Source organism: Sphingomonas hankookensis, from assembly GCF_022664465.1.
GTDB lineage: Bacteria > Pseudomonadota > Alphaproteobacteria > Sphingomonadales > Sphingomonadaceae > Sphingomonas > Sphingomonas hankookensis.
Genome location: NZ_JAKREV010000001.1, coordinates 173,015 through 285,853, shown reverse-complemented (window position 1 = coordinate 285,853; position 112,839 = coordinate 173,015). Strand labels below are relative to the sequence as shown.

104 protein-coding genes, 4 tRNA genes and 2 pseudogenes (2 of these 110 only partly in view) are annotated in these 112,839 nt (G+C 67.1%); 58 read left to right on the top strand and 52 right to left on the bottom strand.

The annotated features are described in order from the left end of the window. Window positions 1-1,635, top strand: partial view of a sensor histidine kinase gene (locus MF610_RS01190; protein WP_242192291.1) — the 3' portion only. 81 nt of this gene lie to the left of the window's left edge; 1,635 of the gene's 1,716 nt are visible here — the last part of the coding sequence; its start codon lies beyond the left edge, outside the window; its stop codon occupies window positions 1,633-1,635. After that, window positions 1,632-2,939, top strand: a complete 1,308-nt coding sequence (locus tag MF610_RS01185) for a sigma-54-dependent transcriptional regulator (protein ID WP_242192290.1) — start codon at window positions 1,632-1,634, stop codon at window positions 2,937-2,939. Before MF610_RS01190 ends, MF610_RS01185 begins: the two co-directional genes overlap by 4 nt. A 3-nt stretch (window positions 2,940-2,942) precedes the next feature. Here the strand turns inward: MF610_RS01185 and MF610_RS01180 are convergent, their stop codons facing one another. The 12 genes from MF610_RS01180 to MF610_RS01125 form a co-directional block, all read right to left on the bottom strand. Continuing rightward, entirely contained in the window at window positions 2,943-4,715 is a 1,773-nt protein-coding gene (locus MF610_RS01180; RefSeq protein ID WP_242192289.1) for a response regulator, read from the bottom strand. After that, the gene (locus MF610_RS01175; protein ID WP_242192288.1) at window positions 4,715-6,367 is read right to left on the bottom strand and encodes a response regulator; all 1,653 of its coding nucleotides are present in this window, start codon (window positions 6,365-6,367) and stop codon (window positions 4,715-4,717) included. The genes MF610_RS01180 and MF610_RS01175 overlap by 1 nt, the downstream gene beginning before the upstream one ends. Then, window positions 6,364-7,404 carry a chemotaxis protein CheB gene (locus MF610_RS01170; RefSeq protein ID WP_242192287.1) on the bottom strand — a complete coding sequence of 347 codons (1,041 nt, stop codon included), beginning with the start codon at window positions 7,402-7,404 and terminating at the stop codon, window positions 6,364-6,366. Before MF610_RS01170 ends, MF610_RS01175 begins: the two co-directional genes overlap by 4 nt. A 7-nt stretch (window positions 7,405-7,411) precedes the next feature. Continuing rightward, entirely contained in the window at window positions 7,412-9,412 is a 2,001-nt protein-coding gene (locus tag MF610_RS01165; protein WP_242192286.1) for a hybrid sensor histidine kinase/response regulator, read from the bottom strand. Between the two features lie 13 nt (window positions 9,413-9,425). Next, a complete protein-coding gene (locus MF610_RS01160) occupies window positions 9,426-11,084 on the bottom strand; it encodes a methyl-accepting chemotaxis protein (RefSeq protein WP_242192285.1) in 1,659 nt (552 codons plus the stop codon). A gap of 3 nt (window positions 11,085-11,087) precedes the next feature. Beyond that, a complete protein-coding gene (locus MF610_RS01155) occupies window positions 11,088-11,597 on the bottom strand; it encodes a chemotaxis protein CheW (protein WP_242192284.1) in 510 nt (169 codons plus the stop codon). Beyond that, complete coding sequence (locus tag MF610_RS01150) at window positions 11,594-12,844, bottom strand: CheR family methyltransferase (protein ID WP_242192283.1); 1,251 nt, start codon at window positions 12,842-12,844, stop codon at window positions 11,594-11,596. The genes MF610_RS01155 and MF610_RS01150 overlap by 4 nt, the downstream gene beginning before the upstream one ends. Then, window positions 12,841-13,314, bottom strand: coding sequence for a chemotaxis protein CheW (locus MF610_RS01145; RefSeq protein ID WP_242192282.1), 474 nt, complete (start codon window positions 13,312-13,314; stop codon window positions 12,841-12,843). The genes MF610_RS01150 and MF610_RS01145 overlap by 4 nt, the downstream gene beginning before the upstream one ends. A gap of 34 nt (window positions 13,315-13,348) precedes the next feature. Further along, window positions 13,349-13,885 (bottom strand): molybdenum cofactor guanylyltransferase, encoded by a 537-nt coding sequence (gene mobA / locus MF610_RS01140; RefSeq protein WP_242192281.1) that lies wholly within the window; start codon window positions 13,883-13,885, stop codon window positions 13,349-13,351. Beyond that, on the bottom strand, window positions 13,882-14,661 hold the full coding sequence (gene fdhD, locus MF610_RS01135) for a formate dehydrogenase accessory sulfurtransferase FdhD (protein WP_242192280.1): 780 nt from the start codon (window positions 14,659-14,661) through the stop codon (window positions 13,882-13,884). Before fdhD ends, mobA begins: the two co-directional genes overlap by 4 nt. After that, window positions 14,658-16,943 carry an FdhF/YdeP family oxidoreductase gene (locus tag MF610_RS01130; protein WP_242192279.1) on the bottom strand — a complete coding sequence of 762 codons (2,286 nt, stop codon included), beginning with the start codon at window positions 16,941-16,943 and terminating at the stop codon, window positions 14,658-14,660. The genes fdhD and MF610_RS01130 overlap by 4 nt, the downstream gene beginning before the upstream one ends. A gap of 214 nt (window positions 16,944-17,157) precedes the next feature. Then, the gene (locus MF610_RS01125) at window positions 17,158-18,342 is read right to left on the bottom strand and encodes an acetyl-CoA C-acyltransferase (protein ID WP_242192278.1); all 1,185 of its coding nucleotides are present in this window, start codon (window positions 18,340-18,342) and stop codon (window positions 17,158-17,160) included. Window positions 18,343-18,428: 86 nt separating this feature from the next. On the opposite strand from MF610_RS01125, the gene MF610_RS01120 reads away from it, so the two are divergent. Then, the gene (locus MF610_RS01120) at window positions 18,429-19,175 is read left to right on the top strand and encodes a prepilin peptidase (protein ID WP_242192277.1); all 747 of its coding nucleotides are present in this window, start codon (window positions 18,429-18,431) and stop codon (window positions 19,173-19,175) included. Here the strand turns inward: MF610_RS01120 and MF610_RS01115 are convergent. After that, the gene (locus tag MF610_RS01115) at window positions 19,172-19,759 is read right to left on the bottom strand and encodes a DUF1989 domain-containing protein (protein WP_242192276.1); all 588 of its coding nucleotides are present in this window, start codon (window positions 19,757-19,759) and stop codon (window positions 19,172-19,174) included. The two genes, MF610_RS01120 and MF610_RS01115, sit on opposite strands and share 4 nt — an antisense overlap. Beyond that, complete coding sequence (gene gntA, locus MF610_RS01110) at window positions 19,756-20,442, bottom strand: guanitoxin biosynthesis heme-dependent pre-guanitoxin N-hydroxylase GntA (protein WP_242192275.1); 687 nt, start codon at window positions 20,440-20,442, stop codon at window positions 19,756-19,758. The genes MF610_RS01115 and gntA overlap by 4 nt, the downstream gene beginning before the upstream one ends. A gap of 103 nt (window positions 20,443-20,545) precedes the next feature. On the opposite strand from gntA, the gene MF610_RS01105 reads away from it, so the two are divergent. Beyond that, the gene (locus MF610_RS01105) at window positions 20,546-21,007 is read left to right on the top strand and encodes a MarR family winged helix-turn-helix transcriptional regulator (RefSeq protein ID WP_242192274.1); all 462 of its coding nucleotides are present in this window, start codon (window positions 20,546-20,548) and stop codon (window positions 21,005-21,007) included. Here the strand turns inward: MF610_RS01105 and MF610_RS01100 are convergent. Next, window positions 21,001-22,005 carry a YihY/virulence factor BrkB family protein gene (locus MF610_RS01100; RefSeq protein ID WP_242192273.1) on the bottom strand — a complete coding sequence of 335 codons (1,005 nt, stop codon included), beginning with the start codon at window positions 22,003-22,005 and terminating at the stop codon, window positions 21,001-21,003. The two genes, MF610_RS01105 and MF610_RS01100, sit on opposite strands and share 7 nt — an antisense overlap. Before the next feature lie 169 nt (window positions 22,006-22,174). On the opposite strand from MF610_RS01100, the gene MF610_RS01095 reads away from it, so the two are divergent. After that, window positions 22,175-24,328 (top strand): autotransporter assembly complex protein TamA, encoded by a 2,154-nt coding sequence (locus MF610_RS01095; protein ID WP_242192272.1) that lies wholly within the window; start codon window positions 22,175-22,177, stop codon window positions 24,326-24,328. Next, window positions 24,328-28,554 carry a translocation/assembly module TamB domain-containing protein gene (locus MF610_RS01090; RefSeq protein WP_242192271.1) on the top strand — a complete coding sequence of 1,409 codons (4,227 nt, stop codon included), beginning with the start codon at window positions 24,328-24,330 and terminating at the stop codon, window positions 28,552-28,554. The genes MF610_RS01095 and MF610_RS01090 overlap by 1 nt, the downstream gene beginning before the upstream one ends. Window positions 28,555-28,587: 33 nt before the next feature. Here MF610_RS01090 and MF610_RS01085 read toward each other — a convergent pair whose 3' ends face one another. Continuing rightward, the gene (locus MF610_RS01085) at window positions 28,588-29,736 is read right to left on the bottom strand and encodes an endo-1,4-beta-xylanase (protein WP_242192270.1); all 1,149 of its coding nucleotides are present in this window, start codon (window positions 29,734-29,736) and stop codon (window positions 28,588-28,590) included. A 101-nt stretch (window positions 29,737-29,837) separates the two neighbouring features. Between MF610_RS01085 and MF610_RS01080 the strand changes: the two are divergent. Then, window positions 29,838-31,967, top strand: a pseudogene (locus tag MF610_RS01080) (alpha-glucuronidase family glycosyl hydrolase). A gap of 205 nt (window positions 31,968-32,172) precedes the next feature. Here the strand turns inward: MF610_RS01080 and lexA are convergent. The 6 genes from lexA to MF610_RS01050 form a co-directional block, all read right to left on the bottom strand. After that, on the bottom strand, window positions 32,173-32,835 hold the full coding sequence (gene lexA, locus MF610_RS01075; protein WP_242192269.1) for a transcriptional repressor LexA: 663 nt from the start codon (window positions 32,833-32,835) through the stop codon (window positions 32,173-32,175). A 53-nt stretch (window positions 32,836-32,888) separates the two neighbouring features. Beyond that, a complete protein-coding gene (locus MF610_RS01070; RefSeq protein WP_242192268.1) occupies window positions 32,889-34,067 on the bottom strand; it encodes a molybdopterin molybdotransferase MoeA in 1,179 nt (392 codons plus the stop codon). Between the two features lie 314 nt (window positions 34,068-34,381). Continuing rightward, on the bottom strand, window positions 34,382-34,849 hold the full coding sequence (gene moaC / locus MF610_RS01065; RefSeq protein ID WP_242192267.1) for a cyclic pyranopterin monophosphate synthase MoaC: 468 nt from the start codon (window positions 34,847-34,849) through the stop codon (window positions 34,382-34,384). Then, window positions 34,846-35,622: an indole-3-glycerol phosphate synthase TrpC gene (gene trpC / locus MF610_RS01060; RefSeq protein ID WP_242192266.1), complete on the bottom strand. Its 777-nt coding sequence runs from the start codon at window positions 35,620-35,622 to the stop codon at window positions 34,846-34,848. The genes moaC and trpC overlap by 4 nt, the downstream gene beginning before the upstream one ends. Then, the gene (gene trpD, locus MF610_RS01055) at window positions 35,619-36,611 is read right to left on the bottom strand and encodes an anthranilate phosphoribosyltransferase (protein ID WP_242192265.1); all 993 of its coding nucleotides are present in this window, start codon (window positions 36,609-36,611) and stop codon (window positions 35,619-35,621) included. The genes trpC and trpD overlap by 4 nt, the downstream gene beginning before the upstream one ends. Then, window positions 36,608-37,192, bottom strand: a complete 585-nt coding sequence (locus MF610_RS01050; RefSeq protein WP_242192264.1) for an anthranilate synthase component II — start codon at window positions 37,190-37,192, stop codon at window positions 36,608-36,610. The genes trpD and MF610_RS01050 overlap by 4 nt, the downstream gene beginning before the upstream one ends. 110 nt (window positions 37,193-37,302) lie before the next feature. Between MF610_RS01050 and MF610_RS01045 the strand changes: the two genes are divergently transcribed. Then, window positions 37,303-37,716: a hypothetical protein gene (locus MF610_RS01045; RefSeq protein ID WP_242192263.1), complete on the top strand. Its 414-nt coding sequence runs from the start codon at window positions 37,303-37,305 to the stop codon at window positions 37,714-37,716. On the opposite strand, the gene MF610_RS01040 is transcribed toward MF610_RS01045, so the two are convergent. From MF610_RS01040 to MF610_RS01030, 3 genes are read right to left on the bottom strand one after another with little or no spacing between them, the layout of a single operon-like run. Continuing rightward, entirely contained in the window at window positions 37,713-37,862 is a 150-nt protein-coding gene (locus MF610_RS01040; RefSeq protein ID WP_242192262.1) for a DUF2256 domain-containing protein, read from the bottom strand. The genes MF610_RS01045 and MF610_RS01040 overlap by 4 nt on opposite strands. Further along, on the bottom strand, window positions 37,862-38,962 hold the full coding sequence (aroB, locus tag MF610_RS01035; protein WP_242192261.1) for a 3-dehydroquinate synthase: 1,101 nt from the start codon (window positions 38,960-38,962) through the stop codon (window positions 37,862-37,864). Before aroB ends, MF610_RS01040 begins: the two co-directional genes overlap by 1 nt. Then, complete coding sequence (locus MF610_RS01030) at window positions 38,959-39,510, bottom strand: shikimate kinase (RefSeq protein WP_242192260.1); 552 nt, start codon at window positions 39,508-39,510, stop codon at window positions 38,959-38,961. Before MF610_RS01030 ends, aroB begins: the two co-directional genes overlap by 4 nt. A 91-nt stretch (window positions 39,511-39,601) precedes the next feature. Between MF610_RS01030 and MF610_RS01025 the strand changes: the two genes are divergently transcribed. Genes MF610_RS01025 through MF610_RS01010 form a run of 4 tightly spaced genes read left to right on the top strand, consistent with a single transcriptional unit; the run spans window position 39,602 to window position 43,400 of the window. Beyond that, window positions 39,602-39,739, top strand: a complete 138-nt coding sequence (locus tag MF610_RS01025; protein ID WP_164516190.1) for a hypothetical protein — start codon at window positions 39,602-39,604, stop codon at window positions 39,737-39,739. Beyond that, the gene (locus MF610_RS01020) at window positions 39,720-41,522 is read left to right on the top strand and encodes a hypothetical protein (protein ID WP_242192259.1); all 1,803 of its coding nucleotides are present in this window, start codon (window positions 39,720-39,722) and stop codon (window positions 41,520-41,522) included. The genes MF610_RS01025 and MF610_RS01020 overlap by 20 nt, the downstream gene beginning before the upstream one ends. A 10-nt stretch (window positions 41,523-41,532) precedes the next feature. Next, window positions 41,533-42,441: a tyrosine-type recombinase/integrase gene (locus MF610_RS01015; protein WP_339328500.1), complete on the top strand. Its 909-nt coding sequence runs from the start codon at window positions 41,533-41,535 to the stop codon at window positions 42,439-42,441. 11 nt (window positions 42,442-42,452) lie between these two features. Next, window positions 42,453-43,400: an acetyl-CoA carboxylase carboxyltransferase subunit alpha gene (locus MF610_RS01010; protein WP_242192258.1), complete on the top strand. Its 948-nt coding sequence runs from the start codon at window positions 42,453-42,455 to the stop codon at window positions 43,398-43,400. 67 nt (window positions 43,401-43,467) lie between these two features. Here the strand turns inward: MF610_RS01010 and MF610_RS01005 are convergent, their stop codons facing one another. Beyond that, a complete protein-coding gene (locus MF610_RS01005; protein ID WP_125660062.1) occupies window positions 43,468-43,635 on the bottom strand; it encodes a Flp family type IVb pilin in 168 nt (55 codons plus the stop codon). A 132-nt stretch (window positions 43,636-43,767) separates the two neighbouring features. Continuing rightward, entirely contained in the window at window positions 43,768-43,959 is a 192-nt protein-coding gene (locus tag MF610_RS01000; RefSeq protein WP_242192257.1) for a Flp family type IVb pilin, read from the bottom strand. An 83-nt stretch (window positions 43,960-44,042) separates the two neighbouring features. On the opposite strand from MF610_RS01000, the gene MF610_RS00995 reads away from it, so the two are divergent. Further along, complete coding sequence (locus MF610_RS00995; RefSeq protein ID WP_277923825.1) at window positions 44,043-44,432, top strand: (deoxy)nucleoside triphosphate pyrophosphohydrolase; 390 nt, start codon at window positions 44,043-44,045, stop codon at window positions 44,430-44,432. Here the strand turns inward: MF610_RS00995 and MF610_RS00990 are convergent. After that, window positions 44,425-45,255, bottom strand: a complete 831-nt coding sequence (locus tag MF610_RS00990) for a class I SAM-dependent methyltransferase (RefSeq protein ID WP_242192255.1) — start codon at window positions 45,253-45,255, stop codon at window positions 44,425-44,427. The genes MF610_RS00995 and MF610_RS00990 overlap by 8 nt on opposite strands. A 43-nt stretch (window positions 45,256-45,298) precedes the next feature. On the opposite strand from MF610_RS00990, the gene MF610_RS00985 reads away from it, so the two are divergent. The 4 genes from MF610_RS00985 to MF610_RS00970 are packed head-to-tail and all read left to right on the top strand — an operon-like array spanning window position 45,299 to window position 47,560. Beyond that, entirely contained in the window at window positions 45,299-46,030 is a 732-nt protein-coding gene (locus MF610_RS00985) for a ComF family protein (RefSeq protein ID WP_242192254.1), read from the top strand. Between the two features lie 32 nt (window positions 46,031-46,062). Further along, complete coding sequence (gene grxC, locus MF610_RS00980) at window positions 46,063-46,320, top strand: glutaredoxin 3 (RefSeq protein ID WP_242192253.1); 258 nt, start codon at window positions 46,063-46,065, stop codon at window positions 46,318-46,320. After that, window positions 46,317-47,141 (top strand): carbon-nitrogen hydrolase family protein, encoded by an 825-nt coding sequence (locus tag MF610_RS00975; RefSeq protein ID WP_242192252.1) that lies wholly within the window; start codon window positions 46,317-46,319, stop codon window positions 47,139-47,141. The genes grxC and MF610_RS00975 overlap by 4 nt, the downstream gene beginning before the upstream one ends. Beyond that, window positions 47,138-47,560 (top strand): DUF1178 family protein, encoded by a 423-nt coding sequence (locus tag MF610_RS00970; protein WP_242192251.1) that lies wholly within the window; start codon window positions 47,138-47,140, stop codon window positions 47,558-47,560. The genes MF610_RS00975 and MF610_RS00970 overlap by 4 nt, the downstream gene beginning before the upstream one ends. Window positions 47,561-48,120: 560 nt before the next feature. On the opposite strand, the gene MF610_RS00965 is transcribed toward MF610_RS00970, so the two are convergent. The 3 genes from MF610_RS00965 to folE all read right to left on the bottom strand — a co-directional run bounded on the left by MF610_RS00965 (window position 48,121) and on the right by folE (window position 49,457). Beyond that, a tRNA-Arg gene (locus MF610_RS00965) sits at window positions 48,121-48,197 on the bottom strand. Between the two features lie 46 nt (window positions 48,198-48,243). After that, window positions 48,244-48,801 carry a hypothetical protein gene (locus MF610_RS00960; protein ID WP_242192250.1) on the bottom strand — a complete coding sequence of 186 codons (558 nt, stop codon included), beginning with the start codon at window positions 48,799-48,801 and terminating at the stop codon, window positions 48,244-48,246. Between the two features lie 32 nt (window positions 48,802-48,833). Next, entirely contained in the window at window positions 48,834-49,457 is a 624-nt protein-coding gene (folE, locus tag MF610_RS00955) for a GTP cyclohydrolase I FolE (RefSeq protein ID WP_242192249.1), read from the bottom strand. A gap of 202 nt (window positions 49,458-49,659) precedes the next feature. On the opposite strand from folE, the gene MF610_RS00950 reads away from it, so the two are divergent. The 4 genes from MF610_RS00950 to MF610_RS00935 all read left to right on the top strand — a co-directional run bounded on the left by MF610_RS00950 (window position 49,660) and on the right by MF610_RS00935 (window position 54,146). Then, window positions 49,660-52,329, top strand: a complete 2,670-nt coding sequence (locus MF610_RS00950; protein ID WP_242192248.1) for a TonB-dependent receptor — start codon at window positions 49,660-49,662, stop codon at window positions 52,327-52,329. 158 nt (window positions 52,330-52,487) lie between these two features. Beyond that, window positions 52,488-52,760, top strand: coding sequence for an SWIB/MDM2 domain-containing protein (locus MF610_RS00945; protein ID WP_055761337.1), 273 nt, complete (start codon window positions 52,488-52,490; stop codon window positions 52,758-52,760). 211 nt (window positions 52,761-52,971) lie between these two features. Next, window positions 52,972-53,418, top strand: coding sequence for a hypothetical protein (locus MF610_RS00940; RefSeq protein WP_242192247.1), 447 nt, complete (start codon window positions 52,972-52,974; stop codon window positions 53,416-53,418). Window positions 53,419-53,453: 35 nt separating this feature from the next. Next, complete coding sequence (locus MF610_RS00935; RefSeq protein WP_242192246.1) at window positions 53,454-54,146, top strand: TorF family putative porin; 693 nt, start codon at window positions 53,454-53,456, stop codon at window positions 54,144-54,146. A gap of 322 nt (window positions 54,147-54,468) precedes the next feature. Here the strand turns inward: MF610_RS00935 and leuA are convergent, their stop codons facing one another. Continuing rightward, window positions 54,469-56,145 (bottom strand): 2-isopropylmalate synthase, encoded by a 1,677-nt coding sequence (leuA, locus tag MF610_RS00930; protein WP_242192245.1) that lies wholly within the window; start codon window positions 56,143-56,145, stop codon window positions 54,469-54,471. 257 nt (window positions 56,146-56,402) lie between these two features. On the opposite strand from leuA, the gene MF610_RS00925 reads away from it, so the two are divergent. Beyond that, window positions 56,403-56,786: a BLUF domain-containing protein gene (locus MF610_RS00925; protein WP_242192244.1), complete on the top strand. Its 384-nt coding sequence runs from the start codon at window positions 56,403-56,405 to the stop codon at window positions 56,784-56,786. A gap of 19 nt (window positions 56,787-56,805) precedes the next feature. Here the strand turns inward: MF610_RS00925 and MF610_RS00920 are convergent, their stop codons facing one another. From MF610_RS00920 to miaA, 5 genes and pseudogenes are all read right to left on the bottom strand, one after another. After that, the gene (locus MF610_RS00920) at window positions 56,806-57,411 is read right to left on the bottom strand and encodes a YceI family protein (protein ID WP_242192243.1); all 606 of its coding nucleotides are present in this window, start codon (window positions 57,409-57,411) and stop codon (window positions 56,806-56,808) included. Between the two features lie 270 nt (window positions 57,412-57,681). Beyond that, window positions 57,682-58,734, bottom strand: a pseudogene (gene ilvC, locus MF610_RS00915) (ketol-acid reductoisomerase); the annotation flags it as partial. Between the two features lie 24 nt (window positions 58,735-58,758). Continuing rightward, window positions 58,759-59,274 (bottom strand): acetolactate synthase small subunit, encoded by a 516-nt coding sequence (gene ilvN / locus MF610_RS00910; protein ID WP_242192241.1) that lies wholly within the window; start codon window positions 59,272-59,274, stop codon window positions 58,759-58,761. A 147-nt stretch (window positions 59,275-59,421) separates the two neighbouring features. Next, a complete protein-coding gene (locus MF610_RS00905; protein ID WP_242192240.1) occupies window positions 59,422-61,167 on the bottom strand; it encodes an acetolactate synthase 3 large subunit in 1,746 nt (581 codons plus the stop codon). An 81-nt stretch (window positions 61,168-61,248) separates the two neighbouring features. After that, window positions 61,249-62,184: a tRNA (adenosine(37)-N6)-dimethylallyltransferase MiaA gene (gene miaA / locus MF610_RS00900; RefSeq protein ID WP_242193531.1), complete on the bottom strand. Its 936-nt coding sequence runs from the start codon at window positions 62,182-62,184 to the stop codon at window positions 61,249-61,251. Here miaA and serB point away from each other — a divergent pair. Next, window positions 62,183-63,064 (top strand): phosphoserine phosphatase SerB, encoded by an 882-nt coding sequence (serB, locus tag MF610_RS00895; RefSeq protein ID WP_242192239.1) that lies wholly within the window; start codon window positions 62,183-62,185, stop codon window positions 63,062-63,064. The genes miaA and serB overlap by 2 nt on opposite strands. Window positions 63,065-63,069: 5 nt before the next feature. Here the strand turns inward: serB and MF610_RS00890 are convergent, their stop codons facing one another. Continuing rightward, window positions 63,070-64,008, bottom strand: a complete 939-nt coding sequence (locus MF610_RS00890) for an SPOR domain-containing protein (RefSeq protein ID WP_242192238.1) — start codon at window positions 64,006-64,008, stop codon at window positions 63,070-63,072. Window positions 64,009-64,163: 155 nt separating this feature from the next. On the opposite strand from MF610_RS00890, the gene MF610_RS00885 reads away from it, so the two are divergent. Genes MF610_RS00885 through MF610_RS00875 form a run of 3 tightly spaced genes read left to right on the top strand, consistent with a single transcriptional unit; the run spans window position 64,164 to window position 66,545 of the window. After that, window positions 64,164-64,871, top strand: a complete 708-nt coding sequence (locus MF610_RS00885) for an AAA family ATPase (RefSeq protein ID WP_242192237.1) — start codon at window positions 64,164-64,166, stop codon at window positions 64,869-64,871. 4 nt (window positions 64,872-64,875) lie between these two features. Beyond that, window positions 64,876-65,262, top strand: coding sequence for a hypothetical protein (locus MF610_RS00880; protein ID WP_242192236.1), 387 nt, complete (start codon window positions 64,876-64,878; stop codon window positions 65,260-65,262). Then, complete coding sequence (locus MF610_RS00875) at window positions 65,259-66,545, top strand: SPOR domain-containing protein (RefSeq protein WP_242192235.1); 1,287 nt, start codon at window positions 65,259-65,261, stop codon at window positions 66,543-66,545. Before MF610_RS00880 ends, MF610_RS00875 begins: the two co-directional genes overlap by 4 nt. A gap of 42 nt (window positions 66,546-66,587) precedes the next feature. Here MF610_RS00875 and MF610_RS00870 read toward each other — a convergent pair whose 3' ends face one another. The 4 genes from MF610_RS00870 to MF610_RS00855 are packed head-to-tail and all read right to left on the bottom strand — an operon-like array spanning window position 66,588 to window position 70,393. Continuing rightward, entirely contained in the window at window positions 66,588-67,790 is a 1,203-nt protein-coding gene (locus tag MF610_RS00870) for a dihydroorotase (protein WP_242192234.1), read from the bottom strand. Further along, window positions 67,787-68,776 (bottom strand): aspartate carbamoyltransferase catalytic subunit, encoded by a 990-nt coding sequence (locus MF610_RS00865; protein WP_242192233.1) that lies wholly within the window; start codon window positions 68,774-68,776, stop codon window positions 67,787-67,789. Before MF610_RS00865 ends, MF610_RS00870 begins: the two co-directional genes overlap by 4 nt. 40 nt (window positions 68,777-68,816) lie before the next feature. Continuing rightward, window positions 68,817-69,287: a Holliday junction resolvase RuvX gene (ruvX, locus tag MF610_RS00860; RefSeq protein ID WP_242192232.1), complete on the bottom strand. Its 471-nt coding sequence runs from the start codon at window positions 69,285-69,287 to the stop codon at window positions 68,817-68,819. Then, window positions 69,284-70,393: a DUF3089 domain-containing protein gene (locus MF610_RS00855; RefSeq protein WP_242192231.1), complete on the bottom strand. Its 1,110-nt coding sequence runs from the start codon at window positions 70,391-70,393 to the stop codon at window positions 69,284-69,286. The genes ruvX and MF610_RS00855 overlap by 4 nt, the downstream gene beginning before the upstream one ends. Before the next feature lie 96 nt (window positions 70,394-70,489). Between MF610_RS00855 and gatC the strand changes: the two genes are divergently transcribed. The 4 genes from gatC (at window position 70,490) to MF610_RS00835 (ending at window position 74,492) form a co-directional block, all read left to right on the top strand. Beyond that, window positions 70,490-70,777, top strand: coding sequence for an Asp-tRNA(Asn)/Glu-tRNA(Gln) amidotransferase subunit GatC (gene gatC, locus MF610_RS00850; protein WP_242192230.1), 288 nt, complete (start codon window positions 70,490-70,492; stop codon window positions 70,775-70,777). After that, entirely contained in the window at window positions 70,777-72,258 is a 1,482-nt protein-coding gene (gene gatA / locus MF610_RS00845; RefSeq protein WP_242192229.1) for an Asp-tRNA(Asn)/Glu-tRNA(Gln) amidotransferase subunit GatA, read from the top strand. The genes gatC and gatA overlap by 1 nt, the downstream gene beginning before the upstream one ends. A 123-nt stretch (window positions 72,259-72,381) precedes the next feature. Continuing rightward, complete coding sequence (gatB, locus tag MF610_RS00840) at window positions 72,382-73,866, top strand: Asp-tRNA(Asn)/Glu-tRNA(Gln) amidotransferase subunit GatB (protein WP_242192228.1); 1,485 nt, start codon at window positions 72,382-72,384, stop codon at window positions 73,864-73,866. Beyond that, on the top strand, window positions 73,866-74,492 hold the full coding sequence (locus tag MF610_RS00835; RefSeq protein WP_242192227.1) for a peptidylprolyl isomerase: 627 nt from the start codon (window positions 73,866-73,868) through the stop codon (window positions 74,490-74,492). The genes gatB and MF610_RS00835 overlap by 1 nt, the downstream gene beginning before the upstream one ends. 139 nt (window positions 74,493-74,631) lie before the next feature. Here MF610_RS00835 and MF610_RS00830 read toward each other — a convergent pair whose 3' ends face one another. Further along, a complete protein-coding gene (locus MF610_RS00830; RefSeq protein WP_242192226.1) occupies window positions 74,632-74,850 on the bottom strand; it encodes a hypothetical protein in 219 nt (72 codons plus the stop codon). A gap of 1 nt (window position 74,851) precedes the next feature. Continuing rightward, window positions 74,852-75,082 (bottom strand): hypothetical protein, encoded by a 231-nt coding sequence (locus MF610_RS00825; protein ID WP_242192225.1) that lies wholly within the window; start codon window positions 75,080-75,082, stop codon window positions 74,852-74,854. A gap of 135 nt (window positions 75,083-75,217) precedes the next feature. Here MF610_RS00825 and MF610_RS00820 point away from each other — a divergent pair. The 7 genes from MF610_RS00820 (at window position 75,218) to MF610_RS00790 (ending at window position 82,420) form a co-directional block, all read left to right on the top strand. After that, window positions 75,218-75,302 (top strand) — tRNA-Leu (locus MF610_RS00820). A gap of 67 nt (window positions 75,303-75,369) precedes the next feature. After that, window positions 75,370-76,971 carry a trigger factor gene (gene tig / locus MF610_RS00815; protein WP_242192224.1) on the top strand — a complete coding sequence of 534 codons (1,602 nt, stop codon included), beginning with the start codon at window positions 75,370-75,372 and terminating at the stop codon, window positions 76,969-76,971. A 105-nt stretch (window positions 76,972-77,076) separates the two neighbouring features. After that, window positions 77,077-78,015, top strand: a complete 939-nt coding sequence (locus tag MF610_RS00810; RefSeq protein WP_242192223.1) for a glycosyltransferase — start codon at window positions 77,077-77,079, stop codon at window positions 78,013-78,015. 94 nt (window positions 78,016-78,109) lie between these two features. Next, on the top strand, window positions 78,110-78,739 hold the full coding sequence (locus MF610_RS00805) for an ATP-dependent Clp protease proteolytic subunit (RefSeq protein ID WP_242192222.1): 630 nt from the start codon (window positions 78,110-78,112) through the stop codon (window positions 78,737-78,739). 128 nt (window positions 78,740-78,867) lie between these two features. Next, the gene (gene clpX, locus MF610_RS00800; RefSeq protein ID WP_242192221.1) at window positions 78,868-80,133 is read left to right on the top strand and encodes an ATP-dependent Clp protease ATP-binding subunit ClpX; all 1,266 of its coding nucleotides are present in this window, start codon (window positions 78,868-78,870) and stop codon (window positions 80,131-80,133) included. A gap of 343 nt (window positions 80,134-80,476) precedes the next feature. After that, window positions 80,477-81,187, top strand: coding sequence for an HAD family hydrolase (locus tag MF610_RS00795; RefSeq protein ID WP_242192220.1), 711 nt, complete (start codon window positions 80,477-80,479; stop codon window positions 81,185-81,187). 63 nt (window positions 81,188-81,250) lie between these two features. Then, window positions 81,251-82,420, top strand: a complete 1,170-nt coding sequence (locus tag MF610_RS00790) for a calcium:cation antiporter (protein WP_242192219.1) — start codon at window positions 81,251-81,253, stop codon at window positions 82,418-82,420. Here the strand turns inward: MF610_RS00790 and MF610_RS00785 are convergent. Next, the gene (locus tag MF610_RS00785) at window positions 82,404-82,649 is read right to left on the bottom strand and encodes a hypothetical protein (protein ID WP_242192218.1); all 246 of its coding nucleotides are present in this window, start codon (window positions 82,647-82,649) and stop codon (window positions 82,404-82,406) included. The two genes, MF610_RS00790 and MF610_RS00785, sit on opposite strands and share 17 nt — an antisense overlap. After that, the gene (locus MF610_RS00780) at window positions 82,646-84,325 is read right to left on the bottom strand and encodes a M1 family metallopeptidase (RefSeq protein ID WP_242192217.1); all 1,680 of its coding nucleotides are present in this window, start codon (window positions 84,323-84,325) and stop codon (window positions 82,646-82,648) included. The genes MF610_RS00785 and MF610_RS00780 overlap by 4 nt, the downstream gene beginning before the upstream one ends. A gap of 94 nt (window positions 84,326-84,419) precedes the next feature. On the opposite strand from MF610_RS00780, the gene lon reads away from it, so the two are divergent. From lon to MF610_RS00765, 3 genes are all read left to right on the top strand, one after another. Next, the gene (gene lon, locus MF610_RS00775; RefSeq protein ID WP_242192216.1) at window positions 84,420-86,903 is read left to right on the top strand and encodes an endopeptidase La; all 2,484 of its coding nucleotides are present in this window, start codon (window positions 84,420-84,422) and stop codon (window positions 86,901-86,903) included. 186 nt (window positions 86,904-87,089) lie between these two features. Then, window positions 87,090-87,362, top strand: a complete 273-nt coding sequence (locus MF610_RS00770) for an HU family DNA-binding protein (protein WP_055756411.1) — start codon at window positions 87,090-87,092, stop codon at window positions 87,360-87,362. A 51-nt stretch (window positions 87,363-87,413) separates the two neighbouring features. Beyond that, window positions 87,414-87,488 (top strand) — tRNA-Val (locus tag MF610_RS00765). A 212-nt stretch (window positions 87,489-87,700) separates the two neighbouring features. Here MF610_RS00765 and MF610_RS00760 read toward each other — a convergent pair. Then, entirely contained in the window at window positions 87,701-88,378 is a 678-nt protein-coding gene (locus MF610_RS00760; protein ID WP_242192215.1) for a hypothetical protein, read from the bottom strand. Window positions 88,379-89,131: 753 nt separating this feature from the next. Continuing rightward, the gene (locus tag MF610_RS00755; RefSeq protein WP_242192214.1) at window positions 89,132-89,716 is read right to left on the bottom strand and encodes a phage minor head protein; all 585 of its coding nucleotides are present in this window, start codon (window positions 89,714-89,716) and stop codon (window positions 89,132-89,134) included. 215 nt (window positions 89,717-89,931) lie between these two features. On the opposite strand from MF610_RS00755, the gene MF610_RS00750 reads away from it, so the two are divergent. Together MF610_RS00750 and MF610_RS00745 are read left to right on the top strand one after the other, a co-directional pair. Next, complete coding sequence (locus MF610_RS00750) at window positions 89,932-91,563, top strand: hypothetical protein (RefSeq protein ID WP_242192213.1); 1,632 nt, start codon at window positions 89,932-89,934, stop codon at window positions 91,561-91,563. A 104-nt stretch (window positions 91,564-91,667) separates the two neighbouring features. Continuing rightward, a complete protein-coding gene (locus MF610_RS00745; protein WP_242192212.1) occupies window positions 91,668-94,484 on the top strand; it encodes a TonB-dependent receptor domain-containing protein in 2,817 nt (938 codons plus the stop codon). Between the two features lie 55 nt (window positions 94,485-94,539). Here MF610_RS00745 and MF610_RS00740 read toward each other — a convergent pair whose 3' ends face one another. Next, on the bottom strand, window positions 94,540-95,211 hold the full coding sequence (locus MF610_RS00740; RefSeq protein ID WP_242192211.1) for a prolyl hydroxylase family protein: 672 nt from the start codon (window positions 95,209-95,211) through the stop codon (window positions 94,540-94,542). A gap of 81 nt (window positions 95,212-95,292) precedes the next feature. Between MF610_RS00740 and MF610_RS00735 the strand changes: the two genes are divergently transcribed. Both MF610_RS00735 and MF610_RS00730 read left to right on the top strand, forming a co-directional pair. Then, window positions 95,293-95,369: transfer RNA gene (locus MF610_RS00735), tRNA-His, on the top strand. A 26-nt stretch (window positions 95,370-95,395) separates the two neighbouring features. Continuing rightward, the gene (locus MF610_RS00730; protein ID WP_242192210.1) at window positions 95,396-96,445 is read left to right on the top strand and encodes a Glu/Leu/Phe/Val family dehydrogenase; all 1,050 of its coding nucleotides are present in this window, start codon (window positions 95,396-95,398) and stop codon (window positions 96,443-96,445) included. A 5-nt stretch (window positions 96,446-96,450) separates the two neighbouring features. Here the strand turns inward: MF610_RS00730 and MF610_RS00725 are convergent, their stop codons facing one another. Both MF610_RS00725 and MF610_RS00720 read right to left on the bottom strand, forming a co-directional pair. After that, a complete protein-coding gene (locus MF610_RS00725; protein WP_242193529.1) occupies window positions 96,451-98,226 on the bottom strand; it encodes a cation:proton antiporter domain-containing protein in 1,776 nt (591 codons plus the stop codon). A gap of 106 nt (window positions 98,227-98,332) precedes the next feature. Continuing rightward, window positions 98,333-99,553, bottom strand: a complete 1,221-nt coding sequence (locus MF610_RS00720; protein ID WP_242192209.1) for an NADP-dependent isocitrate dehydrogenase — start codon at window positions 99,551-99,553, stop codon at window positions 98,333-98,335. 131 nt (window positions 99,554-99,684) lie between these two features. Here MF610_RS00720 and MF610_RS00715 point away from each other — a divergent pair, with 131 nt between their 5' ends. Together MF610_RS00715 and MF610_RS00710 are read left to right on the top strand one after the other, a co-directional pair. Next, window positions 99,685-100,416 (top strand): phosphatidylserine decarboxylase, encoded by a 732-nt coding sequence (locus tag MF610_RS00715; RefSeq protein WP_242192208.1) that lies wholly within the window; start codon window positions 99,685-99,687, stop codon window positions 100,414-100,416. 1 nt (window position 100,417) lies between these two features. Then, window positions 100,418-101,185, top strand: a complete 768-nt coding sequence (locus MF610_RS00710; protein WP_242192207.1) for a CDP-alcohol phosphatidyltransferase family protein — start codon at window positions 100,418-100,420, stop codon at window positions 101,183-101,185. On the opposite strand, the gene MF610_RS00705 is transcribed toward MF610_RS00710, so the two are convergent. Continuing rightward, window positions 101,148-101,372, bottom strand: a complete 225-nt coding sequence (locus tag MF610_RS00705; protein ID WP_242192206.1) for a hypothetical protein — start codon at window positions 101,370-101,372, stop codon at window positions 101,148-101,150. The genes MF610_RS00710 and MF610_RS00705 overlap by 38 nt on opposite strands. Before the next feature lie 258 nt (window positions 101,373-101,630). Here MF610_RS00705 and rpsB point away from each other — a divergent pair, with 258 nt between their 5' ends. The 12 genes from rpsB to rpmE all read left to right on the top strand — a co-directional run. Beyond that, window positions 101,631-102,422 carry a 30S ribosomal protein S2 gene (rpsB, locus tag MF610_RS00700; RefSeq protein WP_242192205.1) on the top strand — a complete coding sequence of 264 codons (792 nt, stop codon included), beginning with the start codon at window positions 101,631-101,633 and terminating at the stop codon, window positions 102,420-102,422. Window positions 102,423-102,512: 90 nt separating this feature from the next. Continuing rightward, window positions 102,513-103,442, top strand: a complete 930-nt coding sequence (tsf, locus tag MF610_RS00695; protein WP_242192204.1) for a translation elongation factor Ts — start codon at window positions 102,513-102,515, stop codon at window positions 103,440-103,442. A 145-nt stretch (window positions 103,443-103,587) separates the two neighbouring features. Beyond that, window positions 103,588-104,310: a UMP kinase gene (gene pyrH, locus MF610_RS00690; protein ID WP_242192203.1), complete on the top strand. Its 723-nt coding sequence runs from the start codon at window positions 103,588-103,590 to the stop codon at window positions 104,308-104,310. A gap of 18 nt (window positions 104,311-104,328) precedes the next feature. Beyond that, window positions 104,329-104,886, top strand: a complete 558-nt coding sequence (gene frr, locus MF610_RS00685; RefSeq protein ID WP_242192202.1) for a ribosome recycling factor — start codon at window positions 104,329-104,331, stop codon at window positions 104,884-104,886. Window positions 104,887-104,972: 86 nt separating this feature from the next. Continuing rightward, window positions 104,973-105,638: a polyprenyl diphosphate synthase gene (gene uppS, locus MF610_RS00680; RefSeq protein WP_242193524.1), complete on the top strand. Its 666-nt coding sequence runs from the start codon at window positions 104,973-104,975 to the stop codon at window positions 105,636-105,638. Beyond that, window positions 105,635-106,426: a phosphatidate cytidylyltransferase gene (locus MF610_RS00675; protein ID WP_339328499.1), complete on the top strand. Its 792-nt coding sequence runs from the start codon at window positions 105,635-105,637 to the stop codon at window positions 106,424-106,426. The genes uppS and MF610_RS00675 overlap by 4 nt, the downstream gene beginning before the upstream one ends. Then, complete coding sequence (locus tag MF610_RS00670) at window positions 106,423-107,580, top strand: 1-deoxy-D-xylulose-5-phosphate reductoisomerase (protein WP_242192201.1); 1,158 nt, start codon at window positions 106,423-106,425, stop codon at window positions 107,578-107,580. The genes MF610_RS00675 and MF610_RS00670 overlap by 4 nt, the downstream gene beginning before the upstream one ends. Next, complete coding sequence (gene rseP, locus MF610_RS00665) at window positions 107,577-108,710, top strand: RIP metalloprotease RseP (protein WP_242192200.1); 1,134 nt, start codon at window positions 107,577-107,579, stop codon at window positions 108,708-108,710. Before MF610_RS00670 ends, rseP begins: the two co-directional genes overlap by 4 nt. Before the next feature lie 61 nt (window positions 108,711-108,771). Then, complete coding sequence (gene bamA / locus MF610_RS00660; protein ID WP_242192199.1) at window positions 108,772-111,549, top strand: outer membrane protein assembly factor BamA; 2,778 nt, start codon at window positions 108,772-108,774, stop codon at window positions 111,547-111,549. Then, a complete protein-coding gene (locus tag MF610_RS00655) occupies window positions 111,549-112,184 on the top strand; it encodes an OmpH/Skp family outer membrane protein (protein ID WP_242192198.1) in 636 nt (211 codons plus the stop codon). Before bamA ends, MF610_RS00655 begins: the two co-directional genes overlap by 1 nt. A 2-nt stretch (window positions 112,185-112,186) precedes the next feature. Then, window positions 112,187-112,657, top strand: coding sequence for a 3-hydroxyacyl-ACP dehydratase FabZ (gene fabZ / locus MF610_RS00650; RefSeq protein WP_339328498.1), 471 nt, complete (start codon window positions 112,187-112,189; stop codon window positions 112,655-112,657). A gap of 96 nt (window positions 112,658-112,753) precedes the next feature. Continuing rightward, window positions 112,754-112,839, top strand: partial view of a 50S ribosomal protein L31 gene (gene rpmE / locus MF610_RS00645; protein WP_242192197.1) — the 5' portion only. It continues 145 nt past the right edge of the window; only the first 86 of its 231 coding nucleotides appear in the window; its start codon is at window positions 112,754-112,756; its stop codon lies beyond the right edge, outside the window.

The following is a 112,839-nucleotide window of genomic DNA, read 5'->3' as shown; positions in this document are numbered from 1 at the left end:
GGCATTGCCGAACGCCGCGCGCGCGCCGATCTGGTCGCCGGGATGACCGCCGATGCGCGGCTGCGACAGGTGCTGCTTGCCAGCGAGATCGCGCGGTTCCGCCTGCTGCCGCTGGCGCTGTCCGACGATCGCGACGTCGTCGGTGCGATCCGCAGCGGCAGCGCGGTGGCGCGCGACCTCGATATCAAGCTCGCCGCGCTGGCGCAGACGACCGGTGCGTCGGTCATCTATGTCATCGGGCGCGATGGACGGGCGATCGCGGCAAGCAACTGGCAGGACGCGCAGAGCTTCGTCGGCATGGACTATAGCTTCCGCCGCTATTACCGCGAGGCGATGGGCAAGGGCTCCGCCACGCAGTTCGCGCTGGGCACGGTCAGCCACCGCCCCGGACTGTATCTCAGCCGCCGTACCGCCGATGGCGGGGTGGTCGTCGTGAAGCTGGAGTTCGACCGGATCGAGCGCGAATGGTGCGCGGCGGGGGGCATCACCTTCGTCACCGATCGCAGCGGGGTGATCCTGATCTCCAGCCGGCCCGAATGGCGGTTCGCCATCACCCGCCCGATCGGCGCGGTGCAGGCTGCGGCGGTCCGCGCGGACACCGGCGTCGACGCGCTCAAGCGCCCTCCCTTCGCACTGGACGGCGAAACGATGCGGTTGCCGGGCCAGCGGCCGGTGCTGCACGATGTCGTTACCGATGCCGACGAAGGCGGCTGGCGGGTCCATCTCGCCATGGCGATCCAGCCGACGATCAGCGGGGTGGTACGCGGCAGCGCGCTGGCCGCAGCGCTGGTGACGCTGGCGTCGATCGCGCTGGCATGGGGCGTGCGCGAACGTTCGCGCCGGCGTGCGCTGCGGACCAGCGAGCTGGAGGCGGCGGTCGCCGATCGGACCCGTGAGCTGCGCACCGAGATCGAGGAGCGGATCGCCGCGGAAACCCGCGCGGCCGAACTGCGCGAAGGGTTGCGACAGGCCAACCGCCTCGCCGCGCTGGGGCAGATCACCGCCAGCGTCGCGCACGAAACCGCGCAACCGGTGGCGGCGATCCGTAATTACGTCGCCACCGCGCGGCAGTTGCTGGCGCGCGGCGAAGCGCGAGCGGTCGACGACAATTTGGGGGCGATCGCCCGGCTGACCGATCGCATCGGGCTGGTCACCGCCGAACTGCGCGGGTTCGCGCGCAAGGGCAGCGGGACGATCGGCCCGATCCCGCTGACCGAGGTGGTCGACGGTGCGCGCCTGATCCTGAAGGAACGCCTGTCGGAGGTCGACTTCACCGTGCCCGATATTCCGCCCGACCTGATCGTCGTCGCCGGGCGGGTGCGGCTGGAACAGGTGCTGGTGAACCTGTTGCAGAATGCGATCGAGGCGCTGACCGGCCGGCCCGATCCGCGAATCGCGATCGAACTGGACGTGCAGGACCAGATGGTCTCGCTGATCGTCGCCGATAACGGGCCGGGCATCGATCCGGGCGTGACCGAACGGATGTTCACGCCGTTCGTGACCAGTCGTCCGAACGGGCTGGGACTGGGGCTGGTGATCGCGCAGGATATCATGACCGATCTGGGCGGTACGTTGCGGCTGTTGCCCGCGACGTCCGGCGCCCGGTTCGAAGCGACGCTCAGGCGGGTGCGATGAGCGCGACCGAACGCGCCGGGCGCGTCGCGCTGGTCGAGGATGACGACGACCTGCGCCTCTCGACCGCGCAGCTGCTGACGCTGGCCGGGTTCGACGTCGTCACCTTTCCCGCCGCGCCGCCCGCGTTGCTGGCGATCGATGCCGATTTCGACGGGATCGTCGTCACCGACGTGCGCATGCCGCACATGTCGGGGATCGAGCTGTTCCGACTTTTACGCGAACGCGACCCGACGCTGCCGGTCGTGCTGGTCACCGGCCATGCCGACGTCGAAACGGCGGTGGAGACGATCAAGGCGGGGGCGTGGGATTTCCTGTCCAAGCCGTTCGATCCCGACGCGCTGATCGCCGCCGCGACACGGGCGATGGCGGCGCGGACGCTCGCGCTGGAAAACCGGCGGCTGCGGGCGGAGGCGGCGGCGGGGGAGCGGGCGGCGCTGGTCGGGCGGTCGCCGGCCATCGCCCGGTTGCGCGACATGATCGGCGTGCTGGCCGATACCGATATCGACCTGTTGATCGAAGGGGAAACGGGCACCGGCAAGGAATTGCTGGCGCGCGCGATCCACCGTGCCGGGCGACGGGCGCGACATCGCTTCGTCTCGGTCGCGTGCGCGGCGTTGCCGGGGCAGGCGATCGAGGACGAATTGTTCGCGACCGTCGGCGACCGCGGGATCGTCGGGGCGCAGCGGGGTACGTTGTTCCTCGACGATATCGACCAAGCGTCGCGCGGGCTTCAGGGGCGGCTGACGCAGGTGATCGAGGATCGCGCGTTGCGCGGCCCACGCGATGTCGTGCCGATCGACGTGCGGGTCATCGCGACGGCGGCAGAGGAAGCCCAGCGCGGCGCCGAGGCGATCGCGCCGGGGCTGCTCTATCGACTGGCGGCGGTGCGGTTGCGCATGCCGCCTTTACGCGAACGGCGCGAGGATGTGCCGTTGCTGTTCGCGTATCTGGTCGATCTGTCGGCGGCGCGGCTGCGGCGCGGGGTGCCGCCGCTGACCCATGCCGCGCGCGACATGCTGGCGCAGCATGACTGGCCGGGCAATGTGCGCGAGCTGGCGCATTTCGCCGACCGGTTCGTGCTGGGGCTGGACGGAGAGAGCGACGCGGCGGGGGACAGTGACGCCACCCGCCCGCTGCCCGAACGGATCGCGGCGTTCGAACGCGAGGCGATCCTGTCGGCGATCGCGGCGACGGGGGGCGAGATCGGCGCGGCGATCGACCGGCTCGGCATCCCGCGCAAGACCTTCTACTACAAGGTGCAGCGCCTCGGCATCGACCTGCGGACGGTGCGCGGGCAGGGCTGATCGTTACTGGCCGAGGATCTGCGCGATCGCGGCGTGGAGCTGGTCGGTGGTGAACGGCTTGGTCAACACCGGCACGCCGACCGGGGTGTCGCCGATCTCGGCGAACCCGGTGATCAGCAGCACCGGCGTTTCGGGGCAGCAGGCCTGAACCCGCGCCGCGACCTCGATCCCCGACAGGTCGGGCATCGCATAGTCGGTCAGCACCATGTCGAACCGTTCGCCCGCCTCCAGCAGTTCGACCGCGCGGGTGGCGGAATCGTGTACGACGACGTCATGTCCGTCCGCCTCCAGCTGCGCGGCGACGACCGCGCGGACCTCGGCATCGTCCTCGACCAGCAGCAGCCGGCGGGGGCGGGTCGGGCCGTCGTGGCGCGGGACGACCGCAACGGGGCGATCCTCGGCACGGGGCAGCCAGAGGTGGATGCTGGTACCGCGTCCGACCTCGCTGTCGATCGTCACTTCACCGCCCGCCGCGCGTGCCATCGCCCGGACCATCGGCAGGCCCAGGCCGGTGCCGGCCCCTTGCGCCTTGGTGGTGAAGAACGGTTCGAACACCCGCTCGCGCACCGCGCTGTCGATGCCGGTGCCGGTATCGCTGACCGAAATGCGGACGAACGATCCGGCGAAACCGGGCAGCTCGGCAGCGACCTCGTCGACGTTGACGGTACCGATCCGTACCGTCCCGCCGCCGTCCATGGCATCGCGCGCATTGATCGCCAGGTTGAGTATCGCCAGCTCAAACTGCCCCACATCCGTCCGCACCACCCATGCCGGGTCGGCGAAGTCGTAGGCGACGCGGATGCGCCCGGCGGCGGTACGGACGATCAGTTCCTCGATCGAGCGGATGGCTTCGTCCGGGCGGAAGACTTCGGCGGCCAAGTCGCGCTGGCGGCTGAAGCTGAGCAGCCGCCGGGTGATCGCGCTGCCGCGGCCTGCCGCCTCGTTCGCCGCGCCGAGATAGCGTTGCAGTCGCTCCCGATCGTCGATGCGGCGTTCGGCAAGTTCGAGGTTGCCGATGATCGCGGCCAGCAGATTGTTGAAATCGTGCGCGATCCCGCCCGACAGGGTGCCGAGCGCCTCCAGCTTCTCCGACTGGTGCAGCCGCCGTTCGGCCAGCCGCCGTTCGGTGTCGTCGCGCTCGATCTTCAGCAGATAGCGGTGGCTACCGATCTGGAACGGGATGCGGCGGATATGCGTCCAACTATCGCCGGCGGGGAGCGGCTCGTGCCGGTCCTCCTCATCCACCGCGTCTTGGGCTACCGTCAGGAGGTCACGCTGGTCGATCGCATCCCGCGCCGTACCGCGAACGGTCCGGCCATCGCCGTCGATGATCGACACGTCATCGCCGGACTGTTCCGCCAGCCCGCGAAACGCCGCACGTTCGAACGCCAGCGCCTGTCGCAGCGCATAGCGGTCGGCAGCGGTGGCGATCATCGCCTGCAGCGACTCCGCGTCCCACGGCTTGTTCGCGTAACCGCCGATCGCGCCGTCGTTGAGCGCCGCGACCACCGCCGACAGATCGGCATAGCCGGTCAGCAGGATCGCCTCCGCATCGGTCATCGCCCGGGCGCGGGTCAGAAACTGGCTGCCGGTCAGTTCGGGCATCCGCTGGTCGGAGACGATTACCGCGATGTCGGGGTGCTGCCGCACGATCTCCAGCGCCTCGACCGGCGATGCGGTCGACAGGATACGATACCGGTCCTCGAGCAGGTCGCTCAGCGCGACGAGGATTTCCGGCTCGTCATCGACCAGCAGCAACAGGGGGTGGGGGGGCATTAGGGGTGTTCCGGGATGCGGATGTTAAACGAGGCACCGCCGCGGTCGGCGCGGGTGATGGCGATCGTGCCGCCGTGCGAGCGGACCACGCCGTAGGCGATGGCGAGGCCGAGGCCGGTGCCCGATCCGACGTCCTTGGTGGTGAAAAAGGGTTCGAACACGCGTTCGCGGCGATCCTCCGGGATGCCGGGGCCGTTGTCGTCGATCCGGATGAGGAAGTGGCCGTCCTCGGTCGCGGTCAGTATCGCGATCTCGCCGGTCTGCGGATCGACCGCGTCGGCGGCGTTGGCGACGATGTTCATCACGACCTGGTTCACCAGCGCGCCCGAACATTCGAGCATCCGCGCCGGGCCATAGTCGCGCACCACCCGCACCGTGCCGAGCCGGGGCGCGAGCAGCGTCAGCACCGCGTCGATCGCATCGGGAATGTCGATCCGCGACACCTCCCCATCGTCAAGGCGCGAGAAGCGGCGCAGCTTCACCACCAGTTCCTGAATACGGGTGAGGCCGGAGCGGATCGACTGCAACCGGTCCGATGCCTTGGTCAGCAGCGCGGCGCGGGTCGCGTCGTCGCCGTCGCGTGCCCCGGCCACGGCACGCTCCACCGTCGCCTGATGCGCGAGGATGAAGGCGAGCGGATTGTTGATCTCGTGCGCGATGCCCGCGACCAATTCGCCCAGCGACGCCATCTTGGCCGATTGCACCAGCTGCGCCTGCGTTTCTCGCAACAAGGCGTTGGCGCCGGCCAGTTCGGCATTGGCCTGTGCCAGCCGTTCGGCCGAATCGGCTTCGGCACGCGCCTGCGCCAGCGCGATCGCCTGCGCGCGTTCGCGAGCGATGCCGGCGGCTTCCTCGTCCCGGGCCAGCTTGCGACGGACGATCGCGCGGATGCGGACCAGCAGCATGTCGCCATCGGCGCCACGCGACACCACGTCGTCGGCCCCGGCGGCAAGGCCGGCCAGCATCGTCGCGGGGGCGGCATCGTCGGTCAGTGCGACCAGCGCGACGCCGCTGGTGCGTTCGACGCGATGCGCGTCGAGCCGGGCGGTAGGGGTGAAGCGGTCGGCGTCCTCGCGCTCGACGACGAGGATGCCGTCGGCGCTGTCGTCGTCGATCGCGGCGATCGCCGCCGCGACATCGGCGACGCAGGTCAGCTGATAGCCATCGGCCGCCAGCTGCATCACCAACCGGTCGGGATCGCCATCGACCGGTTCGAGCAGCAACAGCCGTGCCTGTCGCAGCGCGGGCGCAGGGCCGTCATCGACCGGGCGCGAGCGCGACTGGCGCAGCAGCGAGCGGACACGCGACACGATCAGCTCGCCGCCACCGCTTTTGGGCACATAGGCGTTGGCGCCGCTGTCGAGCCCCTGGCGTTCGACGTCGGAGGCGGCGTCGCCGGTCAGCATCAGGATCGGCAGCGTGCGGGTCGCCCCGGTCTGGCGCACGATCCGGACCAGTTCGTCGCCGTTCATGCCGGGCAGACGGTAATCGACCACCAGCAGGTCGGGGCGGGCGTGGTTGAGCGTTTCCAGCGCCGCTTCGGCATCGCGCGTGCGATCGACGCGCAGGCCGGCGCGTTCGAACATGCGGCGCAGCTGCAGCGCCTGCGTATCCGAATCCTCGATCAGCAGGATCGACGCGCTGTCGCTCACCGTTGCCGCTCCAGCACGCGGCGGACATGCGGCGCGATCAGGTCGAGCGGGAGCGAAAGGGCGCCAGCGCGCTGCGCGGCGGCGGGCATGCCGTAGACGACCGAGGTGCTGGCGTCCTCCGCCACCGCTTGTCCGCCCGCTGCCAGCAGCGCCCGGACGCCGGTTGCACCGTCTTCGCCCATGCCGGTCAGTACCACGGCGAGCGCAGCGCCGTCGAGCGCGACCGCGGCACTTTCGATCAGGCGGGTGGCCGACGGGCGCTGTCCGCCCACCGGTCCGTCGGTGGCGATGCGGAGCGACCCGCCGCGCGCGACGACCAGATGCGCGTCGCCCGGCGCGACATGGATCACCCCGACGGCGGGCAGGTCGCCGCCGCGTGCGATCTCGACGCGTTGCGGCACCACGCTGTCGAGCCAGCTGGCGAACCCGGTCATGAAGCTGGCGCCCATATGCTGCACCAGCAGCACCGGCACCGGCAGGTCGGCGGGCAGCGCACCGAACAGTCGGGCGAGCGCGGGCGGGCCACCGGTCGATGCCGCGACCAGCAGCATCGACGCACTGCGCTGTCGCGGCGGCTGGATCGGGACCGCGGAGGTAATGTGCATCCGGCGGCGGACGACCGCCACCTCGCTCATGATCGCCAGCTGGGTGCGGATTTCGTGCGCGACCTGCGCATAGGCGGCATCGCCGAGGCCCACCGGCTTTTCGACGACCGACAGCGCACCGGCCCGGAGCGCATCCATGCTGTTGCCCATCGCGCCGCCGTCCATGCTGGCGGAGATGACGACGATCGGGGTGGGATGGTTGGCCATGATCCGGCGCGTCGCCTCCAGCCCGTCGATGCCGGGCAGGCGGATGTCCATCGAGATGACGTCCGGGCGCAGGGTGGGCAGCGCGGCGATCGCTTCCTCGGCGGTCGCGAAGCTGCCGGCGACGGTCAGGCGCGGGTCGCTGCCGATGATGTGCGTCAGCAAGGTCCGGACGACGCCCGAATCCTCGACGATCATCACGCGCGCGGGAAGCTTGTTGGTCGGCATCAGGGGGTCAGATCAGCTGCTGGACGACGCCGATCAACATGCCCTGATCGAAATCCTGCTTGGTCACATAAGCGTCGGCACCGAGGCTCAAACCGCGTTCGATATCGTCGGGGCTGTTGCGGGAGGTCATCATGATGACCGGTAAAGTTTTCAGCGTCGGATCGTTCCGGATCGCGGCAAGCAAGCCGAAACCATCCATGCGCGGCATTTCGACATCGGCGACCACGAGGTCGATCGCATCGAGGCCCGAGCGGAGCCGTTCGAGCCCGGCCAGCCCGTCGACCTCGATCAGGACGCGGTAGCCCTGCGCCTCCAGGATGCTGCGTTCCAGCGTGCGGGTGGTGATCGAATCATCGACGACGAGGATCGTCTTCGCGGTCGTTTCGACCCTGGGCGCGGCGAACGGGCGGGCCGGCGCGGCGCTGCGGTCGCGGACGAGGTGGACGGGGTCGAGCACCATCACGACCTCTCCGTTCAGGAGGACGGTGCCGAGCACCATGGGCAGGTCGGCGGCGATGGCGGCGGCGTCGCCGACCAGCAGCGCGCGGACGTCGCGTAAGCCATCGACGATCAGCACGCGGCGCAGCCCGTCGGCGGCGATCACCACCGCGCGCAGCATCGCGCCCGGTTCAGCGGCGGTCGCGCCCAGCGCATCGGCGAGGTGGAGGACGGGCAGCGGCTCGCCGTCGATGGGGAGCAGCAGATCGGGCCCGCTGGGCGACAGTTCGGCCGGATCGACGCGGCGGACCTGTCGCACCGCATCGGCGGGCAGCGCGCAGAGCATGTCGCCAACCTCGACCAGCAGCAGCGTGCGGCGGGTCAGCGTCACCGGCACGGCGATCGTCACGACCGTGCCGCCGCCCGATGCGGGGGCGATGGTGGCGGTGCCGTGCAGCCGGCGTGCGACCTCCGCCACGACCGACAGGCCGATGCCACGCCCGGCAACCTCATCCAGCCGATCGGCGGTCGAAAAGCCCTGTTCGAACAGGACCGCGTGGAGCGCCGCGCCGCGGGGGGCGGGGGCATCCGGGGCGACCAGCCCGGCGGTACGCGCGCGGCGGACGATGGCAGCGTCGTCGAGGCCAGCACCGTCGTCGCGGATAGCGATCGTCATTTGCCCGCGATCGATCCGGGTGTCGATCGTGATCGTGCCGCCCGGTTCCTTGGCGGTGGCGCGGCGGCGGTCGGGCGGTTCGATGCCGTGGCGGACGGCATTGCGCAGGACGTGGAGCAGCGGGTCGCGGAGCGCATTGAGGACGCGGCGATCCGCCTCGCCATCGGCATCGGTCGTGACGAGGCGTGCGACCTTGCCCTCGGCGGCGGCGAGTTCGCGAACGGCGCGTTCGTAGCCATCGAACAGCGTGGCGACGGGTTGCAGCAACAGCCGTTCTCCATCCCGCTCCAGCTCGGCGCTCGACCGGTCGAGCGCGTCGCGCAGCCGCCCGTGCAGGCGGCGGATGCGGTCGAGTTCGGTCGTCGCCTGCCGCAGCCGACGGGCGGCTTCGCTGTCGCCGGCGGTGGCGAGCAGGGGAGCGAGCGCGGCAAGATCGTCGGCGAGGCCGGAGAGACGGTCGGCGACCTGCCCCTGTTCGGCGATCTGCGTCGCCATGACGTGCAGCGATTGTCCCAGCCGTTCGACGCGGTTGCCCGAGATCGCGACGCGGCGTTCGGGGTCGGCATCCGGATCGGCGTCGGCGGTGTCGGGCGATGCGCCATCCTCGATCGCGTCGGCCAGCCGGCGCAGTTCGGCGATGGCGGCGGGGTCCATCGCGCGGTCGCCGCGTTCGATGGCGAGCAGCAGCGCCTCGGCCTCATGCGCTGCCGCCTCGCTGGTCGGCAGTTCGACGGCGCGGGCGGCCCCTTTCAGGCTATGCGCGCGGCGGCTGAATTCGCGCAGGTCGACCGCCCTCCCGGCATCGGCGTCGGCCAATGCCGCGCGGATACCGGCCATATGCTCGGCCAGTTCCGACGCGAACGCCGCCAGCAATTCGGCCTGAAGCTCGTCCACCTATCGCCCCTTGTCAGAGCCGGTAGCGTTCGGTCAGCCCCACCAGCGCGCGCGACAATTCGCCCAGATCGCTGGCCGCCTGATCGAGCTGACGGGTCGAGGAGGCGGTCTGCTGCGATGCCTCACGGATGTTCTGCAGCGCGATGGTGACCTGTTCGATGCCGATCTGCTGCTGGTTGGTCGAGGCGACGATCTGCTGGAAGGTTTGCACGTTTTCCTGCACGCGGGCGGCCAGTTCCTCGATCGCGGCATGGCCGGCATCGGTGCGCTCCTTGCCCGATGCGACGCGTTTCACCGCTTCCTCGGTCAGCATCACCGACGAATTGATGCCGCGCTGGATATCGCCAAGGATCGAGCGGACGTTGCGGGTCGCGCCCTTCGCCTGATCGGCGAGGAGCTTCATCTCGGATGCGACGATCGCGAAGCTGCGCCCCTGTTCGCCGGCGGCCGCCGCCTCGATCGAGGCGTTGAGCGCGAGGAGGTGCGAGCGTTCGGACACGTCGTTGACGGTGGCGATGATGTCGCCGATCGCCTGCGTCTTTTCCGACAGCGCGACGATGTTGGTCGCGACCGCTTCGGCCTGTTCGCGGATCGCGTCCATCGCGCGGGCGGTGTCGCCGACCGCGGACAGGCCGGCGTCGCTGACCTGTGCGGTCGCCTGCGCCTGTGCGATCACTTCCTGTGCGCGGCGGGTGATCTGCGCGCCGCTATGGGTGATTTCGTCGACGGTGGCGGCGGTTTCCTGCACCGCCGCCAGCTGTTCCTCCACCGAGGCGGCCTGTTCCTGCGTGGAGGCGCGGATTTCGGTGGTGGCGGCGTTCAGGTCGTTGGTCGCGGCGCGGTTCTGCGTCGCGATGGTGCGCAGGCCGCCGACCATGTCGTTGAGCGTGCGGCCGAGGCGGCCGAGTTCATCGTTGCCGGTCGCGTCGGTGGTGGTCGACAGGTCGCCCTCGCCGATGCGGCCGACGAACCCCATGAAGCTGTCGAGCGGACGGACGATCGAGCGCCGCGTGGTGACCGCGACGCCGATGGCGATGGCGATGGCGACGAACAGGCCGAGGATGATCGACAGGCGGCTGGCATTGTAGACGTCGCGAGTGGCGTCGCGGCCCTTTTCGATCGCGACGTTCAGCGTCTCGCGCGCCTGACTTACGCGGGCGACGGTGCCGGCATGGTCGCGCACGATATCGGCCTCGATCGCCAGCACGGCCGCGCGGTCGTTGTTGTTGACCGCGGCCAGCTGTGTTTCCACGTCGGCGCGGGTCTGGGCCAGGGCGCGCTCGGCATCCGCCAGCTGACGCACCATCCGTGCCCAGAGTTCGGAGCGGGTGCCGGTCACCGAGTTCGCCCGATACGCCTCCGCCGCGCGTTCCTGTTCGGCGATGCCGCGCTGCGCCTCGTCGATCGCCGCGCGCCAGCCGGTGGTGGCTTCGCGGACGCCGGCGTTGTTGCCGGTGAGGAACGACTGGACCAGTGCCGAACGCTGTTCGACCTTGCGCGACAACGCATGGTCGATGCGGTTGAGCGCCTCCATCGACGCGAGGTCGCGTTCGACGATCAGGTCGACGGTGGTGCGCACGTCACCGATCTGGACGAGGGCATAGACGCCGAGCGCGAGGAGGATCGCGGTGAGGGCCGCAAAGCCGGCGGCGATCCGGGTGGAGACGGACAATCCTTATCCTTCCTGAAGACGGGACGGGAGTAATGTTTCGATCAGCAACGCCGGGTCGACGCGGGTCAGCCGCGCGTCCCCTTCCGCGACGAGGCGGGTGAGGGTTGGCGGTGTATCGTCTTGCGGTACGGTCACGACGCCGGCCAGCGTGTCGACTGCCAGCGCGATGCGCGGCGTGTCGTGGCGCAGGACGATCATTGCCGCAGGACCGCTCGAGTCGCGGTCGAGGACCTGCGCGAGGGCGAACAGGTTCACGACGGTCCCGCGCCACGCGACCAGCCCCAGCAGCGCTGGCGGGGCGTGGGGCAGGCGGGTAACCTTGGGCAAGGGGGCGACCGAGCGGACGCAGTCGATCGGCAGGCCGTGGGTCACGCCGCCCAGATCGAAGGCAAGCAGCGTTTCCTGCGCGCGCTCGTCCGCCGGCGGCCGCGACAGCGCGCGCTGGCGGGCGAGCAGGATCGCAGCGATCGCATCGGCGTCAAGGCCATCGGCGACGATCGGCGGGGCGCTCATCGCGGGTTCCCGATCGCGTGGCGGATCGCGGCGGTCATCGCGCCGGCGGTCATGCCGTCGCCCTCGGCCAGTTCGGTCGCGGGGTCGAGGCTGCTGGCGACGCGCAGCGCGTTGGTAAGGCTGCGGCGGCCGTCGGGGTCGCGGCCCTGCGCGAGCAGGTAATGGCCGAACTGATAATGCGCCATGGCGAAGGAGCGGTCGAGATAGAGCGCGTCGCGAAAGGCGCGTTCGGCGCGGTCCTTGTCGCCCGACGCCAACGCATCGAGCGCGGCGAAATAATGGGTGACCGCATCGGGGGTTCGCGCGACCACGGGGATCGGCGCGGGTTCGGGCTTGCGTGCGACCCGGCGCGGTGGGGGCGCGACCGGGCGGGGTGGAGGGGCGAGCTCGACCGGCGGGGCGGCGGGTGCGGGGCGGCTGCCGCGCGGACGATAGGTCAGGATGCCGGCGACCTGCGCGGTATCGGCGACGGCGTCGAAGCCGGGATTGGGTTCGGCATGGCCGAGCAGCAGGATGCCGTCGGACGCGAGGCGGCCGGCGAGCGCGCCGACGATCGCGGTCGCGTCGTCTTGCGCAAAATAGATCAGGACGTTGCGGCACAGGATCAGGTCGTAATCGCTATACCCCAGCGGTGCGGCGGCATCGATCATCGCCAGCAGATTGTGGCGTTCGAACCGGGCGATCCCGCGATAGCGGTCCTTCAGCCGATAGCGGTCGCCGGTCCGGTCGAACAGCCGTGCCCGCTCCGCCTCGCCCATCGTACGCAGCGCCCATGACGAATAGTCGGCGGTACGCGCGGCGGTGAGGGCGGCTTCGTCGATATCGGTACCGGTCAGCGCGATGCGCCAGTCGGCGATGGCGTCGCCCAGCAGGTCGGCGAGCAGGATTGCGATCGAATGCGCCTCCGCCCCGGTCGAGCAGCCGACGCTCCAGATGCGCAGCCGCCGCTCGTCGCGGTTGCGCTCGAGCATCGCCGGCAGGATCGTGGTGCGCAGCGCGTCGAACTGTTCGGCAAAGCGGAAGAAGAAGGTCTCGTTGATCGTCACCGCGCTTTCGAGATACGGCCATTCGGCGTCGGCCGGATCGCGCAGCCGGTCGCGATAGGCGGCGATCGTCGTGTCGCCGGTTTCCTTCATCCGATGCGCGAGGCGTTCGGCGAGCTGCGCGTCCTTGTCGATGTAATAATGATGGCCGGTGCGCGCGATCACCAGCGCCTTGACCTCGGCAAAGCCATCGTCGGCGATCATGCGGCGGTCCACTGGTCGTGGCGGGCGGTAGCGGCGGCAGTCAGCGTCGCCAGCACGGCGCGCTCGGCATCGAACAGCAGGCGGTCGGGGGCGACGACATGCGCGCTGCTGCCGTCGGGAAGCGTCAGTTCGCCGACGATCGCCGCGTTGATGCTGTGCGTGGGATCGAGCGGGGCGACGTCGCCGTGCGCAACGTCCTCCGCGCGGTCGACCAGCAGGCACAGATCGTCGCGCAGCCGTACGAGATGCGCGAACAGTCCGATCGTCCCGACCTGCGCCTGCGGATCGAGCAGCAGTTCGGGGGCAAGCACCGGGACCGGGCAATCGTGCAGCGTGACGAAGCCGAGCAGGGGGCACGGCAGACCGGGGGCCGCATCGATCGGCAGCATCGGCAACACCTCGCGCACCGCCGCCATCGGCAGCGCGAGGCGGGTGGCGCCGATACGCAGGATCAGGAACGATGCGGTCATTACGCGGGTGCTATATCGCGCCTTGTCGCGGCTGTCAGTCGCGTTGCGCAGCGATGCGCACGAGATCATCGGGGGTGTTGACGTTCGCGATCGTGGCGCCGGCGATGCCGACCGCGCCGATCCGGTCGGCAAAGGCGCGGACCGAGCGCGATCCGCCTTCGGCCAGCAGCTGGTCCAGCGCCGATGCGGCGGTGGCCGGCCACCAGCCGATGACGGGCAGGCTGTCGAGGAAGGTGGCGGGTCCGGCTACCGATAGATGCTGGCGCAGATCGTCGGGCAGGAACGGGGCGTCGCAGGGCACGGTCAGCACCCGATCGAACCCCTTGGTGGCGGCGTAGTGCAGTGCCCCGGCGATGCCGCCCAGCGGCCCGAGGTCGGGGGCGGGGCGATCGGCCACGGCGGTCAGGCCGGGATGGTTGCGGCCGACGACGATCAGCGCATCGACCTGCGGCGCCAGCGCGGCGGCGACGCGGTCGATCAGCGCTTCGCCATCCAACATCGCCAGCGCCTTGTCGCTGCCGAAGCGACTGGAGCGGCCACCGCCGAGGATCGCCCCCAGCACGCGGGTCATGCGGCGTACAGCGCGTCGTTGCGGATCGAGGTACGCAGCGCCAGCCCGGCTGCGGCGGCGCGATCGATGGCCAGCGTCGTCGCGGCGGACAGGGTGGCGAGTAGCGGACAGCCGGCCAGCACCGCCTTTTCCACCAGCTCGAACGAACAGCGCGACGACAGCAACGCGAAGCCGCCGTCCCAGTCCAGCCCGCCGCGCCCCATCGCGCCGATCAGCTTGTCGAAGGCGTTGTGGCGACCGACATCCTCGCGCACCAGCCGGATCGTTCCGTCGGACGCACACAGCGCGGCGGCGTGGGTCGCGCCGGTTGCTCGCGCCAGTGGCTGATGATCGCGCAGGGCGGCGGCCGCAGCGAAGAGGGCGGCAGGCATCGCGGCGGTCTGCGCGGTGACGGCGGGCAGCGGGCGCAGCGCCTGTTCGAGATTTTCGATGCCGCACAGCCCGCACGACGATTCGGATACGCGGTGCCGCACCCGGTCGGCCACGCGGACGTGCCGTTCGGGGGCCAGCGTCACGCGCAGCAACGTGCCGGCGTCGGTGGCGTGCGCCATGACGTCGACTACCTCCGCCGCCCGGTCGACCAGCCGTTCGGCCAGCACGAAGCCGTAGGCGAGATCGTCGAGATCGACCGGCGTCGCCATCAGCACGGCGTAACCGAGGCCATCGACCTCGATCGCGACCGGCGCCTCGATCGCGATCGTCCGGTCCTGCGGCGCCGCTTCCCCCGATATCGCCACCCGGTCGAGTTGCCGGGTGGCCGACCCCGCCGGCGTCATTCGGCGACGATACGCACCGGCACTGCCTTCGCCGCCGGCGTCTGCGAGCCATGGTCGTGCCAGCTAAGCGGGACCAGCGGGTTGAGTTCGGGATAATAGCCGGCGATGCAGCCGTCGGGCAGGTCGAACGGTACGACCTTCAACCCTGCGACGCGGCGGTCGATCCCGTCCTCCGCATCGCCGACGATCGTTACGATCTGCCCCTTGTGCAGCCCGGCCTTCGCAATCTCCTTCGGGTTCATCATCACCACGTCGCGCGTGCCGGAAATGCCGCGGAAGCGATCGTCATAGCCATAGATGGTCGTATTGAACTGATCGTTCGATCGCAGCGTGACCAGCCGCAACCGCCCTGGCGCGTCCGCGATCGCGGTGCCCGACAATGAGCGCGGCACGGTGAATTCGGCCTTGCCGCTCTCGGTCTTCCACACGCGTTCGCGCGCCGAATTGCCGCGATAGAAGCCGCCCGGCGTGAACATGCGTTCCTCGAAATCGTGGAACTCCTCGGGATAGGTTTCCTCGATCAGCTTGCGGATTTTCGCATAGTCGCCGGTCCAGCCGTCCCAGTCGACCTTCGGATTGGGGTCGAGCGTCGCCTTCGCGATGCCGGCGACGATCGCGACTTCGGATTTCAGATGCTCGCTTGCGGGCTCGTGGGTCGCGATCGACCCGTGGATATGGCTGAACGTATCCTCGATCGTGACGATCTGTTCGCCGCTCGCCTGCCGGTCGACTTCGGTGCGGACGAGGCAGGGGAGGAGATAGGCGACCTTGCCGTTGATGAGGTGGCTGCGGTTGAGCTTGGTGGCGATCTGCACCGTCAGGCGCATGGTCGGCCATGCCGCCTCGATCCGTTCGAGATCGGGCACCGCGCGCAGGAAGTTGCCGCCGAGCGAGACGAACGCGTCGATGTCGCCCTTCAGCAAATCTTCGCACGCGGTGACCGTGTTGTGGCCATGGTCCATCGGCGGTTCGAAATCGAACAGTTCGCGCAGCCGGTCCATCGGCACCAGCTCGGGCTTTTCCGAAATGCCGACTGTGCGCTGCCCCTGGACGTTGCTGTGCCCGCGGACCGGCGACATGCCGGTGCCGACGCGGCCGATATTACCCTTCATCAGCAGCAGGTTGACGTAGGTCGCGACATTGTCGAACCCGTTGACCTGCTGCGTCAGGCCCATGCCGTAGATGCCGATCGTGCGGTCGGCCTCGACATAGACCTGTCCCGCGGCCTCGATATCGGCGCGGGGCAGGCCGCTTTCGCGTTCAATGTCGGTCCAGTCGGTGGCGCGGACCATTGCTTCGAACGCGGCGAAACCGTCGGTATGTTGTTCGATGAAGTCGACGTCAAGGACATGGACCTTGTGTTCCGCCCAACTCTTGTCCTCGGCGGCGAGGACGTGCTTGGCCATGCCGATCATCACCGCGACGTCGCCGCCGGGCTTTACCTGATGATATTGGCACGAAATCTTCGTCTCGGTGCGCGTCGCCATCTCGAACGGGTTCTGCGGGTCGGTGAAGGCGATCAGCCCCGGTTCCTTGACCGGATTGAACGTCACCACCTTGCACCCGCGCTTCACCGCGTCGCGCAAGGGGTGGAGGAAGCGTGGGCTGTTCGAGCCGGTGTTCTGGCCGAAGAAGAACATCGCGTCGCAATGTTCGAAATCGTCGAGGATCGAGGTGCCGACCGGCGCACCGATCGTCTTCTTGAGCGCGACCGAGGTCGTCTCATGACACATGTTCGAGCTGTCGGGCAGGTTGTTGTGGCCGTAGAGCCGGGCGAACAGCGCGTAGAGATACGAGGTTTCGAGGCTGGCGCGGCCCGAAGCATAGAAGATCGCCTTCTTCGGATCGATTGCGCGTAATTCGGCACCGATCGCGGCGAACGCCTCGTCCCAGCTGCATTCGACATAATGGTCGGTGGCGTGGTCGTAGCGCAGCGGGTGGGTCAGGCGTCCGACATGTTCGAGGTCGAAATCCTTCCACGTCTTCAACTCGCTGACCGAATGCTGGGCGAAGAATTCGGGCGTGCAGCGATTGGGCGTCAGGTCCCACAAGGTCGCCTTCGCGCCGTTCTCGCAGAATTCGAACGGGTGCGGCTCGGCGGGTTTGCCCCACGCGCAGGAGGTGCACATGAAGCCCTTGGTCTTGTTCTGCCGCGCGAGCTGCGCCAGCGCGGCGGGGCGGTTGTGCTCCTTGGCGAGGATCTTCGTCATCCCCTTGACCGAGCCCCAGCCACCCGCCGGACCGTCATACCCCACCATCGTATCGCGATCCGCCACGGCCATTCCTTCATCTACGCCTGTTGGCGTAGGCTACGCGGGGTGCGGGGGAAGGTTCCGGTGATAGTCGGGATCGGTACGGGGTGCTTTTTCTATCGTAAAGTTCGTCACTCCCGCGCAGGCGGGAGTCCATAAACGCTGACGCTCGCGAACGAGCCTATTACGTCGCGTGTATAGATTCCCGCCTGCGCGGGGATGACGATGGTTTTTCTTGGTGGAGTCAGTCCATCAACTCCACGGCCATCGCCGTCGCTTCGCCGCCGCCGATGCAGAGCGAGGCGAGGCCACGCTTTTCCCCGCGCGTTTCGAGTGCCGACAGCAACGTCGCCAGCACGCGCGCACCGCTGGCGCCGATCGGGTGGCCGAGGGCGCAGGCACCGCCATGGACGTTGACGCGGTCATGGGCGAGGTTCAGGTCGTGCATCGCCGCCATGGTGACGCAGGCAAAGGCTTCGTTGACCTCGAACAGGTCGACCTGCTCGGCGCTCCAGCCGGCTTTCTCCAGCGCGCGGCGCATCGCGAAGACCGGGGCGGTGGCGAAGCGGGCAGGGGCGTGGGCGAAGCCGGCATGGGCGACGATCCGCGCGATCGGGGTCAGCCCCAGTCGCTGCGCGACCGAGGCACGCGCCAGCACCAGCGCCGCCGCCCCGTCCGAGATCGACGACGCATTGGCGGCGGTGATCGTGCCGTCCTTCGAAAAGGCGGGTTTCAGGGTCGGGATTTTGGCGACGTCGCCGCGCGCGGGCTGTTCGTCGAGGCGGACGGTGGTGCTGCCCTTGCGGCCAGCGATCTCGACGGGGACGATTTCGCGATCGAACGCGCCAGAGGTCTGCGCCGCCTGTGCCCGGCGCAGCGATTCGATCGCGAAGGCGTCCTGCGCCTCGCGGGTGAAGCCATAGGCGGCCGAGGTTTCCTCGGCGAAGCTGCCCATCAGGCGGCCGGGTTCATAGGCGTCCTCCAGCCCGTCGAGATACATGTGATCGATCAGGCGGTCGTGACCGATCCGTGCGCCGCTGCGGTGGCGTTGCGACAGATAGGGGGCGTTGGTCATGCTCTCCATGCCGCCCGCGACGACGATGTCGGCCGATCCCGCGGCGATGGCGTCGGCGGCCATCATGACCGCCTGCATCCCCGATCCGCACATCTTGTTGACGGTCGTCGCCTCGACATGCTGCGGCAGGCCGGCGCCGAGCGCCGCCTGCCGCGCGGGCGCCTGACCGAGGCCGGCGGGGAGGACGCAGCCCATATAGATGCGCTCGATCGCCTCGCCCGACAGGCCGGCACGCTCGACGGCCGCGCCGACCGCGGTTGCGCCCAGTTGCGTCGCGGTGGCGCCCGACAGGCATCCCTGGAAGCTGCCCATCGGCGTGCGGGCATAGGACAGGATGACGACGGGATCGGACATGGGGCGCTCTCCGGAAAATTCTGGTTTCGTTTGTTATCATCTAGGGCGGTGGCAGCGGCGCCGCAATCGCGCTAGGCGCTGGACCCATGTCGTCGACCCTGCCGCCCCCGTTCTGGCCGATCCTGCTGGGGGTGCTGGGCGCGGTGTTCGGCAGCTTCATTGCGACGGTCGCGATCCGCTGGCCGGCGGGGCGTTCGGCGCTGGGCGGGCGGTCGGGCTGTGATGGATGCGGGCGGGAGCTGGCGTGGTTCGAGCTGGTGCCGGTCGCGAGCTTCGTCGTGCTGCGGGGCAGGTGCCGGAGCTGTGGCGCGGGGATCGCGACGGGGCATGTCGTGACCGAGTTGCTCGGCGCCGGGGTCGGAATTGCCGCGGGGCTGGTCGCGCCGGGATGGGAGGGCGTGGCCGGGGCGGCATGCGGGTGGCTCCTGCTCGCGCTGGGGGCGATCGATCTCGCGGCGTTCTGGTTGCCCGACGTGCTGACCGGGACGTTGGCGGTGGTGGCGCTGGGCGGCGGGCTGGCCGGGTTCGCGCCGTCGCCGTCGGACCGGTTGATCGGCGGGGCGGCGGGGTTCGCGGCGTTGTGGCTGGTGGCGGCGGGGTATCGCAGGGTGCGCGGGCGGATCGGGCTGGGGGGTGGCGACCCCAAGCTGTTCGGGGCGATCGGGCTGTGGCTCGGGTGGCGGGCGTTGCCGATGGTGTTGCTGATCGCTTCGGTGGCCGGGCTGGCGGTCGTCGCCGTCATGGCGGTTGCCGGGAAGAAACCCGCGGTGACGGACCGGCTGCCGCTGGGGACGTTGCTGGCGGGCGCCGCCTTCCTGTGCTGGGCGGTCTAGGCCGCCTCGACCCGATATTCGATCGGCTTGAAGCTGCCGCCGTTGGACGCGGGGGCAGAGCAGGCGGTCAGGCCGATCACGAGGTCCATGCCTGCGCGAAAGGTGATCGAATCGCCGGCCTTGCTGATCGGCGGCAGCACGCTGAGCTTGCCCGTCGCGGCGTCGATCGGCACGTTCATGAAACAGTTGAACGCCACCGGTATCCGGTCGGGCTGCACGCCATAGGGTTCGAGCGCCGCCGCGAGATTGCCGAAACAGCCGCGGTGTGGTGGCAGGTCGGGGTAGAAATGGTGGAAGGTGTCATAGGAACACGGCGTCAGCAGGAAGTCGTGGCAACCGACGGTATCGTCCAGGATCTCCAGCATCACCCGGCTGCGGTTCGAATAGAGGCTGTGACCGGTGGTCAGGCGGATCGTCTCGGCATAATCGAGCGTCCGGCCCGACGAGATCACCTCGTCCAGATCGTCGGCGTTGAACGCCAGCAGGTCGGCGACCTGGCAGCCGCGCGGATCGATCACGACCAGCGTGTCGCCCTTCGCCAGCCGGAATGCGGTGCCTGAACGTTCGGGGATGGTGACGTTCACTTGGGCTCGCCCGAATAGTGAAACGGGCAGGACCAGCGCTCGTCGACCACCCGGCCGCTATATTGCCGCGCCTCGCTGGCGGCACCGTGGCGGGCGAGCATCGGGTTGCGGCTGCCGGCCAATGCCTCATCGCGAACGAGGATTTTTTCGCGCATCGTTTCGTACTTGCCCTCGGCACGCAGGCGTTCGAACTGGTCGTGCAGGTTGAACACCAACGTCGGCCGTTCAAACCGTCGCGCCGGGCGGCTGGCGCGCGGGTGCAGGCCGACGATGAAGAAGGCCTCGCCACCGAAGCTCAGCGAGAAATGCGGATTGTCGGGGTCGGTACTGACGCGCGCGTCATAATCCTGACCGCGCCACACATCCTTGTCGGACAACGACTGGACCCGCTGCCACAGCGCGCGTTCGAAATCGGCTTCGCTCAGGTCGTCGGGACCATCGAAGATCACCGCGAAGCTGCGATACATCGCGCGGTCGCGACGGTAGTTTTCGGCAAGGCGCATCAGCGCGTCGTGGATGCGGACATCGTCCCATGCACTGTCGATGCGCGAGCAGGCGAGGACGTCGAGCGTCCCCTTCGCCATCGCCGATTTGGCGCCGACGCACGGGAAGGCCCGGTCGTCGACATGGTCGAACAGCATCGCCTGCAAGCGATCCTGCGCTTCGTGTTTCCAATTGAACATTCGCGGAGGTCCCGGCCCGGTTGTGGAACGACACTACGTTTCACGACTGATGCCGGTTCCGTTACGGTTGACCTGAAACGCCGTCACGGCAACAATCCCGGTCGTGAACAAACGACTGCTACTGGACGACTTCCTTCCGTATCGCCTGTCGATCGCGTCGAACCGCGTGTCCGACGCGATCGCCTCCACTTATCGATCGCTATTCGGGCTGCGAATCCCCGAATGGCGTCTGGTCGCGGTGATCGCCGAGAGCGGAGGAATCACGCAACAGGCACTGTGCGTCGCGACGTTGATGGACAAGGTGACGGTCAGCCGCGGCGCGATCGCCCTGGTCGATCGCGGGCTGGTCGAACGCAGCGCCAATACCGGCGACAAGCGGTCGCATCTGCTGCAGCTGACACCTTCGGGCCGCGCGCTGTACGAACAGGTCGCGCCCAAGGCGTTGTTGATCGAACAGGAATTGTTCGCATCGTTCAGTGCGCAGGAAATCGATCGGCTGCGCGACATGCTGGCCCGGGTGCAGGCCGCCGCCGAAGCGATGGAGCAGCGCGCGACCGATCAATAACGGTCGCGGCGGGGCTTCATCTGGCGCTTGCTCGGCAGGCTGTCGGCAAGGCGGGCGCCGCGATGGCCCATCGGCCGGGGGTGGCCGACAGTCGAATCGACGGCGGTCTGGCGTTCGGCCTCCGCATTGATTTCCGCGCCGATCAGGATGGCGAGGCTCGACACGAACAGCCACATCAACAGCACGACGACTGCGCCGAGCGCGCCATAGGTCGCGTTGTAATTGGCGAAGTTCGCCGCATACAGCCCGAACAGCACCGTCGCTGCCAGCCACAGCACGGTCGCCGCGACCGATCCTACCGACAGCCAGCGCCACTGCGCGCGCGCACGGTCGGGGCCATAGCGATAGGCGAAGGCGATCGCGGCGCTGGCGATGGCGCCCGCGACCAGCCACGTTGCGCCCTGGATCATGATCGCACCGGCCGTGCCGAGGAACGCCGTCTGGCTCTTGATCCACGTCAGGACACCCGCCGACACGAGGCCGACGATCGCCGCGAAGATCGCCGCGACGGTGATCATCGCCGACAACAGCGTGGTGGTGACGATGTTGCGTTCGTCCTCTTCCTCATAGATCACGTTCAGTGCCTGGATAATTGCGCTGGCCGCACGCATCGCGCCGTAGATCGACAGCAACAACGCGATCAAAAGGCCGAACCCCGCCTGTGACGAAGCGGTGGTCACGACCGCGATCAGCTGGTCCGAGATCAGACGCGCGGCATCGGCCGGCACCAGTTCGAAGATCGTCTCCATATGCCGTGCCACGGTGGATGGATCGGCGATCAGGCCATAGGTCATGACGATCGCACCCAGCAGCGGCACGAACGACAGGAACGCGTAGAAGGCGACCCCCGCCGCCATCAACGTCAGATTGTGATAGCCGACCATGGTATAAACCCGGATCAGGATCGCGCGCCACGCGGCCCAGGGGTGTTGCCATGGATGGTCCGAACCGCTGCCCGGTATGTTGGCTGGATCGATCGTTGCGGATGTGTCGGTCACGATGGCGCCCCCTTGCTTCGTTCCCCAACGCAACGGACCCGCGATCGGATGCAGGCAATTTCCATATGAACCAAATCTTTGCTCGCACGTTCTCGGGACACGGGGGTTGTACATTGCGACAACCAGACACGGGGACGGGGACAGCGTTTTGGGGGATTTTCGGGCGCGGATGACCGTCGTGCTGCTGGCAGGTACGATGCTGGCACCTACCGCTTTCGCACAGGACAATGCGGCGCGGCGCGATCCGCCGGCGGCGCCGACCGTCACCACGACCGCGCAACCGTCGACCGAAGCGATCGTTCCCGATCCCGAGTTCAACGCGGCGCTGCCGTCCTTGTCGGGCGACATCAATGCGCCGCTGGAGCCGATGTCGGCATTCGACACGTCCAAGGCCGCCACGCAACAGCCTGCGCCTCTGCCGGCACCGGCGCCGCAGCCGACCGTCCCTGTCAACGAAGCGCAGCAGCCGGCGGAAACGCTGCCCGAAGCGCCCGAACTGGCGCAACCGCTCACCCCGCTATCGTCGTTCGACGTTACCCCGGTCGAGGTCGCGGGCGTCGACGACAAGCGCGCAGTCGAAATCCGCTACGAAACGGTGGTCAAGGGCCTCGAGAAGATCGACGACACCGGCCAGTTCAAGGCGCTGTCGGCGCTGCAGGAAGGCGACGGCAAGGCAGCGAACGCGGCGATGGTACAAGCGCGCGCGAAGGAGGACGAGCAGCTTGCCGTCCGCATCATGCGCGCCAAGGGCTATTATGACGGCACCGCTACCTCGGCGATCGAACAACCGCCGGGCCAGCGGCTGCGTGCGGTTGTCACGGCAGTACCGGGGCGGCAGTTCACTTTGGGGTCGATCCGCATCGATACCCAGCCGACCGTGCCGCAGGGGCTGGTCGACAAGGAATTGCCGCTGAAGGTCGGCGACGCGATCGACGCCGAACGTATCCAGGCGGCCGAGGCGAATGTCAGCCTGAAACTGCCGCAACAGGGGTATCCGTTCGTCGAGGTCGGGCAGCGCGATATCCTGCTCGACGATACGACGGTCACCGGCGCCTATACGCTGCCGGTGACGACCGGTCCGCGATCGTCGTTCGGCACCTATTCGACCACCGGCAAGCTGGCGTTCGATGCGGAGCATGTCGGCGTGCTGGCCCGGTTCAAGCAGGGCGAGCTGTACGACAATCGCAAGGTCGACGATCTGCGCGCCGCGCTGGTGGCTACGGGCCTGTTCTCCGGCGTGTCGGTCGAGCCGCAGCGCACCGGACAGATCGCGGCGGACGGCACCGAAGCGGTCAACCTGCTGGTCAAGCAGGATGCCGGTCCCGCGCGGACGCTGGCGGGCGAAGCAGGCTATGGTACGGGGCAGGGTATCCGCCTCGAAGGGTCGTGGACGCACCGTAACCTGTTCCCGGCCGAAGGCGCGCTGATCGTGCGGGGCGTCGCGGGCACGCAGGAGCAGGGTGCGGGCGTCACCTTCCGCCGGTCGAACGCCGGGCAGCGCGACCGCACCTTCCAGATTCTCGCCAATGCCAGCCGCACCAACTACGACGCGTTCGAGGCGTTTACCGGGACGCTCGGCATCCGCTGGTCGTACGACTCCACGCCGATCTGGCAGAAGCGCTTCACCTATGCCTATGGCGCCGAGCTGATCGGTACCAACGAAGACACCTACGACTTCGATGTCGCGGCGCGCCGGCGCAAGACCTATGGCATCGCCGCGCTGCCGCTGTTTGCCGGGTTCGACACGTCGGACAATCTGCTGAACCCGACCAAGGGGTTCCGCGTGAAGCTGAACGTCAGTCCCGAGGCAGCGGTGCAGGGTGCGGTGCGCCCGTACGGCCGCTTCATGCTGGAAGGTACCGCCTACTACCCGTTCGGTGAGAGCATCGTCATCGCCGGACGTGCGCGGGCCGGATCGATTCAGGGGATCGCGCGCGACGACCTGGCGCCGTCGCGGCGCTATTATGCCGGTGGCGGTGGGTCGGTGCGCGGCTTCGGCTTCCAGGAACTGGGGCCGCGGACGCCCGAGGTGGACGAGGACGGCAACAATCTGAACCGGCCGATCGGCGGACGATCGCTGAACGAGTTCGCGCTGGAGGCGCGCTACCGCTTCGGCAATTTCGGTATCGTGCCGTTCATCGACGCCGGGCAGGTCTATGAATCGAGCCTGCCCAAGGGGTCGGATCTGCGCTTCGGTGCGGGTATCGGCGGGCGGTTCTATACCAATTTCGGGCCGATGCGCGTCGACGTGGCGACGCCGATCGCCAGGCGGCCGGGAGAATCCAAGATCGCGCTCTACATCTCGATCGGGCAGGCATTCTGATGAGCGACGTCGACATGCCCGCCACCGACACCGTCGTCGTGCGTGACCGCCCGCTGTGGCTTCGCATCCTGAAATGGATCGGCATCGCGCTGCTGGGGCTGGTGATCCTGCTGGCGGTGCTGGTGTTCGCGCTGAACACCGGGCCCGGCCGCGGGTTTCTGGTCAGCAAGCTCGACGGATACACGACCGCGTCGGGGCTGAAGGTCAATATCGGCCGGATCGACGGGTCGCTGTACGGCGCGATGACCGTGCGCGAGTTGCGGTTGAGCGATACGCAAGGCGTGTTCGCCTATTCCCCCGAGATCGCGGTCGACTGGCGCCCGTTCGCCTTTGCCAGCAGCCATGTCGATATTCGCAGCCTGACCAGTCCGCTGGTCCGCTATGCCCGCAATCCGGTGTTGAAGGATACGCCGCCCGGCGATCCCAATGCGCCGCTGCTGCCCGATTACGATATCGACGTGAACCGGCTGCGCGTCGACCGGATCGAGGTCGGCCCGGCGGTGACCGGGCAGCGCCACATCGCGCGGGTCGACGGCGAAGTGCATATCGCCGACCGGCGGGCGCAGGTGACCGCCAATGCCGCGACGATCGCCGCGCCGGGGATCGCCGGGGGCGACCGGGTCGCGCTGAAGCTCGACGCCGTGCCCGACGACAATCGCTTCGATGTCGACGCGCGGATCACCGGGCCGGCGAACGGCATGATCGCCGGCATGGCCGGGCTGAAGGCACCGATCGCCGCGACGATCGACGGACAGGGCGATTGGAGCAACTGGCGGGGGCGGCTTGCCGGCACGCTGGGCGGGCGGCCGCTGGCCGACCTTTCGGTTACCGGACGCGACGGGCGCTTCACCGTGCGCGGCTCGACCCAGCCGGGGCTGATCCTGGAGGGACCGGTCGAACGGCTGACCGCGCCGCGGCTCGACGTCGCGATCGACGCGACGCTGGCGGATCGCAAGGCGGACACCCGTATCCAGTTGCGCTCCAGTGCGCTGGCGGTGAACGCGGCGGGGCTGCTCGATCTGGGCAACAGCCGGTTCGGCAATTTCCGGACCGAGGCGATGCTGCTTACGCCGGGCGCGATCCTGCCCAACCTCAACGGCCGGTCGCTCCGCGCGGCGGTGGTGCTGGACGGCGGGTTCGGCACGCCGACGGTCGATTACAAGGTGCAGGCAGCAGCGATCGGCTTTGGCGAAACCGTCGTCGAGCAGCTATATGCCGAGGGCCGCGCGACGGTCGACGCCGATCGCATCCTGATCCCGATCGCTGCCAAGGCGCGGCGGATCACCGGGCTGAACGCTGCCGTGGGCGGGTTGGTCACCAACGTCGCGATCAATGGCGACCTCGCCATTTCGGGCGATCAGGTGCTGTCCGACAATCTGCGCATTCGCTCCGACCGGATCGACGCGACCGCGATCGTCGCCGCCAACCTGACCACCGGACGCTATACCGGCGCGATCAAGGGGCGGATTAACGATTACGAAGTCGCCAGCATCGGCATCCTGAACCTGTCGACCGACGCCAGCCTCTATACCGCGCCGAACGGCGGGTTCGGGATTAAGGGTCGGGTGGTCGCGCAGACGACGCGGCTGTTCAACGAAGGGGTGCGCAACTTCCTTGGCGGCAACGTGTCGACCACGCGAGTCGATGTCGGCGTCGGGCCGGACGGGATCGTCACCTTCTCCAACCTGCGGATGAATGCGCCACAGTTCCGTATCACCAACGGGTCGGGCCGCTATGATCCGGCCGGGCCGTTGCTGGTCAATGCCGATGCCTATTCGACGCAATACGGGCCGCTCAGCGCGCGGGTGACGGGATCGGTCGCAGCACCGCAGGTGTTGTTGCGCGCGGCTCGGCCGGGCGTGGGCATCGGCCTCGTCAATCTCGAAGCGCGGGTGCGCGGGCAGGGCGATCGCTATGCGATCCAGGCGACCGGGGGCACGAACTACGGCCCGTTCCGCGCCGATGTGCTGGTGTCGACCGCACCGCGCCTCGTCGCCGATATCCGCTCCGCCACCTTTGCCGGCATGAACATCGACGGCCGGATCGCGGCGACCGACGCCGGACCGTTCGAGGGACGGGTCAACTTTGCCGGATCGGGCGTGGCGGGGATCGCTCGCCTGTCGGCACAGGGCAAGTACCAGCGCGCCGACGTCAATGCGCAGGCATCCAACGCGGTCATCCCCGGCAATATGGGGCTGCGCATCGGCCGTGCGATCGTGACGGCGACTGCGGTGCTGTACGACCAGCCGGAGATCGTTGCCGACGCGCAGGTCGCGAACCTGTCGATGGGCGACTTCGTCCTCGAACGCAGCCGGGCCAAGGTGAATTATCGCGGCGGCAACGGTACGGCGCAGATGTTCGCCGAAGGATCGTCGGGGGTGCCGTTCCGCGTCGCCGCCAATGCACAGCTGCGGCCGAACGACTATCTGGTCGCGTTGCAGGGTGTCGCCAATTCGATCCCGTTCAAGACCGCCAATCCGGCGCGCATCGTATCAGCGCCGGGCGGCTATCGCCTGTACCCGACGCGGATCGACTTCGCGCAAGGGTCGATCCGGGCCGCGGGTGTCTATGGCAACGGCATGTCGATCCAGACGCGGCTCGACCGGCTGGACCTGAGCATCGTCAACGCCTTTGTCCCCGGTACCGGCATCGGCGGCACCGCCACGGGTAGTCTCGATTTCGCGCAGGCGGCGGACCAGAGCTTTCCGCGCGCCGATGCCCGGCTGACCATTCGCAATTTCCAGCGGACCAGCCTCGCCTCGATCTCCGAAGCGGTCGATATCGTGTTTGCCGGCGACCTGCGTCCCGAAGGCGGCAGCGGACGTGCGCTGATCCGGCGCGGCACGACGACGGTCGGGCGGATGGTTGCGAACCTGCGGCCGTTGCCGCCGGGCAGCGGGTCGTGGGTGACGCGGATGCTCGCCGCGCCGTTGTCGGGGGGTATTCGCTATAACGGGCCGGCCGGCGTGCTGTTCTCGTTCGCGGGGCTGGCCGACCAGCAATTGTCGGGGCCGATCGGCCTTGCTGCCGACTTCGGTGGCCGGGTGCAGGCGCCGCAGCTGACCGGTGTCGTGCGGGCGAACAACCTGACCTATGAGAACGAGACGCTGGGTACCCGCCTGACCAATCTGGGCATCAACGGCCGCTTTACCAACGACCGCTTCGAACTGACCCAGCTGCGTGCGCAGGCCGGTGAAGGCACGGTCGCGGCGCAAGGCACGATCGGGCTGGCAGCCGACAGCGGCTTCCCGATCGATATCCGGGCGCAGTTGCGCGACGCCCAACTGGCGCGCAGCGATGCGCTGGGTGCGTCGGCGACGGGCGATATCCGCATCCAGAACGGTCGTGACGGGGGGCTGATCTCGGGTGATGTCATCATCCCCGAGGCACGCTACCAGATCATCCGGCAGGGCGCGGCCGAGGTGCCGGAGTTGACCGGGGTACGTCGCAAGAGCGACGCGAACCGTGGTGCGGCGGCGCAACGGCAACAGGTCGCCGCATCGGCCGGGTTGTTCCGCCTCGCGCTGCGGGTGCGGGCCGACAACCGGCTGTTCGTGTCGGGCATGGGGCTGGAGTCGGAATGGCAGGCGGACCTGCGCATCGCCGGCACCTCGTCCGCGCCGACGATCAACGGCCAGATGCGGATGATCCGCGGCACCTATTCGTTCGCGGGCAAGCGGTTCGAGGTCGAACGCGGCGTGATCCGGTTCGAGGGTTCGGACTTCACCAACCCGGTCATCGACATCGCGGCGACGACGACTGCCGAAGGCGTGACGGCGACGATCAACGTCACCGGCACCGCACAGGCGCCGCAGATCGCGTTCAGTTCGACCCCGGCGCTGGCGCAGGACGAAGTGCTGTCGCGGTTGCTGTTCGGCAGTTCGGTGACGAACCTGTCGGCGACCGAAGCGATCCAGCTAGCCGCGGCGCTCAACTCGCTGCGCGGGTCGGGTGGTGGCGGGCTCAATCCGCTGGGCAAGCTGCGCTCGGCGACCGGGTTCGACCGGTTGCGCGTGCTGGGCGGCGACGAGGCGAGCGGGCGTGGCACGTCGCTGGCGGCGGGCAAGTATCTGACCGATGATATCTATATCGAGATCATCACCGACGCGCGGGGCTTCACCGCCACGCAGATCCAGATCGCGCTGACCCGCACGCTCAGCCTGTTGTCGCAGACCGGATCGTTCGGCGGATCGAACGCCTCGCTGCGCTACAGCCGGGATTATTGATTGGCGGCGGCGGGTGATCCCGCCGCCATTGCCTTACCCGGCGCGGCGGGTGCCGGTGGCAAGGGCGGACAGCATTGCGGTGCGCAGCGGCTTGGGGTTCAGGTCGAGGTCGTAGGGACAGCCGCGGGCGACGGCACCATCGGGCCGCGGTTCGAACCCGCGCAGCCAGCTGTAGCGGTCGCTCAGGCCCCAGGCGAGGACGTCGCCGAGCTGCGGATAGGACAGCATGATGTCGAGATAGGCACGGGCGAAGTCGGCGACGCCGCGATCGCGTGGGCCGATGGCGGCGGGCAGGCCGCGGTCGCGGACGTCGAACTCGGTGATGATCAGGCGGTAGCCCATCGCCGTCACGCGATCGAGGAAGCGGCGCCATTCGGGTTCGAGGCGCTTGGCAAGCACGCCCGCATCGGTGGTCGGCTGGAACAGGCCGATATGCGATTGCACGCCGAGCGTATCGACCGGCGTACCGCGGCGGCGGAACGCCTCGAGCAGCGACAGGACACCGGCGCGGTGCTTCTCGTTGCCGTCCTCCCAACTCATATAGTCGTTATAGACCAACTCGGCATGTGGCACGGCGGCCCGTGCGGTGCGGAAGGCCAGGTCAAGCACCGGGAGCGTCCCGCCCATCGCCCGCGACAACGACGTCTCACGCAGCGTCCCGGTGTCGGGATCGACCGCTTCGTTGACGACGTCGTAGCTGTGGATTTTGCGGCCGTAGCGCTTGGTCACGGTGTCGATATGCTGCGTCAGGATGCGCGCCGCTTCGGTCGCCGGGCGGGCACCGAAATCGGCGCCATTGAGCCACGCGGGAAACCATTTCGAATAGGCCCAGAGCAGCGTGTGGCCGCGCATCGCGAAGCCGTTCCCCATCGCCCAGTCGACCATCGCGTCGAACTGCGCGAAGTCGAACCTGTCGGGGGCGGGGCGCACCGCCTGCCACTTCATCTGGTTCTCGGCGACCAGCACGGCGCAGTCGCGGCGCAGCAGTGCGGCATAGGCGGGGTTGGCGAACGATCCGGCGTCGCGGCCGGGCGGCGCCCACGCGAAGGCCGATCCAAAGCGGCGCCCCCGCGCGGCGGCGGCGGCCTTCAGCGTGTCCGGCGCGGTCGCGGCGGGGGCGGCCTGCGCCGCCAGCAACGCTGCGCTCCCGGCGAGGACGCTGCGGCGATCGATCATGGTCATGGGCTCTCCTGTTCCGCGCTCTTCGATGTGGTAGCGTTACCATGATGGCAGTGTTATGCCGGTGTCAACGCCGTCGCGCAGACGGGACGAGAGGATGCGGCATGGGCAAGGCGCTGGGATGGATCATGCTGTTGTGCGCACTGTGGAGCGCACCGGCGCGGGCGGAGGACGGGTACGACCTGTGGCTGCGCTATCACCGGCTTCCGGCGGTGCAGGCGGATCGGGTGGCTGCGGCTGCAACCAGTATCGTGCGCGATGAGGACGATGCGCCGATCGTCGCGGCGGCGGGGGAACTGACGCGCGGGCTGTCGGGGTTAACGGGGGGCGCGGTGGCGGCGGGGCCGATAGGCGACGGGGCGATCGTGATCGGGACGGCGCGATCGCCACGGATCGCGGCGTTGGGGTTGCCGCTGTCGGGACTGGGGCGCGAAGGCTTTGTGTTGCGGTCGGCGACGATCGACGGGCGGCGGGTGACGGTGATCGCCGCGAACGCGCCGGTCGGCGTGTTGTATGGCGCGTTCCGGCTGCTGCGGATCGTGCAGACCGGCGGGGCGTTCGACCGGTTGGCGGTCGTCGATCGGCCGAAGCTCGACCTGCGCGTGCTCGATCACTGGGACAATCCCGACCGCTATGTCGAGCGCGGCTATGCGGGACAGTCGCTATGGGATTGGCAGAAGCTGCCGGGCTTCGCCGACCCGCGCTATACCGACTATGCCCGGGCCAATGCGTCGATCGGGATCAACGGCGCGGTGTTGAACAACGTCAATGCCAGCCCGGACATGCTGACCCCGGCGTTTCTAGGCAAGGTCGAGAAGCTGGCGGCGATCTTTCGGCCATGGGGGATTCGCGTCTATCTGTCGGCCAAATTCTCCGCACCGATCGAGATTGGCGGGCTGAAGACGGCGGACCCGCTCGACCCGGTCGTGGCCGCGTGGTGGCGGGCGAAGGCGGACGAGATCTACGCGCGCATCCCCGATTTCGGCGGCTTTCTGGTCAAGGCCAATTCGGAGGGGCAGCCGGGGCCGGGCGATTACGGGCGCAGCCATGCCGAGGGGGCGAACATGCTGGCTGCGGCGGTGAAACCGCATGGCGGGGTCGTGATGTGACGGGCATTCGTCTATGCGCACGACAAGCCCGAGGATCGCGCGAAACAGGCCTATAGCGAGTTCCAGCCGCTCGACGGGGAGTTCGCCGACAATGTGATCGTGCAGGTCAAGAACGGACCGATCGATTTCCAGCCGCGCGAGCCGTTCCACCCATTGTTCGGGGCGATGCCGCGCACGCCGCTGATGATGGAAGTGCAGATCACCAAGGAGTATCTCGGCTTCGCCACCCACCTCGCCTATCTGGGGCCGATGTGGGAGGAGGTGTTGCGGAGCGACACCTATCGCCCGCGCAAGGGCTCGACCGTCGCCGATGTGCTGACGCGGCCGGGTGGGCTGACCGGCATGGCGGGGGTCGCCAATATCGGGACCGATCGCAACTGGTCGGGGTCGCAGTTCGATCAGGCGAACTGGTATGCGTTCGGGCGGATGGCGTGGGACCCGCACGCGCGAGCTGATGCAGTGGCGCGCGAGTGGGCGGCGATGACATGGGGGTCCGGCGTGGCCGACCCGGTCGTGGCGATGATGACCGGATCGCGGCAGGCGGTGGTCGATTACATGATGCCGCTGGGGCTGCACCACTTGTTCGCGACCGGGCATCATTACGGGCCGGGGCCGTGGGTCGACGATCTGCCGCGAGCGGACTGGAACCCGGTCTATTATCACAAGGCGGATGGACAGGGGATCGGGTTCGATCGGACGTCGCGCGGGAGCGATGCGGTGGGGCAATATGCGCCGGCGCTGGCGAAGCGGTGGGGCCATCCGGATGCAGTGCCCGAGGATCTGCTGTTGTGGTTCCACCATGTGTCGTGGGACCGGCGGATGCGGTCGGGGCGGACGCTGTGGGAGGAACTGGTCGGGCGCTACGATCGCGGAGTAGTGCAGGTCGCGGCGATGCAGGGGCAGTGGGCGGCGCTGGCCGGGCAGGTCGATGCGCAGCGGCATGCGGAGGTCAGCCAGTTCCTGACCATCCAGCGGGCAGAGGCGCAGTGGTGGCGCGATGCCTGTATCGCCTATTTCGGTGCGGTGTCGGGGCGGGCCCTGCCGGCGGGGGTGGTTCCGCCGCCGCATCCGGTTGCGTGGTACAGGGCGGTCCGGACGCCTTATGCGCCGGGGAATGGGCGGTAGGTTGGGCTTCGCGTGGGTCCGGAGCGAAAGAAGAAGCGGGACCCCGGCTCACGGCCGGGGTGATGGCAAGTTCACTGATGTGCGTAAAAGGACCGAAACCCGTACCTTGCCGCCTAGTCTAAGTATCTGTCAGAGAATGGCTTTTAGAAATAAGTTCACAAAGTTCACACTCACCGCGTTATCGCGTCCGGGCGCGTCATGCGAATCAATAGCGGCGCAGCAGCCCAGCGAGCTTGCCCTGCACCCGCACCTGTTCGGGACGATAGCGCTGCGGATCGTAGCTGCGGTTCGCCGGGTCGAGGCGGATCATTGCGCCTTCGCGACGGAAATATTTGAGCGTCGCCTCGCTATCCTCGATCAGCGCCACGACGATCTCGCCATCGCGGGCGGTTTCGGTGCGGCGGACCAGAGCGTAATCACCGTCGAGGATGCCGGCCTCGACCATCGAGTCGCCGGCTACTTCGAGCGCATAGTGATCGCCGGCACCCAGCAGAGCGGCGGGAACGGGGAGCGTCGCCTGCCCCTCGATCGCCTCGATCGGGACGCCGGCGGCGATGCGGCCGTGCAGCGGCAGTTCGACGACGTCGTTGGCGGGCTGCGGCGTGGGGCGCGGCGTCGCGGCGGGCTTCGCCGCAGGCTTCTTCGCGACCGGGCGGTCGGGCATCCGCAACACTTCCAACGCACGGGCGCGGTTGGGCAGGCGGCGGATGAACTCGCGTTCCTCCAGCGCCGAGATCAGGCGATGGACGCCGGACTTCGACTTGAGGTCGAGCGCTTCCTTCATCTCCTCGAACGATGGCGATACGCCGGTCGCCTTCAACCGGTCGTCGATGAAGCAGATCAACTCGTGCTGCTTACGCGTCAGCATACCATCCTCCGTCGGAACAGACGTGGAACTAATAGGAAACGATTTTCTTGTCGTCAAGCGAGTTGCAGGATTTCCGCCGAGTCGCCGGTGTCGGCCGCCGGGGCGTGGGGCGCGCGGACGATCAGGCAGTCGGACCGGGCAAGGGTGCGCAGCATCGAACTGTCCTGGATCGCGGCGGTCGATGCCTGTCCATCGATCAGCACGCCACGCAGATAGTCCTGCCGCGGACCGTTGGCGGGCAGCGGATGGGCGAGCGCCGCACGGACGGTGCGCGGGAGCGGATCGGTGGCACCCGCCATGCGCGCGACCAGCGGACGGACGAACAACAGGGCGGTGATGTAGGACGATACCGGGTTGCCGGGCAGGCCGAGTACCGCGGCATCGCGCAGGCGGCCGGCGAGCATCGGCTTGCCGGGGCGCAGCGCGATCCGCCAGAAATCTAGCGTGCCGCCCGCCCCGACAAGTGCCGGGCGGACGAGGTCGTGATCGCCGACCGACGCGCCGCCGGTGGTGACCAGCAGGTCGCACTCGATTGAGGCGAAGGCGTCGACCAGCGCCTCCATCCGGTCGGGCAGGATGCCGAGGTCGATACGGTCGACCGGCAGGTCGGCGAGCAGGCCGGCGAGCATCAGGCCGTTGGTTTCGGGGAGTTGGTGGTCGCGGAGCGGCTGTCCGGCGGGAACCAGCTCGTCGCCGGTGGCGGCGATGGCGACGCGGACGCGGCGGCCGACCGAGAGGGTAGCGTGGCCGGCGATGGCGGCCAGCGCGGCCCGGGCGGGGGTGATGCGCTCGCCGGCCGAGATCAGCAGGTCGCCTTCGCGAAAGTCGAGCCCGGCGCGGCGGACGTTGCCGCCGCGGACCGGGCCTTCGCCGGACAGATGGAGGCGGGTGCCGTCGCGGGCCGCCTCTTCCTGTACCAGGACGCAGTCGGTGCCGGTCGGCATGGCGGCGCCGGTGAAGATGCGGGTGGCCTGACCGGGGGCGACGGTGCCGGCGAAGGAGGCTCCGGCGGCGCTTTCGCCGATGACGTCCCATGGGCCGGGGAGGTCGTCGAAGCGGATCGCGTAGCCGTCCATCGCCGAAAGCGGCCGGGCGGGTTGGGTACGGCGGGCGATGATATCGGACGCGGCATAGCGGCCGATGGTGTCGGCGATGGACAAGGTTTCGGCGGTGGTGGCGCGAGCGAGCGCGAGGACGCGGGTCTGGGCTTCGGCGACGGGGAGGAGGGACATGCGCGTGGCCTTATGGTGAGAGAGGACTTTGCCATTTTCGTCACCCCGGCTTTGATCCGGGGTCCCGCTTTCTCGCTCAGCCAGAAGTAAGAAGCGGGACCCCGGGTCAAGCCCGGGGTGACGTTTGGGGTGAGGTGGTTGCGCCTTTGCCATGCGGTACTTGATGGTTGATCGAATGTGCGTCGCGACGATCGATCGTCCCTCTCGTCGTCATCCCCGCGAAGGCGGGAATCCATATGCGCTGGCGGTAAAGAGTATCAGCGGCATTGCGTCTATGGATCCCTGCCTTCGCGGGGATGACGATTGGAGGGCGATCACTCCCGCACCCAATCCCCCGACTTGCCGCCTTGCTTTTCCAGCACGCAAATTCCCTCGATCACCATCACCTTGTCGATCGCCTTCGCCATGTCATAGATGGTGAGGAGTGCGGTGGAAGCTGCCGTCAACGCTTCCATTTCCACGCCGGTCTTGCCGTCGGTCGCGGCGATGGCGTGGACGCGGATCGCGTCTTCCTCGAATGCGAAGTCGATCGACGCTTTCGTCAACGGGAGCGGGTGACAGAGCGGGATCAGGTCGCTGGTGCGCTTGGCGGCCATGATGCCGGCGACGCGAGCGACGGCGAGGACGTCGCCCTTCTTGACCAGCCCGTCACGGATCGCGGCCAGTGCTTCCGCAGACATGGTGATGCGGCCGGTGGCGGTGGCCACGCGTCGGGTCGCGACCTTGCCCCCTACGTCTACCATGTGCGCGCTGCCGTCGGCGGCAAGATGGGTCAGGATCATCCGATCATCGCCCGCGTCGCGGCTTCGACATCGTCGTGGCGCATCAGCGCTTCGCCGATCAGGAAGCAGCGGACGCCATGGCTCGTCATCGCGTCGAGGTCGGCGCGGGTGGTCAGGCCGCTTTCGGCGACGAAGGTGCAGCCGGCGGGAGCGTGGCCGACGAGTTCATAGGTTCGGTCAAAACTGACCGAGAAGTCCTTGAGATTTCGGTTATTTACACCGATCAGCCGGGATTTCAGTGACAGGGCGCGGTCGAGTTCGGCGCGGTCGTGGACTTCGACCAGCACGTCCATGCCGCGCTCGATCGCCGCCGCCTCGATCTCGGCCATCTGGGTGTCGGATAGTGCGGCGACGATGATGAGGATCGCGTCGGCGCCGAGCGAGCGGGCCTCGACCACCTGCCACGGGTCGACGTTGAAGTCCTTGCGCAGGACGGGAAGGTCGCAGGCGGCGCGGGCGGCGATCAGATAGTCGTCGGCGCCCTGGAAATAATCGACATCGGTCAGGACGGAAAGGCAGGCGGCACCGCCGGCGGCATAGGCGCGGGCATGGGCGGGGGGATCGAAATCGGGACGGATCAGCCCCTTGGACGGGCTGGCCTTTTTGATCTCGGCGATCAGGGCGTGCCCCGGCTTCGCGTCGAGTGCGGCGCGGAAGCCGCGCGGGGGCGTGCGTTCGGTCGCGCGGGCGTCGAGGTCGGCGATGCTGGCGCGGGCGCTGCGGACGGCGACTTCGTTCCGCTTGGTGGCGAGGATGGTGTCGAGCATCGTCATGTGTAAGCGATCCATTGGTCGAGCAGGCGGTCGGCGGCACCCGAGTCGATGACCTCGGCGGCGCGTTCGGCCCCGTCGGTCAGGTCGGTGGCGGTGTCGGCGATCAGGAGCGCGGCGGCGGCGTTGAGCAGGACGGCATCGCGGTACGGGCTCTTCTCACCCTTCAACAGCGCGCGGAGCGCCGCGGCGTTGTGCGCGGCGTCGCCGCCGCGGATCGCGCTGATCGGATGGCGCGGCAGGCCGGCGTCTTCGGGGACGATGCGGTCGGCCATGGTCATGCCGACGGGGACGACGATCGTCGGGCCGGCGCCGGAGATTTCGTCCAGCCCCTCCTCACCCGACACGATCAGCGCGGTTTCGGCGCCGAGCAGTTCCATCGCCTCGGCATAGACGGTGGCGTAGTCGGGGCGGGCGATGCCGATCAGCTGGCGGGTGGTGCGCGCCGGATTGGCAAGCGGGCCCATCAGGTTGAAGATGGTGCGGCGGCCGATGCGCTGGCGGATGGGCGTGATGCGGCGCATCGCCGGATGGTGGTTGGCGGCGAACAGGAAGGCGATGCCGATATCGGCCAGCGTCGATTGCGCCATCTCGCCGGCGACGCCCATGTCGAGGCCGAGCGCTTCGAGCGTGTCGGCGGCGCCCGCCTTGCTGGAGGCGGCGCGGTTGCCGTGCTTGGCGACCGGCACGCCGGCTGCGGCGACGACGAGGCTGACCGCGGTCGAGACGTTCAAGGTATGGTGACCGTCGCCGCCGGTGCCGCAGACGTCGATTGCGCCGGCAGGTGCTTCGATCGGGATCATGCGGTGGCGCAGTGCGCGGGCGGCCTCGGCGATTTCGACGCTGGTTTCGCCGCGGAGGGCAAGGTCGGTAAGGAAGGTGGCGATGGCGTCGTCGGACACCGTGCCGTCGAGGATCGCGGCAAAGGCTTCGGCGGCGCTCTCATGGGAAAGCGGCGACGACGGATCGGGCAGCAGCGTGGTGACGGTCATGCCGGCACCGCCGCGGCAAGGCCGGCGCTCTTGAGGAAATTGGCGAGCATCGCGTGCCCGTGTTCGGTGGCGATGCTTTCGGGGTGGAACTGCACGCCGTGGATCGGCAACTCGCGGTGACGAAAGCCCATGACGCTGGCGTCCGATGCGGTCGCGTTGACGATCAGGCAGTCGGGCACGTCGGTGACGATCAGCGAGTGATAGCGGGTGGCGATGAAGGGCGAAGGCAGCCCTTCGAACAGGCCGGTGCCGTCATGATCGACCGGGCAGGTCTTGCCGTGCATCAGCCCGCCGCGCATGACCTTTCCTCCGAAATGCTGGCCGATCGCCTGATGGCCGAGGCAGACGCCGAGCAGCGGACGCTGCGCCTGCGCACAAGCGGCGACGAGGTCGAGCGAGATGCCCGCCTCGGTCGGGGTGCAGGGGCCAGGGGAAATCAGGAAGCCCTGCGCATCGCTGGCGAGCGCGTCGGCGGCGGTCATGGCGTCGTTGCGCTCGACCCGGACCTCGACGCCCAGCTCCATCAGGTAATGGACGAGGTTCCAGGTGAAGCTGTCGTAATTGTCGATGACGAGGATCATGGCACCGCCATAGCGTCCTGTCCGCGCGGTGCAACGACAGGAAATCTTCGCGCGTTCAGCCTGCGCTCATCGATCGGGTCGGTTAGTGGGCGGGTGTGGGAGAAGTGACGATGACGCGTTGGGTTCTGGCGGGACTGGCACTGGCGATCGCGGCACCGGCTATGGCGCAGGAAACGCCGGCCGATCCGCCGCAACGGGTGCGCAACGCGACGGTCTATGGCGAGGAAGCCTGCCCGAAGCCCGCCAGCAATGACGAGATCGTGGTGTGCGCGCGGCTGGGCGAGAACGAACGCTATCGCATCCCCAAGCGCTTCCGCGATCCGCCGTCGCAGGCCTCGGCCGACTCGAGCTGGGCGCAGCGCGCGGACGTCGCGATGGAGGCGGCGCGGGCGACGCGGCCGAACAGCTGTTCGGCGATCGGAATGAACGGGCAGAGCGGCTGTACCCAGGCGATGCTGCGGCAATGGTTCGCCGAGCGGCGGCAGCAGCAGCAGATGAACAGCGATATTCCGGGCGCCCGCTAGTCGGCCTTGCCCGTCCGGCGGCAGCGGTCCGAGCAATAGACGACATTGTCCCAGTCGCGCGCCCATTTCTTGCGCCACGCGAACGGGCGTTCGCAGACCGGGCAGGTCTTGGTCGGCAGGTCGCGCTTGGCGATCCCTTGCGGCATCAGCGGTGCTGGCGGTCAATGAACGCGGCGACGCTGCCCAGATCGACCGAGCGGTCGAGATAGGTCTGGCCGATGCCGCGGGCGAGCAGGAACGGCAGCGTGCCGCCCTCGCGCTTCTTGTCATGGAGCATGTGGCCAACCAGCTCTTCGCCCGACGCGGTGATGCCGGCGGCGGCGAGACCGTCGGGTAAGCCGGCGGCGCGCAGGTGTGCGGCGACGCGGGCGGCATCCTCGGCGCGGCACAGCCCCTGTTCGGCGCTGTAGGCGAAGGCGAGCGCCATGCCGGCCGCGACCCCCTCGCCATGCAGCAGCGATCCGTCGAAGCCGGCCTCGGCTTCCAGCGCATGGCCGAAGGTGTGGCCTAGGTTGAGCAGCGCCCGCGTGCCCGTCGTCTCGCGTTCGTCGGCGCCGACGATTCGCGCCTTCGCCCCGACCGAGCGCGCGATCGCCTGCGTGCGCGCCAGCGGATCGCCGAGTAGCAGCGCGGCGCCGTTCGATTCGCACCACGCGAAGAAATCGGGATCGTCGATCAGGCCGTACTTCACGACCTCGGCATAGCCGGCGCGGACTTCGCGTGCCGGGAGCGTGTCGAGCGTCGTCGGGTCGATCAGCACCAAGGCGGGCTGGTGGAACGCGCCGACGAGGTTCTTGCCGGCGCGGGTGTTGATCCCGGTCTTGCCGCCGACCGACGAATCGACCTGCGCCAGCAACGTCGTCGGTATCTGGACGAAGCCGCAGCCGCGCTTCAGGATCGCGGCGGCGAAGCCCACAAGGTCGCCAGTCACCCCGCCGCCCAGCGCCACGATGTGGTCGCCGCGCTCGACGCCCAGCGCCAGCAGCGAATTGAGCAGGCGTTCGAGCGTTGCCCAGCTCTTCGAGCCCTCGCCGGCCGGAATCTCGATCGCCTCGCTGGCGATGCCCGAGGCGGAGAGCGACGCCCGCAGCGTGGCGAGGTGCATCGGCACCTGCGCATCGGCGACGATCACCATCCGCCGACCGCGCGCGATCGGGCCGAGATGATCGCCGGCGTGCGCCAGCACGCCGTCCTCGATCACGATGTCGTAGCTGCGGTCGCCGAGCGCGACGGGAATGACGGTCATTGGCCGATGGCTTTCAGGATGGCGGAAACGGTGGCGTCGTGCGGTGCGTGCTGGCTGACGACGTGGATCGGCGCAAGCGCATAGACCGGGTTGCGCACGCGGGCGAGGTCGCTCAGCACCTTGCGCGGGTCCTTGCCGCGCAGCAGCGGGCGGGTGTCGCGGCGGCGGACGCGTTCGGCGAGCACGTCGGGCGACGCGTCGAGCCAGATCGCCAGCGCCTGTTCAAGAATCAGTTCGCGGGTATCCGCCTGCATGAACGCGCCGCCGCCGGTCGCGATGATCTTCGGGGTGCCGTCGATCAACCGGGCGATGACGCGGCGTTCGCCGTCGCGGAAATGATCCTCGCCGAAGCGTTCGAAGATTTCGGCGATGGTCATGCCCGCGGCATGTTCGATCTCGTTGTCGGCATCGACGAAATCCAGCTTCATCCGCTGCGCCAGGCGGCGGCCGACGGTGGATTTGCCCACGCCCATCAGCCCGACGAGCACGATCGGGCGGCCGGTCCAGCGCGAGGGAGGTTGGGGCAGGGAGTCTTGAATTTGCAGCATTGCGGCAGGGGCTATACAGCCGCCCCGCCGATCGGGCAAAAGGCGCGTCGCCGTCTTTTTCCTGCCCCCTAATACCGGGACGTTTAGATCCATGTCGCGTTCGCTTGTCATCCTCCTCGTCGTCGTGGTCGCGCTGGTCGCGGGCCTGTTCCTGCTGGCGGGACGTTCGACCGAGCAGCAGCCGACCCAGATCGAAAAGGCGGTCTCGCTTGAAAACCTCGCCAACTGACCGGTTGCGCATCGGGATCGCCGCCGCCGCGCTGATCGCGATCGGCGTGCCGGCGATCGGGCAGGATGTGCCCGAATCGTTGCTGCCGCCGGGATTCGGCGACGCACCGGCGCCGGCCCCCACGCCGACGCCGCGTCCAACCGCGGCAGCACCGGCGGGTGGTCCGAATTTCGCGCCGTCCGCGCCGATCGTACAGCCGATACCGGGGGTGCCGGGTCCAGCCTCCACCCCGACGCCGACAGCATCGGCGACTCCGGTGGCGATCAGCCCGGAGGCGCTCCGGCAATATGAACTGCCCGACTATGCCCGCCGCTCGACCGCCAGCATCGGCATTGCCGGACAGGGGGGCGCATTCGGCAGCGATGCGTTCGGGAGCAGCGACGGGCCGTGGCTGCAACGGATCATGCGCTCGCTCGACGCGCCGGTCGCCTCGCGCTGGGTCTCGATCGGGTTGCGCCGCGCGCTGGTGTCCGACGTCGCGACGCCGGGCGGCGTCGACGGTGCCGATTATGCCGCGGAGCGCGCATGGCTGCTGGTCCGCATGGGCGAGGCGCCATCGGCGCGCGCGCTGGTCCAGTCGGTCGATATCGAGAATTATACGCCCAAGCTGTTTCAGATCGCGATGCAGGCGATGCTGGCGACGGGCGATCCGGGCGGGCTGTGTCCGCTGGTGACGCCGGCGATGGCGCAGTCGAACGAACGCGGCTGGCGGCTGGCCAATGCCATCTGCCTCGGCCTGTCGGGCAAGGCGCGCGAGGCCGGGCGGATCGTCGATCAGGCTCGGCGCGCAGCGCCGGGCGGCGGTGCGATCGACGTGGCGCTGGCCGAAAAGCTGGTCGGCAAGGGTTCGGCCGGGCGGCGGGAAGCGACGATCGAATGGGACGGCATCGATCGCCTGACCGCATGGCGCTACGGCATGGCCGCCGCCAGCGCGACGCCGGTACCCGCCGGCCTGTTCGGCGGGGTCGGGCCGCAGGTCCGCTACTGGCACGCGACCGCACCGCAATTCGCACCGGGCGTCCGGCTGGCCGATGCCGATCTGGCGGCGGCGCAGGGCGTGGTGTCGAGCGAGGCGCTGGTCGACCTGTATGCCCAGCTGGGCAGCGACGAGGATGCGACGAGCACGCAGACCGCGCTCGCGACCGATCTGCGCACCGCCTTTACCGGGCGCGATACCGATCGGCTGACGATGCTGCGCCAGTTCTGGGAACCGGCGATCACCACGCCGCTCGGCTATGCCCGGCGGGTGCTGACGGCACGGGCGGCGGCGATGATCGCACCGGTGGTGGATCATGCCGGGGACGCCGACCAGCTGATCGCGTCGATGTTGAGCGCGGGGCTCGACCTGCCGGCGCTGCGCTGGCGCGGGATCGTGCCGGTCGGCAGCGACGGCTGGGCGATGCTGGCGGTTGCCGACCCGATGGGCCGGTCGGTCGCGGCGGGTGCCGTGTCGGACTATGCCGGACAGAATGCGCGCAAGGGGCAGCTGCTGTTCGCCGCGCTGGCCGGGCTGGGCCGCCTGCCGCGCGATCAGGTGCAGGGCATGGCACGCGAGCTGAACGTCGCGATCGGTGCGCGCAATCCGTGGACCGATGCGATCGACCGGGCGGGTGTGAACGGTGAGGGCGGGACCGTCCTGTTGTTGGCGGCTACGGGGATGCAGACGCGCGACTGGCGCGGGGTGCCGGCCGAGGCGCTGTTCCACACCGTCGCGGCGTTGCGCGCGGCGGGGCGCGAGGGGGAAGCGCGGATGATCGCGGCCGAGGCGCTCGTCCGGTCGTGACGTTCCGGCTGTGAGTGGACCCGGCAACGACCGGGACCTGATCGACCGCTTTCTGGAGATGATGGCGGCGGAAGCCGGAGCGGCGCGCAACACCATCGCCGCCTATCGTACCGACCTGTCGCTTGCCTCCGATGTGCTGGGCGGGCGGCTGGCGGCGGCCGATGCCGCGGCGATCGGGCGACTGGCCGACGGGTGGCAGGACTTTGCCAAATCGACGGTGGCGCGGAAAGGCGCGGCGTTGCGGCGGTTCTTCGCGTTTCTGGCCGAAGAGGGACTGCGTGCCGACGATCCGGGCGCGGCGCTGCCCCGACCGGGCACGTCGCGGCCGCTTCCGAAAACGCTGTCGAGTGGTGATATCGATGCGATGTTCGCCGCGATCGACGCGCGGATCGCGCGGGTGCCGCCCGATCCCAACGACCTGCGCCTCTCGGCGTTGTTCGAACTGCTCTACGGATCGGGGCTGCGCGCGACCGAGCTGGTGTCGCTGCCGCGCGCGGCGATCGCGTCCGACCGGCCGTACCTGATCCTGAAGGGCAAGGGCGGGCGCGAGCGGATGGTGCCGTTGTCCGACCGGGCGCGTGCTGCCGTAGCACGGTGGCGGGGGCAGGTGCCAGCGGACAGCCCGTGGCTGTTTCCCTCCGGACAGAAGCATTTGTCGCGGATGCGGCTATACCAGATCGTCCGCGCGCTGGCGGGCGAGGCGGGGATCGCGCCCGACCGGATCAGTCCGCACGTCCTGCGCCACGCCTTTGCCACCCATTTGCTGGAGGGCGGCGCGGACCTGCGCGCGTTGCAGGCGATGCTGGGCCATGCCGATATCGCGACCACCGAAATCTACACCCATGTCGATGCGTCGCGGCTGGTACGGCTGGTGAACGAACGCCACCCGCTGATTGACGCCGGACGGACACGGCCATAGGGCCCGGAGCCATGGCTACGTTCCTAGATTTCGAAAAACCCATCGCCGAGCTGCAGGCGCGTATCGACGAGCTGCGCGACACCGCCGCCGATGGCGAGCTGGACATCGCGACCGAGATCGGACGGTTGCAGACCAAGTCCGACCGGCTGCTGCGCGAAACCTACACCAAGCTGACACCGTGGCAGAAGACTCAGGTCGCGCGCCATCCCGAACGACCACATTTCAAGCATTATGTCGCCGCGCTGGTCGACGATTTCATGCCGCTGGGCGGCGACCGCGCCTTTGCCGACGATCAAGCGATCCTCGGCGGGATCGGGCGGTTCCGCGGGCGCAAGGTCGTGGTGATCGGCCACGAAAAGGGCGACGACACCGCGACACGGCTCAAGCATAACTTCGGGATGGGCAAGCCCGAGGGCTATCGCAAGGCGATCCGGTTGATGCAGTTGGCCGACCGCTTCGGCCTGCCCGTCGTCACGCTGGTTGATACGTCGGGCGCGTTCCCCGGCATTCAGGCGGAAGAGCGCGGGCAGGCAGGGGCGATCGCACGCTCGACCGAGGCGGCACTGAACCTCGGCGTGCCGATGGTGTCGGCGATTCTGGGCGAAGGCGGCTCGGGCGGCGCGATCGCGCTGGCGGCGGGCAACCGGGTGCTGATGATGGAGCATGCCGTCTATTCGGTGATCTCGCCAGAGGGTTGCGCGTCGATCCTGTGGCGCACTGCGGACAAGGCCCCAGAGGCGGCCGAGGCGATGCGGGTGACCGCGCAGGATTTGAAGACGCTGGGCGTGATCGACCGGATCGTCGCCGAACCGCTGGGCGCGGCACATCGCGATCCGGCAAACGCGATCGCCGCGCTGGGCGATGCGATCGACGGCGAACTGACCGAACTGGCGGCGCAGGATGCGGCGGCGCTGCGGCAGGCGCGGCGCAAGAAATTCCTTGCGATGGGCCGGCTGTAGAACGGCACAAGAAAAGGGCGGCGGAACCGAAGTCCCGCCGCCCCTCCTGTGTCGACGTCGTGGAGGCTTACGAAGCCTTCATGTTCGACGTGACGTTGCCGAAGGTGGTCTTCAGCTGGTTGCCCAGGCCCTGCATCGCGGCGATGGCGGCGACGGCGATCAGCGCAGCGATCAGGCCGTATTCGATCGCGGTGGCGCCCTTGCTGTTCTTCAGGAAGGTACGGATCTTCTGCATAACTCGCTCCTTGGTTCTGCGTGCTTCAATTATTCCCGGCGTCACGGAACAAAATTCCGATCGGCTCTAAGAAGGTACGGGCGGCGCGGTTGATAAAAGTTTAAGGGAAATCGAACGAAATCAGTTTGATGGTTAACCGCGCGGTGTATGTTGCGTCACATTGGCGGTGACGCCGTTCCACAGGTCGCTGGTGGTCTTGCCCAAACCGGCGATGCTGGAGATGATCACCACCACGACCAGGCCCAGGATCATTCCATATTCGACTGCCGTCGCGCCGCGCCGATCTTGCCAAAGGCTGCGGAGGGCCCGCAGAAACGAACGCATGACGGCTGACTCCCGGCAAATTTACGAAGGCCAGCCCTAGCCCGAGCGAGGTTAAGAAAGTGTCGCTTCCCCCTTCCCGCATATTGCTGGTGACCGCAGCCGCGCTGGTCGATCGCGACGGTCGCGTGCTGGTGCAGCAACGCCCGCCGGGCACGGCGATGGCCGGGCTGTGGGGGTTTCCCGGCGGCAAGGTGGAGCCGGGCGAAACGCCCGAAGCCGCGTTGATCCGCGAGCTGGACGAGGAACTGGGGATCGTGGTCGATCACAGTTGTCTGGCACCCGCCGCCTTCGCCAGCGAGGCGCTGGGCGAGCGGCATCTGCTGCTGCTGCTCTACGCGCTGCGCAAGTGGCGCGGGATACCGGAGGCGCGGCACGCCACCGCGCTGCAATGGCTGCGGCCGGTACAGCTCCACGTGCTGCCGATGCCGCCCGCCGACCGGCCGCTGATCGGGTTGCTCGAAGCGCTTATCTAGGTCGCAGCGTATCGGCGAGCGAGGCGGTGGCGCTGCCGCGCTTGGCCGGTTGCGGCTGGCTGGGGGCAGGGGCCCAGCCGGTGAGGTAGATCACTTCGAACTGTTCGGTGGTGCGGCCGTCGGGATCGGCACGTTCGGCAAAGGCGGCAGCGGTCGCCATCAGCCCGGTGCGGCCGAGGGGGGCGGGTTCGAGCAGCCCGGTCGCCCCCATCCCGCGCAGATCGTCGACCAGCCGCCCCAGCCCGGCATAGCGCACGGTCAACGTCTCCGAGTCGGCGACCGGCAGCGCGAAGCCGGCGCGGACCAGCAGGTCGCCCGCCGAACGCAGGTCGATCTGCGGATGCACCCGCGCCGCCGGACGATCCGCCTCGGCCGACAACAGCGACTGGCGCAGCGTCGCGAGCGTTCGCCCGCCAGTGAACGCGGCGAGGAACAGCCCGTCGGGCCGCAGCGTCCGCCGGATCAGCGTCAGCGCACCGGGCAGGTCGTTGACGCTGTCGAGCACACCGACCGACACGACGAGGTCGAACGCGCCATCGGCAAAGGGCAGCCGGTCCTCGTCCCCCTGCACCCCCTGCGCCGCTCGTGCGAAGGCGAAGCCGGGGTCGAACCGTGCGATGCGGGTACCGGGCGGGGGCACGAAGGCCGCGTCGGCGCAACCGAGGTCGAGCACGTCGGAAAAGCTGCGGGTAACGGCGTGCAACCGCTCCTCGATCCCCTCCAGCATATAGCGGTGGAGGAAGTCGGCGCGGGCGAAATCGGTGGCGGCGCGGTCGCGGTGCAGGCGGCGGCGCCGGCGGGCAAAAAGGTCGGGGGCGGTCACGCCCTGCCTTGTGCCGGGTGGCGCGCGCGGCGACAAGGGCGCGATGCACGCGCTCGCCGTCCCCGCCGCCGCCCTGGCGCACCTCGTCGCGCTGGCACTACCGCCGCGCTGTCCGGGGTGCGGGGTGGTGGTGGAGGCGGATCATCGCTTCTGCGCGCCATGCTGGTCGGGGCTGCGGTTTCTGGGCGATCCGGCGTGCGTGCGGTGTGGCGTGCCGTTCGCGGTCGATGCCGGGCCGGGGATGTGTTGTGCCGCGTGTCTGGCAAGGCCACCGGCGCATGACGGGGTGCGGGCGGCGGTCGCCTATGGTCCGGTCGCGCGCAACGTGGCGCTCAAGCTGAAATATGGCGGGCGGCTGGCGCTGGCGCGAACGATGGCGCGGTTGATGCTGCGGCATTTGCCGGCGGAGGCGACCTGCCTCGTCCCCGTGCCGTTGCACCGGCGCCGGCTATGGACCCGCGGCTATAACCAGGCGCAGTTGATCGCGGCCGAGCTGGGGCGGCTGGGCGGGGTGCCGGTGGCATGTGACGTGCTGCGGCGGACGCGATCGACGCCGCCGTTGCGGGGCATGGACGGAAGGCGGCGGGCAAAAGCGGTGCGCGGCGCGTTCGCGGTGACCGATCCGGCGCGGATCAAGGGGCAGTCGATCGTGCTGATCGACGACGTCCACACCAGCGGGGCGACGGTCGACGCCTGTGCCAAGGTATTGCGTGCCGCGGGCGCCGACCGGGTTTCCATCCTGTGCTGGGCGCGGGTCGTCGGAGCGGACGATTGACAAGGGCGCGCGCCGACCACAACTGAACTGCCATGGCAAACATCACCATCTATACCAAGGCGTTCTGCCCCTATTGCACCCGCGCCAAACGGCTGCTGGACGACAAGGGCGCGGCCTATGACGAGATCGACATCACCATGGGTGGGCCGAAGCGGCAGGAAATGCTGGGCCGCGCCAATGGCCGCACCACCGTGCCGCAGGTCTTCATCGGCGACACCCATGTCGGCGGATCGGACGATCTCGCCGCGCTGGAGCGGGCGGGCAAGCTGGACGCGCTGCTGTCGGCATGAAGCTCGCGCTGCTCCAGATGACCGCCGGCATCGATCCCGACGCCAATGCGGCGGTGCTGGTCGACGCGATCGAGCGGGCGGCGGCGGCGGGCGCGGCGATGCTGTTCACCCCCGAAATGTCGGGGCTGATTGATCGTGATCGCGAACGGGCGGCGGGGTCGATCGCCGCCGAAAGCGATGACCGCGTGTTGCGTGCGGTGCGCGATGCGGCGGGGAGGGCGGGCATCTGGGTCCATCTCGGCTCGCTGGCGGTGCGCCGCGACGACGGACGCCTCGCCAATCGCGGCTATGTGATCGACGATAGCGGCGACGTCCGCGCGACCTACGACAAGCTGCATCTGTTCGACGTGACGTTGCCGAGCGGCGAGAGTTGGCGCGAGTCGGCCAGCTATGCACCGGGGGAGCGAGCCTGTGTCGTGGCGACCCCGGCCGGCATGCTCGGGCCATCGATCTGCTACGACCTGCGCTTCGCCGACTTGTTTCGCGCGATAAGCGATGCCGGGGCGACGATCCTGTCGGTGCCGGCGGCGTTCACCGTGCCGACGGGGCAGGCGCACTGGCATGTCCTGTTGCGCGCACGCGCGATCGAGGCCGGCGCGTTCGTCGTGGCGGCGGCGCAGACGGGGATCCATGAAGATGGGCGCACGACCTATGGCCATTCGCTGGTGATCGATCCGTGGGGCAAGGTGCTGCTCGACATGGGTGACACCGCGGGCCTTGGCTATGTCGAGATCGATCCGGCGCAGGTCGATACGGTGCGGGCACGCGTACCCGTGCTCGACCATCGCCGCGCGATCCCGCCGGTCGAGCGCATCGCATGATCGTATTCGACCTGCGCTGCGGCAACGCGCATGTGTTCGAGGCATGGTTCGCCTCCAGCGACGCCTATGGCGACCAGCGCGCGCGTGGGTTGATCGCCTGTCCGATGTGCGACGACGGCCGGATCGAGAAAGCGGTGATGGCGCCGAACATCGCACCGAAAGGTTCTGGTGGTGTGGCGCCCGAGGCGATGAAGGCGGCGCTGGCGGCGCTCGCGAAGGCGCAGCAGCAGGCATTGTCGGGCAGCGAATGGGTCGGCCGCGCCTTTGCCGATCGTGCGCGGGCGATGCATGTCGGCGACGCGGACGTGGCGCCGATCCATGGGCAGGCGACGAAGGAAGAGGCGAAGGCGCTGGTGGAAGAGGGGGTGCCGATCGCCCCGCTGCCGCTGCCGGTGGTGCCGCCGGAGCGGGCGAATTAGGGAGTTCGCCGGGGTTGGCGGACCGGCCAAATATCCGTTGGATGCCCGCTACACCCCGCCCTTCCACTCCGTTTGCTTCGAGCGCAGGTTCGAGCTTGTCGAGAACCGTAGTCGAGAAGGTGGTGCCCCAAGCGACCCGTTCTCGACAGACGCTTCTCGACTTTGCTCGAAGCTGCTCGAACCAAACGGATGGGAGGGGCGATAACCGCAAAATGTCCGGTTATCTACCAACCCGTTTGCTTCGAGCGCAGGTTCGAGCAAAGTCGAGAACCGAAGTCGAGAAGGTGGTGCCTCAAGCGACCCGTTCTCGACAGACGCTTCTCGACTTTGCTCGAAGCTGCTCGAACCAAACGGGGTGGGTCGGGGGCGATGACCGCAAAATATCCGCTTATCCCCCAACTCCCAACCCGTTTGCTTCGAGCTTGTCGAGAACCGAAGTCGAGAAGGCGGTGCCCCAAGCGACCCGTTCTCGACAAGCTCGAAGCTGCTCGGATCGAACGGATTGGGGCGGGCACCTGCATATCGACTGCCAACCGCCGATCAACGGCGCGGGCAAAATCTGGTGGCCTCGGAGGGACTCGAACCCCCGACGCCCGCTTTAGGAAAGCGGCGCTCTGTCCAGCTGAGCTACGAGGCCATGCCAGCGCTGTATAAGCGCGCGCGGGCTTAGGCAATGCCGCCGATCAGCTGCCGCATTCCCAGCGACCGTCGCGATAGATTCGCTCGCCACCGTCGTTGGTCCGCATCGTCAGCGTCGCAGGCCATACGCGGGTCGATCCCGACGTCGGTTCGCCCGGGCCCGCCGCATGGTCGAGCGTGAACGACACCTTGTCGCCCGCCATGATGCCGCCATTCGCCACCGCTTCGCGGCCCGGGGTCGCGGCGGTGATACGGCGTTTTGCCTTGTTGAAATGGACCAGCCCGTCGCCTTCGTCGCGGAGCAGCAGCAGCACGGGGCCGCCCGGCGTGGCGTGGAACGAACACCCCGAACCCAGCAGATTCTTGTCGGCGAAATCGGCCTGTACCATCGGGAGCAGTTCGGGTGCGTCGTGCGGCGCGGGCGTATCGGGCAGGCCGCGGGTCGAGGTGACCGGGCGCGCCGTGTTGCCCGCGGGATCGACGCCGCCGATCGACCCGACCGGCCTCGCCGCCTGCGGATCGGTCGCGTTGGCGGGCGGCTCGGCCGAACAGGCGGCGAGCGAGAGCGCGGCAGCGATGCAGGCGAGGTGGTGTTTCATCATCATAAAACGCCTCGCCGCCGATCGCCGTTCCGTCACCCGCGCCCGATCAGCGCCAGCACTTCCTTACGGCTGCGTTCGTCGTCGCGGAACACGCCCATCATCCGGCTGGTGGCCATGGTGACGCCCGGCGTGCGCACCCCGCGCGACGTCATGCAGCCATGCGTCGCCTCGATCACCACCGCCACGCCGCGTGGGCGCAGGCCGTTCCAGATACAGTCGGCGACCTCGGCGGTCAGCCGTTCCTGCACCTGCAACCGTCGGGCATAGCCGTGCAGCACCCGCGCCAGCTTCGAAATGCCGACGACATGGTCCTTGGGCAGATAGGCGATGTGCGCCTTGCCGACGATCGGTGCCATGTGGTGTTCGCAATGCGACTGGAACGGGATGTCGCGCAGCAGCACGATCTCGTCATAGCCGCCGACCTCTTCGAACACGCGTTCGAGGTGGTGCGCGGGGTCCTCGGCATAGCCCTGCGTATATTCCTTCCACGCGCGCGCGACGCGCAAGGGGGTGTCGAGCAGCCCTTCGCGGGTCGGATCGTCGCCGGTCCACTCGATCAGCGTGCGGATCGCGGCGGCGACGTGGTCGGGAACGGGAATCTTCGGTGCCGGGCCAACCAGTTCGCCGCCATCGGCATCGTCGTTCGCATCACACATCAGCCTGGTCCATTCCCGATCTTCGACTCGATACCGCGTACGGGGTTCGTCCCCTGTGGCGGCGGAACTGTGGCTTCCATACCCGTTCGCCGATGAAAGCGCGATTTCGTGCAGGTTGCCCGTTGACGCGGGATAGATGCTTCGTCACCAAATGCAACCTGCATAGCCGGACGATATCGGCAGCTGACGAAGAGGGGATGCCATGACGAAGTTCCACCTGCTGGCGGCCACAGCCCTGTCGATGGTCGCGGGCGCCGTCCCGACGCTCGCGCAAACCACGCCGACGACTCCGGCGCCTGTAACGCCCACTGCGGCGGGCGCAGTGCAGGCGGACGGCGCGCAGACGATCGACGAGGATTGGGGCAACGAGATCATCGTTACCGCCAACCGCCGTGCCGAACCGATCCAGGACGTGCCGGTCGCGGTGACCGCGGTGAACGCGCAGCTGCTCGACGATGCCGGCGTGCGCGATATCCGCGGCCTCGAACAGCTGGCCCCGTCGCTCCAGACCACGACTGGCCAGTCGTCGGCGACCGCCACCTCGCTGTCGATTCGCGGCGTCGGCACCGCGGGCGACAATCCCGGCTTCGAACCCGCCGTCGGCGTGTTCATCGACGGCGTGTTCCGCTCGCGCGCCGGCATTGCCATCGCCGAACTGCCCGAAGTGGAGCGCGTCGAAGTGCTGCGCGGACCGCAGGGCACGCTGTTCGGCCGCAATACCTCGGCCGGCGCGCTGTCGGTCACGACCGCGCTGCCGAAGTTCGATCTGGGCGGCTATGTCGAGGGCGAATACGGCAATTTCAACGCGTACGAGCTGAAGGGCGCGCTGACCGGGCCGGTGTCCGAACAGCTCGCGCTGCGCGTCGACGGCGGCTATCGCAAGCGCGACGGCTATATCGAGGACGTCAATTCCGACCGCGCGTTCAACGACATCAACCGCTGGTACGTCCGCGGCCAGGCGCTGTACGACACCTCGGCCTTCAGCTTCCGCCTGATCGGCGATTACTACAAGACCGACGAGCAGTGCTGCGGCGTGGTCAGCGGCACGCGGGGCGCCACCGCCCCGGCGATCCAGGCGATCGCGGCACAGCAGGGTCGCACCGGCATCTATACCGGCCCGCCCTCCGACCGGCGCATGGCCGCGTCGCCCAACCGCGACTATCTGGAAGCGGTGCGCGACTGGGGCGTGTCGGGCGAGATGAACGTCGATATCGGCGACATGAAGCTGACCTCGATCAGCGCTTATCGCGACTTCCGCGTGCTGCGGAACCAGGACATCGACTATTCGGGGATCGATCGCGCGTATCGCGAGGGCTACAAATCGTCGCTGCGCGACATCACGCAGGAACTGCGACTGCAGGGGCAGCTGTTCGACGGCAAGCTCGATTTCCTCGTCGGCGGCTTCTACCTGAACGAAAAGCTCAAGCTGCGCGACACCGTGCGCCTGGGCAACGACGCCAATCGCTATGTCGACACGCTGCTGGCAGGCGTGCTGGGCGCGCCGCCGTCGGCGGGCGGCATCGGGCGGGCGGCGCAATTCTACGGCAGCTTCAACGTGCCGACCTTTACCCAGCTGGTGACGTCGCTGCGCGGCGGTGCGGCGCTGCCGACCGGCACGGTGCCGTTGTTCGGGCAGCTGCTCTATGCGCAGAGCCCGCAGCTGCAGGCGGCAGCCCCGCCGGGATCGGCGCTGTTCAACTATCTGAACACCCCGCTGACCCCGAACGTCGCCGGACAGGGCAACAACAACGACGATTTCCAGGTCGATACCAACGCCTTCGCGCTGTTCACCCACAACATCATCAACGTGACCGACCAGCTGTCGGTGACCTTGGGCCTGCGTTACAATTACGAACGCAAGGAACTGGCCGCGTCGATCAACAGCAACCCGGCGGGGTGCGGCTTCTTCCTCGGCAACGACCCGCGCGCGGTCACCTATCGCAACCTGATCCGCACCGCGAGCCCGGCGCTGTTCCAGAACCTGTTCCTGCTCAGCTGCAATCCCGCAGTGTCGAGCGAGTTCAACGGCAATTACACCCATGACCGCTCGGAAAGCCGCCTGACCGGCACCGCCAAGCTCGCCTACAAGTTCACCCCCGATATCCTCGGCTATGCCAGCTATGACCGCGGGTTCAAATCGGGCGGCTACAATCTCGACCAGGCGAGCTTCGACACCCGCGTGCTGGGTGGCGACGGCGCGCAGGCGACCGATCTGGAATTCGGCGCCGAGACGGTCGACAGCTACGAACTGGGCCTGAAGACCAGCTTCACGCGCAAATTCTCGTTCAACGCCGCGCTGTTCTACCAGAAGTTCAAGGGGCTCCAGTCGTTGATCTTCGCGGGCAACAGCTTCGTCGTGCAGAACGTGCCGAAGTCGACCGCCAAGGGGATCGAGCTCGAATCGCTGGTCCAGCCGATCCGCGAGCTGAGCTTCCGCTTCGGCTACACGCTGCTCGACGCATCGTACGACGCCGACAACGACTTCACCGGCACCCCGCTGCAGAACCAGAACGGGCGCCAGTTCCTGAACCAGCCACGCAACGTGTTCACCGTCGCGGCGACGTGGTCGCCGAAGCTGACCGGCGACCTGAACGCGCTGTTCCATGTCGACATGCGTTACAACAGCGACGTGTCGATCGTCCGCGATGGCACCGGCACGACGACCGTGGGCAACGACGGCTATCCGCTGCTCAATGGCAAGATCGGCGTGGCGACCGACGATCGCAGCAAGCAGCTGGAATTCTTCGTCGAGAATATCACCAACCAATATTACAACATTTCGGGCTTCGCGATCCCCGAGCAGACCGGCACCTATGGCGTGTATCCCGCCATGCCGCGCTTCTACGGGGTACGTGCCCGGTTCGGGTTCTGATCCCGAAATTCGGACGAAAGGCTGGTGAACGGGGGAATTTCGTGGAATCCTTGGTGCGGTTTGTCGCTTTTCCCCCGCGACAAGCGCATTGGAACCTTGCATAACCGTCGGCCTGCCGTGCCTACGGTGCGGCCCTCAGGGGGATTAGGAGGAATAATATGGCCAAGGAAACCACGACGACCGGCGGCGCCCGGGGCGGAATCGCGAAGCCGGTGACGCCGTCGGCCGATCTGGCGAAGATCACCGGGTCGGACCCGCTGCCCCGTAGCGAAGTCGTCAGCAAGATGTGGGAATACATCAAGAAGCACGACCTGCAGAACCCGAAGGACAAGCGCGAAATTCTGGCGGACGAAACGCTGGAAAAGCTGTTCGGCAAGAAGTCGTGCTCGATGTTCGAAATGAACAAGCTGCTGAGCGCGCACATGAAGTGACCCCTTCGCGCCGCGCGTGCGGCGCGACCGGTTCGTGACGACGCCGCCTGGGGCAACCCGGGCGGCGTTTTCGCTTTCGTGACAAAGCGTTGCTTGCCCGATTTTAAGAAACGTCTCCCGCAACCGATCCGTTATGTACGGATCGGACAAACGTCCGAACCGGTTACCGGCCGACAAAGGCCGGGGCCATCCGCAGGAACAGGAGACGGACATGATGATCGGGTTGGCCGGAATGGTGATGGCGATGGCGTCGGCTGCGCCGCAGGCCGGCATGGTGCACAGCGTTCGCATCGACCACGCCACCGGTGCGGTGCAATCGGACTATAACGCCGACGTGCAGGTGACCTATCGTCAGGTCGGCACGGTCGGAGCAGGCGGGCGCCCCTCGACGCTGCGCTGTATGTGGCACGCGGGTCTGGTGGTCGACCGGCAGGCGCGCCACGCATCGGGATCGACACTGGTGCGGTCGTTCGCGCATGACAATGTCGTCGAGGGCAGCCGGCCGGGCTGGTGCAGCGCGCAACAGACCGCGATCGCCCGCGAAGTCGCGGCGCGGACGCCCGAATTGCAGGCACGGCTGGTGCAACTGGCGCAGGAGGACCATGGGGTACTCCACACCGAAATCGACCGGATGCAGGAAAATAGACAGGCAGGATGATAGGACGGATAGTTTTCGGTGCGATATCGCTGTTGGTGACGACGGCGGCACAGGCACAGTCGTTGCCGACGGTCGGGGTCGAGGCGACCATCGACGAACGGCGCCGCGGGTTGAGCTGGAGCGAGGGGCGGGCGTCGGTTTCGGGCGATGCGGCGCTGACGCTGGGCGTGATCGAGATCGATGCGCGCGTCGCGGCGCTGCGCGACTCGGTGCGGCATGATGGGGCGGGGGCGGTAGCCGATCTGGGCGCGGCGATCGTCACCGATGCCGGGTCGGTGCAGTTGCGCGGTCGGGCGATCGGGCATGTGTTCGCCGGCGCGGCGCGCGGCATGGACTATGCCGAGTTCGGCGGCGATGCGCGCTATTCGCTGGGGCCGGTCGAACTGACCGCAGGTGCGCTCTACGCCCCGCCGCAGCGCGCGATCGGCGGCAGCAACCTGTATCTGTCGGCGCAGGCGGTTGCAGGGATTCCGGCGACGCCGTTCACGCTGGTCGGCGGCGTCGGGCGTTCATCGGGCGCAGTCGACGATGCCGCGCGGGCCGACCGGCTGCGGCCCGGCGGGACCTATACCGACTGGCGCCTCGGCGTCGAGCATACCACCGGGCCGCTGACGCTGGCGCTGGATTATGTCGGGACCGATCTGAACGACGACCGGGCAGTCAGCGCGATCGGCGATCGGCGGCATAGCGGGGACCGCATTTTGGGTAGGGTGCGATTCGCGTTTTGACGCGGTGAGGGATCCAGAGCCCGGAACGCCGCCGCTGTGTTTCGCAACCCTGGATCCCCGCCTGCGCGGGGATACGGTTCTTGGCGAGGCTGATTCTGTCAACACCTACACGTCACCCCAGCGAAGGCTGGGGTCTCTTCGATTTAGCGGTGCGCCCGCCATGGGGGGACTCCGGCCTGCGCTGGGGTGACGTTCTCGGTCAGAGTCACAATCCAACTGCGACTGTTCACCCTCACCCTTCGCCGCCTTCGGCGTCTTTCCCTCTCCCGGCGGGAGAGGGAGGGAGGCGCATAGCGCCGGAAAGGTGAAGGTGACCTTACGCCTACCCCCGCGTCGTCGCGTTCGCTGCGCTCAGCGCCGCCCGCACCGTGGCGGTCGCGACGTCGCCATCAATCCCCACCCCGAACACCCGCCGGCCATCGGGCAGGCTGCATTCGAGATACGCGGCGGCCTGCGCATCGGCGCCATGGCCGATCGCATGCTCGCTATAGTCGACCACATCCATGTCGATCCCGCCCTCGTCGCGCAGCGCGGCGAGCAGGCCCGACAGCAACCCGTTGCCCTTGCCCGAAATCGAACGCTCTTCGCCGTCCAGCCGCAGGCGCCCGACGAAGGTGCGCGGCGGACCGCCGCCCGGTGCATGCGTCTCGGCATAGTCGATCAGCGCATAGCGATCGCTGCCCTGCGGCAGATACGCATCGTGGAACGCGGACCAGATGTCGGCGGCGTTGAGTTCGCGGCCCAGCCGGTCGGCCATCGCCTGCACATGGCGGCTGAGATCGGCCTGCAACCGCTTGGGCAGCTTCAGCCCCTTGTCCTGTTCCAGCACCCACGCGACGCCGCCCTTGCCCGACTGCGAATTGACGCGGATCACCGCTTCGTAACTGCGGCCAAGGTCGGCGGGGTCGATCGGCAGATAGGGGACTTCCCACAGTCCGTCGTTGCGTACCGCCTGTGCGGCCATGCCCTTCTTGATCGCGTCCTGATGGCTCCCCGAAAAGGCGGTGAACACCAAGTCGCCGGCATAGGGGGTGCGCGGATGCACCGGCAGCGCGGTGCAATAGTTCACCGTGTTCACGACCCCGTCGATGTCCGACAGGTCGAGCTGCGGATCGACGCCCTGCGTGTAGAGGTTGAGTGCGACGGTCACGAGGTCGCAATTGCCGGTGCGCTCGCCGTTGCCGAGCAGGCAACCCTCGACCCGGTCGGCCCCCGCCATCAATCCCAGCTCAGCGGCGGCGACGCCGGTGCCGCGGTCGTTATGGGTGTGCAGCGAGATGACGACGCTGTCGCGGTTCGGCACGTTGCGGCAGAACCATTCGATCTGGTCGGCATAGACGTTGGGCGTCGCCGCCTCGACCGTGGCGGGCAGGTTCAGGATCAACGGCTTGTCGGGCGTAGGGCGCAACACGTCCATCACCGCCGCGCAGACCTCGACCGAGAAATCGAGTTCGGCGGTCGAGAAGGTTTCCGGGCTGTATTCGAACCGCCAGTCGGTGTTCGGGCGCTTGGCCGCTTCGTCGCGCAACACCTTGGCACCGGCCACGGCGATATCGCGGACTTCGTGGCGTTCCATACCGAACACGATGCGCCGCCATGCCGGGCTGACCGCGTTGTAGAGGTGGACGATCGCCTGTTTCGCGCCGTCGAGGCTTTCGAAGCTACGTTCGATCAGGTCGCGGCGCGACTGGGTCAGCACCTGCACCCACACGTCGTCGGGGATGCGATCGTCGCGGACCAGGCTGGAAATGAAGTCGAACTCGGTCGCGCCGGCCGACGGAAAGCCGACCTCGATCTCCTTCAACCCGACCTTGACCAGCAGGTCGAAGAAGCGGTTCTTCTTCTCCGCACCCATCGGATCGATCAGCGCCTGGTTGCCGTCGCGCAGGTCGGTCGACAGCCAGCGTGGCGCGTGCGTGATCGTGCGCGACGGCCATTGCCGGTCGGGCAGATCGACGGTCGGGAAGGGGCGGTATTTGGTCGAAGGATCGCGCAGCATGTCGTCTCTAGCCTGTATGGGGCGCTACCAGAGCGCCGGTATCTGCCGAAAAGGTTCGATACTCCCTCAGGACCAGCGCACGCGCGTGCGATCCGGCCCTAAGGGCGGCTAAGTCGTAGAATGCGGGCGTTCGCGCAGACCATGGCGCGTGTGTGGGGAAAACCGGGGTTAAAGTCCAGCACCGATAGCGATGATACCGATTGGTAATAAAGTTCGACCTACAGCCAAGGACTTAGCAAGAATTGGACGGGGTCGTGATGTTGCAGTTGATCTATGTGAGCACCGCGCGAGCCGGGGCGACGATCGATCTGGGCCAAATCCTCGCCTGCTCCGAGCGCAACAACCGCCGGGATGGCATCACCGGCCTGCTCCATCATCGTGGCCGGCGGTTCCTGCAGGCGCTGGAAGGCGAAGCGGCAATGGTCGAGGCGACCTATGCCCGCATCGCCGCCGATCCGCGGCATTTCGCGATGGTCGTGCTGTCGCGGCGCGAGGTCGCGGCGCGCGAATTCGGTGACTGGGCGATGGCGGCGGACGACGGCAGCGGCGGCGTGGTCGTACAGGTCGCGACGCTGGTCGAAGGTGCCGCCCCCAATGTGCGCGCCACCTTCGAAGGGTTTGCGGCGATGCGCGCGGCCTGAACCGCGCGCATCTGCCGGATCACGCCGCGACGAAGGCGGCGTTGATCGTCAGGTCGACCTTGTCCGACACGACCGGCGCGGCCATGCCGAGGCCGAACTCGCTGCGGTTGATCGATCCCGTCGCGGTGAAGCCGACATTCTTCTTCTTGTTCATCGGGTTCTCGCCTGCGCCCATGAAGCGCACGGTCAGCTGCACCGGCTTCGTCTGGCCCTTGATCGTCAGGTTGCCGTTCATCATCCAGTGATCGCCCATCGGCTGGATGCGGGTCGACACGAACTTCGCGGTAGGGTTGTTGGCGACGTCGAAGAAATCCTTCGACTTCAGATGCTCGGCGAATTGCGGGCTGGTCACGGTCAGCGACTTGGCGATGTCGAAATCGATCGCGACCTTGCTGGCGGCCGGGTTCTTCGGATCGATCGTGGCGGTGCCGCCGGTCGCGCCGAACAGGCCGTCGAGCATCGAGAAGCCCATGTGGTTCACCCGCCAGTGGACCTGGGTATGGGCGGTATCGACGGTGTAGGTGCCGGCGGTGACGCGGGCCTTGTCGGGCGCACCGGGCAACTGGGCGACGGTGGGGGCGGCGACCGCGAACAGGGCGGCGGCGAGGATCAGGGGCGTGCGCATTGGTGGCTCTCCGGTTGAGGCGAAGTCTCGATACCGCCGTTGTCGGAGGTGCCGTGCTTCGGGTCAAATACCGGATGCGAAACGATCGGTTTCGGTTTCGGTGCCGTGGCGCGCGCGGGAGGGTACGTTTGCAACCTTCGTCATTCCCGCCTTCGCGGGAATGACGGGTGGGTGTTGGGGGCCGCCCGCCCGTCGGTCGCGGCAAAGCCGCGCCCTATGGGCGGGCTTTGTCGCGCCGGCCGGTTGGCCGCCAAGTGCGAACTAACTCCGTTAGTTCTTGGCCTTGTCGACCAACTTATTCGCCCCGATCCACGGCATCATCGCGCGCAGCTCGGCACCGGTCTTCTCGATCGGATGCGCCGCCGCCTGCTTGCGCGCCGCCTTCAGCTCGGGCTGGCCAGCGCGGTTGTCGAGCACGAAGTTGCGGACGAAGCGGCCCGACTGGATGTCGGCCAGCACGCGCTTCATTTCCTTCTTCGTTTCGTCGGTGATGATCCGCGGGCCGGTGACGATATCGCCATATTCGGCGGTGTTCGAGATCGAATAGCGCATGTTGGCGATGCCGCCCTCATACAGCAGGTCGACGATCAGCTTGGTTTCGTGGAGGCATTCGAAATACGCCATTTCGGGGGCATAGCCCGCCTCGACCAGCGTTTCGAACCCGGCCTGGATCAGGTGGGTGACGCCGCCGCACAGCACGGCCTGCTCGCCGAACAGGTCGGTTTCGCATTCCTCGCGGAAGTTCGTTTCGATGATGCCCGAACGGCCACCGCCGACGCCGCTGGCATAGGCGAGCGCGATGTCGTGCGCGTTGCCGCTGGCATCCTGATGGATCGCGACGAGGCAGGGCACGCCGCCGCCCTTCACATATTCGCTGCGCACGGTGTGGCCGGGACCCTTGGGCGCGATCATGATGACGTCGACATCGGCGCGCGGCTCGATCAGGCCGAAATGGACGTTCAGCCCGTGCGCGAAGGCGAGCGCCGAACCCGGCTTCAGGTTCGCGTGAATGTCGTCGGCATAGATCGCCGCCTGATGCTCGTCGGGCGCCAGGATCATGAGGATGTCGGCCCACGCCGCAGCTTCGGCGTTCGGCAGGACCTTGAAGCCCGCGCCTTCGGCCTTGGCGGCGCTGGCCGAACCGGGGCGAAGGGCAATCGCGACGTTCTTGACGCCCGAATCGCGCAGGTTCTGCGCATGGGCATGGCCCTGCGAACCATAGCCGAGGATCGCGACCTTTTTGTCGCTGATAAGGTTCAGATCGGCATCGCGATCGTAATAGACACGCATGTGGGTTCCCTTTCGAAAATTGGCGCGACCGGCATGGGCGGCACGCGATGGATGGGTTCAGGCGGCCTCTCGTCCGCGGGCGATGGCGGCGATGCCGGTGCGAGCGACCTCGACCAACCCCACTTCGGCCATCAATTCGGTGAACTTGTCGATCTTTTCGATCGATCCCGTCACCTCGAACACGAAGCTCGATACCGTCGCATCGACGACGCGCGCGCGATAGACTTCGGCGAGGCGCAGCGCCTCGATCCGGTGCTCGCCGGTACCGACGACCTTGACCAAGGCCAGTTCGCGTTCGACATGCGCCCCCTGCACCGTCAGGTCGACGACCTTGTGCACGGGTACCAGCCGGTCTAGCTGGGCGATGATCTGGTCCATCACCGACGGCGACGCGCTGGTAACGATGGTGATCCGGCTGACCGCCTTGTCGAGCGTGAGTTCCGACACGGTCAGGCTTTCGATGTTGTAGCCGCGCCCGGAAAACAGCCCGGCGATGCGCGCCAGGATGCCGGGTTCGTTGTCGACGAGCACGGCCAGCGTGTGTCGTTCGGTCTGTTCGGTCTTGATGTGCATTCTGAAAATTCCTCCCCGGCACGGGGAGGGGGACCGCTCGCGCAGCGGGTGGTGGAGGGGGACCTCCACCGGCGATGCGCTAGGGGCGATCCCCCTCCACCGCTCTTCGAGCGGTCCCCCTCCCCGTGCCGGGGAGGAACTAAAAGGTTACACCAGCGCCTTGGCCTCGTCGTCCATTTCGCCCGAGACTTCGTTCGCCTGCAGGATCATGTCGGTATGCGCCGCGCCGCTCGGGATCATCGGGAAGCAGTTGGCGAGCTTTGCCACCATGCAGTCGACCATCACCGGTCCGTCATGATCGAGCATCGCCTGAATGCCGGTCTCCAGCTGGTCCGGCCCCTCGATGCGGATGCCTTTCCACCCGTATGCCTCGGCCAGCTTCACGAAATCGGGCAGCGAGTCCGAATAGCTGTTCGAATAGCGCGACGAATAGGTCAGCTCCTGCCACTGGCGGACCATGCCCATATATTCGTTGTTGAGGATGAACACCTTCACCGGCAGGCGATATTGCGTTGCCGTCGCCAGCTCCTGAATGTTCATCTGGATCGACGCTTCGCCGGCGATGTCGATGCACAGCGCCCCTGGATTGCCCAGCTGCGCGCCGATCGCGGCGGGCAGGCCATAGCCCATCGTGCCGAGACCGCCGCTGGTCAGCCACTTGTTCGGCGCCTCGAATCCGAAATGCTGCGCGGCCCACATCTGGTGCTGCCCGACCTCGGTAGAGACGATCGGCGCGCGATGCTTGGTCGCCTCGTACAGCGCGCGCACGGCGCGTTGCGGCATGATCTCGGTGCCGTTCTCGGGGAAGTCGAGGCAGCGCCGGGCGCGCCAGCCGTCGATCTTCGACCACCAGGCGGCAAGGTCGGGCCTGGGATGCTGGCGCGCCTTCCACACCCGCACCATGTCCTCTATCGCATGGCCCGCATCGGCGACGATGCCCAGGTCGACGCGAACGATCTTGTTCACGCTGGAGCGATCGATATCGATATGGACCTTGCGGCTGCGCGGGCTGAACGCGTCCAGCCGCCCGGTCACGCGATCGTCGAAGCGCGCGCCGATGGCGACGACCAGATCGGCCTCGTTCATCGCCATGTTCGCTTCATAGGTGCCGTGCATCCCCAGCATCCCCAGCCATTGCGGCGAGGACGCGGGAAGGGTGCCCAGACCCATCAGCGTCGAGGTAACCGGCGCGCCGGTGATCCGCGCCAGTTCGCGCAGCAGCTGCGATGCGCCCGGACCCGAATTGATGATGCCGCCGCCGGTATAGAGCACCGGCCGCTCGGCCGCGGCCAGCATGTCGACGGCTTGCTCGATTGCCGCGCGATCAGCCTTAACCTTGGGGCGATAAGTCTTGTGCTGGATCAGGCCAGGCTTGGTGTAGCGCGCCGTCGCAACCTGCACGTCCTTGGGGATATCGATCACAACCGGGCCGGGGCGGCCGGCGGTGGCGATATGGAACGCCTCGTGGATGACATGGCCGAGCTTGGCCGGGTCCTTCACCAGATAGTTGTGCTTGCAGCAATGACGCGTGATGCCGACGGTATCGGCCTCTTGAAACGCGTCGGTGCCGATCAGTGAGGTCGGCACCTGCCCGGTGATGACGACCATCGGGATCGAATCGAGCAGCGCGTCGGTGATGCCGGTAACGGCATTGGTCGCGCCCGGACCCGAAGTGACCAGCACGACCCCGGGCTTGCCGGTCGACCGGGCATAGCCCTCCGCCGCATGGGTCGCGGCCTGCTCGTGGCGGACGAGGATGTGCTTGATCCGGCTATGTTCGAACAGCGCGTCGTAGATCGGCAGCACCGCGCCACCGGGATAGCCGAATACGACTTCCACGCCGAGGTCGACGAGGGCCTCGACCAAAATGGCGGCTCCACTCTTCTCGGGCATGGGTACTCACTCCTCAATAATTCGCGGGCGCAATAGCACCGTTGAAGCGGCGTCGCTAGTCGCATGAAACATGCGTGTCAACTACCATTCACGTAATAAAGTGTCGAATCTACGAGATAGTACGCATGTTTCGGTTTCGCTGTTGCGAAGCCATTCGGACGGCGGCTGATTGCGAAACCAGGTATATTGCCGTTTTGCATATTGCCGCGTCGCGAAACGCGCCGCGGATAGCGCTTCGTCGCGGCTCCATTCGCCTCGTTGCCAGCGGCCTATCTCCGCCACGCCGATCGCGCGGCGCACCGGGGCATCGGGGGCGATGTCGTCGCGCGCGAGCAGCGCCGCGACCTCCTCGACCGCGCCGCCGTCGAACATCTGCGCAAGCCGGCGGTCGCAGCGCTCGGTCAGCCAGTTGCGGTCGGGCAGCAGGAGCATCGCGGCAAGGTCGATTCGATCGCCGATTCCGCCGGCCCGGTCGCGCTGCCAATCGGCCAGGGTCCGCCCGGTCGAGCGCACCACCTCCAGCGCTCGCGCGATCCGCGTCGTATCGGCCGGGTTCAACCGGGCGGCGGCGCTGGGGTCGAGCGCCCGGAGCAGCGCCACCGCCTGATCGAGCGGCATCGCGCGCACCTCCGCGCGGATATCGGCGTCGATCTCCGGCACCGGCGCGATGCCGTCGATCAGCGTGCGCAGATACAGGCCGGTGCCACCGACCAGCACCGGCAGCTTGTTCGCGGCATGCGCGGCGTCGATCGCGGCGGTCGCATCACGGGCCCAGGCGGCGGCAGAGTAGTTTTCCGCGCCGTCGACATGGCCGAACAGCCGGTGCGGTGCCTGTGCCTCCTCTTCCGCGGACGGACGGGCGGACAGGATGCGCAGGTCGCGATACACCTGCGCGCTGTCGGCGTTGACGACCACGCCGTCATGCGCTTGCGCGATCGCGGTCGCGAGCGCGGACTTGCCGCTGGCGGTCGGGCCTGCGATGAGCGCGACCCTCGGACGGTCAGGAGAATTCGCCATGTTCATCGCCACGCTGATAGCAGCCGAATCGATCGCCGCGGGTGATATTTCCGCGGCTGCCGACCGGCTCGACACGGCCGGCTGTCTGGTCGAGGGCTGGACGTGGATTGATGAGGGCCGCGCTGCAGACGTGCGGTTCGCGAGCGATCCTGCCGTAGCGCGCGTTGCGATCGAGGGCGCATTCGCCGGCACCGACGTCGCCGTACAGCCCGCCGCGAACCGAGAAAAGAAGCTGCTGGTCGCCGACATGGATTCGACGATGATCACTGTCGAATGCATCGACGAACTGGCCGATTATGCCGGGATCAAGCGGCAGATCGCCGAGGTCACCGAACGCGCGATGCGCGGTGAACTCGACTTCGCCTCGGCGCTCGATGCGCGGGTAGCGTTGCTGGAGGGGCTGGAGGAAAGCGCGATCCAGCGTTGCCTCGACGAACGCGTCAAGCTGATGCCCGGTGCGAAGACGCTGATCCAGACCATGCGCGCGCGGGGCGCGACCACCATCCTCGTCTCGGGCGGCTTCACCCGCTTCGCCGAGCCGGTTGGGCAGGAACTGGGCTTTCACCGGATGATCGCCAACCGCCTGCTGATCGAGGACGGCCGGCTGACCGGGAAGGTCCGCAAGCCGATCGTCGATGCGACTACCAAGGAAGTGACGCTGCTCGCCGCGATCGAGGAACTGAATATCGATCCGGCTGCGACGCTGGCGGTCGGCGACGGGGCGAACGACTTGCCGATGATCCGCCGCGCCGGGCTGGGCGTCGCCTATCATGCCAAGCCGATCGTCGCCGACGAAGCCGGCGTGCGGATCGACCATAATGACCTGACCGCCCTGCTCTATATCCAAGGGATCGCGCCCGCCGACTGGACGGCGGGCTGATCGCTTCAGCGCTTCATCGGCACGCAGGTCGTCGGGCGGATCGCGGCGCAGGCGCGGCTGGCCTCCGCGCTAGACGCGAACGGGCCGACCTGTAGCCGGGTGACGCCGCCGGCCTGTTCGTAATAGGGCTGGCGACCGGCTAACTTGCCGGCAACGCTGCCCCACAGCCGCCGTGCATTGCCGCCATCCTTGAATGCGCCGAGCTGCACCCGCCAGCCGCCGTCGCGCACCGGTGCCGGCTTGGCGACGGGGGCGGGCTTGGCAACGGGGGCGGGCTTGGCAACGGGCACGGCAGCCGGACGGGGTGTCGCTGTCGGCTTGGCGACGGGCGTCGCAACCGCGCGGGGCGTCGTCACGGGCGTAACGCTCGCCAGCGCCGGACGCCCGGCGTTACGCTCCAGGTCGCGCGCCATGGCCAGCGCCGCCTGCCGGTCGGGCAGGGGCACATAGCGATCCATCTCCGCCAGCGTCGCCGACGCCTGCGGCAACCCCGCCGACGACGCCCGCGTCATCAGCGCATAGGCGCGCCGCCAGTCCTTGGGCACGGCATCGCCGTTGAACAACATCGTCCCCAGCACGAACTGGCTCCGCGCCTCGCCCCGCTGCGACGATTTTTCCAGCCATTTGACCGCATCGGCGCGCTTGCCGTTCTGGAACAGGATCAGGCCGTAATTGTCCTCGGCCTGGCGATGCCCCTGCTGCGCGGCGCGGGCATACCATTGTTCCGCCTGCGCCATATCCATCGGCACGCCGCGGCCCAGCTTGTACGCCTGCCCCAGATTGAATTGCGCATCCGCATCCCCGGCAGCGGCCGGCTGCTGCCATTCCCGCACCGCCGTCGCCCAGTCGCCGCGTGCCCAGGCATCGACCCCGGCCTTCACATCCGCCATCGCCGCCGTCGACAGCATCGCCCCGGCCAGTGCCAGCCCAACCACAACGCGCATCGAATTCCCCTTTGCGTTCCAGACCTTCTTCCTATCAGCGGTTCACCATGTTCGGAAAGCCTTTCGGACGAGCAGTTCTCTGCAAGCCACGTTAACCGCTTCTTGACCCACCCCATGCCATGCCGTCCCGGAATTTACGGGGAGACGACGGCGCAATGCGCGTATTGGCGGTGGCATCGCAAAAGGGTGGTTCGGGCAAGACGACCTTGTCCGGGCATCTGGCCGTGCAGGCCGAACGCGCCGGTGCCGGCCCCGTCGTGATGGTCGATATCGATCCGCAGGGGTCGCTGGCCGACTGGTGGAATGCGCGGGTGACCGACGAGCCGGCCTTTGCCCAGACGATGGTCGCGCGGCTGGCCGCCGATCTGGAGACGTTGCGCGCGCACGGCTTCAAGCTGGCGGTGATCGATACCCCGCCCGCAATCACCATGGCGATTCAGAGCGTGATCGCCGTCGCCGAACTGATCGTCGTCCCGACCCGGCCGAGCCCGCACGATCTGCGCGCGGTCGGTGCCACGGTCGACCTGTGCGACCGCGCCGGCAAGCCGCTGGTGTTTGTGGTCAACGCCGCGACGCCCGGCGCCCGTATCACTACCGAAGCGACGATGGCGCTGTCGCAGCATGGCACCGTCGCACCGGTCATCGTCCACCACCGCGTCGATTTCGCGTCGTCGATGGTCGACGGCCGCACCGTCATGGAGATCGATCCGACCTCCAAATCGAGCGCTGAGATCGAGGGTCTATGGGCCTATATCCAGGATCGGCTGGAAAAGAATTTCCGCCGTACCGTCTTTGCCGTGCCGACGATGCCCGGCATCGCACGCGTTGCCGCCGGAGGCTTCGGCCGCCGGGGGCAGGGGTGAGCGCATGACGCCGCCGCGCACCCCCGCACAGATCGATCCGGGCCTGTTGGCGCGCAAGGGCGAGGCCCGCCCGGCGATGCGTCCGCACGGCACCGCGCCGGCCGATGACGGCGACGATCTGGGCTGGAACGACCTGGGCGATACGCGTCCGGCCGTGCTGCGCGACCGGGCCAAGCTGCAGGCGCTGCCGAATGCAACCTCAGACGAATCGATCCGGCTCGACCTCGACGCCGACCGGATGCTGCGGCTGCGGCTGGCGGCGACGGTGCGTAACATTTCGCCGGAAGCCTTCGTGCGCGACGCGCTCGACCGCTCCCTGCCTTCGACCTCCGACATCGCGGCGCTCGTTCAGCGCCTCGCCCCCGACGGGGCAGCAAAGGGCAAGCCATGAAGACGCATCTGCTGGTATCGATCGGCCTCGCCACGGCCATGCTGGGCGGTTCGCTCGCGCTGGTCGCCGGGGGCACGGTGGCGGTCGCTTCGTCGGAAAACGGCGCGGCGCGGAAATTCGCCGACAAGGCGATGCGGGCGCTGGCGAAGCGGCATCCGGAGCAGGCGGTGACCTTTGCCGAGCAGGCGGTGGCGTTGTCGCCGCGCGACGCGACCTACCGCGCGCTGCTCGGACGCATGTACCTCGCCGCCGGGCGCTTCGGCTCGGCGAGCCAGGCGTTCAGCGACGTGCTGGCCCTCGACCCGACCGATGCGAAGGCGGCGCTGAACCTCGCGCTGGCGCAGACCGCGACCGGTGAATGGGTCACGGCGCGCGAAACACTGACGGCCCATTCCGCACGCATTTCGCCAGCCGATCGCGGCCTCGCGCTGGCGCTGGCGGGCGATCCGGCGGGTGGCATCGCCCTGCTGAGCGAAGCGGCGCGCGATCCGGCGGCGACCGCGACGGTACGACAGAATCTGGCGTTGGCACTGGCGCTCGACGGGCGCTGGGTCGATGCGCGGACGGTCGCGTCGGTCGACATGGCACCGGCACAGGTCGACCAGCGGCTGACGGAATGGGCGGCGTTCGCCCGGCCCGAACATGCCGCGCAACAGGTCGCGGCGCTGCTGGGCGTCACGCCTGCGGCCGATCGCGGCCAGCCGGTGCAACTGGCGCTGGCCGCACCTACGGTGCCGGCCGCGCTGGCGCATGCCGCTCCGGTGCCGGAAGTCCCGGCAGCCGTCGTCGCCGTCGAACCGGTAAACGATACCCCGGTCGTACCCGCTGTGGCGCCCGTCCAACTGGCCGCTGCGGTACGTCCGGCCATCACCTTCGCACCGCGTCGCGAGATCGTGCAGTCGCTTCCCGACAGCTATATGCGCCAGACGCCGGTGCGCATGGCCGCACGTCCGCAACCGGCCGTTGCACCACAGGCCAAGGCACCGACCACCGGCACTTATTATGTGCAGCTCGGCGCGTTCGACAATGCCGCGGTCGCGCGCAACGCATGGCGCCGGATGAGCCGCAATGTCCCGCGCCTCGCCGCGCTGTCGCCGCAGGGCATGCAGACCAGCGTGCGCGGCGCGAGCTTCTATCGTCTGTCGGTCGGCGGGCTCGCCCGCTCCGAAGCCGGCACGCTGTGCGGCAGCGTGCGGGCGAAGGGCGATCGCTGCTTCGTGCGGACCCATGCCGGCGAACAGCTGGCAAGCTGGGCCCGTCCCGAGCGCCTCGCCGCGCGCTAACCCCTTTCCCGAGCCTCTCCCAGGAGGGGGCGGCGCGTTCCGTTACAGGAACGCGCCGCCCTTTATCACCCGCACCGCGCGGCCCTGTACCGGCAGACCGTCAAACGGCGTGTTCGCCGCCTTGCCCGCCAGCGCGTCGGCGCGAACCTGCCACGGCGCGTCCTGATCGATCACGATCAGGTCGGCTGGCGAACCAGCCGCCAGCGTGCCCGATTCGAGCCCGAGCAGCTTCGCCGGATTATGCGCCAGCAGCGCGAACAGCCGGTCCAGTCCGATCAGACCGTCGCGCACCAGCCCCAGTCCCATCGGCAGCAGCGTTTCCGCCCCCGCCATCCCCGGTTCCGAATCGGCGAAGGGCAGGCGCTTCGCCTCCGGTCCGCGCGGATCGTGACCCGAACACAGCACGTCGATCGTTCCGTCGGCCAGTGCGGCGCGTGCCGCCTGCCGGTCGCTCTCGCTGCGCAGGGGGGGCGAGAGATGGGCGAAGGTGCGGAAATCGCTCATCGCGATATCGGACAGGTACAGGTGGGCCGGGGTAATGCCACAGGTGACGCGGACCCCACGCCGCTTGGCGGCACGGACGAGGTCGAAACCGGCGGCGGTCGTCACCTGCCGGAAATGGAGCCGCGCGCCGGTTTCCTCGGCCAGCATCACATCGCGGGCGATCGCCAGCGCTTCGGCAATGGCAGGGGCGGCGGGCAGGCCGAGCCGCGTCGCCGTCTCGCCCGCCGTTGCCACCGCATCGCCGGCGAGGCCACCATCCTCGGCATGCGCGACGACGACGAGGTCGCAGTCACGGGCATAGGCCAGCACCTTGCGCATCACGCCGCTGTCGGCGATCCAGCGCCGGCCGGTCGCCACCGCCACCGCGCCCGCTTCGGCATTGATCGCCATTTCGGCGAGGTCGGTACCGCGCAACCCCTGAGTCGCCGCCGACAGCGGATGGATCCAGATATCGGGCTTGCCCATATGCGCCGCGCGCGCGACGATGCCGGGATCGTCGAGCACCGGGGCCTGGTCGGGCATCAATCCGACGCGCACGATCCCGCCCGCGCGGCATGCGACGGCATCGATGCCGAACACGCCCAGATCGACGATCGCAGGTGCCAGCAGCTTACCGGCAATATCGATTCGTTCGGTGCCGGAAGCGTCCGCCGCGATCCTGTCGCCGACCACTGCCAGATCGCCGCTGCGCACGCCGCCGGTCGGGCAGACCAGCGTGCCGCCGGTGAAGATGATGCTCATGCCCAGCCCTCCACGCCGCGGCTGCGCCGGGTCAGTACGTCGAGGCACGCCATGCGCACCGCCACGCCCATCTCGACCTGTTCGGTGATGGTCGATCGTTCGGGATCGTCGGCGACGTCGCTGGTGATTTCGATCCCGCGGTTCATCGGTCCCGGATGCATCACGATCGCGTGCGGTTCGGCCCGCTTCAGCCGCTCGCGCGTGAGGCCGTAGCGCAGGTGATATTCGCGGGTCGACGGGATGAAACCGCCGTTCATCCGCTCGTTCTGCAACCGCAGCATCATGACGACGTCGGCGCCTTCGAGCGCGGCATCGAAATCGGTGAAGGGGGTGACGCCCATCGATTCGACCGCCTGCGGCATCAACGTCGCAGGCGCGACGACCCGAACGTCGGCAGCCAGCGTCGTCAGCGCGAGAATGTTCGACCTTGCGACGCGGCTGTGCAGGATATCGCCGCAGATCACGACACGCTTGTGCGCGATCTCGCCCAGCCGGCGGCGGATGGTCAGTGCGTCGAGCAGCGCCTGCGTCGGATGTTCGTGCCAACCGTCGCCCGCGTTCAGCACCGGGCAATCGACCTTATCGGCGATCAGCTGCACCGCGCCCGACGATCCGTGACGGATGACGATCACGTCGGCGCGCATCGCATTCAACGTCACCGCCGTGTCGATCAGCGTTTCGCCCTTCTTCACGCTCGACTGGCCGGCATGCATGTTGACGACATCGGCGCCCAGCCGCTTTCCGGCGATTTCGAACGACAGCAGCGTTCGGGTGCTGTTCTCGAAAAAGGCGTTGATCTGAGTCACGCCGTCGAGGCGGTGGTCGCTGGGGCCGCGGCTGCGATTGGCGTCGATCCATTGTTCCGCCTCGTCGAGCAGGAACAGGATTTCATGGGGCTGCAACCCCTCGATCCCGGTCAGGTGCCGATGCGGAAAGACGGCGCCGCCATCGATCATGGCGGCGGGGCGGTGGTCGGAAATAGGCATCGAGGCGACCGGTTAGGCCGCGTCGCGTGCCGGCGCAAGGTCAGGCGAGTGGCACGTTGACCAGCGCGTCGATCGCGCCTTGCAGGATATAGGCGGCAGCGAGCTTGTCGACGCGCTCGGCACGCTTGGCGCGGCTGAGGTCTTCGGCGATCATCTGCCGCTCGACCGCGACCGTCGACCAGCGTTCGTCCCACAGGAAGATCGGCAGGCCGGTATCGTCGAGATTGCGGGCGAAGGCGCGGACCGACTGGGTCCGCGGCGAATCGGTGCCGTCCATGTTGAGCGGCAGGCCGACGACGATGCCGCGCACCGACTGCTGGCAGATCAGCGTGGTCAGCTGCGCCTTGTCGGCGGTGAACTTGGTTCGGTTGACCAGCACCGCCGGGCTGGCGAAGCTCCACCCGGCGTCGCACAGCGCCGTGCCGATCGTCTTGGTACCGACGTCCAGCCCGATCAGCCGCCCGCCTTCGGGCAGGGCGTCACGGAAGAGGGTACGGTCTTCGGTAATCATCGTTTTTCCCACGTCGCCAGCCGGCGCAGCGCGTCGGCGCGCACATTCGCCCAGAACATGCTGTAGTCGTACACATGCCAGTTGTTACCGGGCAGCACATAGGGGCCAAGGTCGGGCGGGCTGTCCCCGATCGACAGGAAGCCGCGCGGCCCGCAGCTTGCCGGGACGAGTGCCGGTGTCATCGTCGCGCTCTCCAGCGACTTGTCCGGGATCAGCGTGCCGGCATTGGCACTCGCTGGTGCCTGTGCGTCGGCGGTGCCGGTCAGCGGATTGGTGCAGACCATCGGCGTGCCGTTTCGCGGACGGCCGTCGAACCCGGTCGAGACGTCATATTGTTCGAGGATCAACGTCGGGTCGGCGGGATCGGCAAAGCTCTGCCACGACAGCAGGCAGCCGGCCTGATCGGCGGCGGCACATTCGGGCATGCCCAGCGCGGCAAGGTCGGTGGCCTTCGACACCGGCCAGCCGACGACATAGGCCGCGACGATCCGCCGGGCGAGCGGGGTGCCCGCAACCTTCTCGCGCAGCAGGCGCGTCAGGTGCAGCGCCCCCTGGCTGTGCCCGGCAAGGATGATCGGGCGTTTCGGATCAGCTTCGGCGAGGAACTGGTCGAACGCCGCCGCGACGTCGCGATAGGCGAGGTCGAGCGCCTGTTGCGCCGCCGCTTCGCCGGTCAGGAACGCACCGAACGTCGCCTGCCGATAGCGCGGTGCCCAGACCCGCCCGGCGGCACTGAACGCGCTCGCCTGTCCGCGCAGGAACACCTGCGCCCGGCCATTGGTCTCGCTGTCGTCGAGCGCCGCGTTCCAGCGGTCGGTGCCGACGAACGAGGTCGGATGGATGAAGAAGATTTCCGCGTTGCCCGGTTCGGTCCGCTCAACACCGGGCGGCAACCAGTCGACCGGCGTGTTGCTCAGCCCCGGCCGCGCGAACCACATCGCGCGGTCGGCATAGGCGTTGGCGGGCATCGCCGGCTCTGCCTTGAACGCCACGCTCGGCACCATCGCGCGCCGCAGCAGGTCGTTGCCGAACAACGAATAGACGAAGCCACCGACGAGCACGAGCACGATCAGCGTCGCCACCACATACAGGAATTTGCGCGCCAATCGGGTCTCCGTCGTTCTTTGCGGCTCTTGGTGGGCGATGCGGCGGGCGCACGCAACCGCCTTGTGGGGGCCGCGGCGGGATGCTAGCCGCCTGCCATGTCCGTCGAACCTGCAACCGTCAAACGCGTGGCCGGCCTTGCCCGTATCGCGATCACCGATGCCGAAGCCGAAAAGCTGGCGCCCGAACTCGGCAACATCCTCGGCTGGATCGAGCAATTGGGCGAGGTCGACACGCAAGGCGTCGAGCCGATGACCGCCGTCATCCCCAACCATCTGCGCCTGCGCGACGATGTCGTCACCGATGGTGATGTGCGCGACCGCGTGCTCGCCAATGCCCCGCAGGGCGAGCATGGCTTTTTCACCGTTCCGAAAGTGATCGAATAGTGTCGAACCTGACCGACCTTGGCGTCGCCGCGATCCGCGACGGCGTGCGCGGCGGCGAATTTTCCGCCCGCGATGTCGCCGATGCGTTCATCGACGCGGTCGCCGCCGCGAAGCCGCTCAACGCCTTCCTTGTCGAGACCCCCTACCATGCCCGTGCCGCCGCCAAGGTAGCCGACGATGCGCGCGCGGCGGGTGAGGCGCTCAAGCCGCTGGCCGGGGTGCCGATCGGCATGAAGGACCTGTTCTGCACGCAGGGCGTCGAAACGACGGCGGCCAGCGGCATCCTGAAGGGCTTCGTGCCGCAGTATGAATCGACCGTGTCGGGCAATCTGTGGAATGCCGGCGCGGGGATGCTGGGCAAGCTGAACCTCGACCAGTTCGCGATGGGATCGTCCAACGAAACCAGCGCGTTCGGCAACGTCGTCTCGCCGTGGCGGCGTCCGAACGACACCGCGCCGCTGGCGCCGGGTGGTTCGTCGGGCGGATCGTCGGCTGCGATCGCGGCGCGGCTGTGCCCGGCGGCGACCGGCACCGATACCGGTGGCTCGATCCGCCAGCCGGCCGCCTTCGTCGGCATCACCGGTATCAAGCCGACCTATGGCCGTTGTTCACGCTACGGCGTCGTCGCCTTTGCCTCGTCGCTCGATCAGGCGGGTCCGATGGCGCGCGACGTGCGCGACTGCGCGATCATGCTGGAGGCGATGGCCGGGTTCGATCCGAAGGATGCGACCTCGCTCGACCTGCCCGTGCCGGCATGGGAAGCGGGGCTGAACGCCGACCTGCGCGGCAAGCGCGTGGGCATCCCAAAGGAATACCGCGTCGACAACATGCCGAGTGAGATCGAGGCGCTGTGGCAGCAGGGCATCGACTGGATGCGCGATGCCGGTGCGGAGATCGTCGAAGTCTCGCTGCCGCATACGAGATATGCGCTGCCTGCATATTACATCATCGCCCCTGCCGAGGCGTCGTCGAACCTCGCCCGCTATGACGGCGTGCGCTTCGGTCAGCGCGTGCTGCCCGACGGCGCCGGCCTGCAGGACATGTACGCCGCGACCCGTGCCGCCGGTTTCGGCGACGAGGTGAAGCGCCGGATCATGATCGGCACCTACGTCCTCTCGGCCGGTTTCTACGACGCCTATTATACGCAGGCGCAGAAGGTCCGGACGCTGATCGCCCGCGATTTCGAAGCGGCATGGGAACAGTGCGACGTGCTGCTGACCCCGACCGCTCCGTCGGCAGCGTTCGCGCTGGGCGAAAAGAGCGCCGATCCGATCGCGATGTACCTCAACGACGTCTTCACCGTGCCCTCGAGCCTCGCTGGCCTGCCGGCGATGAGCGTGCCGGGCGGCGTCGATAAGGACGGCCTGCCGCTGGGGTTGCAGATCATCGGCAAGCCGCTCGACGAGCAGGGGGTGTTGAACGCCGGTCTCGCGATCGAGCAGCGCGCCGGGTTCGTCGCCCGTGCGGACAAGTGGTGGTGAGATGCAGTTCCTCGCCGAATTGCTCTTCGAAGTAATCGGCGAAGCTGTAGCGGAATTGTTCAGGGCATTGTTTCGTCGGCGAAAGACAGTCCCGACGCAACGCTCTGGTCGGAGCAAAAGAAGATGACTGAATCCACCTACCGCATCCGTGGTGCTACCGGCGACTGGGAGGTCGTGATCGGCCTTGAAGTCCATGCGCAGGTCACGTCGAACGCCAAGCTGTTCTCCGGCGCGGCGACCGCGTTCGGGGCGGAGCCCAACACGCAAGTCAGCCTTGTCGATGCGGCGATGCCAGGCATGCTGCCGACCCCCAACCGCGAATGCATCCGACAGGCGGTGCGCACCGGCATGGCGATCGATGCGGTTATCAACAAATGGTCACGCTTCGACCGCAAGAACTACTTCTACGCCGATCTGCCGCAGGGCTATCAGATCAGCCAGCTCTATCATCCGCTGGTCGGTGAGGGATCGGTCACCGTCGTCCTCGACGAAAAAGACCCGAACAGCCCGACCAAGACGATCGGTGTCGAGCGCATCCATGTCGAGCAGGATGCCGGCAAGCTGATGCACGATCAGCATCCGACGCGCTCCTATGTCGACCTCAACCGTTCGGGCGTGGCGCTGATGGAAATCGTCAGTCGGCCGGACATGAATTCCCCCGCCGAAGCAGGGGCTTACCTGTCCAAGCTGCGGTCGATTCTCCGCTATGTCGGGTCGTGCGACGGCAATATGGATCAGGGGTCGATGCGCGCCGACGTCAACGTGTCGGTACGCCGTCCGGGCGAGGAATTGGGCACCCGCACCGAGACGAAGAACGTCAACTCGGTCCGCTTCGTGATGGCCGCGATCGAATATGAAGCGAACCGGCAGGTCGCGGTGATCGAGGACGGTGGCCGCATCGTGCAGGAAACCCGCCTGTTCGATCCGGACAAGGGCGTGACCCGGTCGATGCGGTCGAAGGAAGACGCGCACGACTATCGCTATTTCCCCGATCCCGACCTGCTGCCGCTCGAACTGGACGATGCGTTCCTCGACGAATGTCGCGCGTCGCTGCCCGAACTGCCCGACGCCAAGCGCCAGCGGTACGAAGGCGAGCTCGGCCTGTCGGCGTACAACGCAGCGGTGCTGACCGCGGAGGTCGAGACGGCGCGCTGGTTCGAGGCGCTGCTCGCCGAATGCGGTTCAGACGTGCCGGCAAAGTCGGCTGCCAACTGGTTGATTTCAGACCTCTATGGCGCGCTCAATCGCCTCGGCAAGGGCATCGCCGACAGCCCTGTGTCGCCGGCGCAGGGGGCCGAACTGCTCCGGCTGGTCGCGGACGGCACGTTGTCGGGCACGCTGTCCAAGCAGGTGTTCGAGATCATGCTCGAAACCGGGCAGGGCGCCAATGCGATCGTCGAGGAACGCGGCCTCAAGCAGACCAGCGACACCGGTGCGATCGAAGCGGTGATCGCCGAGGTGATGGAGAAGAACGCCGACAAGGTCGCCGATTATCGCGGCGGCAAGGACAAGCTGTTCGGCTTCTTCGTTGGTCAGACGATGAAGGCGATGGGCGGCAAGGCCAATCCGGGCGTGGTCAACGATTTGCTGAAGAAGGCGCTGGGATGATGACGACGACGCGACGCGCGGTGCTCGTGGCGCTGGCATGGGCTGGGCCGGCGTTGGCGCAGACGCCGGCCCAGCAGCCGGTGGCCGAACCACCGCTGCCGCGTGTCGCGATCGTCACTACCGTCGGCACGCTGACCGTCGAGGTCGAGACGAAGCGCGCGCCGATCACCGCCGCCAATTTCCTGCGCTATGTCGACCAGAAGCGGCTGGACGGCGTCAGCTTCTATCGCATCGTGAAGGTCGCGCCGGAGTTCGGCTTCGTCCAGTTCGGCCCGCACACCGACGTGAAGAAGATTTTGCCGCCGATCAAGCACGAGCCGACGACGCAGACCGGGCTGTCGCATACCGACGGCACGCTGTCGGTCGCACGGCTGGGCGTCGGTACGGCACGCGGGGAGTTTACCATCTCGGTCGGCGACCAGCGCCGCGCACTGGATGCGGCGCCCGGCGTGCCGGCAGACGGACAGGGCTATGCTGCGTTCGCACGCGTGGTGGGTGGCCGCGATGTGCTTTCGAAGATTTTGGAGACGCCGGTCGATCCGGTCAAATCCAGCAACGGCGCGTTCAAGGGCGAAATGCCCGCCGCACCGGTTAAGGTGATTACCGCGCGGCGGGTTGCCGGGTAGCGAGATCAAGCGCTGGCCGGGCGATCCCAACCCAAACGTCACCCTGGCGAAGGCTGGAGTCTCACGCGGTTCTTGCATTGCCAGATAACCGGGAGCTTCCAGCCGTCGCTGGAATGACGTTCGCGGTGACGAACGGACGTTACTGCCCGTCGCCCTCTTGGTTGCGGACGACCCCGCCCGATCCACCCGCACCGTCGGGCGACACCGTCGGCTCGGTCGGCGACGTCGCGCCGCTGTCGGTGCCGCCGCGCTCGACATCGCCGGTTACGGCATCCACCGCACGTTCGATGTCGCTGCGGCGGTCGGTGTCATCCTGCGGCGCGCTGTCGGGATGGGCGCTACGATCGCGATCGCTCATGTCAGTTCGCTCCCATCACGGGTTGGCCGGGAACGGGGGTGACGCCGGGATCGCCCCCGGGCATCGGGCTCGGCACATCGATATCGGGACCGGGCACGTCGATTTCCGGCGGGGGCGTGGCTGGCTGTCCCGGCTCGCTCTGCGGCACGGGATGTTCGGGCGGCGGAGTGGTCGGTGCGATGCCCGGTTCGGGGGCGGGCGTCTCGGCGGGGATCGGCGGCTCGACGGGCATGTTTGGTTCTCCTCAACGCTTCCAACGTCCGCCGCGCTTGCCGGTTGCGGACCTTGTGCAACTCTGCGAAGCGTGGCGACTTGCCCCGGCGCGCACGACTGCTATAGACGCGCCCGTGCCGGCGGCGTCCGCTCGGCGGGCGTGGCGGAACTGGTAGACGCGCTGGATTTAGGTTCCAGTATCGAAAGATGTGGGGGTTCGACTCCCTTCGCCCGCACCAGTGACGTCGCCAGCGCCTGTCGAAGCTGGAGCCGCTCCATTCGATTCTTTTGACGAAAGCCGTGAGAATGCAGACTGTCGAGACGTTGAACGAGGGCCTCAAGCGCGCCTACACGCTGACCATCACCGCTGCGGAGGTCGACGCCAAGGTCGATGCCGAAGTGAAGCGCGTCGCGCCGACGATCAAGATGCCCGGCTTCCGCCCCGGCAAGGTGCCTGCGAACCTGATCCGCAAGATGCACGGCGAAGCGCTGTCGCAGGACGCGCTGAACAGCTCGATCCAGGACGGCATCCAGACGCTGGTCGCCGAGCAAAAGCTGCGCCCTGCCACCGCGCCGCAGGTGTCGCTGGAAGGCGACTATGCGCCGGGTCAGGACGCCGCCGTCACCGTGTCGCTCGAAGTGCTGCCCGACGTGCCGGCCCCGGCGATCGACGATCTGAAGCTGGAACGGCTGACCGTTCCCGCCGATGAGGCCGTCGTCGACCAGCAGCTCGAACAGCTCGCCAGCAGCAACAAGCGTCACGACGATGCCGAGGAAGGCCATGCGGCGGCCACTGGCGATCTGGTCGTGATGGACTTCGTCGGCAAGGTCGACGGCGTCGCTTTCGACGGCGGCACCGGTGAAGGCATGGCGATCGAGATCGGCTCGGGCCGTCTGATCCCCGGCTTCGAGGACCAGCTGGTCGGCGTGAAGAAGGGCGACGAGAAGACGATCGACGTCACCTTCCCCGACGATTACCAGGCCGAAAATCTGAAGGGCAAGGCCGCGACCTTCGACCTGAAGATTACCGAGGTGAAGGTCCCGGCCGAAGGCGGTCCGGACGACGAGTTCGCCAAGTCGCTGGGTCTGGAAAGCCTCGAGCAGCTCCGTGGGCTGATCAAGGGGCAGGTGGAGCAGGAACTGAACGGCCTGACCCGCACCCATATGAAGCGCAAGCTGCTCGATCAGCTGGCCGCCGGTCACGATTTCGACGTACCGCCGTCGATGGTCGAAGCCGAGTTCGACCAGATCTGGGCCCAGTTGCAGCACGAAGCCGGTCACGAAGCCGATCCGGAAGCGGCGCGCGCCGAGCTGGAGGCCGAGCGTAACGATTACCGCCAGATCGCGGTCCGCCGCGTTCGCCTCGGCCTGCTCCTGTCGGAAATCGGCCAGAAGAACGGCATCGAGGTCAGCCAGCAGGAAATGCAGCGCCTGATCATGCAGGCCGCGCAGCAATACGGCCCGGAAGATCGCCAGCGCTTCATCCAGTATGTCCAGCAGGAGCCGATGGCGGCTGCGCAGCTGCGTGCCCCGCTTTACGAGGACAAGGTCGTCGACTTCCTGTTCGAGAAGGCCGAGATCACCGACCGCGAAGTGACGCGTGAGGAACTGGAAGCGGCGATCGAGAGCGAAGAAGGCGCGGTGCCGCACGTGCACGGCCCGGGCTGCGGTCACGATCATGACCACGACCATGACGCCAAGCCGGTGACCGCGAAGGACATCGAGCCTGCCGCCGCCGACGCGCCGGCCGAAGCCGAAGCGCCCAAGAAGAAGGCCGCGACCCGCAAGGCTCCGGCAAAGAAGGCCGAAGCCGCTCCGACGGAAGCTGCCGAGGGTGAGGCTGCTCCGGCACCCGCCAAGAAGCCGCGCGCCAAGAAGAAGGTCGAGACCGAAGCCAGCGAAGGCTGATCGTCCGATCATCGTGGCAAGGGGCCGTCCGCTTCCACCGGGAGCGGGCGGCCTTTGCTTGTCCGGCGCTTGCTTTCGGCGACGTCCGGTGTTTGTACGCACGGCATGTCGATGACCATTGCCGTGCTGCTGCCCTGCTATAACGAAGAAGCCGCGATCGCGGCGACCATCGCGGGCTTCCGCGCCGCGCTGCCTGACGCAACGGTCTATGTGTACGACAACAACTCGTCCGACCGCACGGTCGAGTTAGCACGCGCCGCCGGTGCGGTGGTGCGCAGCGAGCGTATCCAGGGCAAGGGCGCGGTGGTGCGGCGGATGTTCGCCGATATCGATGCCGATATCTACGTCATGGCCGATGGCGACGCGACGTACGACGCCGCCGCCGCGCCCGCGCTGGTCGCGCGGCTGATCGACGAACAGCTCGACATGGTCGTCGGGCAACGGGTGAGCGAGGCGGCGCTCGCCTATCGCCGCGGGCACCGTTTCGGCAACGCCATGCTCACCGGCATGCTGGCCCGTCTGTTCGGGCGCAGCTTTACCGATATCCTGTCGGGCTATCGCGTCTTTTCGCGGCGGTTCGTCAAGAGCTTCCCGTCGCTGTCGGCCGGGTTCGAGATCGAGACCGAAATCAGCGTCCATGCGCTCGAACTGCGCATGCCGGTGGCGGAGGTCACGACACGCTACTTCGCCCGGCCGGAAGGGTCGGCGTCGAAGCTGTCGACCTATGGCGACGGCTTTCGCATCGCACGCACCATCGCCACGCTGTACCGGATCGAGCGGCCCCTGTGGTTTTTCGGCGCGATCGGGCTGGTGCTGGCATTGCTGGCGGTGATCCTCGCCGTGCCGCTGGCGGTGACCTATGCCAAGACCGGGCTGGTACCGCGTTTTCCGACCGCGATCCTCGCCACCGGGCTCGTGATCCTCGCGTCGCTTTGTCTGTTCTCGGGACTGATCCTCGACACGGTGGTGCGGGGGCGGCGCGAGGTACGGCGGTTGGCCTATCTCGCGCATCCGGCACCCGGTGCTGCGGTGCGGCCGCGATAACCATCATTCCGGCGGCGTAGCGATACGCTCGCCTCTTGCGTACCCCAGCGTGAGCGCCGATGTAGGGCGTCGAAACCTACTCAGCGGGAACCCAATGCTAGATATTCACGACGGCCTCGTCCCCATCGTCATCGAACAGTCGAGCCGCGGCGAGCGCAGCTTCGACATCTTCTCGCGCCTGTTGCGTGAGCGCATCGTGTTCGTGACCGGCGGTGTCGAGGACCAGATGGCGTCGCTCATCACCGCGCAGCTGCTGTTCCTCGAATCGGAAAATCCGAAGAAGGACATCTGGATGTACATCAACTCGCCGGGCGGGGTGGTGACGGCCGGCATGGCGATCCATGACACGATGCAGTATATCCGCCCGCGCGTCGGCACGGTGTGCATCGGGCAGGCGGCATCGATGGGCAGCTTCCTGCTGGCGTCGGGCGAACCGGGCATGCGCGTCGCGCTGACCAACGCCCGCATCATGGTGCACCAGCCCTCGGGCGGCGCGCAGGGCATGGCGTCGGACATCGAGATCCAGGCGAAGGAAATCCTGCGCATCCGCCGCCGGATGAATGACCTGTACGCCAAGTACACCGGCAAGCCGCTGGAAGAGATCGAGCGCGCGATGGATCGCGACACCTTCCTCGAAGCTGATGAGGCGAGGGCGTTCGGCCTGGTCGATCAGGTGTTCGACAAGCGCCCAGGTGTCTCCGAGGACTCAACCCCGGCGGCATGATGCCGCGCTCCGGCCACGCTTCGACCGGCGGCGTGGCCGGGCAAAGTTTTAATGGATTGCCGGATACATGCCTGTGTGTATCCTGACAGGCGGAAAGACGCGCAACGATGGCGCGGGAGATGATTTGAATGACGAAGCTCAGCGGCGGCGACTCCAAGAGCACCCTGTACTGCTCGTTCTGCGGCAAGTCGCAGCACGAGGTGCGCAAGCTGATCGCGGGTCCGACCGTGTTCATCTGCGACGAATGCGTCGAACTGTGCAACGACATCATCCGTGAGGAGACGAAGTCGGCACTGGTCGCCAAGAAGGATGGCGGGGTTCCGACGCCGCAGGAAATCTGCAACGTGCTTGACGATTATGTCATCGGGCAGAAGCAGGCGAAGCGCGTGCTGTCGGTCGCGGTCCACAACCATTACAAGCGGTTGAACCACGGGCAGAAGGGTGCCGACGTCGAACTGGCGAAGTCGAACATCCTGCTGGTCGGCCCGACCGGTTGCGGCAAGACGCTGCTGGCGCAGACGCTGGCACGCATCCTCGACGTGCCGTTCACCATGGCCGATGCGACGACGCTGACCGAAGCCGGCTATGTCGGCGAGGATGTCGAGAACATCATCCTGAAGCTGCTTCAGGCGTCCGATTATAACGTCGAGCGTGCCCAGCGGGGGATCGTCTATATCGACGAAATCGACAAGATCAGCCGCAAGGCCGAGAACCCGTCGATCACCCGCGACGTGTCGGGCGAAGGCGTGCAGCAGGCGCTGCTCAAGCTGATGGAGGGCACCACCGCGTCGGTGCCGCCGCAGGGCGGCCGCAAGCATCCGCAGCAGGAGTTCCTGCAGGTCGACACGACGAACATCCTGTTTATCTGCGGCGGTGCGTTCGCGGGGCTGGAAAAGATCATCGCCGACCGTCTGCAGGGCAAGTCGATCGGCTTCGGCGCCTATGTCGCCGCACCGGAAGAACGCCGCACCGGCGAAGTGCTGCGCCAGACCGAGCCGGAGGATTTGCTCAAGTTCGGCCTGATCCCTGAGTTCGTCGGCCGTCTGCCGGTGATCGCCACGCTCGAGGATCTCGACGTTTCGGCGCTGATCAAGATCCTGACCGAGCCGAAGAACGCGCTGGTCAAACAGTATCAGAAGCTGTTCGACATGGAGGGCGTCAAGCTCGGCTTCAACGACGAGGCGCTGGTCTCGGTGTCGAAGAAGGCGATCGAGCGCAAGACCGGCGCGCGCGGGTTGCGCTCGATCCTCGAGGGCATCCTGCTCGACACGATGTTCGACCTGCCGTCGATGGACGGCGTGGACGAGGTCGTCGTCGACAAGGACGTGATCGAGGGGCGCAAGGAACCGGTCCGCGTCTATGCCGAGAAGAAGAAGGCGGGCGACGCGGCGTAGGCGCACGGCGTTTCGCGACTGAATGAACGGGAGTCGGGCAACCGGCGCCCGTTCTGCGTTTCGCGTTACCGTCGACACAACGTCATTCCGGCGAAAGCCGGAATGACGGACGTCGGTTAGACGCGACATTCAGCGATAACCAAAAATGGTCGTCGTTCCCGCGCAGGCGGGAATCCATAGACACCGACGTTTCGGCTGAATCTGCTACGCTGGCGCATACGGACTCCCGCCTCCGCGGGAGTGACGACAGGGGATCGAACGCTCGCCCTGCGCCCGGCGAATTGAATGTCGAATCGACCTGAGGCCGCTTTCGCCACGACCTGCCGCGCGCTATCCAGCCCCCATGCCGATCGACCTCATCTGCCTCGATGCCGACGACACGTTGTGGCACAATATGCGCCATTTCGAGGAAGCGCACGCCGCCTTCACCGCCATGCTCCAGCCCTTCGTCGCGGCCGAGGTCGCGCGCGAGACGCTCGACGCCTGCGAGGCGCGCAACCTCAAACTCTATGGCTACGGCGCAAAGGGTTTCACCCTGTCGATGATCGAAACCGCGCTCGAGCTGGGCGGTGAGCGCCTGCCGGGCGGTGTGATTGCCGACCTGCTGGCGGCGGGACGGCGGCTGCTGGCGCATCCGGTCGAACTGCTGCACGGCATCGAGACGACGCTCGATGCACTGGCAGATCGCGGGCGGCTGGTACTGGTGACCAAGGGCGACCTGCTGCATCAGGAGGCGAAGCTCGCCGCGTCCGGACTCGGTGATCGGTTCGCCGGAATCGAAATCGTCAGCGACAAGACCGAGCAGACCTTCACCCGCCTGTTCGACCGCTATGGCGTGGCCTCCGATAAGGCGGTGATGGCGGGCGACTCGATGCGATCGGATGTACTCCCGGCACTCGCCGCCGGGGCATGGGCTGCCTATGTCCCGCAACCGCTGGCGTGGCAGCATGAGGCTGCGACGGCGCCAGCCGAGCATCCACGGTTCCGGCAATTGCCCGATCTTGCGGCGTTGCCCGGCTGGATCGATCTGATCGGGCAGCACCCTTCCGGCTAAATCCCCGGAATACGGAAACATCATGGTGCCCGTGCATTTCTCTAACGTAACGATCGTGGAGGAATGATGTCGGCAGCCAGCGACCAGGAAGCAATTATCGCAGCCGAGCGGGGGGAAACGGTAGTCACGCCTGCCGCGAAACGCGCGCTGCTCGACCGCACGGCGCTGCCATGGTGGTCGCTGGTCATCCCGGTGCTGGGCATCATCGCGATCCTGCTCAATCTTGCCAAGACCAGCGGTGTCGGCGCAGGGGTAGCGGGCGCCGTGATGATCGGCTGCGTCATCGTCGCGGTGCATCATGCCGAGGTGGTGGCACACAAGGTGGGCGAACCGTTCGGCACGCTGGTGCTGGCGGTGGCGGTTACGGTGATCGAGGTATCGTTGATTGTATCCCTCATGCTCTCGGGATCGGGGGACGTTGCGACGCTGGCGCGCGATACGGTGTTCGCTGCGATCATGATTATCCTGAATTTCATCGTCGGAATCTGCCTGCTGGTCGGTGGCATCCGCCATCATGAGCAGAGGTTCGTGCTGCGTGGGGTCAGCGCCGCGCTGTCGGTGCTGGCGGCGATGGCGGTGCTGTCGCTGGTGCTGCCCAACTATACCTCGACGGTGGCGGGACCGACGCTGTCGCCATCGCAGCTGACCTTCGTCGCAATCATCTCGCTGATCCTCTACGCCACGTTCGTGATGGTGCAGACGGTGCGCCACCGCGATTATTTCCTGCCGGCGGTCGACGGATCGTTGCCCAAGGATGCGCATGCCGAGCCGCCCGCAGCGGGCACGGCGTGGATCGCGTTTGGCGCGCTGCTGGTCGCGCTGGTCGGTGTTGTGCTGCTCGCCAAGGACCTGTCGCCGACGATCGAGGCGGCGGTGCTGGGGGCGGGGCTGCCGCTGGCGGTGGTCGGCATCCTGATCGCGGCGCTGGTGCTGGCGCCCGAAAGCCTCGCCGCGGTCAAGGCCGCGCGCAAGGACCGGCTGCAGACCAGCCTGAACCTCGCCATGGGATCGGCGCTGGCAACGATCGGGCTGACCATCCCTAGCGTGGCGATCGTATCGCTGGTGATGGATTGGCCGCTGTCGCTGGGGATCGATGCCAAGTCGACGGTGCTGTTCGCGCTGTCGTTGCTGGTTTCGACGCTGACGCTGGGCAATGGGCGGACGACGGTGCTGGCGGGGATCGTGCATCTGACGATCTTTGCCGCCTATCTGTTCGTCACGATCGTTCCGTGATCCGGGGATGCTGCCGGGCGGCCAATGCCAGCCCGGCGGCGATCTGCGCCACGGCATAGGCGCGGCGCAGGCCGGGGCGGCCGACGAACGGGCGCACGACCCATTCGGCCCCGGCGGCGCGCTCCTGCCACAGCGCGACATGCCGCTTCGGCTGCAACAGCCCCAACAGGCCATCGCCGATCATGAAGGTGGCGGCCATTTCGGCGGCGCGGTTGGTCCAGATACTCATGGGGCCGCAACGCTTGGGCGCTGCATCCGTTCGATCGCGACCGACCGTCGCAGCAACCGCGCCATGGGATCGATGACGACATGCGCGCCGGCCGGCACGACGATCGTGTCCGCGCCGCTCGCCATCGCCAGCGTGCGCGGCTGGCCATCCACCATGATCTCGACCGGCAGCGGGAAGGGGCCATTGCCCGGGACCTGCCAGCGCAGCGTCAGCCGATCGCCGCTGCGCTGCTCGATCAGGTCGGGCAGCGCGGCGTGTCGCAAATACACGTCGAAGAACCAGCCGAGGTCCCGCCCGCTCTCCTGCGCCACCGCGACTTCGAAATCGCGCGTCGTGGCGAAGCGCGGCTTGAAGTTGCCGGGCTGCGGATCGGGGCGGCCATAGAGCAGCCGCCGGGTCGCGGCGAAGAAGGCGCGATCGCCGATCAGGTGGCGCAGGCTGTGCAGCATCCACGCGCCCTTGAAATAGACGTCGGTGCCCGGCCCCTGTGCCCCGTTCACTTCGCGGGAGGTCAGCGACTTCCCCGACACGATCGGTGCCTGGTTGGCGACCCGCTGCCGCTGGATCAGCAGCATCGATATGTAGCGCGCGTCGCCCTCGCGCCACTGGCCGTAGAGCGGCTGCATGTACGAGGCGAACGCCTCGTGCAGCCAGAAATCGTCCCAGTCGGCCGCGGTCAGCTGGTTGCCGAACCATTCGTGGCTGAATTCATGCTGGAACAGCCAGTCGAACCCCTCCGGCGCGGCCTTGTAGTCATTGCCATAGGCGTTGATCGTCTGATGCTCCATGCCAAGATACGGCGTCTCGACCACACCCATCTTCTGGTCGGCGAACGGGTAGGGGCCGATGGTCGATTCGAAGAAGTCGAGCGTCGGCGCAAACTCGGCGAACAGTTCGGCCGCCTGCGCGTCCTTGCCTTCCAGGTGCCAGAAATCGAGCGGTATGACGTTGCCGAAGCGGCTGCGATAGCTGCCCTTGATCTCGCGATACGGGCCGACGCTGATCGCCAGCGCATAGGGGTTGGTCGACCCCGCATGCCAATGCCATGTCGTCCGTCCACCCGGCAGCCGATCGACCCCGCGCAGAACGCCGTTAGCGGGCGCGGACAGGCCGGCGGGGACGGTGAGGTGCAGGTCGACCGAAGCCGGTTCGCCGCTCGGGAAATCGAGGCACGGCCACCACAGGTCGCACCCTGTCTGCTGCGCGGTCGTGCCGAACCATGGCTTGCCCTGCCAGCTGCTCCAGACAAATCCGTCGTCCCAGGGCGCCCGCCGGGCGACGCGCGGTTGCCCGGCATAGCGAACCTCGACCCTCGCGCTCTGGCCGGCGGCGAGCGGGCGGTCGATCACGACCTGCCCGCCCCCCTGCCGCCAGCGATCGCGCGGCAGCGCGGCGCCGTCGACCCAAATCGCCGATACCGGCAGCGCATCGTCGAGGTCGATCGTCAGCCGCGGTACCGGCGCCTGCGCGGTGAGCGTCAGCGTCGCCCGCGCCGACAGCATCCGCCGCGCGGGCAAGGCCTCAATCGCCAGATCGGCATGGGTGAGGCGCAGCTCGGCACGTTCGGGCGCGACCGCGCCGCCCGAACGCAGCGTCATCGGATGGACCGGCGGCACGCTGGCGGCAGGCGTGCCCTGCACCGCCGCGGCCAGCGCGAACGCGATCGATACCGTCATGGGTCAGTGCGCCGACGAACGGTGATTGATGGCGCGGCAATTGCCACCATATAAGGTCGTGGGTCCGGCAGTTCGGCCGGGTCGTGGAGTGTCCATGTCCGAGATTACCAATTCCGTTTCGTCCGAGCCGCTGAAGCTGCCGGTGCTGCCGCTGCGCGATATCGTCGTCTTTCCGCATATGATCGTGCCGCTGTTCGTCGGACGGGACAAGTCGGTCGCTGCATTGGAAGCGGCGATGGCGGGATCGAAGGAAATCTTCCTCGTGGCGCAGCTCGATCCGGGTGAGGACGATCCGGCGCGCGACGACCTGTACGACGTGGGCGTGTCGGCAGAGGTTATGCAGATGCTCAAGCTGCCCGACGGCACCGTGCGGGTGCTGGTGTCCGGCAAGGCGCGCGCGACGCTGACCGAGCTGGAGACGGTCGACAATTATCTGGTCGCGACGGTCACCCCGGCCGAGGCCGACGACACTACGCTCGAAGACGCCGAGGAAGGCATGGAGGAGCGCGTCGCCGATGCGGTCGCCCAGCCGAGTGCCGAGCTGAAGGCGCTGATGCGCTCGGTCGTCGATCAGTTCGAGAATTACGCCAAGCTCAACAAGAAGCTGCCCGCCGAAACCGCGGTGCAGCTGTCCGAGCTGGACGATCCCTCGCGCCTTGCCGACGCCGTCGCCGGCAACATCGCGGTCAAGGTCGCCGACAAACAGGCGCTGCTGGTCGAGGCCGACCCGCACAAGCGGCTGGAGATGGTTTTCGCCTTCATGGAAGGCGAGCTGGGCGTGTTGCAGGTCGAGAAGAAGATCCGTAGCCGCGTGAAGCGGCAGATGGAGAAGACCCAGCGCGAATATTATCTCAACGAGCAGCTGAAGGCGATCCAGCGCGAACTCGGCAATGAGGGCGAGGATGGCGATGGCGACGAGGTCGCCGAGCTGACGCAGAAGATCGCGACGCTGAAGCTCAGCAAGGAAGCGCGGGCCAAGGCGACGTCGGAGCTGAAGAAGCTCAAGACGATGGCGCCGATGAGCGCCGAGGCGACCGTCGTGCGCAACTATCTGGACGTCCTGCTGGGCTTGCCTTGGGGCAAGAAGTCGAAGCTCAAGAAGGACATCGCCGTCGCGCAGAACGTCCTCGACGAGGATCATTATGCGCTGGAGAAGGTCAAGGACCGGATCGTCGAGTATCTCGCGGTGCAGGCACGCACCAACAAGCTAAAGGGGCCAATCCTGTGCCTCGTCGGCCCGCCCGGCGTCGGCAAGACTAGCCTCGGCAAGTCGATCGCCAAGGCGACGGGGCGCGAGTTCATCCGCCAGTCGCTGGGCGGCGTGCGTGACGAGGCCGAGATTCGCGGCCATCGCCGCACCTATATCGGCTCGCTGCCGGGCAAGATCGTCACCAACCTGAAAAAGGCCGGCGCGTCCAACCCGCTGTTCCTGCTCGACGAAATCGACAAGCTGGGACAGGATTTCCGCGGCGATCCGGCATCGGCGCTGCTGGAGGTGCTCGACCCCGAACAGAATGCGAAGTTCAACGATCACTATCTGGAGATCGATATCGATCTGTCGGACGTGATGTTCGTGTGCACCGCGAACACGCTGAACCTGCCGCAGCCGTTGCTCGACCGGATGGAGATCATCCGGCTGGAGGGCTATACCGAGGACGAGAAGGTCGAGATCGCCGAACGGCATCTGGTCGCCAAGCAGGTCGACGCGCACGGGTTGAAGCCCGGCGAGTTCGAGCTGACCCAGACCGGCCTGCGCGACCTGATCCGCTTCTACACCCGCGAAGCCGGCGTCCGTACGCTGGAGCGTGAGATTGCGAAGCTGGCGCGCAAGGCGCTGCGCCGTATCCTCGAGGGCAAGGCGACGTCGGTCACCGTGACGCCCGACAATCTCGCCGAGTTCGCCGGCGTGCGTAAGTATCGCTTCGGCGTGGGCGAGGAGGAGCATCAGATCGGTGCGGTCACCGGGCTCGCCTGGACCGAGGTCGGCGGCGAATTGCTGACGATCGAGAGCGTGACGGTTCCGGGCAAGGGATCGGTCAAGACGACCGGCAAGCTGGGCGACGTGATGAAGGAATCGGTCGAGGCGGCGTGGAGCTACGTCAAGGCGCGCTCGCCCGGCTATGGTATCAAACCCAGCCTGTTTCACCGCAAGGACGTCCATATCCACTTGCCCGAAGGGGCGGTCCCGAAAGACGGACCGTCGGCGGGCATCGGCCTTGTCACCTCGATCGTGTCGACGCTGACCGGGGTGCCGGTGCGGCGCGAGGTGGCGATGACCGGCGAGGTGACGCTGCGTGGCCGCGTGCTGCCGATCGGGGGCCTCAAGGAAAAGCTGCTCGCGGCGCTGCGTGGTGGAATCAAGACGGTGCTGATCCCGGTCGAGAACGAAAAGGATCTGGCGGAAATCCCCGCCAATATCCTGAACGGGCTGGAGATCATCCCGGTGGCGCATGTCGATGAGGTGCTGCGCCTCGCCCTCACCGATTCGCTGACGGCGATCGACTGGACCGAGGCCGACGACCTTGCGGCGCAACCGCCGGTGCCGGTACCGGGCATCGCCGAGTCGCGACCGCATTGACGGGCAGGGCGGGCGGCCGATGGTCGTCCGCCCTTCTCGCTGAAGCGATCATGCGGGGCGACTGACCGCAATCCATATGGATTGCGCGAATGCGTCCAATTTGCTTTGACAGCGCCCGTTCGAGCGGCCTTATTGCCGCGTTCGGGTTTTCGACAGTGTTTCAAAGGACGAAGGGGGTTCCACGGGATGAACAAGCAGGAGCTGATCGGGCAGGTCGCCGACCATTCGGGGCTAACCCGCGGCGATGCGATGAAGGCGGTCGAAGCGGTATTCGACGTCATCTCGGCGGCGCTCAAGAAGGGCGATGAAGTCCGCCTCGTCGGGTTCGGCACGTTTTCGGTGTCGAAGCGCAAGGCATCGACCGGCCGCAATCCGCGGACCGGTGAACCGATGACGATCAAGGCGTCGTCGCAGCCGAAGTTCAAGGCCGGCAAGGGCCTGAAGGATTCGGTGAATTAAGGTCTGGACAGCAACGCCGGTCCCCTTTAGGGAGCCGGCCTCCGGGTTTCCGGGCGCGTAGCTCAGCGGTAGAGCACACCCTTCACACGGGTGGGGTCACAGGTTCAATCCCTGTCGCGCCCACCATTCCTAACGCTTGGGAATGGTAGCAAAATTATAGCGGTCTGTGAATTACTTTCCGCTGTTCGTTTCTGGTCTTGGACAGCAAATGGACAGCGGAATACTTTCGCGCCTCTTGCGATACCTGCAGCCATATTCTGGCCAGCGCCTTCGTGGCCTGCTGCAGCCGCTGCGGATCGTACTTCACGTAACGCTTCGTCGTTTCCCGCAAATTGCCCTCATGGCCCAGCAACTCGGCGATCTGCCGCTCTGGCACCGTGTCGTCGTTGTAGAGCCACGTCGCGATCGTGTGGCGAATCGTCTTGGGGAAAAACATCGTCGGAGAGCTGCAGGATGCGGCGCATGATCCGCCACGCCGTCTTGATTGATTCGGTCTGCTTGGTTCCGGGGTCTGCGGCCCACGCGCGCAATACAACCCGCATCGGGCGAATCGCCGGCACGATGGCATTCCGCTTCTTCGTACGTGGCGCGGCTTCTGGCTGCAGGTCGATCAGCCCGTAGCGATCATCGTACTGTCGCTTTGGATCGAACGCCATCGCAGCCATTGGGCGAACCGACGTAGCGACCTGCAGCGCGACGAAGCGGAACAGGTGCGGATAGTGCTTCGCATACCATGCGATTCGTCCCAACTCCTGCAGCGTAAGCACGCGCTCGCGCAGGGGATTTAGCAGGTCTTTCGGCACGGTCGGTATTTTCGGCGCATATGGGATGCGCATGTTCGATTCGGCGTGGTTCACGGCAGCCCGAATGTCATTCAGGTTCCGATCCACGGTGTCTGCAGACACGCCCTCCGACTTATAGCTGTACGACTGCTTGTCCCATTCCAAGTCGAAGGCGTGCAGCCCTATTCGCCACGCGATGAAGCGATGGAACAGGGCAGGGACCAGATCGGTCACGACCGCACCGCCGCCGACTTCATCCTGCAGCAGGAATGCGACGAGCCGCCTTCGCGCGCACGGCCAAATACCCGTCAGCAGTGCGGCGGGGGGCGTCCAGCGTCAGGCGGTCTTGGAACATGGCCATTTGGCATAGCTATGCGGGCGCAGGGGGGGCGATTACCGCCGCCAATGCGGGGCGTCAGGTATGGCTGATACCGGCCCTTTATCAACGGAAGGAAATTGTTACTCGCCGAGGGCGCCTTAAACCTCGGCGAGCATGACTTCGCTGCCCAGTGAAGGGATACGCGACTTAGGGATCGCCGCCTTCGTCGCTAACGTGGCAACGTCCGTCTCGCACCTGGGAACCGATACATCCTAAAGGTCCAAGATTATATACGGGCGGGCCCGACGGGGGTGGAGCGACAGAGAATACCGGGTAAGAGCCGAAATACACCATATGCTGGTAAGTTTCTTCGGTGCAAGTTGGATAATCGGGATACCCGCCATATCCTTCGACGTTACAAGCTTCCAAGGCGATCGAGCGATAGACAATGTTTTCGTGCTGCGCCAAAGCTTGCGACGGTGATAAGAATAAAGCAGCAGCGGTGAAAGTTGGGATTAGTGCCTTCATCGAAACCTCCCATTCCAGCGCCAAACGGCGCGATAGAGACGTAACATCTACCCCAGCGCCATTGCATGTTAATCTTGAGGGTCTGCTAGTCAGGAAACAATTTGTTACATCTGCTGCCCTCAAACGACCCGCGACCAAGCCTAAACGGACACCAGCACGGCGCGTGACCTGCATCCGCAGAAGGGCAGCGAACCCGGTCTGTCGGTCGACGCCGTCTCGTCGGTGTATTCCTTGCCGTTGCGGGCCAAATGTTCGGCGCGCGGGTGTTTCTTTGCTGAATGGATCCACATCCAAGTATCCAGCCCCCCTTCTCGCCGCCGCTCGTCCGCCAGACGGTTGCTGATGTCCGAAAGCTGGTGACTGGCGATACCCATGGCGCGCCGCTGCGACATATCGACGGCCTGCCGTATCTCTCGGGCCACGTCGCGGGCGGGCAAGCGTTGGTTGAGCCCGCGGAACACGGCGTCGGTGATCCTGCCCTGCGCCTGCTGCGACACGTCCTTGATTAACCCAACGTTGCGCGCGATGACGTTCTCGATGATCTCCCGCACGTCCGCCGCGCCGATCAGCGTACCGACGTCGACGCCGCTCGCAGACAGCACCGCCCCGCGCCACTTGCCACGCTGCCATACCTCGGTACGCAGCGCCCACCGCCGTAGCCCCGCGGTCAGCTCGAGGAATATGCGACTGAACGCACCCTCCCCGGCCTCGATCTCGCGCTGCACGTCGGCTTGGGGCTGCGACGCAGGCGACTATTGGCTTCAGCACGCTGTCACAAAACCGAAACCGTAACGTCTCCGAAACTTCACCGAAATCGCACGTTCCCGTCATCCACCGTCCCTAACGCGCTGATGTGGATCGGCCGAAGGGGGAGCCTTGGACGATCGCCGGGCCAACGCGCCCGCATAATGACCAACCAAGTTTCGGGAGTTCATCGGTGATGGCCAGCAGCAAGCGCTTCGGCTTTATTCTCATGGCGTCGACGGCCTGTGCCGCACTCGCCGGGTGCAGCGGTGCCGACGGCGTCGCTTCGCCGGGTGCCGGCAGCATCAACGTGACCGTACCCGCTCCTGCGCCGACCCCGACGCCGACCCCGTCGGCCACGCCGAGCGCGATCACCGCAGCGCAGTTCGCCGCATCGACCACCGTCAACGGCATCTCGATCACGCCCGACGAACAGCTCGCCATCGTCAACGCCGGCACCAACAACAATGTCAGCGGCATCGGTTCGACGCTGAACGGCATGTACCCGGCCGGCAGCACCTCGCTGACCACCGCGACCGATCCGTCGACGATCAACAGCTTCTTCACCAGCACCAACTTCGTCGGTGCGCTGAACGGCCCGACCGACACCGCGTTCCAGGGTTGGACCTGCAACTCGACCTCGGCCGAATTCGGTGGTTCGGGCGCGCGCTGCACCGCGGTGCCGTCGATCGGCACCTATGCCGCGGCGACCTCGGTCTGCCCGACCGGCACGCTGGATGATGGCACGAACAGTTCGTCGACTCCGACGATCCGGTACTGCCGCCTGCCCCAGAACATCACCGCAGACCTTTCCCTGCCGAAGATCGCCGGCGTGGTTTATCGCCTGCGCGGCCAGACCGAAGTCGGTGCCGACCTCGGCACCACCGGTGGTACCGGCGCCACGCTGACCATCGCCGCGGGCGTCGTCATCGCCGCCGACTCGACCGAAGCGACCAACGACCTGCTGCTGGTCAACCGCGGTTCGAAAATCTCGGCGATCGGTACGCGCGACGCGCCGATCGTATTCACCTCGCAGCAGAACACCGTCAGCAACGGCGTGTCGGACGCGACGCAGGGTCAGTGGGGCGGCATCATCCTGCTCGGCCGTGCACCGACCGCGGTCTGCGCCACCGGCACCGGCCCGAACAACGCTGCGGGCTCGTCGACGACTTGCCAGCAGGCGATCGAGGGTGTGACCGGTCGCTTCTACGGTGGCCCGAACGCCGCCGACAGCTCGGGCCAGATGTCCTACGTCCAGATCCGCTATTCGGGCATCGCGATCAGCGACGGCAACGAACTGCAGGGCCTGACGCTGGGCGGCACCGGTTCGGGCACCGTTCTGGATCATATTCAGAGCCACAACTCGGCCGATGATGGCATCGAAATCTTCGGTGGCACCACCAATCTGAAGTATGTCGCGATCACCGGCGCCGACGATGACGGTTTCGACATCGACAACGGCTATCGCGGCTTCATGCAGTTCATGATCGCGGCGCAGCGCACGCTGGGCGCGACCGCCGACTCGTTCTCGACCGAAATCGACTCGAACAATGGCGAAGACCTGCTGCCGCGTACCTATAGCACCTACGCCAACTTCACCTTCATCCAGACCGCGCTCGCCCCGGCGGCGATCCGTCAGCGTGGCGGTTCGGACATGCGCTACGTCAACGGCATCGTGAAGTCGGTGTCGAGCGTGCCCTGCCTCAACTTGGTCGCGGGCGAAACCAGCGCCTCGGACCGTTCGACGATCCGCGCGGCGGACACGACCAAGCAGGACGCCGGCCCGCCGGTGTTCAGCTCGGTCTACTTCGCCTGCAACGGGCGCTGATCCGACCCGTCGCCTAATCCGCGATGACACGCCGATGCCGGGGCGGGCCGATACGCCCGTTCCGGCATTCGCTCTTTACGACTTGAACAGGTGGATCCCCGGTCATGCAGCACCGCCGCGCCTATGCAACGCTCCTTCTTCTGACTTCACAGCTGGTCGCGCCGGCCGTGCTGGCGCAGTCCACGACGCCGCCGGCGCCCGCGCCGGCCACGCCGCCGGTCGTGCAGACCGGTACCCAGCCCGACACCGCGACCTCGACGGCGCAGGACGGCACCACGACCGACGCCCCGGCCGAAGTCTCCTCGCCCGGTTTCGATGCGGAAGCGGCGCAGGAAATCGTCGTCGTTGGCCGCAACATCCCGAACGTCGTACGCGCCACGCCGCAGATCGTGTCGGTGCTGTCTGAAGCCGACATCGCCCGCACCGGTGACGGCGACATCGCCGGCGCGCTGACCCGCGTGACCGGCCTGTCGGTCGTCGGCGGCGGCTTCGTCTATGTCCGTGGCCTCGGCGACCGCTATTCGTCGTCGCTGCTCAACGGCTCGCCCTTGCCCAGCCCCGAACCGCTGCGCCGCTCGGTTCCGCTCGACATCTTCCCGACCTCGATCGTCGGATCGGCGCTGGTGCAGAAGACCTATTCGGTCAACTTCCCCGGCGAATTCGGCGGCGGCGTCATCAACCTGACGTCGAAGGCGATCCCGAAGAAGAACTTCCTGTCGATCGGTGGCTCGATCTCGGCCGACACCGTGACCACCAGCGAGCTCGGCTATGTCTATGCCGGCGGCAAAAGCGACTGGCTCGGCTATGACGACGGTACGCGCGGCGTCCCTTCGTTCATCCGCAACGCCGATCAGGGCTCGGGCATCTTCACCGCCGATCAGGTCGCGCAGCTGAACAACGCGCGCACCACGCTGTTGCAGGTCAACAACCAGCTGCCCGCCAACTTCTCGGGTGAAATCGCGGGCGGTTCGGTGTTCGACATCGGCAGCGACCGCCTCGGCGTGATCGCCTCGCTCGGCCTGTCGAACAGCTTCCGCACGCGCGATGCGATCCAGCAGGACAGCGTCAGCGAAAACGGCACCGTCCGCAACGACTTCCGCACCGTGCTGACCGACAATCGCGTCGTCGCCAACGCGCTGGTCGGTCTGGGCTACGAATTCAACGACAACACGATCCGCTGGACCAACGTTTATATCCACGACACGCTTAAGCAGGGGCGTCTCGCGGGATCGGAAGCGTACAACAATTTCAGCGGCCTGCGCCTGCAACAGAACACCAACTGGTTCGAACGCCAGCTGATCGAAACGCAGCTGGTCGGCGAATTCAAGTTGACCGACGCGTTAAAGTTCGACGCCCGCGGCGCCTTCGCCAACTCGAAGCGCAACGCGCCGTACGAGCGGCAGTTCGACTATCTTTGCTCGAACCGCACTACCAACGGCTATCCGATTACCACCGACGGTGCGCCATTCTCACGCGGGTTCAACTGCAACGGCGCCTATCAGGTCACGCAGCGCTTCTCGCCGTTCGCCAGCGTCGTGTTCAGCGAGCTGGACGAGAATCTCTACACCGGTCAGGCCGATCTGTCGTACAAGCTGCCGACCGACCGGCCAATCACGCTGTCGACCGGCTATTTCTATTCGAACACCGACCGCAATTCGCGGCGGCTCCAGTTCAACTACCAGACCAGCGACGGCGCCGGCACGGCGCCCGGGTTCCCCAACAACCTACTGCGGCCCGATTACCTGCTGTCGCCGGACTCGCTGTTCAACGCCTGTCCGCAGCGTGGGACCGGTGCCTGCACCATCCAGCTGCAGTTCAATACGCAGAACGGTGCCTATGCCTATGACGCGTCGCTGGAAATCCATGCCGGCTATGCGCAAGCGGAGGCAGAGGTGCTCGACGGCCTGCGCGCCGTCGCCGGCGTGCGGTACGAAACCGCCAGCGAACTGGTCACGCCGATAAACACGGCGACGACCAAGCTGAATAACAGCTACTGGCTGCCCGCCGGCACGTTGACCTATAACTTCGCGCGCGACATGCAGCTGCGCCTGAGCGGGGCCAAGACCATTTCGCGTCCGCAGTTCCGCGAATTGGCGCCGCAGCAGTTCCGCGATCCTGACTCCGACCGCCTGTTCTTCGGCAACCCGAACCTGCGCGATTCGGAGCTTTGGAACCTCGAAGCCCGCTACGAATGGTTTTTCGGTCGCGATCAGCGCGTAACCGCCGCCGGCTTCTACAAGCGGATCGACAACCCGATCGAACAGGCTGGCTTCTATCCCAGCCCCGACGCGACGCTGCAGACCGGCTTCACCTTCCTGCCCAAGGCGACGCTGTGGGGTGCCGAGGTCGAGGCGCAGAAGTATGTGCCGCTCGAAAGCCTCGGCAACTTCTTTGCCAGCCGTCGCCTGCTGCTGCTGGCGAACTACACCTACACCCAGTCGGCCATCACCGCCGATGGCAGCTGCGTGCCGAACCCGGCGGCGGCACTGGGGTCGCCCGGCATTGGCGGCTGTGCGGCCGGTTTCGGCCGCGCCAACCTGCTGTTCCGTGACGGCGCGCCGTTGACCGGTCAGTCGGACCATCTGGTCAACGTCCAGATCGGTCTGGAAGACACTGCGGCATTGTCGCAGGTCACACTGCTGTTCAACTATGCCAGCGACCGCGTGACCAACCGTGGTCCGTCGAACCTGTCGGGGCAGGGGTTCCAGCCCGATATCGTCGAGCGTCCGGGCATCCGCCTCGACCTCGTCGCGCGGCAGGGATTCGAGGTGGCCGGTGCCAATCTGGAAGTGAAGGCAGAGGCGCGCAACCTGACGGGCACCCGCTATTCCGAAAGCCAGGACTTCGGCACCAACCAGGTGTTCATCAACCGCTACAATCTGGGCCGGATGTTCTCGCTGGGGGTAACCGCGCAGTTCTGATCCGGATGGCAAAGACAGAACGGGCCGTCGGCAGCGATGCCGGCGGCCCGTTCGTTTATCCCCATGGGCGTTCGCGAAACCATTTGGTGAGGACATATTTGGTGCCGTCGCGCACCTTCATGCCATGGTGCAGCGTCGCGGGATTGGGGCTGCCATCGGCGCGCAGATTGTTCCATGCCAGCAGCTTGCCGACCTCGGGCTGGACGATCTTGTCGATCGCCTTGAACCGGGTCGCGCCGCCGGCACCGGGTTCGTTGAGGTAGAGCATCACGGTCCATGTCCGGTTGCCCGCGACCGAGCAATATTTTGCGAAGTCGCCGCCCTGCGGGTCGAAATAGTCGGTATGCGCCTTGAACTCCTGCCCAACGGCATAGCGTTGTCCCTGCAACGGTTCGCCATGCGCCGGATCGAGCCCGCAGAAATCGTAGATCAGCGTTTCCGCCGCGGCAACGACCGGATCGGTCGAATCGAGGTCGCAGGTTTCGCTGGTGCGGAAGGTCGGGTCGCCATTGGCGTCGGCTATGGTCGACGGCCGCCGCCTGGCGTCGATCCGCTCGATCAGCGCAGTACACAGGTCCGCCGGGATCAGGCTGCGGCGGATGAACAGCGACAGCTTGGCGCTCGGCACGCGCTGCACGCCGGGACGGGCCATGATGTGATCGATGACGAGTTCGGCGGGGAAGCCCGAACCTAACGTCGACGGGGCAGGGGATGGGTGCGATTCCATGGTGAATTTCCTGCCAGAACGATTGTCGCGACGCCACTGCTTGACCGATGCGTGCGGCACCGCTAAGCGCGCCACTCCACGGCGACCGTAGTTCAATTGGTTAGAGCGCCGGCTTGTGATGCCGGAAGTTGCGGGTTCAAGTCCCGTCGGTCGCCCCATCCCTTACAGCGCTGGAGCCGCCGCCGTGCAGACCGATTGGGGCTATCCCGACTTCGACGATCACGAAGGTATCCACCTCTTTTCGGATCACCAGACCGGCCTGCGCTGCGTCATCGCGGTCCATTCGACGGCGTTGGGTCCGGCAGCGGGCGGTGTGCGCTTCTGGCGCTATGCCAGCAGCGATGCGGCGGTGACCGATGCGCTGCGCCTGTCGCGCGGCATGAGCTTCAAGAACGCGATGGCCGGGCTGCCGATGGGTGGCGGCAAGGGCGTGGTGCTGGCGCCAGAAGGCGGCGCCAAGACGACGGAACTCCTGGGCGCCTTTGGTCGTGCGGTCGAATCGCTGGGTGGTCGCTATGTGACGGCCGAGGATGTCGGCATGTCCGAAGCCGACATGATCACCATTTCCGGCTCGACCAAATATGTGTCGGGCCTCCCCGTCGCGGCAGGCAATGCCGGCGGCGATCCGGGGCCGTTCACCGCGATGGGCGTCTATCTGGGCGTGCGCGCGGCGGCGAAGCGGGCGCTGGGCAGCGACGACATGCGCGGTGTGCGTGTGGCGGTGCAGGGTGTCGGTTCGGTCGGTGGCGGGCTCGCCCGGCTGCTGGCGAAGGACGGCGCGGTACTGACGCTCGCCGACGTCAACGAGGCGCGCGCCGAAGCGTTGGCGAGCGAACTGGGCGCGACGACGACCGATCCCAAGTCGGTACTGACGCTCGACGCCGATATCGTCAGCCCCAATGCGCTGGGCGCGGTGCTGGACGAAGCGACGATCGCTGCGCTGAAGTGCCGGGCGGTTGCGGGTGGTGCGAACAACCAGCTGGCGACGGCGGCCGACGGTGCGCGGTTGCAGGATCGCGGAATCCTGTATGCGCCGGACTATGTCATCAACGCCGGCGGCATCATCAACGTGGCGCTGGAGTATCTCGGCCAGGGCGACCGCGCCGAGGTCGAGGCGCGCATCGCCCGCATCCCGGACCGGCTGGTGCAGGTTTGGGACGAGAGCGAAGCCAGCGGCAAGCCGCATTCGGATGTCGCCGACGCCATCGCCCGGCGGTTGATCGGGCGCGGGTAACGCGTTCAGACCGGATCGTCGATCCGGCGCAATCGGCGGATACGGGGTTCGCGCTCCAAATCCGCCTGTTCGCGGATCGATTGGCGCAGTTCGTCGCGCTTTTCGTGGATCGACGCGATCACCGGGCCCATCGCGACGCCCAGGTCGACCAGCACCGCTTCGGATAATTGCAGCGAGCTTTCGAGCGTTTCGGGCACCGCGTCGCTGACCCCGGCGGCGTAGAGTTCCGCCGCATGGGTCGCATCGCGCGCGCGGGCGAGAATCGTCAGCCCCGGTACCCAGCCGCGAACGCGCCGGGTCAGCCGCACCGTCAGCACCGGATCATCCATCGTCAGCACCAGCGCGGAGGCGCGACCGAGGTCTAGCCGGTCGACCAGTTCGGACCGCGCGACGTCGCCAAACAGGATCGGATGCCCCTCCGCGCGCGCCGTGGCGACGTTGTCGATGTCCGAATCGACCGCGATATAGGGCTTGCCGTGGGTCTTAAGCATCTCGGCGACCAGCCGTCCGACGCGGCCGAAGCCGATAATGACGACGCGCGCACCGCCAACGTCGATCGGCGTTTCCTCGGGCGCGCCGACGCGGTGCTCGATCCGCCGCGATGCGCGCTTGCCGAGCGTCGCGAGCAGCGGGGTGATCGTCAGCCCGATCGCGGTGACCGTCTGCCAGAAGGCAGCGGTCGATGGCTGGATCAGCTGTGCCTGTGTCGCGGCGGCGAGCACGATCAGCGTGGTTTCCGACGGGCTTGACATCAGCAATCCGGTTTCCGTGGCAGTGCCGGGACGCACGCCGTTGAACCAGAGCAGCCCGCCGGTCACCGCCGCCTTCAACACCACCACCGCGGCAATCGCGCCGAGCAGTTCGCCCCAGTTGTCGGCAATGGTCGCAAGGTCGAGGCTCATGCCCACGGTGATGAGGAACACGCCGAGCGCCAGCCCCTTGAACGGCGCGGTGATGACCTCGACCTCGCTATGATACTCCGTTTCAGCGATCAGCAGCCCGGCGAGCAGCGCGCCGACGATCGGCGACAGCCCGGCAGCGGTGGTGACGAGGCTGGCGACGATCACCACCAGCAGGCTGGCCGAGAGGAACAACTCGGGGCTCTTGGTCCGGGCCGCCTGCGCGAACAGCCGCGGCAGGAACAGGCGACCGGCGGCGTAGAGGCCGACGACGCTCAGGCCGCCCCAAATCGCAGTAGTGGCCAGCCCGGCCCAGCCATCGTCGGTCGCGGTCGGCGCGAGTGCGCCCAGCGCGAAGATGATCGGGACCAGCGCCAAGTCCTCGAACAACAGCATCGAGAAGGCGGTGCGCCCGACCGGCCCGGTCGTCCCAGCCATCGGCAGTACCAGCGCGGTAGAGGATAGGGCGAGCGCGAGGCCGAGGCCGATCGCTCCCGCCACCGGCTGACCCAACAGCATCAATCCGCCGCCGATTAGCACGCCCGACCCGAACAGCTCGGCCGCGCCCAGCCCGAACACCTGCCGCCGCATCGCCCAGAGCCGCTTGAACGACAGTTCGAGCCCGATCGAGAACAGCAACAGCACGATGCCGAACTCGGCAAAGGGCTCGATCGAATGGCGGTCGGTAATGGTGATGTGGAACAGCCACGGCACGCGGTCGACCAGCGCGCCCAGCCCGAACGGGCCGACCAGCACGCCGACGAGGATGAAGCCGATGACCGGATTGACGCGGAACCGGGCGAAAGCGGGAATGACGAGCCCGGCGGCCCCCAGAATGACCAGCGAATCGCTGAACGGCGTCGAATCAATCGGCAATGGCATGGCGGCATTGTTGCGGATGCGGCACGGATGCGGCAACCGCCAATGCACGAACGGCGCCCATCCCATCGGATGGACGCCGTTCGCGTCGTTCAGCGTGAGGGCGGGCTTAGCCCTGTGCGCCCATCGCCTGTTCGAGGTTGACACGAACCTGTTCAAAGAACTGTTCGGTGGTCATCCAAGGCTGATCCGGACCGATCAGGATCGCGAGATCCTTGGTCATGTGGCCGTCCTCGACGGTCTGGATGCAGACGCGCTCGAGGGTTTCGGCGAACTTCGTCACGTCGGGCGTGCCGTCGAACTTGCCGCGATACTTCAGGCCACCGGTCCACGCGAAGATCGACGCGATCGGGTTGGTCGAGGTCGCCTTGCCCTGCTGATGTTGGCGATAGTGGCGCGTAACGGTGCCGTGCGCCGCTTCGGCCTCGATCGTCTTGCCGTCCGGCGACATCAGAACCGAAGTCATCAGGCCGAGCGAGCCGAACCCTTGCGCAACCTGATCCGACTGCACGTCGCCGTCATAGTTCTTGCAGGCCCAGACGAACTCGCCGTGCCACTTCAGCGCCGATGCCACCATATCGTCGATCAGGCGATGCTGATATTCGATGCCGGCGGTCTGGAACTTGTCCTTGAATTCGGTCGCGAATACTTCCTCGAAGATATCCTTGAACCGACCGTCATACGCCTTGAGGATCGTATTCTTGGTCGAAAGATACACCGGCCAGCCGCGGCCGAGCCCGTAGTTCATCGATGCGCGCGCAAAATCGCGGATCGATTCGTCCAGATTGTACATGCCCATCGCGACGCCGGCGGCGGGGAAGTCGAACACTTCCTCCTCGATCACCTGGCCATCGGTGCCTTCCCACTTCATGGTCAGCTTGCCCGCGCCGGGGACCTTGAAGTCGGTCGCCTTATACTGGTCGCCGAAGGCGTGACGGCCGACGACGATCGGCTTGGTCCAGCCCGGGATCAGGCGGGGCACGTTCGAGATGACGATCGGTTCGCGAAAGACCACGCCGCCGAGGATATTGCGGATCGTGCCGTTCGGCGAACGCCACATCTTCTTCAGACCGAATTCCTCGACGCGCTGCTCGTCGGGGGTGATCGTCGCGCACTTCACGCCCACGCCGTACTTCTGGATCGCCTTGGCGCTGTCGACGGTGATCTTGTCGTCGGTCTCGTCGCGCTTCTCGATGCCGAGGTCGTAATAATCGAGGTCGATTTCGAGATAGGGCTGGATCAGCCGTTCGCGAATCCATGCCCAGATGATGCGGGTCATTTCGTCGCCGTCGATTTCCACGACCGGGGTTTTGACCTTGATCTTCGCCATGCGCCTGCTCTCGATTTTGTTGCGATTGGCGCGGCCTTACGGGGTCGGTGGCTCGCGATCAACCGCATGCCGGCGGGTCCGGTCGTGCTCGGCGGTTGTCAGCACGGCTCACCTTGGGTACACCACGGCTCATGGCATCGCTCGAAAAGCCCGCGGTCGGCACCACGACCGTCAAGTGGCGCTGGCCCTCGGTTCATCCCGAAGGGCGCAAATACGTCCTCATCGCCGCCGTCATCACCGCCTTCTTCGCCTTCATGGCGTGGGAGACGCTGGCATGGCCGATGGGGCTGGTCACGCTCTGGGTCGCGTCGTTCTTTCGCGATCCGGTCCGCACCACGCCGCAGGGCGACGGGCTGATCGTCGCGCCCGCCGACGGGCTGGTGACGATGATTGAGCGGGTCGAACTGCCGGTCGAACTGCGCGGGCCGCACGGCCTTGGCGATGAGCCGCTGGTGCGGGTTTCGATCTTCATGTCGGTGTTCGATGTGCATATCAACCGGACACCGATCGCCGGCACGATCCGGCAGGTCGTCTATATCTCAGGCAAGTTCCTGAACGCCGATCTCGACAAGGCGAGCGACGAGAATGAGCGCCAGCATATCGTGGTCGAGGGCCTTGATGGCCGACGGATTGGCTTCACGCAGATCGCCGGACTGGTCGCGCGGCGGATCGTCGGCTTCGTGAAGCCCGGCGATTTCGTGGCGGCCGGGCAGCGGATCGGGCTGATCCGCTTCGGCAGCCGCGTCGATGTGTTTCTACCGGAAGGGATCGAGCCGCAAGTGACCCTGGGACAACGTAGCGTCGCGGGTGAAACCGTGCTGGGTCGACCGGGCCTGCCCGCCGCGACCGGTATCGCGCAGTAAGATGCGCCGCCCGCTCCCCGTCCGCGGTATTCCGCTGCGCGCCGTCGCGCCCAATGCCATCACCGCGCTGGCGCTCTGTTCCGGTCTGACCGGTATCCGCTTCGCGATCGGCGGAGAATGGGAACGCGCCGTTCTGATGGTGCTGCTCGCCGGCGTGCTCGACGGGCTCGACGGTCGCGTGGCACGGTTGGTCCGCGGTGAAAGCCGGTTCGGGGCCGAGCTCGATTCGCTGTCCGACGCCATTTCGTTCGGCGTATCCCCCGCATTGATCATGTACCTATGGGCGCTGCTGGCCGAGCCGCGCGTCGGATGGATCGTATCGCTGATTTATGCGGTGTTCACCGCGCTCCGTCTCGCCCGGTTCAACGCGCGTATCGATGTAACCGATCAACCGCACAAATCGGCCGGGTTCCTGACCGGAATTCCCGCACCGGCGGGCGCGGGACTGGCGATGCTGCCGCTCTACGCGTGGATCTGGACCGACCTCGAATGGTTCCGATCGCCATGGGTCGTGGCACCATGGGTTGCGTTCGTCGCGTTCCTAATGGTGTCGAGCCTCGCTACGTTCAGCTGGTCGTCGCTGAAGCTACGCCGCAACATCCGCTTCGAAGCGATGGCGGGCGTGGTCATCGTCGCGGCGGCGCTGGTATCGGCGCCGTGGCAGACGCTGACGGTGGTGTGCGTCGCTTATTTAGCGACGCTCCCGTTCAGCATCCGCAGCTACGCGAAGGTCAGGCGGCAGCGCGAAGCGACTGTGCTGCGGGCGTAACGCTGCGCTGGCGAATAACGCCACGGCGCGACGTCAAGCGTACCGGCGGCAGCGACTCGATCGTCCATTCCGGACCGCGCAGCAGCAGGCGAAGGATGCGATCCTTGGCCGGGAGCAGTGTGCCGATAACGGTGGCGATCGCGACAACGAAAGCAAAGGCAAACAATGCGGAAACGAACAGGGCCATCTCGAAACTCCCCGATACACAAGCGACCTATTAAAATCGCATTCATCCCAACCACTTGAGTTGAATGCGGTTCCATGGACCGTATCTGAACCCTGTATGTTCTCATATCGTTCCAACGTCAAGCCTTGATCGTTACGGCGACGTGCGCTAAGGGCGCGGGTCTCAACCCCACATGGGAAGCGCATATACCGGTGCCCGGGCCTTTGGCCCAACGAAGGGTTCCTGCTTCCCAGAGGAACAACCGGAAGGAATTATCCTATGGCGGCACCCGTCGTCACCATGCAGGCGCTGCTCGAATCGGGCGCGCACTTCGGCCACCAGACCCACCGCTGGAACCCGAAGATGAAGCCGTACATCTTTGGCGATCGTAACGGCGTCCACATCCTCGACCTGTCGCAGACCGTGCCGCTGTTCGCGCGCGCACTGGAATTCGTGTCTTCGACCGTCGCGTCGGGCGGCAAGGTGCTGTTCGTCGGCACCAAGCGCCAGGCGCAGGAGCCGATCGCCGAAGCCGCCCGCAAGTCGGGCCAGCACTTCGTCAACCACCGCTGGCTGGGCGGCATGCTCACCAACTGGAAGACGATCAGCAACTCGATCAAGCGCCTGAAGGCCCTCGAAGAGCAGCTGTCGGGCGACACGCACGGCCTGACCAAGAAGGAAGTGCTGAACCTGACCCGCGAGAAGGACAAGCTCGAGCTGTCGCTCGGCGGTATCCGCGATCTGGGCGGCATTCCCGACATCATGTTCGTGATCGACGCGAACAAGGAAGAGCTGGCGATCAAGGAAGCCAACACGCTGGGTATCCCGGTCGTCGCGATCCTCGATTCGAACGTGTCGCCGGACGGCATCGCCTTCCCGGTGCCCGCCAACGACGACGCCAGCCGCGCGATCCGTCTGTATTGCGAAGCGATCGCGATCGCCGCGACCCGCGGTGGTCAGCAGGCGATGGCGCATTCGGGCCGCGATCTGGGCGCGATGGACGAACCGCCGGCCGAAGAGGCGCTGACCGCCGAGCCGGCCGCGCAGCCGGAAGCGACCGTCGAAGCGTAAGCTGTCACGGAACTGACGTGCGGGCGGGGCAGGGCGGATACCGCGCTGCCTCGCCCGCAAGCATATTGAACACCAATCAGGAGCCTGATCATGGCAGAAGTTACCGCCGCCGCCGTCAAGGAACTGCGTGAGCGCTCGGGCGCCGGCATGATGGACTGCAAGAAGGCGTTGTCCGAGAACAATGGCGACATGGAAGCCGCCGTCGACTGGCTGCGCACCAAGGGCCTGGCCGCCGTCGCCAAGAAGTCGAGCCGTACCGCGGCCGAGGGTCTGGTCGGCGTTGCCGTTGCCGGCACCAAGGGCGTGGCGATCGAGGTCAACAGCCAGACCGACTTCGTCGCGAAGAACGACCAGTTCCAGAGCTTCGTGCGCGACGTCGTCGCGATCGCGCTGGAAAAGGGCGACGATATCGACGCGCTGAAGGGCCAGTCGATGCCGAACGGCGGCACCGTCGAAGACGCGCTGGTCGCCAACATCTCGACCATCGGCGAGAACCAGGTGCTGCGTCGCGCGAAGGCCGTCGAAGTCGCCAAGGGCGCGATCATCCCGTACGTTCACAACGCAGCCGCCCCCGGCCTCGGCAAGATCGGCGTGCTGGTCGCGCTGGAATCGGATGCCGGCGTCGACGTGCTCGAGCCGCTGGGCAAGCAGATCGCGATGCACATCGCCGCTGCCTTCCCGCTGGCGCTGGACGAGAGCGGTCTCGACCAGGACATCCTCGAGCGTGAGCGCCAGATTGCGACCGAAAAGGCCGCCGATTCGGGCAAGCCCGCCGACATCATCGCCAAGATGGTCGAAGGATCGGTGAAGAAGTTCGCCAAGGAGAACGCGCTGCTGAGCCAGCCGATCGTGATGGACGGCAAGACGCCCGTCGCCGACGTGGTGGCGAAGGCCGCCAAGGACGCCGGCACGACGATCGTGCTGAAGGACTATGTCCGCTTCCAGCTCGGCGAAGGCATCGAGAAGGAGGAGACCGACTTCGCGGCGGAAGTCGCCGCGACGGCGGGCCTGACCAAGTAAGGTCGTCTACCGAACGGCAAAGGTTGCGGGCCGCGAGGGGATTTCCCTTCGCGGCCCGTTTCGTGTCGGCATAAGGTCGCTTGGCTTTGCAGGCGGTCGCGGCTAGGGTCCGGCGCGCTCCCGATAGACCAACTTCGCAGGTTCCATGACCCGTCCACGCTTCAATCGTATCCTCCTGAAACTGTCCGGCGAAGTGCTGATGGGATCGGGGCAGTTCGGCATCGATCCGGCGATGTGCGACCGCGTCGCCCGCGAGATCAAGGCCGCACGGGGCGAGGGGCATGAGGTGTGCGTCGTCGTCGGCGGCGGCAACATCTTCCGCGGTGTCGCGGGTGCCGCGCAGGGCTTCGAGCGGGCCAGCGCCGACTATATGGGCATGCTGGCGACCGTCATGAACGCGCTGGCGATGCAGAACGCGCTGGAGCAGATCGGCGTCGAAACCCGCGTGCAGTCGGCGATCCCGATGGCGTCGGTGTGCGAGCCTTATATCCGCCGCCGCGCCGTGCGGCACATGGAGAAGGGCCGCGTCGTGATCTTCGCCGCCGGTACCGGCAGCCCGTTCTTCACCACGGACACCACTGCCGCGCTGCGCGCCGCCGAAATGGGCTGCGAGGCGCTGTTCAAGGGCACCAGCGTCGACGGCGTGTACGACGCCGATCCCAAGAAGGTGCCGACCGCGACCCGCTACGACACGCTGGGGTTCGGCCGGGTGCTGGCTGACGACCTGAAGGTCATGGACGCGTCGGCCGTGGCGCTGTGCCGCGACAACAATATCCCGATCGTCGTCTTCAACATCCGTGACGAAGGCAACCTCGCCGCTGTGCTGGCGGGTGACGGTGTGTCGACGATCGTTCAGAACAACGCTTGATTCAGAAGGAAGTCGGTTATGGCCGTATATAACAAGGCCGATCTGGAGCGCCGCATGAGCGGTGCCGTCGAATCGCTCAAAGGCGATCTGAGCGGTTTGCGCACCGGGCGTGCGTCGGTGTCGCTGCTCGATCCGGTGACGGTCGAGGTCTATGGCGCGCACATGCCGCTGAACCAGGTGGCGACCGTTTCGGCGCCCGAACCGCGGATGCTGTCGGTGCAGGTGTGGGACAAGTCGAACGTCGGTCCCGCGGACAAGGCGATCCGCTCGGCCGGCCTCGGCCTCAATCCGATCGTCGATGGCCAGACGCTGCGCCTGCCGATCCCCGACCTGACCGAAGAGCGTCGCAAGGAACTGGCGAAGCTGGCCGGCAAATACGCCGAATCCGCGCGTATTGCGGTGCGCAACGTGCGGCGCGACGGCATGGAAGGGCTGAAGACCGACGAGAAGAAGGGCGTTTATTCGGAGGACGAGCGCAAGAAGCTCGAGACCGAAGTCCAGAAGCTGACCGACGCGACGATCGCCGACATCGATGCCGCGGCGGATTCGAAGGAAAAGGAAATCCTCGGCAAGTGACGTCGTTTGCCGCGCGCGCTGCGGTTCGGGCGGACGATGTTCAACCGGACCTGCCCCCCGCCGTTCCCCGTCATGTCGCGATCATCATGGACGGCAATGGTCGCTGGGCGAAGGCCCGGCGCCTGCCGCGGATCGCCGGGCATCGGCAGGGCGTGGAGGCGGTGCGCCGAATCACGCGTGCGGCGCGCGAACAGGGCATCGAGGCGCTGACGCTCTACGCCTTTTCGTCGGAGAACTGGCGGCGCCCGGAGGAAGAGATCGGCGACCTGATGGGGTTGCTGCGGCACTTCCTGAAGAGCGAGATTGATGAACTGGCGCGCGAGGGGGTGCGGCTGCGCATCCTCGGCAATTACCGCGTGCTGAAACCCGATCTGGTCAAGCTGATCGACGATGCGATCGCGCGGACGGCGGTGAATACCGGACCGATCCTCGCGATCGCGCTGAACTATGGCGCGCAGGCCGAGCTGGTTGCTGCTGCCCGGCGGCTGGCGGAGAAAGTCGCGGCGGGCATGCCGGTGTCGGCGATCGACGAGGCGGCGATCGACCGCGAGCTCGACACCGACGGCCTGCCCCCGCTCGACCTGATGATCCGGACGTCGGGCGAACAGCGGCTGTCGAACTTCCTGCTATGGCAGGCGGCCTATGCCGAGCTGCTGTTCGTCGACACGCTGTGGCCCGATTTCGACGCGGCGGCACTGGCCGAGGCGATCGCGGCCTATGGCCGGCGCCAGCGCCGGTTCGGGGGCCTGTGACGATCGATCCCGTTGCACGGCGCAAGTCCGACCTTGCGACCCGGACGCTGGCCAGCGTCGGGATGATCGCGGTCGCGGCGACGGCGCTGTGGCTGGGCGGGTTCGCCTTCTGGCTGCTGGTCGCGGTCGGCACGCTGTTCATGATGGCCGAGTGGGCCGACCTGCATAAGGTGTCGCGCGAGCACAAGCGGCTGGCGCAGCTGGCACTGACCGTCCCGCTGGCGATCCTGTCGCCGCTGGCGGCGGGGGCGAGTTTTCTGGCGCTTGGGTTGATCGTCGGCGCGGCGTTCTTCGTCGTCATCACGACCAGGCTGCCGGCATTGGCACGCGGTATCGTCTATTGCGGCCTGCCCGCGCTGGCGGTCGTGTTCCTGCGCGAGCGGGGTGATGGGCTGCTGCTCGCTTTCTGGGCGATGGCGCTGGTGTGGGCATGCGATATCGGCGCTTATTTCGCCGGCCGCTCGATCGGCGGGCCGAAGCTGGCGCCGAAGATCAGCCCCAACAAGACCTGGGCGGGGCTGATTGGCGGGGTGATCGCGGCGGCGGTGCTGGGCGGGGTGCTGCAGTATTTCGACCTGCCGCTGCATCTGGTGCTGGCGACGCCGTTGTTGGCGGTGCTGGCGCAGGCGGGCGACCTGTACGAGAGCCAGTTGAAGCGTGCGGCGGGCGTCAAGGATTCGGGCAACGTGCTGCCCGGCCACGGCGGAGTGATGGACCGGCTGGACGGGCTGGTCCCGGTCGCCCCGGCGGCGGCACTGATGGTATTGGCGGGACTATACTGGGCATGAAGCGGGTCAGCATATTGGGCGCGACCGGATCGGTCGGCTCGTCGACGCTCGACCTGATCGAGCGTGCGCCGGACGATTTCGCCGTCGAGGCACTGACCGCGCATCGCGACGTCACGAAGCTGGCGGCGGCGGCAAAGCGGGTCGGCGCCAAGCTGGCCGTTGTCGGCGACGAAGGATGCTTGCCGGCACTTCGCGAATTACTGGCCGGTAGCGGAATCGAGGCAGCGGGCGGTGCGCAGGCGGTGATCGACGCCGCGGCGCGGCCCGTCGACTGGACCATGGCGGCGATCGTCGGCACGGCCGGGTTGAAGCCGGTTATGGCGGCACTCGCGCGCGGTGGCGCAGTCGCGCTGGCGAACAAGGAAGCGCTGGTATCGGCGGGCGAAGTGATGATGGCGGCGGCGCGCCAGGCCGGCACCACGCTGCTGCCGGTCGACAGCGAGCATAACGCCGTCTTCCAATGCCTCGACGACTGCCCGCCCGAGCGCATCCGCCGGATCATCCTGACCGCCAGCGGCGGCCCGTTCCGCGAACGCTCGCTGGCCGAGATGCAGGACATTACCCCCGAACAGGCGGTGGCGCATCCCAACTGGTCGATGGGCGCCAAGATTTCGGTCGATTCGGCGACGATGATGAACAAGGGGCTCGAACTGATCGAGGCCTATCACCTGTTCCCCGTATCGGTCGAACAGCTCGACGTGCTGGTGCATCGCCAGTCGGTCATTCATTCGATGGTCGAATATGTCGACGGGTCGACACTGGCGCAGCTGGGATCGCCCGACATGCGCGTACCGATCGCACATGCGCTGGCATGGCCCGACCGGATGGACACGCCGTGCGAGCGGCTCGACCTCGCGCGCATCGGGCGGCTCGACTTCGAGGCGCCGGACTTCGTACGCTTCCCCGCGCTGGCGCTGGCCCGCGCCGCGCTGGCGGCGGGCGGCGGCCGTCCGGCGATCCTGAACGCCGCGAACGAGGTGGCGGTCGCCGGCTTTCTCGACCGGCGGATCGGCTTCCTCGAAATTGCCGCAATCGTTTCGGATGTTCTCGACCGCTTCGACCCGCCGGGTCCGCAGACGCTCGACGCCGTGCTGGCGATCGATGCCGAGGCGCGGGCATTGGCGGGCGCGCGTGTGAAGGATTGCGCCGCTTGATCGAATCCCCGGGATTGCTGGTCACCATCGTCGGGTTCCTGCTGGTGCTGGGGCCGCTGGTGTTCGTGCACGAGCTTGGCCATTACGCCGCGGGGCGCTGGTTCGGGGTGAAGGCGGAGGATTTCTCGATCGGCTTCGGTCGCGAGATTGCCGGCTTCACCGACCGCCGCGGTACGCGGTGGAAATTCGGCTGGCTGCCGCTGGGTGGCTATGTCCGCTTCGCCGGCGACATGAACCCCGCTTCGCAACCCGATGCCGAGTGGCTGCAACTGCCCGCCGAAGAGCGCGCGCGGACGTTTCAGGCCAAGCCGGTGTGGCAGCGTGCGATCATCGTCGCGGCAGGTCCGGCGGTGAACCTGATCCTTGCCGTCCTGATTCTCGGCGGCTTTGCCGCGGCGTATGGCGTCGACCGCACGCCCGCGACGATCGGTGGCGTGGTGCAGGGCAGCGCGGCCGACCGTGCGGGCCTTCGTGCCGGCGACCGCATCGCCGCGCTCGACGGGCGCAGCATCGATACCTTTGCCGATCTGTCCTTCTTCACCGCGATGCGTCCAGGCGAGGCAGTGAAGGTCGATTTTGTCCGCGACGGCGCGGAACAGCAGACCGACGCCGTGATCGGTTCGGTCATGCAGCGTGACCGCTTCGGCAACGAAGCGAAGATCGGCCGCTTCGGCATCGAGCGCGGCACGCCGGTCTATGCGCCGCTGCCGCTCTGGGAAGCGCCGGCCTATGGTGCGGGGATGGTCGGCACGATCCTGCGCGGTACGGTCGACGGGCTGGGGCAGATCCTCACCGGCCGCCGCTCGGTCGAGGAGATGGGCGGGCCGCTGCGCATCGCCAAGGCATCGGGCGAGCAGTTCTCGCTCGGCTGGCCGGCACTGGTAACCTTTGTCGCGTTCGTGTCGATTAATCTGGGATTCATCAACTTGTTGCCAGTTCCGATGCTGGATGGCGGTCACCTGCTGTTCTACGCAATCGAGGCGGTGAAGCGCGGGCCGGTGAGCGCGCAGACGATGGAGTGGGCGTTCCGCGGCGGATTGGCGCTGTTGCTCGCATTGATGATATTCGTCACGGTGAACGATCTGGGGGCGTTCGGCGTGTGGCGTGGGCTGGCCGGCTTGATCGGCTGACGCGGTTAGGGCAGGGCGCAATCGTCCTGTGGTAAAAGTTCCTCCGGTTGGGGTGGGTTTGGTGACGGCAAGCAAGTATTCGATTTTCGGCGTGCGCGGTGTCGCGCTGCTCGCGGGCACGATGCTCTCGAGCACGACGGCGTTCGCGCAGGCGCGGACCGCGCCCGCCGCCGCGCCCGCGGCACAGGCACCCGCCGTGCAGCCGCCGGTCGCGCAGGCACCGGCAGTGCCCGCCGCACCGGTCCGGACGATCCGGTCGCTGCGCGTCGAAGGGTCGCAGCGGATCGAGCCCGATACGGTGCTGTCCTATACCAAGCTGCGCGTCGGCATCCCCTACACGGCGGAAACGCTCGATCAGGCGATCAAGGATCTGCTGGCGTCGGACCTGCTGGCCGACGTCACGATCGAGGGCGTCGAAACCGGCGACATCATCGTCAAGGTGCGCGAGAACCCGATCATCAACCGCGTGGTGCTGGAAGGCAACAAGCGGCTGAAGGACGACAAGATCACCAAGGAGATCAAGCTCGCCCCGCGGCAGATCTTCACCCGCACCGCGGTGCGCGCCGACGTCGCGCGTATCGTCGAGCTGTATCGGCGTCAGGGCCGGTTCGCAGCGAACGTCGAACCGAAGATGGTCATGCTCGACCAGAACCGCGTCGACGTGATCTTCGAAATCCAGGAAGGTGCCAAGTCCAAGGTCCGCCAGATCAACATCCTCGGCAACGAGGTGTTCAGCGACAGCGAGCTGCGCAGCGAGATGGCGACCAAGGAGTCGCGGCCGTGGCGCATCTTCAGCTCGGCGACCAGCTACGACCAGGATCGCCTGGCCTATGACCAGCAGAAGCTGCGCCAGTTCTACCTGACCAACGGCTATGCCGATTTCCGCGTCATCTCGGCCGTTGCCGAACTGACGCCGGACAAGGAAGACTTCATCATCACCTACGTGGTGGAGGAAGGCGATCGCTACAAGTTCGGCGACGTGGGCGTGGAAAGTGCGATCCGCGACTTCGACAACGCTTCGCTGAACAAGACGCTGCCGATGAAGAAGGGCGACTGGTACAACGCCAAGCAGGTCGAGGACACGGTCGACCAGCTGAGCGAATATGCCGGTCTGTTCGGCTATGCCTTCACCGACGTGCGTCCGGAATTCGTGCCCGATCGTGAAAACCACACGATGGCGATCACGTTCTTCCTGAACGAAGCCAACCGCACCTATGTCGAAAAGATCGACATTACCGGCAATACCCAGACGCAGGACCGCGTCATCCGCCGCGAATTCCGCGTCGCGGAAGGCGATGCGTTCAACGCGTTCCTGATCAAGCGGTCGCAGGATCGCATCAACTCGCTCGGCTATTTCCAGGACAAGTTCGAGATCGAGCGCAAGGAAGGCTCGTCGCCCGACCGCATCGTGCTGGCCGCGAACGTCGAGGAAAAGTCGACCGGCGAACTGACGCTGTCGGCCGGTTTCTCCAGCCTCGAACGCTTCATCATCCAGGCGTCGATCCGCCAGCGCAATTTCCGCGGCAAGGGGCAGGACCTTCAGGCTTCGGTCAACTATTCGACCTACCAGAAGTCGGTCGAGCTGGGCTTCACCGAGCCGTATCTGTTCGACAAGAACATCGCGCTGGGCGGCACCATCTTCCGCCGCGACCTGAATTCGTTCAACTTCCTCGGCACCGGCCGCAACTCGCTCTATTCGCAGGTGTCGACCGGCGGGCAGATCGTGGCCAGCGTGCCGCTGACCGAATTCTGGACGTTGTCGGGCCGCTATCAGCTGAGCCAGGACAATGTCGGGCTGGACGAGGGCACGTACTTCACCAACGGCGTCTGCGATCCGCTCAAGGCCGGGCGCTATCTGTGCGACTCGATCGGCAACCGCCTGACCAGCATGGTCGGCGCGAACCTGATCTTCGACAACCTCAACAACCGCCTGCGCCCGTCGCGCGGACAGCGGCTGGTAACCGGGCTCGATTTGGCCGGCCTGGGTGGCGACGTGCGATTTGCCCGCGTGCGCGGCGATTTCGACAAATACTGGAATGTCGGCGGCTTCATCCTGTCGGCAGGGGTCGAGGGCGGCTATATTCAGGCGCTGCAGAAGAGCGCGGGCGAGGGGATCGACCCGGTCCGCATCGTCGACCGCTTCTACCTCGGCGAACCGCAATTCCGCGGCTTCGACATTCGCGGCGTCGGCCCGCGCATCCAGCGCACGCGCTACTCCGGATCGGTTGCCGGCGGCGACCAGGCGCTGATCACCGCACGCGATCAGGTGCTGAACGATCCGCTGGGCGGCAAGGCTTATTATCTCGGCAAGATCGAACTCGAGCCGCCGCTGGGTTCGGGCATCGCCGAACTGGGACTGCGTCCGTCGATCTTCATCCAGGCCGGTGCGCTGTTCGGCGTCACCCGGCCGCGGCCGACCGTGGCGTTCCAGCAGGCACGTAGCGCTGACGGGACGTTGCAGTTCAACAAGGACGGGTCGCCGTCGCTGCTGCCGTTCACGACCAACACCACCGTCAACGGTCAGCAGGTGTACAACAACCAGTTCACCGACGCGTCGGGCCAGTCCGCGTTCCGGCAGACGACCTGTTCGGTCGGCTATTCGGCGACGATCGGCGGCACGTGCGCGGGCGGTGAGACGAACACCATCGCCACCTCGACGACCGATCCGTTCCTCGAACAGTTCCTGGGCGACTCCGCGCGCCCGCGTCTGTCGATCGGTGTCGGCGTCAATTGGAATTCGCCGTTCGGACCGCTGCGCATCGACCTTGCCAAGGCGTTGCTGAGCCAGCCCGGCGACGACAAGAAACTCATCACTTTCAACGTAGGAACCCAATTCTGATGCGTAGCTTCACCAAGGCGGCTGTCGCCGCATTCGTCTTTGCCGTGCCCACCGCCTCGGCGTTCGCGCAGGCGCTGCCCGACGCCAAGATCGCCGTCGTCGATTCGGAGCGGATCTTCCGTGACTGCACCGCATGCAAGGCGGCGACCGCGCAGCTCCAGACCCAGCGCACCCAGCTCCAGTCGCTCGCGACCTCGCTCGGCCAGCCGCTGCAGACCGAAGCGCAGTCGCTGCAGACCGCCGTTACCGCCGCCAAGGGCAATCCCGACGCCGCGCTACAGACCCGCATCCGCACGTTCGAACAGCGCCAGCAGCAGGCGCAGCAGCAGATCGGCCAGCAGGAACAGCAGGTCCAGCGCAACATCGCCTATGTGCGCGAGCAGATCGGCACCCGCCTCGGCCCGATCATCAGCCAGATCGCGCAGCAGCGCGGTGCGACGCTGGCCGTCGACAAGGGCAGCAGCTTCTACAACGCGCCGGCGACCGAGATCACCGACGCGGTCCTCGCCTCGCTCAACTCGTCGCTTCCGAGCGTCAGCGTGACCGCGCCGGCACAGGCCGCCCCGGCGGCAACCGCTCCGGCAGCGGGCGCTCGCCCGGCCGCCGGCGCACGTCCGGCGCCGACGGGCCGCTGATCGTGGACGGGGAAGCGACCTCGATCGGACCGCTCGACATCACGCGCGTGATGGCGGCGATCCCGCATCGCTATCCCATGTTGCTGGTCGACCGTGTCGCGGAGTTGATCCCCGACCGGTCGATCACCGCGATCAAGGCGGTGACGATCAACGAAGGCTTCTTTCAGGGGCATTTCCCCGGTCGTCCGATCATGCCGGGCGTGCTGATCGTCGAGGCGCTGGCGCAGGCCGCCGGCATCCTCGCGGTCGAAAGCCTCGGCCTCGCCGGATCGGGCAAGCTGGTCTATTTCATGTCGATCGACGGCGTGAAATTCCGCAAGCCGGTTGAACCGGGCGTGCTGCTGACGCTGGAAGCCGAGTTCGTGCAGAAGCGTTCGCGCGTCTGCAAGTTCGCGGGGAAAGCGCGGATCGACGGCGAACTGGCCGCCGAATGCGAATTCACCGCGATGATCGCCGATCCGCCCACGGGCTGAGCAAGCGCATCACATTGCCTTTTCGGGCGCGTCCGTGTACGGGCGCGCCTTCCTGTTCCAAGGCTGGTCGGAACCAGCCGCTTGTGGAGAAGACCCATGAAGAAAGAAACGCACCCCGACTACCACACCATCCGGGTCCAGATGACCGATGGCACGGTGTTCGAAACCCGCTCGACGTGGGG

Excerpts from the sequence above, each read along its gene's own strand:
- frr (WP_242192202.1), top strand. The coding sequence starts at position 104,329 with ATGGCCGTATATAACAAGGCCGATCTGGAGCGCCGCATGAGCGGTGCC.
- MF610_RS01095 (WP_242192272.1), top strand. The coding sequence starts at position 22,175 with ATGACCGTCGTGCTGCTGGCAGGTACGATGCTGGCACCTACCGCTTTC.
- MF610_RS00985 (WP_242192254.1), top strand. The coding sequence starts at position 45,299 with ATGCACGCGCTCGCCGTCCCCGCCGCCGCCCTGGCGCACCTCGTCGCG.
- MF610_RS00920 (WP_242192243.1), bottom strand. The coding sequence starts at position 57,411 with ATGCGCACGCCCCTGATCCTCGCCGCCGCCCTGTTCGCGGTCGCCGCC.
- MF610_RS00835 (WP_242192227.1), top strand. The coding sequence starts at position 73,866 with ATGACGACGACGCGACGCGCGGTGCTCGTGGCGCTGGCATGGGCTGGG.
- leuA (WP_242192245.1), bottom strand. The coding sequence starts at position 56,145 with ATGCTGCGCGATCCTTCGACCAAATACCGCCCCTTCCCGACCGTCGAT.
- MF610_RS00705 (WP_242192206.1), bottom strand. The coding sequence starts at position 101,372 with ATGGCCCTGTTCGTTTCCGCATTGTTTGCCTTTGCTTTCGTTGTCGCG.
- MF610_RS01030 (WP_242192260.1), bottom strand. The coding sequence starts at position 39,510 with ATGCTGCAAATTCAAGACTCCCTGCCCCAACCTCCCTCGCGCTGGACC.
- MF610_RS00875 (WP_242192235.1), top strand. The coding sequence starts at position 65,259 with ATGAAGACGCATCTGCTGGTATCGATCGGCCTCGCCACGGCCATGCTG.
- MF610_RS00810 (WP_242192223.1), top strand. The coding sequence starts at position 77,077 with ATGTCGATGACCATTGCCGTGCTGCTGCCCTGCTATAACGAAGAAGCC.
- MF610_RS00970 (WP_242192251.1), top strand. The coding sequence starts at position 47,138 with ATGATCGTATTCGACCTGCGCTGCGGCAACGCGCATGTGTTCGAGGCA.
- MF610_RS01150 (WP_242192283.1), bottom strand. The coding sequence starts at position 12,844 with ATGATCGCCGACGATGGCTTTGCCGAGGTCAAGGCGCTGGTGATCGCG.
- MF610_RS01170 (WP_242192287.1), bottom strand. The coding sequence starts at position 7,404 with ATGCCGACCAACAAGCTTCCCGCGCGCGTGATGATCGTCGAGGATTCG.
- trpC (WP_242192266.1), bottom strand. The coding sequence starts at position 35,622 with ATGACGATGCTCGACACCATCCTCGCCACCAAGCGGAACGAAGTCGCC.
- MF610_RS00790 (WP_242192219.1), top strand. The coding sequence starts at position 81,251 with ATGATGTCGGCAGCCAGCGACCAGGAAGCAATTATCGCAGCCGAGCGG.
- MF610_RS00865 (WP_242192233.1), bottom strand. The coding sequence starts at position 68,776 with ATGCCTATTTCCGACCACCGCCCCGCCGCCATGATCGATGGCGGCGCC.
- MF610_RS00785 (WP_242192218.1), bottom strand. The coding sequence starts at position 82,649 with ATGAGTATCTGGACCAACCGCGCCGCCGAAATGGCCGCCACCTTCATG.
- MF610_RS01040 (WP_242192262.1), bottom strand. The coding sequence starts at position 37,862 with ATGCCGCAAGGGATCGCCAAGCGCGACCTGCCGACCAAGACCTGCCCG.
- grxC (WP_242192253.1), top strand. The coding sequence starts at position 46,063 with ATGGCAAACATCACCATCTATACCAAGGCGTTCTGCCCCTATTGCACC.
- MF610_RS00715 (WP_242192208.1), top strand. The coding sequence starts at position 99,685 with ATGGCATCGCTCGAAAAGCCCGCGGTCGGCACCACGACCGTCAAGTGG.
- MF610_RS00710 (WP_242192207.1), top strand. The coding sequence starts at position 100,418 with ATGCGCCGCCCGCTCCCCGTCCGCGGTATTCCGCTGCGCGCCGTCGCG.
- lexA (WP_242192269.1), bottom strand. The coding sequence starts at position 32,835 with ATGCTGACGCGTAAGCAGCACGAGTTGATCTGCTTCATCGACGACCGG.
- MF610_RS00750 (WP_242192213.1), top strand. The coding sequence starts at position 89,932 with ATGGCCAGCAGCAAGCGCTTCGGCTTTATTCTCATGGCGTCGACGGCC.
- MF610_RS00905 (WP_242192240.1), bottom strand. The coding sequence starts at position 61,167 with ATGCCCGAGAAGAGTGGAGCCGCCATTTTGGTCGAGGCCCTCGTCGAC.
- MF610_RS01145 (WP_242192282.1), bottom strand. The coding sequence starts at position 13,314 with ATGACCGCATCGTTCCTGATCCTGCGTATCGGCGCCACCCGCCTCGCG.
- MF610_RS00885 (WP_242192237.1), top strand. The coding sequence starts at position 64,164 with ATGCGCGTATTGGCGGTGGCATCGCAAAAGGGTGGTTCGGGCAAGACG.
- MF610_RS00780 (WP_242192217.1), bottom strand. The coding sequence starts at position 84,325 with ATGACGGTATCGATCGCGTTCGCGCTGGCCGCGGCGGTGCAGGGCACG.
- moaC (WP_242192267.1), bottom strand. The coding sequence starts at position 34,849 with ATGATCCTGACCCATCTTGCCGCCGACGGCAGCGCGCACATGGTAGAC.
- ilvN (WP_242192241.1), bottom strand. The coding sequence starts at position 59,274 with ATGCACATCAAGACCGAACAGACCGAACGACACACGCTGGCCGTGCTC.
- MF610_RS00925 (WP_242192244.1), top strand. The coding sequence starts at position 56,403 with ATGTTGCAGTTGATCTATGTGAGCACCGCGCGAGCCGGGGCGACGATC.
- MF610_RS01185 (WP_242192290.1), top strand. The coding sequence starts at position 1,632 with ATGAGCGCGACCGAACGCGCCGGGCGCGTCGCGCTGGTCGAGGATGAC.
- MF610_RS01010 (WP_242192258.1), top strand. The coding sequence starts at position 42,453 with ATGGCTACGTTCCTAGATTTCGAAAAACCCATCGCCGAGCTGCAGGCG.
- MF610_RS00880 (WP_242192236.1), top strand. The coding sequence starts at position 64,876 with ATGACGCCGCCGCGCACCCCCGCACAGATCGATCCGGGCCTGTTGGCG.
- gatC (WP_242192230.1), top strand. The coding sequence starts at position 70,490 with ATGTCCGTCGAACCTGCAACCGTCAAACGCGTGGCCGGCCTTGCCCGT.
- MF610_RS01000 (WP_242192257.1), bottom strand. The coding sequence starts at position 43,959 with ATGCGTTCGTTTCTGCGGGCCCTCCGCAGCCTTTGGCAAGATCGGCGC.
- pyrH (WP_242192203.1), top strand. The coding sequence starts at position 103,588 with ATGACCCGTCCACGCTTCAATCGTATCCTCCTGAAACTGTCCGGCGAA.
- MF610_RS00805 (WP_242192222.1), top strand. The coding sequence starts at position 78,110 with ATGCTAGATATTCACGACGGCCTCGTCCCCATCGTCATCGAACAGTCG.
- ruvX (WP_242192232.1), bottom strand. The coding sequence starts at position 69,287 with ATGATTACCGAAGACCGTACCCTCTTCCGTGACGCCCTGCCCGAAGGC.
- MF610_RS00870 (WP_242192234.1), bottom strand. The coding sequence starts at position 67,790 with ATGAGCATCATCTTCACCGGCGGCACGCTGGTCTGCCCGACCGGCGGC.
- MF610_RS00720 (WP_242192209.1), bottom strand. The coding sequence starts at position 99,553 with ATGGCGAAGATCAAGGTCAAAACCCCGGTCGTGGAAATCGACGGCGAC.
- MF610_RS00960 (WP_242192250.1), bottom strand. The coding sequence starts at position 48,801 with ATGATGAAACACCACCTCGCCTGCATCGCTGCCGCGCTCTCGCTCGCC.
- MF610_RS00945 (WP_055761337.1), top strand. The coding sequence starts at position 52,488 with ATGGCCAAGGAAACCACGACGACCGGCGGCGCCCGGGGCGGAATCGCG.
- serB (WP_242192239.1), top strand. The coding sequence starts at position 62,183 with ATGTTCATCGCCACGCTGATAGCAGCCGAATCGATCGCCGCGGGTGAT.
- mobA (WP_242192281.1), bottom strand. The coding sequence starts at position 13,885 with ATGACCCGCGTGCTGGGGGCGATCCTCGGCGGTGGCCGCTCCAGTCGC.
- gntA (WP_242192275.1), bottom strand. The coding sequence starts at position 20,442 with ATGTTCAATTGGAAACACGAAGCGCAGGATCGCTTGCAGGCGATGCTG.
- MF610_RS00655 (WP_242192198.1), top strand. The coding sequence starts at position 111,549 with ATGCGTAGCTTCACCAAGGCGGCTGTCGCCGCATTCGTCTTTGCCGTG.
- trpD (WP_242192265.1), bottom strand. The coding sequence starts at position 36,611 with ATGACCGTCACCACGCTGCTGCCCGATCCGTCGTCGCCGCTTTCCCAT.
- MF610_RS00725 (WP_242193529.1), bottom strand. The coding sequence starts at position 98,226 with ATGCCATTGCCGATTGATTCGACGCCGTTCAGCGATTCGCTGGTCATT.
- MF610_RS00795 (WP_242192220.1), top strand. The coding sequence starts at position 80,477 with ATGCCGATCGACCTCATCTGCCTCGATGCCGACGACACGTTGTGGCAC.
- MF610_RS01050 (WP_242192264.1), bottom strand. The coding sequence starts at position 37,192 with ATGATCCTCGTCATCGACAATTACGACAGCTTCACCTGGAACCTCGTC.
- gatB (WP_242192228.1), top strand. The coding sequence starts at position 72,382 with ATGACTGAATCCACCTACCGCATCCGTGGTGCTACCGGCGACTGGGAG.
- clpX (WP_242192221.1), top strand. The coding sequence starts at position 78,868 with ATGACGAAGCTCAGCGGCGGCGACTCCAAGAGCACCCTGTACTGCTCG.
- tsf (WP_242192204.1), top strand. The coding sequence starts at position 102,513 with ATGGCAGAAGTTACCGCCGCCGCCGTCAAGGAACTGCGTGAGCGCTCG.
- uppS (WP_242193524.1), top strand. The coding sequence starts at position 104,973 with ATGGACGGCAATGGTCGCTGGGCGAAGGCCCGGCGCCTGCCGCGGATC.
- MF610_RS01070 (WP_242192268.1), bottom strand. The coding sequence starts at position 34,067 with ATGTCCCTCCTCCCCGTCGCCGAAGCCCAGACCCGCGTCCTCGCGCTC.
- MF610_RS01025 (WP_164516190.1), top strand. The coding sequence starts at position 39,602 with ATGTCGCGTTCGCTTGTCATCCTCCTCGTCGTCGTGGTCGCGCTGGTC.
- MF610_RS00975 (WP_242192252.1), top strand. The coding sequence starts at position 46,317 with ATGAAGCTCGCGCTGCTCCAGATGACCGCCGGCATCGATCCCGACGCC.
- MF610_RS01180 (WP_242192289.1), bottom strand. The coding sequence starts at position 4,715 with ATGCCCCCCCACCCCCTGTTGCTGCTGGTCGATGACGAGCCGGAAATC.
- MF610_RS01130 (WP_242192279.1), bottom strand. The coding sequence starts at position 16,943 with ATGGCCGTGGCGGATCGCGATACGATGGTGGGGTATGACGGTCCGGCG.
- MF610_RS00830 (WP_242192226.1), bottom strand. The coding sequence starts at position 74,850 with ATGAGCGATCGCGATCGTAGCGCCCATCCCGACAGCGCGCCGCAGGAT.
- MF610_RS00950 (WP_242192248.1), top strand. The coding sequence starts at position 49,660 with ATGACGAAGTTCCACCTGCTGGCGGCCACAGCCCTGTCGATGGTCGCG.
- MF610_RS01045 (WP_242192263.1), top strand. The coding sequence starts at position 37,303 with ATGACGCGTTGGGTTCTGGCGGGACTGGCACTGGCGATCGCGGCACCG.
- MF610_RS00740 (WP_242192211.1), bottom strand. The coding sequence starts at position 95,211 with ATGGAATCGCACCCATCCCCTGCCCCGTCGACGTTAGGTTCGGGCTTC.
- MF610_RS00670 (WP_242192201.1), top strand. The coding sequence starts at position 106,423 with ATGAAGCGGGTCAGCATATTGGGCGCGACCGGATCGGTCGGCTCGTCG.
- MF610_RS00825 (WP_242192225.1), bottom strand. The coding sequence starts at position 75,082 with ATGCCCGTCGAGCCGCCGATCCCCGCCGAGACGCCCGCCCCCGAACCG.
- MF610_RS00770 (WP_055756411.1), top strand. The coding sequence starts at position 87,090 with ATGAACAAGCAGGAGCTGATCGGGCAGGTCGCCGACCATTCGGGGCTA.
- miaA (WP_242193531.1), bottom strand. The coding sequence starts at position 62,184 with ATGGCGAATTCTCCTGACCGTCCGAGGGTCGCGCTCATCGCAGGCCCG.
- MF610_RS00745 (WP_242192212.1), top strand. The coding sequence starts at position 91,668 with ATGCAGCACCGCCGCGCCTATGCAACGCTCCTTCTTCTGACTTCACAG.
- MF610_RS01125 (WP_242192278.1), bottom strand. The coding sequence starts at position 18,342 with ATGTCCGATCCCGTCGTCATCCTGTCCTATGCCCGCACGCCGATGGGC.
- MF610_RS00940 (WP_242192247.1), top strand. The coding sequence starts at position 52,972 with ATGATGATCGGGTTGGCCGGAATGGTGATGGCGATGGCGTCGGCTGCG.
- MF610_RS01120 (WP_242192277.1), top strand. The coding sequence starts at position 18,429 with ATGTCGTCGACCCTGCCGCCCCCGTTCTGGCCGATCCTGCTGGGGGTG.
- MF610_RS01085 (WP_242192270.1), bottom strand. The coding sequence starts at position 29,736 with ATGACCATGATCGATCGCCGCAGCGTCCTCGCCGGGAGCGCAGCGTTG.
- tig (WP_242192224.1), top strand. The coding sequence starts at position 75,370 with ATGCAGACTGTCGAGACGTTGAACGAGGGCCTCAAGCGCGCCTACACG.
- MF610_RS01090 (WP_242192271.1), top strand. The coding sequence starts at position 24,328 with ATGAGCGACGTCGACATGCCCGCCACCGACACCGTCGTCGTGCGTGAC.
- MF610_RS01155 (WP_242192284.1), bottom strand. The coding sequence starts at position 11,597 with ATGAGCGCCCCGCCGATCGTCGCCGATGGCCTTGACGCCGATGCGATC.
- MF610_RS00890 (WP_242192238.1), bottom strand. The coding sequence starts at position 64,008 with ATGCGCGTTGTGGTTGGGCTGGCACTGGCCGGGGCGATGCTGTCGACG.
- aroB (WP_242192261.1), bottom strand. The coding sequence starts at position 38,962 with ATGACCGTCATTCCCGTCGCGCTCGGCGACCGCAGCTACGACATCGTG.
- rpsB (WP_242192205.1), top strand. The coding sequence starts at position 101,631 with ATGGCGGCACCCGTCGTCACCATGCAGGCGCTGCTCGAATCGGGCGCG.
- folE (WP_242192249.1), bottom strand. The coding sequence starts at position 49,457 with ATGTGTGATGCGAACGACGATGCCGATGGCGGCGAACTGGTTGGCCCG.
- lon (WP_242192216.1), top strand. The coding sequence starts at position 84,420 with ATGTCCGAGATTACCAATTCCGTTTCGTCCGAGCCGCTGAAGCTGCCG.
- MF610_RS01005 (WP_125660062.1), bottom strand. The coding sequence starts at position 43,635 with ATGCAGAAGATCCGTACCTTCCTGAAGAACAGCAAGGGCGCCACCGCG.
- fdhD (WP_242192280.1), bottom strand. The coding sequence starts at position 14,661 with ATGACGCCGGCGGGGTCGGCCACCCGGCAACTCGACCGGGTGGCGATA.